This is a genomic window from Tardiphaga sp. 841_E9_N1_2, assembly GCF_051811065.1.
GTDB lineage: Bacteria > Pseudomonadota > Alphaproteobacteria > Rhizobiales > Xanthobacteraceae > Tardiphaga > Tardiphaga robiniae.
The window spans coordinates 1,700,960-1,814,184 of sequence record NZ_JBPWQC010000001.1 but is presented as its reverse complement, the minus strand read 5'-3'; the positions used below and the strand labels follow the sequence as shown (position 1 = coordinate 1,814,184).

The 113,225-nt window shown below is 61.9% G+C and carries 111 protein-coding genes (1 of these 111 cut by a window edge); 54 read left to right on the top strand and 57 right to left on the bottom strand.

Going from position 1 to position 113,225, the window contains the following annotated elements; genetic code table 11:
• Nucleotides 1–91 precede the first annotated feature (91 nt).
• Complete coding sequence (locus AB8A50_RS08660) at nt 92–469, top strand: hypothetical protein (protein ID WP_439077419.1); 378 nt, start codon at nt 92–94, stop codon at nt 467–469.
• A 71-nt stretch (nt 470–540) separates the two neighbouring features.
• On the opposite strand, the gene AB8A50_RS08655 is transcribed toward AB8A50_RS08660, so the two are convergent.
• Nucleotides 541–1,536: a Bug family tripartite tricarboxylate transporter substrate binding protein gene (locus AB8A50_RS08655; protein WP_439077418.1), complete on the bottom strand. Its 996-nt coding sequence runs from the start codon at nt 1,534–1,536 to the stop codon at nt 541–543.
• 150 nt (nt 1,537–1,686) lie between these two features.
• Here AB8A50_RS08655 and AB8A50_RS08650 point away from each other — a divergent pair, with 150 nt between their 5' ends.
• The 6 genes from AB8A50_RS08650 (at nt 1,687) to der (ending at nt 6,359) form a co-directional block, all read left to right on the top strand.
• The gene (locus tag AB8A50_RS08650; protein ID WP_439077417.1) at nt 1,687–2,271 is read left to right on the top strand and encodes an NnrU family protein; all 585 of its coding nucleotides are present in this window, start codon (nt 1,687–1,689) and stop codon (nt 2,269–2,271) included.
• Between the two features lie 4 nt (nt 2,272–2,275).
• Nucleotides 2,276–3,121, top strand: a complete 846-nt coding sequence (panB, locus tag AB8A50_RS08645; RefSeq protein WP_439077416.1) for a 3-methyl-2-oxobutanoate hydroxymethyltransferase — start codon at nt 2,276–2,278, stop codon at nt 3,119–3,121.
• 88 nt (nt 3,122–3,209) lie between these two features.
• Nucleotides 3,210–3,470, top strand: coding sequence for a hypothetical protein (locus AB8A50_RS08640; RefSeq protein WP_175366173.1), 261 nt, complete (start codon nt 3,210–3,212; stop codon nt 3,468–3,470).
• A 172-nt stretch (nt 3,471–3,642) separates the two neighbouring features.
• Entirely contained in the window at nt 3,643–4,296 is a 654-nt protein-coding gene (locus AB8A50_RS08635) for a tetratricopeptide repeat protein (RefSeq protein WP_068731023.1), read from the top strand.
• A gap of 72 nt (nt 4,297–4,368) precedes the next feature.
• On the top strand, nt 4,369–4,920 hold the full coding sequence (locus tag AB8A50_RS08630) for a hypothetical protein (protein WP_231080448.1): 552 nt from the start codon (nt 4,369–4,371) through the stop codon (nt 4,918–4,920).
• A gap of 53 nt (nt 4,921–4,973) precedes the next feature.
• Entirely contained in the window at nt 4,974–6,359 is a 1,386-nt protein-coding gene (gene der, locus AB8A50_RS08625) for a ribosome biogenesis GTPase Der (protein ID WP_439077415.1), read from the top strand.
• Nucleotides 6,360–6,420: 61 nt separating this feature from the next.
• Here the strand turns inward: der and mddA are convergent, their stop codons facing one another.
• Nucleotides 6,421–7,203: a methanethiol S-methyltransferase gene (gene mddA, locus AB8A50_RS08620; protein WP_439077414.1), complete on the bottom strand. Its 783-nt coding sequence runs from the start codon at nt 7,201–7,203 to the stop codon at nt 6,421–6,423.
• Nucleotides 7,204–7,257: 54 nt separating this feature from the next.
• On the bottom strand, nt 7,258–7,893 hold the full coding sequence (locus AB8A50_RS08615) for a hypothetical protein (RefSeq protein ID WP_439077413.1): 636 nt from the start codon (nt 7,891–7,893) through the stop codon (nt 7,258–7,260).
• Between the two features lie 84 nt (nt 7,894–7,977).
• Between AB8A50_RS08615 and AB8A50_RS08610 the strand changes: the two genes are divergently transcribed.
• Nucleotides 7,978–9,018 carry an AraC family transcriptional regulator gene (locus AB8A50_RS08610; RefSeq protein WP_439077412.1) on the top strand — a complete coding sequence of 347 codons (1,041 nt, stop codon included), beginning with the start codon at nt 7,978–7,980 and terminating at the stop codon, nt 9,016–9,018.
• 16 nt (nt 9,019–9,034) lie between these two features.
• Here the strand turns inward: AB8A50_RS08610 and AB8A50_RS08605 are convergent, their stop codons facing one another.
• From AB8A50_RS08605 to radA, 13 genes are all read right to left on the bottom strand, one after another.
• Complete coding sequence (locus AB8A50_RS08605; protein ID WP_439077411.1) at nt 9,035–10,345, bottom strand: HlyD family type I secretion periplasmic adaptor subunit; 1,311 nt, start codon at nt 10,343–10,345, stop codon at nt 9,035–9,037.
• Nucleotides 10,335–12,185, bottom strand: coding sequence for a type I secretion system permease/ATPase (locus tag AB8A50_RS08600; protein WP_439079944.1), 1,851 nt, complete (start codon nt 12,183–12,185; stop codon nt 10,335–10,337). Before AB8A50_RS08600 ends, AB8A50_RS08605 begins: the two co-directional genes overlap by 11 nt.
• 14 nt (nt 12,186–12,199) lie before the next feature.
• Nucleotides 12,200–12,955, bottom strand: a complete 756-nt coding sequence (locus tag AB8A50_RS08595) for a hypothetical protein (protein WP_439077410.1) — start codon at nt 12,953–12,955, stop codon at nt 12,200–12,202.
• Between the two features lie 145 nt (nt 12,956–13,100).
• Nucleotides 13,101–13,916 carry a hypothetical protein gene (locus tag AB8A50_RS08590; protein WP_439077409.1) on the bottom strand — a complete coding sequence of 272 codons (816 nt, stop codon included), beginning with the start codon at nt 13,914–13,916 and terminating at the stop codon, nt 13,101–13,103.
• A gap of 73 nt (nt 13,917–13,989) precedes the next feature.
• Nucleotides 13,990–16,572, bottom strand: a complete 2,583-nt coding sequence (locus AB8A50_RS08585) for a TonB-dependent hemoglobin/transferrin/lactoferrin family receptor (RefSeq protein WP_439077408.1) — start codon at nt 16,570–16,572, stop codon at nt 13,990–13,992.
• 220 nt (nt 16,573–16,792) lie between these two features.
• A complete protein-coding gene (locus AB8A50_RS08580; protein ID WP_439077407.1) occupies nt 16,793–17,737 on the bottom strand; it encodes a FecR family protein in 945 nt (314 codons plus the stop codon).
• 112 nt (nt 17,738–17,849) lie between these two features.
• Nucleotides 17,850–18,380, bottom strand: coding sequence for an RNA polymerase sigma factor (locus AB8A50_RS08575; protein ID WP_439077406.1), 531 nt, complete (start codon nt 18,378–18,380; stop codon nt 17,850–17,852).
• A gap of 311 nt (nt 18,381–18,691) precedes the next feature.
• Nucleotides 18,692–19,504, bottom strand: a complete 813-nt coding sequence (locus tag AB8A50_RS08570; protein ID WP_439077405.1) for a class I SAM-dependent methyltransferase — start codon at nt 19,502–19,504, stop codon at nt 18,692–18,694.
• A 248-nt stretch (nt 19,505–19,752) separates the two neighbouring features.
• Nucleotides 19,753–20,886: a hypothetical protein gene (locus AB8A50_RS08565; protein WP_439058634.1), complete on the bottom strand. Its 1,134-nt coding sequence runs from the start codon at nt 20,884–20,886 to the stop codon at nt 19,753–19,755.
• 228 nt (nt 20,887–21,114) lie between these two features.
• Nucleotides 21,115–21,855: an SDR family NAD(P)-dependent oxidoreductase gene (locus AB8A50_RS08560; RefSeq protein WP_439077404.1), complete on the bottom strand. Its 741-nt coding sequence runs from the start codon at nt 21,853–21,855 to the stop codon at nt 21,115–21,117.
• A 163-nt stretch (nt 21,856–22,018) separates the two neighbouring features.
• Nucleotides 22,019–23,512 carry an amidophosphoribosyltransferase gene (gene purF, locus AB8A50_RS08555; protein ID WP_439077403.1) on the bottom strand — a complete coding sequence of 498 codons (1,494 nt, stop codon included), beginning with the start codon at nt 23,510–23,512 and terminating at the stop codon, nt 22,019–22,021.
• Nucleotides 23,513–23,547: 35 nt separating this feature from the next.
• Nucleotides 23,548–24,180, bottom strand: coding sequence for a CvpA family protein (locus AB8A50_RS08550; protein ID WP_068731040.1), 633 nt, complete (start codon nt 24,178–24,180; stop codon nt 23,548–23,550).
• Between the two features lie 238 nt (nt 24,181–24,418).
• Nucleotides 24,419–25,879, bottom strand: a complete 1,461-nt coding sequence (gene radA, locus AB8A50_RS08545) for a DNA repair protein RadA (RefSeq protein WP_439077402.1) — start codon at nt 25,877–25,879, stop codon at nt 24,419–24,421.
• 471 nt (nt 25,880–26,350) lie between these two features.
• Between radA and AB8A50_RS08540 the strand changes: the two genes are divergently transcribed.
• The 4 genes from AB8A50_RS08540 (at nt 26,351) to map (ending at nt 28,391) form a co-directional block, all read left to right on the top strand.
• Complete coding sequence (locus AB8A50_RS08540; RefSeq protein WP_139285819.1) at nt 26,351–26,617, top strand: hypothetical protein; 267 nt, start codon at nt 26,351–26,353, stop codon at nt 26,615–26,617.
• 276 nt (nt 26,618–26,893) lie between these two features.
• The gene (locus tag AB8A50_RS08535; protein ID WP_439079943.1) at nt 26,894–27,250 is read left to right on the top strand and encodes a hypothetical protein; all 357 of its coding nucleotides are present in this window, start codon (nt 26,894–26,896) and stop codon (nt 27,248–27,250) included.
• A gap of 158 nt (nt 27,251–27,408) precedes the next feature.
• A complete protein-coding gene (locus AB8A50_RS08530) occupies nt 27,409–27,621 on the top strand; it encodes a ParD-like family protein (protein ID WP_315842494.1) in 213 nt (70 codons plus the stop codon).
• On the top strand, nt 27,618–28,391 hold the full coding sequence (gene map / locus AB8A50_RS08525) for a type I methionyl aminopeptidase (RefSeq protein ID WP_439077401.1): 774 nt from the start codon (nt 27,618–27,620) through the stop codon (nt 28,389–28,391). The genes AB8A50_RS08530 and map overlap by 4 nt, the downstream gene beginning before the upstream one ends.
• A gap of 94 nt (nt 28,392–28,485) precedes the next feature.
• On the opposite strand, the gene AB8A50_RS08520 is transcribed toward map, so the two are convergent.
• Both AB8A50_RS08520 and AB8A50_RS08515 read right to left on the bottom strand, forming a co-directional pair.
• Nucleotides 28,486–31,962, bottom strand: a complete 3,477-nt coding sequence (locus AB8A50_RS08520; protein ID WP_439077400.1) for a bifunctional diguanylate cyclase/phosphodiesterase — start codon at nt 31,960–31,962, stop codon at nt 28,486–28,488.
• A gap of 369 nt (nt 31,963–32,331) precedes the next feature.
• Nucleotides 32,332–33,060 carry a sulfite exporter TauE/SafE family protein gene (locus tag AB8A50_RS08515; protein ID WP_309945537.1) on the bottom strand — a complete coding sequence of 243 codons (729 nt, stop codon included), beginning with the start codon at nt 33,058–33,060 and terminating at the stop codon, nt 32,332–32,334.
• 78 nt (nt 33,061–33,138) lie between these two features.
• On the opposite strand from AB8A50_RS08515, the gene AB8A50_RS08510 reads away from it, so the two are divergent.
• The gene (locus AB8A50_RS08510) at nt 33,139–33,525 is read left to right on the top strand and encodes a tautomerase family protein (protein ID WP_439077399.1); all 387 of its coding nucleotides are present in this window, start codon (nt 33,139–33,141) and stop codon (nt 33,523–33,525) included.
• Here AB8A50_RS08510 and alr read toward each other — a convergent pair.
• Nucleotides 33,522–34,712 (bottom strand): alanine racemase, encoded by a 1,191-nt coding sequence (alr, locus tag AB8A50_RS08505; protein WP_439077398.1) that lies wholly within the window; start codon nt 34,710–34,712, stop codon nt 33,522–33,524. The two genes, AB8A50_RS08510 and alr, sit on opposite strands and share 4 nt — an antisense overlap.
• Nucleotides 34,713–34,810: 98 nt before the next feature.
• Entirely contained in the window at nt 34,811–36,310 is a 1,500-nt protein-coding gene (locus AB8A50_RS08500) for a replicative DNA helicase (RefSeq protein WP_068731048.1), read from the bottom strand.
• A 357-nt stretch (nt 36,311–36,667) separates the two neighbouring features.
• Between AB8A50_RS08500 and AB8A50_RS08495 the strand changes: the two genes are divergently transcribed.
• Nucleotides 36,668–36,898 carry a hypothetical protein gene (locus AB8A50_RS08495; protein ID WP_093758286.1) on the top strand — a complete coding sequence of 77 codons (231 nt, stop codon included), beginning with the start codon at nt 36,668–36,670 and terminating at the stop codon, nt 36,896–36,898.
• 6 nt (nt 36,899–36,904) lie between these two features.
• Here the strand turns inward: AB8A50_RS08495 and AB8A50_RS08490 are convergent, their stop codons facing one another.
• The gene (locus AB8A50_RS08490) at nt 36,905–38,155 is read right to left on the bottom strand and encodes a class I SAM-dependent methyltransferase (protein WP_439077397.1); all 1,251 of its coding nucleotides are present in this window, start codon (nt 38,153–38,155) and stop codon (nt 36,905–36,907) included.
• A gap of 256 nt (nt 38,156–38,411) precedes the next feature.
• On the opposite strand from AB8A50_RS08490, the gene AB8A50_RS08485 reads away from it, so the two are divergent.
• Nucleotides 38,412–39,551, top strand: coding sequence for a hypothetical protein (locus AB8A50_RS08485; RefSeq protein ID WP_439077396.1), 1,140 nt, complete (start codon nt 38,412–38,414; stop codon nt 39,549–39,551).
• 88 nt (nt 39,552–39,639) lie between these two features.
• Here AB8A50_RS08485 and rplI read toward each other — a convergent pair whose 3' ends face one another.
• From rplI to rpsF, 4 genes are all read right to left on the bottom strand, one after another.
• Complete coding sequence (gene rplI / locus AB8A50_RS08480) at nt 39,640–40,224, bottom strand: 50S ribosomal protein L9 (RefSeq protein ID WP_089263933.1); 585 nt, start codon at nt 40,222–40,224, stop codon at nt 39,640–39,642.
• Nucleotides 40,225–40,267: 43 nt separating this feature from the next.
• Nucleotides 40,268–41,239, bottom strand: coding sequence for a hypothetical protein (locus tag AB8A50_RS08475; protein WP_439077395.1), 972 nt, complete (start codon nt 41,237–41,239; stop codon nt 40,268–40,270).
• 124 nt (nt 41,240–41,363) lie between these two features.
• On the bottom strand, nt 41,364–41,603 hold the full coding sequence (gene rpsR / locus AB8A50_RS08470; RefSeq protein WP_002711478.1) for a 30S ribosomal protein S18: 240 nt from the start codon (nt 41,601–41,603) through the stop codon (nt 41,364–41,366).
• 5 nt (nt 41,604–41,608) lie between these two features.
• Nucleotides 41,609–42,082, bottom strand: a complete 474-nt coding sequence (gene rpsF / locus AB8A50_RS08465) for a 30S ribosomal protein S6 (RefSeq protein WP_068731054.1) — start codon at nt 42,080–42,082, stop codon at nt 41,609–41,611.
• A 369-nt stretch (nt 42,083–42,451) separates the two neighbouring features.
• Here rpsF and fabD point away from each other — a divergent pair, with 369 nt between their 5' ends.
• The 12 genes from fabD (at nt 42,452) to AB8A50_RS08405 (ending at nt 53,706) form a co-directional block, all read left to right on the top strand.
• The gene (fabD, locus tag AB8A50_RS08460) at nt 42,452–43,411 is read left to right on the top strand and encodes an ACP S-malonyltransferase (protein WP_439077394.1); all 960 of its coding nucleotides are present in this window, start codon (nt 42,452–42,454) and stop codon (nt 43,409–43,411) included.
• A gap of 21 nt (nt 43,412–43,432) precedes the next feature.
• Complete coding sequence (gene fabG / locus AB8A50_RS08455) at nt 43,433–44,170, top strand: 3-oxoacyl-[acyl-carrier-protein] reductase (protein ID WP_089263936.1); 738 nt, start codon at nt 43,433–43,435, stop codon at nt 44,168–44,170.
• Nucleotides 44,171–44,467: 297 nt separating this feature from the next.
• Complete coding sequence (locus tag AB8A50_RS08450) at nt 44,468–44,707, top strand: acyl carrier protein (protein WP_006020277.1); 240 nt, start codon at nt 44,468–44,470, stop codon at nt 44,705–44,707.
• A gap of 124 nt (nt 44,708–44,831) precedes the next feature.
• On the top strand, nt 44,832–46,097 hold the full coding sequence (gene fabF, locus AB8A50_RS08445; RefSeq protein WP_093758291.1) for a beta-ketoacyl-ACP synthase II: 1,266 nt from the start codon (nt 44,832–44,834) through the stop codon (nt 46,095–46,097).
• A 114-nt stretch (nt 46,098–46,211) separates the two neighbouring features.
• Entirely contained in the window at nt 46,212–47,495 is a 1,284-nt protein-coding gene (gene mltG, locus AB8A50_RS08440; RefSeq protein ID WP_175366145.1) for an endolytic transglycosylase MltG, read from the top strand.
• A gap of 119 nt (nt 47,496–47,614) precedes the next feature.
• Complete coding sequence (locus AB8A50_RS08435) at nt 47,615–48,502, top strand: YicC/YloC family endoribonuclease (RefSeq protein WP_439077393.1); 888 nt, start codon at nt 47,615–47,617, stop codon at nt 48,500–48,502.
• Nucleotides 48,503–48,504: 2 nt separating this feature from the next.
• Complete coding sequence (gmk, locus tag AB8A50_RS08430) at nt 48,505–49,179, top strand: guanylate kinase (RefSeq protein WP_093758293.1); 675 nt, start codon at nt 48,505–48,507, stop codon at nt 49,177–49,179.
• Nucleotides 49,180–49,183: 4 nt separating this feature from the next.
• On the top strand, nt 49,184–49,807 hold the full coding sequence (locus AB8A50_RS08425) for a TIGR00725 family protein (protein WP_231080469.1): 624 nt from the start codon (nt 49,184–49,186) through the stop codon (nt 49,805–49,807).
• An 85-nt stretch (nt 49,808–49,892) separates the two neighbouring features.
• Nucleotides 49,893–50,681: an ABC transporter permease gene (locus AB8A50_RS08420; protein WP_089263942.1), complete on the top strand. Its 789-nt coding sequence runs from the start codon at nt 49,893–49,895 to the stop codon at nt 50,679–50,681.
• Nucleotides 50,678–51,718, top strand: a complete 1,041-nt coding sequence (locus AB8A50_RS08415; protein WP_089263943.1) for an ABC transporter ATP-binding protein — start codon at nt 50,678–50,680, stop codon at nt 51,716–51,718. The genes AB8A50_RS08420 and AB8A50_RS08415 overlap by 4 nt, the downstream gene beginning before the upstream one ends.
• An 11-nt stretch (nt 51,719–51,729) precedes the next feature.
• Entirely contained in the window at nt 51,730–52,809 is a 1,080-nt protein-coding gene (locus AB8A50_RS08410; protein ID WP_439077392.1) for an extracellular solute-binding protein, read from the top strand.
• A gap of 72 nt (nt 52,810–52,881) precedes the next feature.
• A complete protein-coding gene (locus AB8A50_RS08405; protein ID WP_439077391.1) occupies nt 52,882–53,706 on the top strand; it encodes an ABC transporter permease in 825 nt (274 codons plus the stop codon).
• Nucleotides 53,707–53,719: 13 nt separating this feature from the next.
• Here AB8A50_RS08405 and AB8A50_RS08400 read toward each other — a convergent pair whose 3' ends face one another.
• The 5 genes from AB8A50_RS08400 to AB8A50_RS08380 all read right to left on the bottom strand — a co-directional run bounded on the left by AB8A50_RS08400 (nt 53,720) and on the right by AB8A50_RS08380 (nt 58,674).
• Nucleotides 53,720–54,202, bottom strand: coding sequence for a hypothetical protein (locus tag AB8A50_RS08400; protein ID WP_439077390.1), 483 nt, complete (start codon nt 54,200–54,202; stop codon nt 53,720–53,722).
• Nucleotides 54,203–54,208: 6 nt separating this feature from the next.
• Nucleotides 54,209–54,676 (bottom strand): hypothetical protein, encoded by a 468-nt coding sequence (locus AB8A50_RS08395; protein ID WP_439077389.1) that lies wholly within the window; start codon nt 54,674–54,676, stop codon nt 54,209–54,211.
• Between the two features lie 58 nt (nt 54,677–54,734).
• On the bottom strand, nt 54,735–56,114 hold the full coding sequence (locus AB8A50_RS08390) for a caspase family protein (RefSeq protein ID WP_439077388.1): 1,380 nt from the start codon (nt 56,112–56,114) through the stop codon (nt 54,735–54,737).
• An 81-nt stretch (nt 56,115–56,195) separates the two neighbouring features.
• A complete protein-coding gene (locus tag AB8A50_RS08385) occupies nt 56,196–57,254 on the bottom strand; it encodes an alcohol dehydrogenase (RefSeq protein WP_439077387.1) in 1,059 nt (352 codons plus the stop codon).
• A 106-nt stretch (nt 57,255–57,360) separates the two neighbouring features.
• Nucleotides 57,361–58,674: an HdeD family acid-resistance protein gene (locus tag AB8A50_RS08380; RefSeq protein ID WP_439077386.1), complete on the bottom strand. Its 1,314-nt coding sequence runs from the start codon at nt 58,672–58,674 to the stop codon at nt 57,361–57,363.
• 95 nt (nt 58,675–58,769) lie between these two features.
• Between AB8A50_RS08380 and AB8A50_RS08375 the strand changes: the two genes are divergently transcribed.
• Entirely contained in the window at nt 58,770–59,939 is a 1,170-nt protein-coding gene (locus AB8A50_RS08375) for an MFS transporter (protein WP_439077385.1), read from the top strand.
• On the opposite strand, the gene rsmA is transcribed toward AB8A50_RS08375, so the two are convergent.
• From rsmA to lptF, 6 genes are all read right to left on the bottom strand, one after another.
• Nucleotides 59,923–60,795 carry a 16S rRNA (adenine(1518)-N(6)/adenine(1519)-N(6))-dimethyltransferase RsmA gene (gene rsmA, locus AB8A50_RS08370; RefSeq protein WP_439077384.1) on the bottom strand — a complete coding sequence of 291 codons (873 nt, stop codon included), beginning with the start codon at nt 60,793–60,795 and terminating at the stop codon, nt 59,923–59,925. The two genes, AB8A50_RS08375 and rsmA, sit on opposite strands and share 17 nt — an antisense overlap.
• Nucleotides 60,792–61,796: a 4-hydroxythreonine-4-phosphate dehydrogenase PdxA gene (pdxA, locus tag AB8A50_RS08365; RefSeq protein ID WP_439077383.1), complete on the bottom strand. Its 1,005-nt coding sequence runs from the start codon at nt 61,794–61,796 to the stop codon at nt 60,792–60,794. The genes rsmA and pdxA overlap by 4 nt, the downstream gene beginning before the upstream one ends.
• 42 nt (nt 61,797–61,838) lie before the next feature.
• Entirely contained in the window at nt 61,839–62,768 is a 930-nt protein-coding gene (locus tag AB8A50_RS08360; protein ID WP_439079942.1) for a SurA N-terminal domain-containing protein, read from the bottom strand.
• A 94-nt stretch (nt 62,769–62,862) separates the two neighbouring features.
• Nucleotides 62,863–65,304, bottom strand: coding sequence for an LPS-assembly protein LptD (locus tag AB8A50_RS08355; protein ID WP_439077382.1), 2,442 nt, complete (start codon nt 65,302–65,304; stop codon nt 62,863–62,865).
• A 50-nt stretch (nt 65,305–65,354) separates the two neighbouring features.
• The gene (gene lptG / locus AB8A50_RS08350; protein ID WP_175366134.1) at nt 65,355–66,452 is read right to left on the bottom strand and encodes an LPS export ABC transporter permease LptG; all 1,098 of its coding nucleotides are present in this window, start codon (nt 66,450–66,452) and stop codon (nt 65,355–65,357) included.
• Entirely contained in the window at nt 66,449–67,618 is a 1,170-nt protein-coding gene (gene lptF, locus AB8A50_RS08345; protein ID WP_068731073.1) for an LPS export ABC transporter permease LptF, read from the bottom strand. The genes lptG and lptF overlap by 4 nt, the downstream gene beginning before the upstream one ends.
• Before the next feature lie 504 nt (nt 67,619–68,122).
• Between lptF and AB8A50_RS08340 the strand changes: the two genes are divergently transcribed.
• The 3 genes from AB8A50_RS08340 to AB8A50_RS08330 all read left to right on the top strand — a co-directional run bounded on the left by AB8A50_RS08340 (nt 68,123) and on the right by AB8A50_RS08330 (nt 70,765).
• The gene (locus tag AB8A50_RS08340; RefSeq protein WP_439077381.1) at nt 68,123–69,625 is read left to right on the top strand and encodes a leucyl aminopeptidase; all 1,503 of its coding nucleotides are present in this window, start codon (nt 68,123–68,125) and stop codon (nt 69,623–69,625) included.
• 9 nt (nt 69,626–69,634) lie between these two features.
• Complete coding sequence (locus AB8A50_RS08335) at nt 69,635–70,087, top strand: DNA polymerase III subunit chi (protein ID WP_175366132.1); 453 nt, start codon at nt 69,635–69,637, stop codon at nt 70,085–70,087.
• An 84-nt stretch (nt 70,088–70,171) separates the two neighbouring features.
• Nucleotides 70,172–70,765: a hypothetical protein gene (locus AB8A50_RS08330; protein WP_246297406.1), complete on the top strand. Its 594-nt coding sequence runs from the start codon at nt 70,172–70,174 to the stop codon at nt 70,763–70,765.
• A gap of 40 nt (nt 70,766–70,805) precedes the next feature.
• On the opposite strand, the gene AB8A50_RS08325 is transcribed toward AB8A50_RS08330, so the two are convergent.
• The 3 genes from AB8A50_RS08325 to AB8A50_RS08315 form a co-directional block, all read right to left on the bottom strand.
• Nucleotides 70,806–72,668 (bottom strand): ABC-F family ATP-binding cassette domain-containing protein, encoded by a 1,863-nt coding sequence (locus AB8A50_RS08325; RefSeq protein WP_439077380.1) that lies wholly within the window; start codon nt 72,666–72,668, stop codon nt 70,806–70,808.
• Between the two features lie 85 nt (nt 72,669–72,753).
• Nucleotides 72,754–72,930 carry a hypothetical protein gene (locus AB8A50_RS08320; RefSeq protein WP_175366131.1) on the bottom strand — a complete coding sequence of 59 codons (177 nt, stop codon included), beginning with the start codon at nt 72,928–72,930 and terminating at the stop codon, nt 72,754–72,756.
• A 180-nt stretch (nt 72,931–73,110) separates the two neighbouring features.
• The gene (locus tag AB8A50_RS08315) at nt 73,111–73,374 is read right to left on the bottom strand and encodes a sulfur globule protein precursor (protein WP_068731077.1); all 264 of its coding nucleotides are present in this window, start codon (nt 73,372–73,374) and stop codon (nt 73,111–73,113) included.
• Nucleotides 73,375–73,653: 279 nt separating this feature from the next.
• Here AB8A50_RS08315 and ndk point away from each other — a divergent pair, with 279 nt between their 5' ends.
• Together ndk and AB8A50_RS08305 are read left to right on the top strand one after the other, a co-directional pair.
• A complete protein-coding gene (gene ndk, locus AB8A50_RS08310) occupies nt 73,654–74,076 on the top strand; it encodes a nucleoside-diphosphate kinase (RefSeq protein WP_068731078.1) in 423 nt (140 codons plus the stop codon).
• Nucleotides 74,077–74,159: 83 nt separating this feature from the next.
• Nucleotides 74,160–74,993 (top strand): TerC family protein, encoded by an 834-nt coding sequence (locus AB8A50_RS08305; RefSeq protein WP_089263957.1) that lies wholly within the window; start codon nt 74,160–74,162, stop codon nt 74,991–74,993.
• A 75-nt stretch (nt 74,994–75,068) separates the two neighbouring features.
• Here the strand turns inward: AB8A50_RS08305 and AB8A50_RS08300 are convergent, their stop codons facing one another.
• Complete coding sequence (locus AB8A50_RS08300; protein ID WP_439077379.1) at nt 75,069–76,235, bottom strand: autotransporter outer membrane beta-barrel domain-containing protein; 1,167 nt, start codon at nt 76,233–76,235, stop codon at nt 75,069–75,071.
• 463 nt (nt 76,236–76,698) lie between these two features.
• Here AB8A50_RS08300 and AB8A50_RS08295 point away from each other — a divergent pair, with 463 nt between their 5' ends.
• Nucleotides 76,699–76,902, top strand: coding sequence for a cold-shock protein (locus AB8A50_RS08295; RefSeq protein ID WP_089263958.1), 204 nt, complete (start codon nt 76,699–76,701; stop codon nt 76,900–76,902).
• A gap of 123 nt (nt 76,903–77,025) precedes the next feature.
• On the opposite strand, the gene AB8A50_RS08290 is transcribed toward AB8A50_RS08295, so the two are convergent.
• On the bottom strand, nt 77,026–77,409 hold the full coding sequence (locus tag AB8A50_RS08290; RefSeq protein ID WP_093758309.1) for a hypothetical protein: 384 nt from the start codon (nt 77,407–77,409) through the stop codon (nt 77,026–77,028).
• Nucleotides 77,410–77,694: 285 nt separating this feature from the next.
• Between AB8A50_RS08290 and AB8A50_RS08285 the strand changes: the two genes are divergently transcribed.
• Nucleotides 77,695–79,662, top strand: coding sequence for an adenylate/guanylate cyclase domain-containing protein (locus AB8A50_RS08285; protein WP_439077378.1), 1,968 nt, complete (start codon nt 77,695–77,697; stop codon nt 79,660–79,662).
• A gap of 57 nt (nt 79,663–79,719) precedes the next feature.
• The gene (locus AB8A50_RS08280; protein ID WP_439077377.1) at nt 79,720–80,301 is read left to right on the top strand and encodes a TetR/AcrR family transcriptional regulator; all 582 of its coding nucleotides are present in this window, start codon (nt 79,720–79,722) and stop codon (nt 80,299–80,301) included.
• Here AB8A50_RS08280 and AB8A50_RS08275 read toward each other — a convergent pair whose 3' ends face one another.
• On the bottom strand, nt 80,302–81,252 hold the full coding sequence (locus tag AB8A50_RS08275; RefSeq protein ID WP_439077376.1) for a fatty acid desaturase: 951 nt from the start codon (nt 81,250–81,252) through the stop codon (nt 80,302–80,304). It abuts the gene before it with no gap.
• 20 nt (nt 81,253–81,272) lie between these two features.
• A complete protein-coding gene (locus tag AB8A50_RS08270) occupies nt 81,273–82,310 on the bottom strand; it encodes an alpha/beta fold hydrolase (protein WP_175366125.1) in 1,038 nt (345 codons plus the stop codon).
• A gap of 337 nt (nt 82,311–82,647) precedes the next feature.
• Between AB8A50_RS08270 and AB8A50_RS08265 the strand changes: the two genes are divergently transcribed.
• Nucleotides 82,648–83,472 (top strand): alpha/beta fold hydrolase, encoded by an 825-nt coding sequence (locus tag AB8A50_RS08265; protein WP_175366124.1) that lies wholly within the window; start codon nt 82,648–82,650, stop codon nt 83,470–83,472.
• Between the two features lie 195 nt (nt 83,473–83,667).
• Here AB8A50_RS08265 and purN read toward each other — a convergent pair whose 3' ends face one another.
• Together purN and purM are read right to left on the bottom strand one after the other, a co-directional pair.
• On the bottom strand, nt 83,668–84,324 hold the full coding sequence (gene purN, locus AB8A50_RS08260) for a phosphoribosylglycinamide formyltransferase (protein WP_439077375.1): 657 nt from the start codon (nt 84,322–84,324) through the stop codon (nt 83,668–83,670).
• Between the two features lie 7 nt (nt 84,325–84,331).
• Nucleotides 84,332–85,405 (bottom strand): phosphoribosylformylglycinamidine cyclo-ligase, encoded by a 1,074-nt coding sequence (purM, locus tag AB8A50_RS08255; protein WP_439077374.1) that lies wholly within the window; start codon nt 85,403–85,405, stop codon nt 84,332–84,334.
• 168 nt (nt 85,406–85,573) lie between these two features.
• Between purM and AB8A50_RS08250 the strand changes: the two genes are divergently transcribed.
• The 5 genes from AB8A50_RS08250 to AB8A50_RS08230 all read left to right on the top strand — a co-directional run bounded on the left by AB8A50_RS08250 (nt 85,574) and on the right by AB8A50_RS08230 (nt 91,160).
• Complete coding sequence (locus tag AB8A50_RS08250; protein ID WP_068731090.1) at nt 85,574–86,128, top strand: CDP-alcohol phosphatidyltransferase family protein; 555 nt, start codon at nt 85,574–85,576, stop codon at nt 86,126–86,128.
• Between the two features lie 46 nt (nt 86,129–86,174).
• Nucleotides 86,175–86,852 (top strand): DnaA ATPase domain-containing protein, encoded by a 678-nt coding sequence (locus AB8A50_RS08245; protein WP_089263968.1) that lies wholly within the window; start codon nt 86,175–86,177, stop codon nt 86,850–86,852.
• A gap of 156 nt (nt 86,853–87,008) precedes the next feature.
• Nucleotides 87,009–89,210 carry an RNA degradosome polyphosphate kinase gene (locus AB8A50_RS08240; protein ID WP_089264645.1) on the top strand — a complete coding sequence of 734 codons (2,202 nt, stop codon included), beginning with the start codon at nt 87,009–87,011 and terminating at the stop codon, nt 89,208–89,210.
• A 12-nt stretch (nt 89,211–89,222) separates the two neighbouring features.
• Nucleotides 89,223–90,728, top strand: coding sequence for an exopolyphosphatase (gene ppx, locus AB8A50_RS08235; RefSeq protein ID WP_439077373.1), 1,506 nt, complete (start codon nt 89,223–89,225; stop codon nt 90,726–90,728).
• 138 nt (nt 90,729–90,866) lie between these two features.
• Nucleotides 90,867–91,160, top strand: a complete 294-nt coding sequence (locus AB8A50_RS08230; protein ID WP_089263970.1) for a hypothetical protein — start codon at nt 90,867–90,869, stop codon at nt 91,158–91,160.
• A 94-nt stretch (nt 91,161–91,254) separates the two neighbouring features.
• Here AB8A50_RS08230 and rnd read toward each other — a convergent pair whose 3' ends face one another.
• From rnd to AB8A50_RS08215, 3 genes are all read right to left on the bottom strand, one after another.
• On the bottom strand, nt 91,255–92,403 hold the full coding sequence (rnd, locus tag AB8A50_RS08225) for a ribonuclease D (protein WP_089263971.1): 1,149 nt from the start codon (nt 92,401–92,403) through the stop codon (nt 91,255–91,257).
• Between the two features lie 101 nt (nt 92,404–92,504).
• Nucleotides 92,505–93,980, bottom strand: a complete 1,476-nt coding sequence (locus AB8A50_RS08220) for a protein adenylyltransferase SelO (RefSeq protein WP_439077372.1) — start codon at nt 93,978–93,980, stop codon at nt 92,505–92,507.
• Nucleotides 93,981–94,030: 50 nt separating this feature from the next.
• Nucleotides 94,031–95,710, bottom strand: a complete 1,680-nt coding sequence (locus AB8A50_RS08215) for a methyl-accepting chemotaxis protein (protein WP_439077371.1) — start codon at nt 95,708–95,710, stop codon at nt 94,031–94,033.
• Between AB8A50_RS08215 and AB8A50_RS08210 the strand changes: the two genes are divergently transcribed.
• From AB8A50_RS08210 to AB8A50_RS08195, 4 genes are all read left to right on the top strand, one after another.
• The gene (locus AB8A50_RS08210; RefSeq protein ID WP_158596856.1) at nt 95,682–95,909 is read left to right on the top strand and encodes a hypothetical protein; all 228 of its coding nucleotides are present in this window, start codon (nt 95,682–95,684) and stop codon (nt 95,907–95,909) included. The genes AB8A50_RS08215 and AB8A50_RS08210 overlap by 29 nt on opposite strands.
• 309 nt (nt 95,910–96,218) lie before the next feature.
• On the top strand, nt 96,219–97,991 hold the full coding sequence (gene aspS / locus AB8A50_RS08205; RefSeq protein WP_175366117.1) for an aspartate--tRNA ligase: 1,773 nt from the start codon (nt 96,219–96,221) through the stop codon (nt 97,989–97,991).
• 67 nt (nt 97,992–98,058) lie between these two features.
• Nucleotides 98,059–100,368: an NADP-dependent malic enzyme gene (locus tag AB8A50_RS08200; RefSeq protein WP_089263974.1), complete on the top strand. Its 2,310-nt coding sequence runs from the start codon at nt 98,059–98,061 to the stop codon at nt 100,366–100,368.
• A gap of 197 nt (nt 100,369–100,565) precedes the next feature.
• Nucleotides 100,566–101,021 carry a DoxX family protein gene (locus AB8A50_RS08195; RefSeq protein WP_089263975.1) on the top strand — a complete coding sequence of 152 codons (456 nt, stop codon included), beginning with the start codon at nt 100,566–100,568 and terminating at the stop codon, nt 101,019–101,021.
• Between the two features lie 7 nt (nt 101,022–101,028).
• On the opposite strand, the gene AB8A50_RS08190 is transcribed toward AB8A50_RS08195, so the two are convergent.
• From AB8A50_RS08190 to AB8A50_RS08175, 4 genes are all read right to left on the bottom strand, one after another.
• Nucleotides 101,029–101,586, bottom strand: a complete 558-nt coding sequence (locus tag AB8A50_RS08190) for a dihydrofolate reductase family protein (RefSeq protein ID WP_439077370.1) — start codon at nt 101,584–101,586, stop codon at nt 101,029–101,031.
• A gap of 22 nt (nt 101,587–101,608) precedes the next feature.
• Complete coding sequence (locus AB8A50_RS08185) at nt 101,609–102,553, bottom strand: polysaccharide deacetylase family protein (RefSeq protein ID WP_184517362.1); 945 nt, start codon at nt 102,551–102,553, stop codon at nt 101,609–101,611.
• Between the two features lie 150 nt (nt 102,554–102,703).
• A complete protein-coding gene (locus AB8A50_RS08180) occupies nt 102,704–103,279 on the bottom strand; it encodes a glutathione peroxidase (RefSeq protein WP_439079941.1) in 576 nt (191 codons plus the stop codon).
• Between the two features lie 97 nt (nt 103,280–103,376).
• Nucleotides 103,377–105,002, bottom strand: coding sequence for a L,D-transpeptidase family protein (locus AB8A50_RS08175; protein ID WP_439077369.1), 1,626 nt, complete (start codon nt 105,000–105,002; stop codon nt 103,377–103,379).
• 229 nt (nt 105,003–105,231) lie between these two features.
• Here AB8A50_RS08175 and AB8A50_RS08170 point away from each other — a divergent pair, with 229 nt between their 5' ends.
• Nucleotides 105,232–105,747 carry a CreA family protein gene (locus AB8A50_RS08170; RefSeq protein ID WP_439079940.1) on the top strand — a complete coding sequence of 172 codons (516 nt, stop codon included), beginning with the start codon at nt 105,232–105,234 and terminating at the stop codon, nt 105,745–105,747.
• Between the two features lie 36 nt (nt 105,748–105,783).
• Here the strand turns inward: AB8A50_RS08170 and AB8A50_RS08165 are convergent, their stop codons facing one another.
• A complete protein-coding gene (locus tag AB8A50_RS08165; protein WP_439077368.1) occupies nt 105,784–106,029 on the bottom strand; it encodes a hypothetical protein in 246 nt (81 codons plus the stop codon).
• Nucleotides 106,030–106,362: 333 nt separating this feature from the next.
• Here AB8A50_RS08165 and AB8A50_RS08160 point away from each other — a divergent pair, with 333 nt between their 5' ends.
• The 4 genes from AB8A50_RS08160 (at nt 106,363) to AB8A50_RS08145 (ending at nt 108,420) form a co-directional block, all read left to right on the top strand.
• Entirely contained in the window at nt 106,363–106,524 is a 162-nt protein-coding gene (locus AB8A50_RS08160) for a hypothetical protein (protein WP_439077367.1), read from the top strand.
• Nucleotides 106,525–106,572: 48 nt separating this feature from the next.
• Nucleotides 106,573–106,959, top strand: a complete 387-nt coding sequence (locus tag AB8A50_RS08155; RefSeq protein WP_439077366.1) for a hypothetical protein — start codon at nt 106,573–106,575, stop codon at nt 106,957–106,959.
• 175 nt (nt 106,960–107,134) lie between these two features.
• On the top strand, nt 107,135–107,584 hold the full coding sequence (locus tag AB8A50_RS08150) for a nuclear transport factor 2 family protein (protein ID WP_439077365.1): 450 nt from the start codon (nt 107,135–107,137) through the stop codon (nt 107,582–107,584).
• Nucleotides 107,584–108,420, top strand: coding sequence for an SDR family NAD(P)-dependent oxidoreductase (locus AB8A50_RS08145; protein WP_244528213.1), 837 nt, complete (start codon nt 107,584–107,586; stop codon nt 108,418–108,420). The genes AB8A50_RS08150 and AB8A50_RS08145 overlap by 1 nt, the downstream gene beginning before the upstream one ends.
• Before the next feature lie 15 nt (nt 108,421–108,435).
• On the opposite strand, the gene AB8A50_RS08140 is transcribed toward AB8A50_RS08145, so the two are convergent.
• The 3 genes from AB8A50_RS08140 to AB8A50_RS08130 form a co-directional block, all read right to left on the bottom strand.
• Nucleotides 108,436–108,681, bottom strand: coding sequence for a DUF6719 family protein (locus AB8A50_RS08140; RefSeq protein WP_089263984.1), 246 nt, complete (start codon nt 108,679–108,681; stop codon nt 108,436–108,438).
• Nucleotides 108,682–108,694: 13 nt separating this feature from the next.
• The gene (locus AB8A50_RS08135; RefSeq protein WP_165826841.1) at nt 108,695–108,847 is read right to left on the bottom strand and encodes a hypothetical protein; all 153 of its coding nucleotides are present in this window, start codon (nt 108,845–108,847) and stop codon (nt 108,695–108,697) included.
• Between the two features lie 121 nt (nt 108,848–108,968).
• Nucleotides 108,969–110,462, bottom strand: coding sequence for a PLP-dependent aminotransferase family protein (locus AB8A50_RS08130; RefSeq protein ID WP_439077364.1), 1,494 nt, complete (start codon nt 110,460–110,462; stop codon nt 108,969–108,971).
• Nucleotides 110,463–110,580: 118 nt separating this feature from the next.
• On the opposite strand from AB8A50_RS08130, the gene AB8A50_RS08125 reads away from it, so the two are divergent.
• Nucleotides 110,581–111,288: a pyridoxamine 5'-phosphate oxidase family protein gene (locus AB8A50_RS08125; RefSeq protein WP_439079939.1), complete on the top strand. Its 708-nt coding sequence runs from the start codon at nt 110,581–110,583 to the stop codon at nt 111,286–111,288.
• A gap of 41 nt (nt 111,289–111,329) precedes the next feature.
• Here the strand turns inward: AB8A50_RS08125 and AB8A50_RS08120 are convergent, their stop codons facing one another.
• Nucleotides 111,330–112,112, bottom strand: coding sequence for a cobalamin-binding protein (locus AB8A50_RS08120; protein ID WP_439079938.1), 783 nt, complete (start codon nt 112,110–112,112; stop codon nt 111,330–111,332).
• Nucleotides 112,113–112,225: 113 nt separating this feature from the next.
• Between AB8A50_RS08120 and AB8A50_RS08115 the strand changes: the two genes are divergently transcribed.
• Nucleotides 112,226–112,624 carry a PaaI family thioesterase gene (locus AB8A50_RS08115; protein ID WP_439071973.1) on the top strand — a complete coding sequence of 133 codons (399 nt, stop codon included), beginning with the start codon at nt 112,226–112,228 and terminating at the stop codon, nt 112,622–112,624.
• A 173-nt stretch (nt 112,625–112,797) separates the two neighbouring features.
• Nucleotides 112,798–113,225: the 5' portion of a GNAT family N-acetyltransferase gene (locus tag AB8A50_RS08110; RefSeq protein WP_439077363.1), read on the top strand. Its footprint extends 205 nt past the window's final position; only the first 428 of its 633 coding nucleotides appear in the window; the start codon lies at nt 112,798–112,800; its stop codon lies off the right edge, out of view.

The following is a 113,225-nucleotide window of genomic DNA, read 5'->3' as shown; positions in this document are numbered from 1 at the left end:
GACCTCTCCCCGCGCAGAGCGGGGAGAGGTTAAGAGAGTGAACCGCTGCGCCACCCGCTGCGACGAAGGGGAAACCACTCCGGAGGCGGCGATGTTTGGACGCAGGTTCGTATTGATTGCGACGATTGTTGGCGCTGTCGGAGCGCTCACCGGCGGCAGCGTGCTGTTGTTCTGGCCCGAGCCCGACAACTGGACCGAGGAAGCCAAGGCCTGCGTCGGCGACAAGTATGTCGGGTTCTGGCAGGACAACGGCAAGTATTCGTTCAAGATGGATTTCGAGAACAACTGCGCCCGCAAGATCGCCTGCGGCATCGACGTCACGGTAACCAACGCCAAGGGCTCGGTGAAGGACCACGGCATGGTGATCATCCCTGCACGCGGCCAAACGCCGAGCGAGGCGAGCTACAGCATTCCGACCTCGTCGTCGTCCGGCATGGCGCAAACCGCGCGAAACTGCCGGTTCGTGTGACGGTCTTTCTTACCTCGCCCCGCCTAGCGAAGCTTCGCTTCGCGCGGGGCGGGGAGAGGTTAGGAAGTCCCTCAATCGATCCTGATTTTCGCCGCCTTGATCACCTCGGCCCATAGCGCCTTCTCATCGGCCATGCGCTTGCGGAGTTGATCCGGCGTGGTCGGCGACGGCGTGATGAGCTGCAGCTTCAGCTTCTCGATCACGGCAGGCTCGGCCAGCGTCTGCGTCACTTCGGCATTGATCGTCGCCACCACATCCTTCGATAGCCCGCCCGGGCCGACCAGCGCATTCCAGGCGTCGGACTGCACGTCGATGCCGCTCTCGGTGAGTGTCGGCACGTCCGGCAGGAACGGCGAGCGCTTCGCAGTGGTGACGGCGAGGATTTTTACGGCGCCGGTGGCGAGTTGCGGCGTCACGCCGATGGCGGGGAGGCACGCGACCTGCACGTCGCCGCGGATCAGCGCGGTGGTCGCCGCGGGTGACGACGGATAGGGGATGTGCACCATGTTGGCGCCGGCCTTTTGCGCGATCGCTTCCATGCAGAGCTGCGACAGCGTGCCGACGCCGATCGAGCCGTAGCCGAGGCCCTTCGGATCGGCTTTGGCCTTGGCGAGGAATTCCGCGACGGTGTTGACGCCGAGGCTGGTCGGCACCGCGAGCACACTCGGGAGCTGCGTTAGCAGCGTGATCGGCGCGATGTCGGTGTCGGGATTGTAGGGCAGCTTGGCAAACAGCAGCGTGTTGATGGCGAGCGGGCCGCCGAGCGAGATGCCGATGGTCGAACCATCCGGTGTGGATTTGGCGATGGCGTCGGTGCCGATATTGCCGGAGGCGCCGGGCTTATTCTCCACCACGAAATTGGTGCCGGGATGCCGCGTCTGCAGACTGTCGGCGAGCACGCGACCAACGATGTCCGGGCTCGCACCGGCGCCGAACGGCACGATGATGCGAACAAGCTTGGGCGGCCAGACGGGCGCCTGCGCGTGCGCTGCGAAGGGCAGCGTCGCGAACAACAGCGCTGCGAGCGCAAGGCGAAAGCGGGCAGGTGTCGTGTCGTTTCGCAGCATTGCGTGCGTCCCCTGAAAAGTGATACCCGGAAACCATCTGACCGGCGCCAAAGGCGGCTAAAATCCGCTGGCCGGGCGGGACCATAGTGGGAATTTCAGGGCGGGCAACCCATCCGGCACGCAACCGCCCGGGCGAGAGGACTGAACATCATGGGACTGATCGTGATGATCCTCGGCCTCATGCTGTTTCTCGGCATTCACCTGTTCATCATCAGGCGCGAGGCGCGCGCGCAGTTGATCGCGCGTCTGGGCGAGAGCGTCTACAAGCTCGGCTTTGCGCTGATCTCGGCCGTCGGCCTCGCGCTGATCATCTGGGGCTTCGCGCAATATCGCGCGACCGGCTGGATTAATGTCTGGACGCCGCCGCTGGCCATGAAGCACATCACCGTCGCCCTGATGCTGCCGGCGGTGATCATGGTCACCGCGTCCTATATCCGCGGCCGCATCTACACCACGCTGAAACATCCGATGCTCGCCGGCATCAAGCTGTGGGCCGCCGCGCATCTGCTCGCCAATGGCGATCTCGGCTCGATCATCCTGTTCGGATCCTTCCTGGCCTGGGCGGTGATCGATCGCATCTCGATGAAACATCGCGCTGACGCCGGCGGTCCGCCGATCCCGGTGGGCGGTCCGATGAATGATGCGATTGCGGTCGCGGTCGGCGTCGTCGCCTATATCGCTTTGGGTTTCGCCTTCCATCCGGTGGTGATCGGCGTTCCCGTGTTCGGAGCTTAAGTTCATGTCAGTTCAGTCAGCCATCAAGCGCAAGACCGCACCGGATATTCTCGCGCGCAAGAACGGCGAGCCGATCGTGATGCTCACCTCGTATCATGCGCATACGGCCTCATTGGTCGATCGCTATTGCGACGTGATCCTCGTCGGCGACTCGCTCGGCAATGTGATGCATGGCTTCGAGACCACAATCCCCGTGACGCTGGAGATGATGATCTTGCAGGGCCACGCGGTGATGCGCGGCTCCAAGCAGTCGCTGGTCGTCGTCGACATGCCGTTCGGCTCCTATGAAGCCTCGAAGGAACAGGCGTTTCATTCTGCCGCGCGCATCCTGAAAGAGACCCATTGCGGCGCCGTGAAGCTGGAAGGCGGCGCGCGCATGGCCGAGACCATCGCCTTCCTCACCGAGCGCAGCATTCCGGTGATGGCGCATATCGGTCTGACGCCGCAGTCGATCGCAGCGCTCGGTTCGTTCCGCTCGCAGGGCAAGGAAGAGGCCGAAGCGATTGCGCGCGGTGAGAACGTGCCGGGGCCAATTCAGAACGATGCGATTGCTGTCGCGCAGGCCGGTGCGTTCTCCGTCGTCATCGAAGCAGTCGCCGAACCGCTCGCGCGAAAGATCACCGAGACGATTCCGATCCCGACCATCGGCATCGGCGCGAGCCCGGCTTGTGACGGTCAGGTGCTGGTGCTCGAAGACATGCTCGGCCTGTCGGCGCGGGTGCCGAAGTTCGTCAAGCGCTATGGCAATCTTGGCCCGATGATCGAGGCCGCCATCGAGGGTTACGCAACCGATGTGCGTTCGCGCGCGTTTCCGGGGCCGGAACATGTCTATGGCGGCAAGAAGGGCTGACGCAAGTTTGACGCAAGACGGCCGCAGGATTTCCGCGGGAATTTTGCGGCCCGGTCGGGGTTGAAATGCAGGGGCAATGCGAAGGATGTTGATGATGAAGGCCTTGAAATTCCTGAGCTTTGTCGCCGTTTTGGCGCTGCTTCCCGCGGTTTCGCACGCGGAGCCGGCCAAAAAGGAGCGGAAGCCCCATTATCGCGTCGAGGAGCCGCGTCCGGTCGCAAACCCGCTTAACGACACCCGCGGCAATGCGGCGCTGGGCGGCAACAACGCCAACTCAGCCTTTGGCGACAACAGCGCCGGGTCCAATGCCAATGGCCGCACCAGCGGCGGCGCTGGCGGCATGAACTGACGGGCCTAAAAGGCATCGGTTCGAAATTAAGCATTTCGGGATAACGCTTTGATCGCGCTGGCTTTGCCTTGCCAGCGCCATAACGCTAGGGTATCGCCGCCGCCATGCCGGAGCGTATATGCCCGGCGCCGCTCGGGGTGAGCGCGGCCCATCGGGGACAGGATACCTTTAAGTGTCTGAATTATTTAATGAAGTCGACGAAGACCTGCGTCGCGAGCAGCTCAAGAAGATCTGGGAGAAGTATTCGCTCCTGATCATCGCAGTCGCGATTCTGATCGTGGTCGGCGTCGGCGGCTGGCGTGGCTACAGTTATCTCGAGGCCAAGAAGGCCGCCGTGGCCGGTGCGGCGTTCGACCGCGCGGTCGAGCTGGCCGAGCAGAACAAGCATGCCGAGGCGGAAGCCGCCTTCACCAAGCTCGCTGCCGAGGCGCCGTCCGGCTACCGTACGCTGGCGCGTCTGCGCGCCGCTGCCGAGGCTGCTTCGCGCGATCCGCAGGCTGCCGTGAAGCTCTATGACGACATCATCGCCGATCGCACCGTTCCAGCACCCGAGCAGGATCTCGCGCGTATCCGCGCCGGCAGCCTGCTGCTGGAGACCACGCCCTATGAGGCGATGCAGACCCGCCTGGAGCCGGCGACGACCAATACCAGCACCTATCGCCATTCGGCGCGCGAGCTGCTGGCGCTGTCGGCATGGAAGGCCAACAACGCCGTGGCGACGCGGCAGTGGCTGGACATGATGTCCAACGATGCGGAGACGCCGGCGAGCCTGCGCACCCGTGCCGAAGCACTGCAGGCGCTGCTGCCGCCCGCGGCGAAAAGCTGAGCAAGACAAGAGCCGAATTAAAGCTGACCTGAAGCCGATCGTTCAGATCACGAGTTGAGTGAGAAGTCGTCCATGCGCCCGATGCAACGCCTCGTTTCCGCCGCCGTCCTGATCGCGCTGTCCAGCGCGCTCGCGGGCTGCGGCAGTATGACCGGCTGGGATCCGTCCGACATGCTCGACTTCCTGGACACCAAGAAGAAGCTGCCCGGCGACCGCAAGCCGGTGTTCCCCGACGGCGTCCCCGGTCTTGAGCAGGGCGTGCCGCGCGATCTCTATAAGGAGAATGTCGAGCGCCAGCGCGCGCAGGAGGCTGCGCCCGTCGCAGCCGCCCCACTGCAGCCGCCGCCGGGCGCGCCAGAGCCGAAGGGCCGCAAGGCGAAGAGCCGTGGCTCTGTTCAGGTCGGCACCGTCCGTCAGGACGGCGCAGCGCCCGCCGATCCCGATGCCGCGCCGACAGAGGAAGGCAGTACAGCTGCCGCACCGCCTCCGCCGCAAGGCAAGAAGGTCGCCCGCCGCCGCAGCACCACCGCGCCGCCGCCGGATGAGCCGGCAGCAGCCGCGCCGGCCCAGCAGGCCACCACACCATTCCCGGCACCAGTGCCGTCGGGCAGTTTCTCGCGCTGAGTTCGCGCGCCCTCTCATTGACAGGCTGTCCGTAAAGGGCGCACGGATCACCTATGTCTTATACCATTGCCATCATCGGCCGACCCAATGTCGGCAAGTCCACGCTGTTCAACCGTCTGGTCGGGCAGAAGCTTGCGCTGGTCGATGACACCCCAGGCGTCACCCGCGACCGCCGCGAGGGCGAGGGCAAGCTTGGCGATCTCGAATTCACACTGGTCGACACCGCCGGTCTCGATGAAGGCCCGAAGGGCTCGCTCACCGCGCGCATGCAGGAACAGACCGAGACGGCGATTGCACTGGCCGATGCGCTGTTCTTCGTCATCGATGCGCGCATGGGCCTGACGCCGAACGACCGCGCCTTCGCGGATTTCGCACGCCGCGCCAACAAGCCGGTGCTGCTGCTCGCCAACAAGAGCGAGGGCAAGCACGGCGAAGTCGGCGCGATGGAATCCTATGCGCTGGGTCTCGGTGATCCCATCCAGGTCTCCGCCGAACACGGCGAAGGCCTCGGCGAGCTCTATGACGCGCTGCGCGTGCTGATGCCGGAGCCGGTCGAAGAGCCGGAAGAATTCGACGACGACGACGTCATCATTCCCGAAGAAGAGATCGAGACGCGGCCGATCCGCGTCGCTATCGTCGGCCGCCCCAATGCCGGCAAGTCGACGACCATCAACTATCTGCTCGGCGAAGAGCGCCTGCTGACCTCGCCGGAAGCCGGCACCACACGCGACAGCATTTCGGTCGAGCTCAACTACAAGGGCCGCGACTTCCGCATCTTCGATACCGCCGGCCTGCGTCGCCGTTCGCGTATCGAGGAGAAGCTGGAGAAGCTCTCCGTTGCCGATACACTGCGAGCCGTGCGCTTCGCTGAAGTTGTCGTGCTGATGATGGACTCGCAGAACAAGTTCGAGGAGCAGGATCTGCGCATCGCCGATCTGGTCGAGCGTGAGGGACGCGCGCTGGTGCTTGCGGTCAACAAATGGGATCTGGTCGAGAAGCAGGGCGGCCAGATTGGCGCGCTGCGCACCGATGCCGATCACTTGTTGCCGCAGATAAGGGGGGTGCCGGTCGTTGCGATCTCCGGCCTGATGGGCGAGGGCGTGGAACGGCTGATGAAGGCAATACAGGATTCCTACGCGGTCTGGAATCGCCGCATTCCCACCGCAGGCCTCAATCGCTGGTTCGAGGATGCAATCGACAAGAATCCGCCGCCGTCGGTATCGGGTCGCCGGCTGAAACTAAACTACGTCACCCAGAACAAGGCACGGCCGCCAAGCTTCGTGGTGTTCTGCTCGCGCGCCGATGCGGTGCCGACGAGCTATCTGCGCTATCTGACCAATACGCTGCGCGAGGCGTTCGACCTGCCGGGCACGCCAATCCGCATCACGCTGCGCGAAAAGGCTAATCCCTTCGCGCATAAGCGCAAGCGACCGAACTGATCAGCCAGCAAAAAAAACGCCGGATCGCGGTGCACGCGATCCGGCGTTTCCGTTTTGTGTCCTATCGCTCGCCGCTGAGCCCGAACGGATTGGCGTGCCTCTGCGTAGGCGGACGCTCTGATTTGCGCCACGGCAGGATCATCGACACCCGATCGCGGTAGCGGCGATAGTCGTCGCCGAACAGCTCGACCAGATCGCGCTCTTCCAGAAAGATCCCGACGAAGATGTAGGCGGTGGTGACGGCCGCAAACAACAGATGTCCGACTGTCATGAGCGGCGTCGCCCAGAAGGCGATGACGAAGCCGAGATAGATCGGATGACGCACGAATTTGTAGTAGAGCGGCGTGCGAAACACCGGCGCAGATGGCTTCTGGTCAGACAGATTCTGCACTACCTGCTGCACGCCGAACAACTCGAAATGGTTGATCAGGAACGTGCTGGTGAAGACGAGGACCCATCCGAACAGGGAAAGCCCCGTCATGGCGATGGCCAGTTGTGGATTGTCGATCTGCCAGACGATCGCCGGCATCGGGCGCCACTGCCAGAATAGTAGCAACAAGCTCAGGCTCGCGAACAGCACATAGGTGCTGCGCTCGACCGAAGCCGGGACATATTGCGTCCACCACTGCTTGAACGACTTCCGCGCCATGACGCTGTGCTGGATTGCAAACAGCGACATCAGAGCGAGATTGACGAGCACAGCTTCCAGCCACGGAACCTGCGTTCCGGCGTTGATGTCTTTTGGTACCATCATTCCGTCGACGAAACCGATGGCGTAAAGGATCGTGATAAAGAAGACCGCGTAGGACACGAGCCCGTAGAGGAGTGCAATGAAGCGGGTCATGGAACTATCCTTTGCTGGTTGTCTTGTCGATTTGAACCAAGCGTAAGCGTTGCCTTAGCCAGTCCGTCCGGGAGGACCGGCGCGCGCTTCGGGTTGCCTGCTGCGCGGCTGGCTGGGGAAGAGAGATGCCTCGGCCACACGCTCGCTTGACGGCGTGATCGGCGATAGACGAATGAGATTCGGCCGCAGCTGACAGCGCGCAGGCTGATCACGGCGGATTTGTGCCGCATTGTGATCGGGCAGGCTGCCGGAGCAGGCACTCAGGGCGCCGACGGCGACGAGCACGCCAGCTGTAAGTATCCGAATGCGGAAGCTCACCATTTGTCGGATCGCACGCATGATGGTTCCCCGGTGTAGCGTATCGATCTGCGCGCGATGGCTGTCGAAAGCGATCGATTCATCTGCGAGATGTTGAGTCGGGTCCGGTTGGGGCAGCGACACTTGACCCGACACAAGAGCGGTATCGACGTCTTGCACATCGCGCTGCGCATGTTTGCTACCAAAGAAGCGGTGCGGGTCGGTTTGAAGCGGACTCTCGAGGAACTCGGCCACCGCGGCGCGTGATAATCCTGCCTTGGATAGCGATCTGTCGTCGATGCTGATCAGCCGCGCAATGGCGCGCCGCATCAACAGTGCTGCAATCAACCGGAAGCTACGATCGGCGGCTTTGGACAGCCGTTTCTTGATCATCATCGTCTCCATCGGATACAATGCGACGCCATATGCCGCGCATGGTTGGGGCAGCGGACGATGGTCGGAGGTTCAGGACCTCGCATGATCGAGACACCGCCATCATTTGCAGCGACGCCGGATATTGATCGCGGTGGGGATTTGCTCGCAGCTATGCTGCGGTCGATCCGGCTCAGCGGATCGGTATTTCTGAACGCCAGCCTGACCGAGCCGTTCGGCCTCATTAGCCCGAAACATTTCGACGAACGCACTCCGATGGCGCATTTGCGCCATATCAGCATTTTTCATTTGATCGCGGCGGGCGAATGCACCGTCGAACTCGCCAGTGGCGAGCGAGGCACCATTGCCGCGGGCGACGTTCTGCTGATGCCGTTTGCCGACACGCACAGGTTCTACAGCGGCGACGGCGCGGAGTTGTGTTCCGCGATGGAACTGGTGCGGGCCGGTCCGCTATCCGGCATGTGGACGATCGAGCATGGCGGCGGAGGGCGGGAGACCCGCATGGTCTGCGGCTTCATCGAATCGTCGGAGCTACTGCATTCTCCGGTCTTTCGGACCTTGCCACCGATGCTGATCGATCGCGCCGGCGACGACAAGGTGAGCGCGCTTCTCGCCACGACAGTGCGCGAAATTCTCTCACTGACCGAAGATGCGACGCCCGGCAGCGAGATCATGCTCGGCCGGCTGATGGAGCTGCTGTTCGTGGAGGTGCTGCGTCGCTACGCTGCGGGATTGCCGCCCAGCGCGCATGGCTGGTTCGCAGCACTGAACGATCCCGTGCTCGGGCGTGCGATGTGGCATGTCCATGGCAACCCGGGCCATCGCTGGACGGTTGACGATCTGGCCCGCGAATGTGGCACGTCGCGCACGGTGCTCGCCGAGCGCTTCAACGAGGTGTTGGGCCAGGCTCCGATCGAATATGTGACCAGCTGGCGGATGCAGTTGGCAGCGGAGCGCATGCGAACCGGGGCCGACAGCCTTGCCGTCATCGCCAGCGATGTCGGCTACGACTCCGAAGCGGCCTTCAATCGCGCCTTCAAGCGCGTGACCGGAATAGCGCCGGGTCGCTGGCGTGACGGCGCGAAGTCGGCGAAGCCGTATCCCAGCCCCATGCGCAGGGGCTGAGCTCAACTTGAACCAGCTACTCCTCACGAAATGATCGTGCGATCTGGTCGCCGATGGGCTTGACCAGAAAAGACAGGACTGTGCGCTCGCCGGTCTGAATGAAGGCTTCCGCCGGCATTCCGGGAACGAGGGCGAGTTTGCCGAGGCGCGCCAGTTGCTGCGGCGGGATGGTGATCCGCACGATGTAATGGGAAAGCCCGGACTTCTGATCCAGCGTCAGGTCGGCGGCGATGCGGCTGACGCTGCCGTTCAGTTCGGGAGTGGTGCGCTGGTTGAAGGCCGACATGCGCAGCACGGCCGGCTGGCCGAGCCGTATCTGGTCGATGTCCTGCGGGTTGATCTGTACTTCGAGTGCCAGCCTGTCGCTGTCGGGCACAATCAGCATGACCGTGTCGGCCGGCGAAATCACGCCGCCAATGGTGTGCACCGCGAGCTCGTGGACCAGTCCGCCTTGCGGAGCGATAATATCGATTCGCTTGAGCTGATCTTCTGCAGTCACCTTCCGTTCGACATATTCCGCTGTCTGGCCCTCGATGTCGCGCAGACTGCTGGCGACTTCGCTGCGGAGGTCCTGGTCGACCTGAATCATCTGCAACTGTGTTTCGGAAATCTTGCCGCCGGATTGCGCCTGGGCTTCGACGAGTCGGCCGCGTTCGCCGTCGAGGTTTGCCGCTTCGCGTTCCAGTGCCATCATCCGCTGAATGGGTACCAGCCCTTTCTCCCAGAGTTCGCGCACGCCTGTCAGCTCGCGTTGGATCAGGCCGATGCCGCGAATTTTCGCTTCTTCCTGAGCCACGAGGCCGCGCACTTCCTTGCCGTATTGAAGGGCGCGTTCGCGAAGCTGTGCCTTCTGGCCGAGGCGGGCGTCGCGGCGCAGTTCGAACAGTTTGCTTTCGCCTGCCATGAGCAGTGCGATCTCCGGATCGGCGGCGCGCGATCTGATTTCGTCGGGAAAGGCGATGACGCCAGCCTCGTCGCGCTCGGCACGGAGTCGCGCCCGTCGCACCGCGAATTCGTCGAGCCGCTTGGTAACGATGGCGAGATTGGCGCGCGTCTGCGTCGCGTCGAGGCGCATTACAATGTCGCCTGCAGTCACGCGCTGTCCTTCGCGGACCAGAATTTCGCCGACCACGCCGCCGGTCGGGTGCTGGACCTTCTTGACGTTGGTATCCACGACGAAGTGTCCTGCGGCGACGACCGCACCGGCCAGATTGGTCGCCGCAGCCCATCCGCCGATGCCGCCGACCAGCACAATACCCGCCAGCGTGGCGATGCCGAGGTGGCGCAGGATCGAGTGGGAGACCGCGGAGACATTGCTATCGGGCATCGCGATCTTCCATATCGTCATGTGGATGTGTGCTCATTCCCGACTTGTCGGCGGGATTTGCGATCACCCGCAGCGCCGCGAGAGACCGCGCGGTCGCGGTGGCCGCATGGCCGGTCGTCGTGCCGGTGGCACGTGCCGCGGGAGCGGGAGCCTTCAGCGCTTTGCTGAGGACGTCCGCGCGCGGACCGAATGCCTTGGCACGACCGCCCTCCATCACCAGGACGAGGTCAACAGCGCCGATCGCACTCGGACGATGTGCGATGACGATGGCAATGCCCTTGCGCTCGCGGATGGCGGCGATGGCGCGAATGACCGCCGCTTCGCCCTCGACGTCGAGATTGGCATTGGGCTCGTCGAGCACGACCAGGAACGGATCGCCGTACAGCGCGCGTGCCAGCCCGATGCGCTGGCGCTGGCCGGCGGACAGGGCGGAGCCGGCTTCGCCGATCCGCGTCTGGTAGCCATGTTCCAGCCGCAGGATGAGATCGTGCACGCCGGCAGCCTTGGCGGCAGCGACGATGGCCTCCGAGTCCGGGTCATCTTCGAAGCGGGAGATATTCTCGGCAATGGTGCCATCGAACAGTTCGACGCCCTGCGGCAGATAACCGATATCGCGACCGAGCATCTCGCGGTCCCACTGGTCGAAGCTGGCGCCGTCGATGCGTACCTTGCCGCTGGCGGGTCGCCAGGCCCCGACCAGTGCACGTGCCAGTGTGGACTTGCCGCTGCCACTATGGCCGATGATGCCAAGAGCGCTTCCGGCGGAGACGGTAAAGCTCAGCCCCGTGACCGTCGGCCGTTTCTCTCCGGGCGGCGCGATGGTCATCGCCTCGACGCGCAGATCGATGTGGGCGCGCGGCGGCGCCATCGCCTTGGTGGCTTCCGGCATGCGGGTCAGCAATTCGTCGAGCCGTGCCCAACTCTGCCGCGCCATCAGGAACGGCTTCCATGTCGAGATGGCCAGATCCACGGGAGCAAGCGCGCGGCCCATCATGATCGAACTCGCCACCATCACGCCGGCGCTGGCTTCCTGCCTGATCACGAGATAGGCGCCGACACCGAGCATGGTCGACTGCAGCAGCGCACGCAGCGCGCGGGCTACACCGCCGAGGCCTCCCGCCACGTCGCCAGCCCGGCGATTGGCCGCCAGATAATCCGAGTTGGTGCGATGCCATCGCGCGGCCATTCGGCCGCCGAGGCCCATCGCGCGCACCACTTCGGCGTTGCGACGGCTGGCCTCCATGAGCGCGTTGCGAAACATGCCGTGTTGCACGGTCTCGCGGGCGGGTCCCCTGGAGCGGGCATTGGTGAGAAGGGTGAGGGATACGAGGATGACCGCACCCGCGAGGGCCGTGATGCCGATCCAGAAATGAAACACGAAACAGATGGCGAGGTAGAACGGCATCCACGGCAGGTCGAAAAAGGCGGTCGGACCGGGGCCGGACAGGAAGCCGCGCACATTGTCGAGATCGCGCAAGGGCTGCAGGCCATCGCCCGGCAAAGGCATCTCAAGCGGCAGACCGACAACGGCATCATGCACGCGGCCGGACAACTGATGATCAAAGCGCTCGCCGATGCGCAGCAGAATGCGCGATCGAATGATGTCGAAAAAGGACTGAAAAGCGTAGAGCGTGGCCGCCAGCACACCGAGGCCGATCAGCGTCGAAATGCTGCGGCTGGCCAGCACGCGGTCATAGACCTGCAGCATGAACAGCGGCGCGGTCAGCGCGAGCACGTTCACGATGCCGCTGATCACGGCGATCCCCCCGACGGCGGACTTAAGGGGCGAGACAACCGCCGCAGCCAATGGCTGCGACGGACTTCGCTGCGGAGCTTTCACCACGACAGTTCTGCTCAGACGGTGAAGTGGCCGTCCAGGATCAGACCAAACATGTCTGTCCCGACATAGCCATCGAGCTGGATCGAGTTGGCGCCATCGGTGATGGTGAGCACGTTGCTCTGATCCCACCAGTTGCTGTGGTTGAAGAACAGGTCGACATAGTTCGAGATGTTGGTCACGCCCTGCAGGTCGAGGACGTCGAAATCGCCGGTGGCCGCATGAAAATCCAGCACGACGTCATTGGCCCACCCGTCGGCGAAAACGAGCGTATCGTTGCCAAGACCGCCAGTGAAGCTGTCATTGCCACCGAAGCTCAGCATGACATCGTCGCCGGCCGTGCCGGTCTGGATGGTGCCCTGTTCGGCAAAGTAGCCGTAGAGGCCGTTCAGGCTGCCGTTCTGCGAGAGGTCAGTGATCGCGGCGTCGAAGGCCGGCGTCAGCGTTGCGCCGCTGAATCCGATCGACAGACCGGGATCCTGGACCCACAGGTCGGTCGGCGCGACATAAGCCAGATTGCTGCCGAGGGTCAGGTTGGTGACCGTGCCATCGATGACGCCCGGCGTATAGGAGAAGTCATCACCGCTCACGATGACCGACGACTTGTCGTTATCAACGCCGCCGACGATGCGCGTGCCGGCATACCATTGGTCGGTGGTGTTCCTCACGGCGTTGAAATTTCCGGTACCGCGATATTCGAAGTTGTCGATCCAGTTGTCCAGATAAGCGGGCAGGTTGCTGCTTGCTTCGCTGTAGGTGATGGTCAATGCCATTGTCGTTCCTCAGGATTTGGGTTGTCGGGACGTCGTGATCCAGCGGCGTGTCGTGATCACTGCAGGCGATCCCGATTGGAGGGGCTGACGCGACATCAGCGTCGCGTCAGCAGGTCGCGTGGCCGCCCGTTCGCAGCGAAGCCTGTTAGACGAAGGCGATATCGCTCCAGTCCAGCGTGCCCGATCCAGTGAAGTTCACTGTGATGGTGCTGGTCAGCCCGTTCGTTGTGTCGGCATAGGTGATGACATTGCCGGACAGGCTGCCGCCGGCGCTCTGGAATGCCGTGGCATTGGCCCAACCGAAGCCGGAGAGCTGGATCTGGTCGGCTCCGTCGAAGAAGTCCGTGATGACGTCGTCGCCCCAGCCCTGTGCTGCTGTACCTGCGGCAGTATCGTAGTAATTCGCGTTCCAGAGGAACGTATCGACCAGCACAGCTCCATTGCCGGTCAGAACGTCGTCGCCGGCGAAACTGACAAGGACGTCATCGTTTGTCGTGCCGGTCTGGTTCGTGCCCTGTTCGGCGAAGTAGTCGGTCAGACCCGCGAATGACTGACCGAAGAACGTCCCACCATCGACCAGCCCGCCATGCGATAGCGAATAGATCGCCTGATTGAAGGTGGTGGTGACGGGCATGTAGCCACTGCTATTGGTGATGATCAGGTCCTGATCTTGCACCCACAGATCCGTGGCCGGTACATATTCAAGATTATGGCCGAGCGTGAGCGATTCCACGTCGCCGTTGAATGTACCGGGCGAATAGCTGTAGTCATGAATGTTCATGATGACCGAAGGCAGATTATTGTCTGTTCCTTCGGTATCGACACCGGCCGACCACTGATCCTGGCCGGTGAACGAGGTGGAGAACCAGCCGTTTCCATTGTAGGTGAAGTTGGCGTCGTACGACGCCAGATATGTTGCGAGGTCGCTGCTTGCTGCCGTCAGCTGAAGATTGAGTGCCATTCTCGAAACCCTTCTCTGCTTGCTTTGCCCGCTTGTGGCGGGCCACCATCCACGCCAATGGGGCGGGGAATTCCTAGAATTTGTAGTTCAGCGACACCGTCGCGGTACGGCCCGGCGCGGCGTAGAAATTGGCGCCGACGGCCGGGGCATAGGCGACGTCGGTGAGATTGTTCACCGCGAAACGTAGTTTGGTCGCTTCGTCGAAGGCGTAGGACCCATAGATGTCGTAGACGCGATAGGCCGGCATATCGTATCCACTCCGGAGTGAACCCAAGGCGGGCTCGGTCTTCGATACATCGACGATACGTGTTCCGAGTGTGAGCTTTTCATCGAGCAGCCGGATGCCCGCATCAAGGGTGACGCGCAGCTTCGGTTGCTCGAAGATGACCGCAGCGCCACGGCCGCTGTTGATGGCGATGTCGCGCCCCACCGGGCTGGTGAAACTGTCGGAAAATTCCGTATCGATGCGCGTCACCGTGCCGCCGATATAGAGGAAGCGCGCGTCGTAGTTGGCTTCGATTTCGACGCCTTTCATCCGGGTGACGCCGTTGAGATTCACAAAGGTGTCGTATTGTCTGTTGGCCTGCGCGTTGAGGATATAGCCGTAACTGATGTAGTCGGTGATCTCGCGATAGAAGCCGACCGTCTTGAAGCGGATGGAATCCCGCTCGGCCAGAATGCCGTTGGCCAGGACGTTGAACCCGGCTTCGTAGGTGTCGCCGCGTTCCGGACGCAGGGAAGGGTTCGGCGCATACCCATTGACGACGTTGCTGTCGTGACCACCATTCAGGAACGATTCCATCACCGTGGGCGGACGGTAGCTCTTGGAATACTTGGCGAAGGGTTGCAGCCATTCGGTGGGCTGGAAGGCGATAGTGAAGTTCGGTAGCCAGGCGCCGCCGTCCCTGTCGACATCGAGATTGTAGGCCGGATAGTAAGAGGGACCGTAGATGGGGACGTATGTCGGCGGGATGGCTACCCCGCAGCCGCGTGCATTGCAGATGGCCGGTCTTCCGGGATTTGTCATCAGTTGCCCGATGACGTCCCGCGTTTCGTTGCCATAGATCGTCGCGTTGCCGGCGATATGATACCAGTCGTAGCGTACGCCGCCGATGAGCGTGACCCATTCCGTGGGCTTGAAGGTCGCGCTCGTGAAACCACTGGCGACCTCGCGATTTCCGCTTGGCGTGCCGCCGGTCAGCGTGCTCGAATAGTCGGCGCCGGTTTGCGAGACAAAACCGCGTTGCAGCGTCGTCTTGCCGGTGTCGCTGAACGCTTCCAGGCCGTAATTGAGCGCCAGCGCGCCGATATCCGTCGCGAAACGGCTGGTGTTCTCGACGGTGCCGCCCAGCGTCGAGAACACGAAGTTCGATGGACCGGTCAGTGCAAAGGCGCCATCGGAGACCGTGTCGTTCTTGAGGTGGTTGTAATAGAGCTTGGCCTTCAGATCGACGATGTCATTGCCTGGATTCCAGTCGAGCGCTGAGGTGAACGTGTCGTTGGCGACCTGCTCGCTGGACTTCAGGATACCGCCGCGTGCGATCGTGTTATCGTAGTTTCCGGTATTGTACCGGGAATCGTTATGCAGCCAGCCGATCGTGATCTTCACGTCCTCGGTCGTCAGCGCCTCAGCCTTCAGGATGGTGGAAAAGACCTCCTGGCCGGAAAACAACAGGACGTCGCCGGTACCGGTATAGGTATTCGCGGTCGGGATGGTGCCGTTCTTGCCGACGTCATAGGCGCCGATGTTCTTGTAGCTGACGCCGCCGAGCACCGAGAAGCGCTCCGACACGCGGACGGCTGCTGCCGTCGAGCCATCGAAATTGTACGCATTGGTACCCGTAGTGGCATTCACCACGCCGCCATATTGATTGCCGGGCTTGATCAGGTCGTCGGCGATGAAGGTGCGGAAATTGACAAGGCCGCCGAGTGCGCCGGCGCTTCCAACGCCCGACGTCGTACTTTTCTCCACGTCGATCTGGCGCAGGAAGGCGGTGTCGACATAGGTCCGTTGTGTCGCACCGTGGCCGCTGCGCTGGAAATTCTGCCGCGCGCCATCGATCATAGTGGCAATGCGATCTTGATCCTGCAGGCCGCGGATATTGACGCTGATGCCAGGGTTCTGCGCCGCCGAGCGATTGGCATAGACGCCGGCTACATTGTCCAGGAGATCGCGCGCGTTGCGCGTCGGGCTGCTCTCGATCGCTTCGCGTGAGATCACGCTGACGGCTGCGGGTCGCTGATAGACCCAGTCCGGCGTTCCCTGATAGCCGGAGCCCGTCGTATTATCGCTCCTGGCCGCATCGACGACGATCGTATCGAGCTGGACGCCGTCGCCCGAAGGGACGGGCCCCGCGCGGCTCTGCGACGGATCGATCAGCAGCGCGGCTTTCGGGCCAGTGATGCGATACGTAATTCCCGTGCCGGCCAGGAGCTGTGCGAGCGCCTGTGCCACGGTGTAGTTGCCGTTCAACGGTTGGCTGCGGATGTCTGGCGCGAGCTGGATCGTGTAGAGGATGCGCCATCCGCTGCTGGCGCCGAGATCGGCAATTGCTGCTGCAAGAGGTTTGGCGGAAATGTTGAGCGGGTAAGTCGTAGGGGTGGTCGCTGTTGCTTCGACATTGTTTTGGCCAAAGGCCGGTACTGTCGTGATCAACGGCAATATGCCGATCAGCCCGCTCGCCACATGGCGAGCGACGCCCCGTCTACCCCCGAACCGCATTACGCACGAACTCCGTTGTCTCATTGTTTGCTGTGCGCCGCCCCAGCGCCGAGAAGAGCTTTTGCTCTTCATCCAGTTCAACGAGTCACGAAATCAAACCCACATCAGGTCCGTGGGTGTTGCGGTTTAGAATTCCGGTAAACAGCGGAGGAATTCAGTAGATCACAGTCACCCAGGGGGTGATCTGGGCGACGTTGCCCTCGATCATGCCGGCAATGGCTGTGAGGCTTTCATCGACATTCGTGGTCGGAAACGTGCCGGAGACGAGCAGATCGCTGAAGCGACCACGGATGACGATGCGGCTCGATGTCTGACGCTGCAGCGCTTCGACGACCCGATATAGCGGAACGCGGTCGAAGACCAGGCGACCGGATATCCACGCGAGCCTCGCCTCAATATCTCCGGTTTCGACGGTGCCGAGTTTTCCGCCCGACACGCGCATATGTTGGTTTGCCGATAGCTTGACGGTCGTATCGCGGTCCTGGCCGGCGACTGACACCAGTCCGCGTTGAACCGTCACCTCGACACCATCAGCCGTGCGGTCGATATTGAAGGCGGTACCGAGTACGCGGATTTCGCCGGCGCCACTATCGACCGTAAAGGCGGTCTGATCGGGCTTTACATCGAAAAAGGCCTGGCCACGGCGCAGAACGACGCGGCGTCGACCATCCTTGAAGTCGATGTCCAGTGCAGTGTCAGCACCGATGTTCAAGCGGGAGCCGTCCGGCAGGTCGCGGGCGACCACCTGACCACGCGCCGTGACAATATCTGCCTGCCAGTTCTCGAGCATCGATGGATTGATGACCCAGATGACGCAGGCCGCAGCGATCGCTGCGGGCAATGCTGGCCACCATCTCATCTGGCGCCGGGCAGCGATGTTGCCGAGACGATGGTCGCGTGCAGCCAGCCGAATGGCAGGCTCCTCAAGCTGCTGCCAGATCGCCGCTGCTTCGCGATAGGCCAGTTGATGACGATGATCCTCATTGAGCCATTGCCGAAAGGACACTTCGTCGGCCTCAGTTGTCGTCCCGTCGCGTCGGATGAGCCAGAGATCAGCGGCGGCGCACTGTGCTTTCGTTGGCCGGTCGCCAGGTTTCATCAGCAATTCCTTCGATCGATCGAAAAGGCGACGCGGGAATGCTCCTGCCGTTAGAAGCGTTCCAGCTACTCCTACCTTTACAACGAGCGACGAGAAAGAACCCACATCCATTTTAGCGGAAATCTTTGCTGGTGAGGTTGAGATGATCGTCCACGGCGGCGCGGCAGTGCTGCATGGCGCGTAGCAGATGTTTTTCGACGGCACTTACGGAAATGCCGAACCGCTGTCCGATCTCGGCATTGGATTCGCCATTGACACGTCGGCGAATGAAGATCTCGCGGGTTCGGGCGGGAAGCTGCGCGAGCGCGCGATCCAGCGCGGCAACGGCCTCGCGCGCCTGCAATGCTGCGTCTTCCGATGGCTGCCCGGGGCTGAGCTGTTCAGGCAGCACCTCTGCCAGCATATGATGCCGCCGCGATGCCGTCAGGTTATGATCGATTGCGGCGTTCCGCGCGGCAGCATAGAGAACGCGCTTGTTGTCTTCATCCGAGCCATTGGTGCCGGCGGCAAGTACCCGGGCGAAGACGTCCTGGACGATCTCCGAAGCCACTTCACGATCGCGGACCCGGCGACGCACGAGCGTTTCGAGATGAGCGCGATGTGACGTAAAGAGCCTTGCGATCGTGCTCTTCCAGAGGGTCATGATGTCACGCGTTCGAACAAGATGGGATTCGATGCGTTGCGGTGATCATTGAGCACGGGACGATAGCTGATCGATACAAACGATATGTTGTCTGTATGACGAGATCGTCGACCACGTCACCGACGGCGCCAATGTCGCTATCGGAAATCTCGCTCATCACCGGTTCCTGCGGTCAGGATGCTCCTGATCTTCCGGCAGAGATAGACGGTACCACCGTCCAGCTCAAGCCATTGATGAGGACGTGACATAGAACGGTTCGAAAATCATAGAATACTGGCCACGCGACGTGCCGGAAGGGGATATTGCGACACTCAGACCACAGCCGCAATGACGTGCGCTTGAATTTTGGCAGCAATCTCGCCGTTGCCATGTCTGCGCGCAATTTCAGATGCGGCGTAGTCGGTTGCAGTTTCCAGTTTTCCGGCGTCTCTGGCTTCGATTTCAGTGCGGAGAACAGTTCCCTGACAATAGGCAACGGCCGGAAGGCGCGGCGAAGATGCACGACTTTGTTCGGCTCTCGTCTCGATCACCACGTGGGAGAAACCTGCGTCCTCCAGCTCGCGACGGATCAGTGCCCTATCGTGGTAGCCGTGCGGCGTGCGCGCCAGAAAGCGCGGTGGATCGTCCGGAAAAATATTCGCGAGAGCATTCGTCACATCGTCAGCAAATACATTGTCCTCGATGCGATCCCATACATTGAATAAAAGATGCCCTCCGGGCTTCAGGACTCGCTTTGCTTCGCGGTAGGCGGCTGGGCGGTCGGGAAAGAACATCGCGCCGAACTGACAACACACGAGATCGAAGGCCGCATTTTCAAACGGGAGCGCCAGAGCATCCGCTTGTCGCCATGTGATGCGATTGTCCGGTGCTTGTCGCGACGCGGCGTAGTCGAGCATCGGCTGGTTGAGGTCGGTGACAATATAGCTTGCGCCGCGGGATAATCTTGGCGCCAACGCGCGGGTGACAACCCCGGTGCCCGCGGCGATTTCCAGAACGGCGCCTGGCGCGAAAGACGCTGCGCGTTGTGCGAGATCTGCGGCGTAGGGCTCGAAAATCAACGGCACCATATAGCGGTCGTAGTTTTCCGGAATCGAGCCAGCGAACAACTTGTCGGTTTCCAGCATTGCTATCACCCGTCGTCCGTTTGATGGCGCGCGAGACTAGCATGTATTGTCGGCGTCGTCCCGAAGGGCGAGAGCCGAGCCAAGGCCATTGCGTCTGGCCGAACGTCAGTGATTCAAATTCTCCAACCGGGCGCTCGAACGATGGAGCTGTCCAGATGATGGACGGCTCCATTGTTCGCATGCACCAGCATGGGGCGTGCATCGTCGGGACCGGAAACAGACGATCTGGCTATAACTCGTAGCGACAGCTACTTCAGCGCATCCGAGACAAGCCTGAACTTCTGGATGCGCTTTCCGGTGTCGACTTCGGCCGTGTAGACGTTGCCCTTGGTATCGACTGCCATGGCGTGAATCCAGTGGAACTGGCCGGCCTGACGGCCATTACGGCCGAAGGTGCCGACGACCTTGCCGTCGTCGCGATTGATGACGCGGATCTCGTTGTTCTCACCATCCGCTGTTAGCAGCCAGCTCTGCTTAGGATCGGGCCACACCGCGAGATCCCACACCGCGCCGTTGCCGAGGGTGGCCTTCTCGTAGAACCACTCCTTCACGAAGCTGCCGTCCTTCTTGAACACCTGCACGCGGTTGTTGATGCGGTCGCAGACATAGACGAGGCCGTCATTGGCGAGCTTCACGCAATGCACGGGATTGCCGAACTGCTGCGACACCGGCGCATTGGGGTCGTAGGCCGCCTGCTTGTCGTCATTCGGCTTGTTGCCATAGGCACCCCAGTGCCGCTTGTAGGCGCCGGTGGTGGCGTCGAACACGATGACGCGGCGATTGCCGTAGCCGTCTGCGACATAGATCTCGTTGGCATCCTTGTCGATGGCGGTCTCGGCGGGCTTGCCGAGCTGGGTGGTGTCGTTGCTGCCCTTGCTCGGCGCGATCTTGCCGATCTGCATGACGAACTTGCCGTCGGTGGTGAATTTCAGGATCGCATTGTCGTTGTCGAGATTGCCACCGACCCAGACGAAGCCTTTCTCGTCGACTTCGATGCCATGCTCGCGGCCGACCCATTCATAGCCTTCGCCAGGACCGCCCCATGAGCGCAACAGATTGCCGGCGGCATCGAACTCCAGCACCGGCGGCGCTGAGACGCAGCACTTCGAACGCGGCGGATTGAGTGCCGCGCCTTTCTCGTCATCGGTGAGCGAGCGCGGGCGGTGGATCACCCAGATGTGGCCGTCCTTGTCGGTCGTGATGCCGCCGACCTGGCCGAGGATCCAGTTGTTCGGCAGCGGCTTCGGCCAGGACGCGTCGACCTCGAAGCGGGGGATATCGGCGGCGCGGGAGGAGGGAGGTGCGAGGGACAGCGCGGCGAAAGCGAGGGCTGCTGTTGCAAGTGCACGCAGTGACCGCGCGCGATGAGTTGGCGACGCCATGACGACCTCCCTGATTGTCGGTGCGGGTTGTCCCGCTTGGGAGGGAGTGAAGTCCGGTGATGGATAAGAGTCAATCTTGCGGCGCGATGAACCCGCCTCGCTCTTGCCTGTCGTCACCCGGCCTGGCGTGCAATTGCGCGTCGGGACCGGATGACCCAGCAGACATCGCACTGTCAGTGTTTACTGGATCGCCCGATCAAGCCGGGCGACAATAGTTGAGTGCGTTGTTTACGCCGGCGGGTGGAAGCCCATCACCTTACCGGTCTTGTAGTCCACAAACTGCCCCGTTCCACTCCATGACGGTAGACACAGCGGCAAGATGGCTTCCGCGGCCTGTGCGGGGGTATCGAGCGTCTCGGGATCTTCGCCGGGCATCACGATGGCGCGCATGTGGGTGCGGATCGGGCCGGGATTAAACAGGTTCACACGCAGCGGCGTCGTGGCGGTCTCGTTGGCCCAGACCCGGACCAGCGTTTCCAGCGCAGCCTTGGAGACGGCATAGGGGCCGCGATAGGCAGAGGCCTTGCTGGCGGTGCCGGATGTGAGGAACACCGCGCGCCCGGCATCGGACTGCTGCAGCAGCGGCTCCATGCAGCGAATGAGCTGGAAGTTCGCGGTGAGGTTCGCGGCCATGGTGTCATTCCAGGCCTTCAGCTCGATATGGCCGAGCGGCGACGAGGGGCCTGCGACGCCGGCATTGCCGACGAGAATGTCGAGCTTGCCGTGGCGCTCATGCAAAGCGGCGCCGAGGCGCGACAGGCCGTCGAGATCGGTGATGTTCAGCGGCACCAGCGTGGCGCTGCCGCCCTCGGCACGGATCGCGTCATCGAGTTCTTCGAGGCCACCCTGGGTGCGCGCCACGGCGACGATGTGCGCGCCGGCCTTGGCCAGCGCCAGCGCAGTGGCATAGCCGATGCCGCGCGAGGCGCCGGTGACGAGGGCGATGCGGGAGGCGAGAGGTTTGGTCATGGCGCGGCTCATAAATCTCAGGCGTCATCCCCGCGAAGGCGGGGATCCATACACGGGAGGGTTATGATGCGGAAAGGTGGTTGTGTCTAATCCAGAGCCAAACAAATTAGATCGTGGCTATGGATCCCCGCTTTCGCGGGGATGACACCCGATAAGACTGCGATCAGCTCGCCTCAGCCAGCAGCGAGAGCTGCCGCGGAGCGTCGATCTCGCTCATGTCGGTGAGCGGGGTCGGGTAGTCGCCGGTGAAGCAGTGATCGGCGAATTTCGGATGGGCAGGATCGCGACCGGGTTCGCCCATGGCGCGGTAGATGCCGTCGACCGAGACGAAGGCCAGCGAGTCCGCGCCGATCAGGTCGCGCATTTCTTCCAGCGTGTGCGTGGCGGCGAGCAGGCCGGCGCGGTCCGGCGTGTCGATGCCGTAATAGTCCGGATGGGTGATCGGCGGCGACGCGATGCGGAAGTGGACTTCCCTGGCGCCGGCGTCGCGCATCATCTTGACGATCTTCTTCGACGTGGTGCCGCGCACCAGACTGTCGTCGATCAGCACAATGCGCTTGCCTTCGATGGCGGCGCGGTTGGCCGAATGTTTCATGCGCACGCCGAGTTCGCGCACGCTCTGGGTCGGCTGGATGAAGGTGCGGCCGACATAGTGATTACGGATGATGCCGAGTTCGAACGGCACGCCCGAAGCGCGGGAGTAGCCGATCGCGGCAGGCACGCCGGAGTCCGGCACCGGCACGATCACGTCGGCTTCCACATGGGTCTCGCGGGCGAGCTGTTCGCCCATCGCCTTGCGGGTGTCGTAGACCGAGCGGCCGCCGACGATCGAGTCGGGGCGCGCGAAGTAGATATATTCGAAGATGCAGGGGCGCGGCGCTTGCGGCGCGAACGGCTTGTGGCTCTGCGCGCCGTTCTCCTCGAACACGATGACTTCGCCAGGCTCGATGTCGCGGATGTACTTGGCGCCGATGATGTCGAGCGCGCAGGTTTCCGAGGCGAGGATCGGCGAGCCGTCAAGTTCACCCAGCACCAGCGGGCGGATGCCGAGCGGATCGCGGGCGCCGACCAGCTTCTTGTTGGTCAGCGAGACCAGCGCATAGGCGCCTTCGATGGCGCGGAGTGCTTCAATATAGCGGTCGATGAAACGGTTGCGCTTGGAATGCGCGACGAGGTGCAGGATGACCTCGGTGTCGGTGGTCGACTGCATCATCGCGCCGTTCTTCACGAGCTCGCGGCGCAGGGTCAGACCGTTGGTGAGGTTGCCGTTATGGGCTACTGCAAAACCGCCGGCATTGAGTTCGGCGAATAGCGGCTGGACGTTGCGGAGAATGGTTTCGCCCGTGGTGGAGTAGCGGGTGTGGCCGACGGCGGCGGTGCCGGGCAGGCGCTCGATCACTTCGCGGCGGGAGAAGGTGTCGCCGACGAGGCCGAGGCGACGTTCGGAATGGAAGCGCTTGCCGTCGAAGGCGACGATGCCGGCCGCTTCCTGGCCGCGATGCTGGAGGGCGTGGAGACCGAGCGCGGTGATCGCCGCCGCATCGGGATGGCCGTAGATACCAAATACACCGCATTTTTCGCGGAGCATGTCGCCGTCTAGATCGGGATTTCGCATGGTGGTGCTCGCGTCGTCGGAAGGGCTCTGCATCGGATCCATCGCGCCTTTCAGGTGTCGCGAGAAACTAAGAACGCCTAGCGTCCCGCCGGTTTGCCATCGATCAGCTTTTTCAGGCTGTCGCGGGCAGGTTTGGAATAGCCATCCGCGGCGCCGGGCGCTGCGGGCTCGGCGTCGGTCGTATCCTCATCGGGTTTGTTTTTCTTGAACCTCTTCAAGATGGTGTTTTCAGGGTCATCCGGCAAGAGTGCCATCAGCCAATCGCCGGTTCCCTGCAGAACGACGCGCGATTTTGCACCCGTGACCCAGTCTGGACGCTGCTTGTCCGGTACCAGCCAGGAGAAGAACAGGAAGGCGACGACCACGATCAGGAGGCCGCGGGCGAGGCCGAACAGGAAGCCCAGCGTGCGGTCCAGCGCGCCGATGCGCGAATCCAGGATCATGTCGGAGATGCGGACGGTGATGATCGAGACCACGATCAGCGTGCCGATGAACACGCCGGCCACCACCACGATGCTGGCAACGGTATCGTTGTTGAAATAAGTTTTAGCGGTCGGGAGCAGCTTCTGGAAAGCAAACAAGGTGACCAGCGCCGCCGCGCCCCAGGCCGCGATCGACAGGATCTCGCGCATGAAGCCGCGGACCATGGCCAGCAGGCCGGAGATCAGCATGACGCCGAGCAGGACAAGGTCGAGAATCGTGATCGGCATCGGCTGGTCAGGTCCGCTCGTGAATCAGAAACCGCGAATCGGCACAGGCGGCCGCTTCAGGTGACGGTGATATGGCACGTCTCGCAAGGCCGGAAAACCGCTATCGGCCGCAAGAGCACACCTGATCACACCATTGTTCCGCTTTCGGCAGAGTGCCTTAACGGAGCGTGTTGCACATCTGCGCAGTCTGTTGCGCGCGCATTCTATAGCGGCCGCAGCAGCGCAGGTCACGCCGCTGTCAGCCGTCCTGGCGCTTGAATCGCGCCGGTACGGTATTTTTCTCGGCATCTGTGCTTTTGCTGTTGTCGCGCGTGGGTTTGACGCCGCGCGCAGCGATATCGGCGACCAGCGAGGTCAGGCCGCCGATGGTATTCAGCGACAGTCCGGCGTCGCCGCCGGGGTCGCCGCGTGCCGATTCCGGCAGCACTGCGCGGCCGAAGCCGAGTTTTGCCGCCTCTTTCAGCCGCGCCGAGGTCTGCGCCACCGGGCGCACGGCGCCGGACAGCGAGATTTCGCCGAAATAGACCGCGTCGGTGGGCAGCGGCGCATTGCACAGCGACGACACAAGCGCTGCGGCCGCGGCCATGTCGGCGGCCGGCTCGTTAATGCGCAATCCGCCGGCGACGTTGAAATAGACGTCGTAGCCCGACAGCTTGACCCCGCAATGGGCCTCCAGCACGGCCAGCACCATGGACAGCCGGGAGGAATCCCAACCCACCACGGCGCGGCGCGGCGTGCCTAAAGTCGTCGGCGCAACCAGAGCCTGCAGTTCCACCAGCACCGGGCGGGTGCCCTCCATGCCGGCGAAGACGGCGGTGCCCGGCGAGCCGAGATCGCGATCGGACAGGAACAGTTCGGACGGGTTGGAGACCTCGCGTAGCCCGAGTCCGGTCATCTCGAACACGCCGATCTCGTCGGTGGGGCCGAAGCGGTTCTTCACCGCGCGCAGGATGCGGAACTGCTGCGAGCCTTCCCCCTCGAAGGACATTACGGCATCGACCATATGCTCGACCACACGGGGCCCAGCGATCTGGCCGTCCTTGGTGACATGGCCGACCAGGATGATGGTGGCGCCGGATTTTTTGGCGAAGCGAATGAGCGCCTGGGCCGAAGCACGGACCTGGGTGACAGTGCCCGGCGCGGATTCCACCGTGTCGGTCCACATGGTCTGGATCGAGTCGATCACGATCAGCCGCGGCACTGTGCCTTCGGACAGCGTGGCGACAATATCCTCGACCGAGGTCTCGGACGCGAGCTGCACCGAGGCGTCTGCAAGGCCCAACCGCGACGCGCGCAGCCGCACCTGTGCCACGGCTTCTTCGCCGGAGATGTAGACCACGCGGTGGCCGGCCCGCGCCATCAGGCTGGTGGCCTGGGTCAGCAGCGTCGATTTGCCGATGCCGGGATCGCCGCCGATCAAGAGCACCGAGCCGCGCACGAAACCGCCGCCGGTGACGCGGTCGAGTTCGCCCATCCCCGAGGCAATGCGCGGCGCATCGTTGCTCTGGCCGGTCAGGCTTTCGAGATTGAAGGTGCGCCCCTTGCGCTTGGAGCGCGCGCTGACCGGAATCGAGGTGACGCCGGTGGTGTCCTCCTCGGCCAGCGAATTCCACTCGCCGCAGGCGTCGCACTTGCCCTGCCACTTGTTATAGGCGGCACCGCAGTTCTGGCAGACGAAGGAAAGGAGGTTCTTGGCCATTGGCGGAGGGAATCGCGGCTGTGGGTGTTTTTGGTTTGTTCTCTTGGTCTACGCGGTTGAACGGGGCATTTGCAAGTTTCTTCTCGAAGGGTTCGCCAGCCTTGCCGGGTGGGACGCATTGACCGGCACATGGGCAAGGTCTATTTGGTTGCCAAATTCCGACGCGCGAGAACTGGTCGGCAATGTCGGCCTGGATCGCCTTTGCCGCGGCGATGCCGGAGGTGCAGCCTCTGCAGTGGTCCTGTTCAACTTGGCGATTGCTTACGCTCGGTAGACGCGCCGCGAGCAGAATCCAGATGCAAGCAGTGGTGAGCAATCGAGGCTGCTCGACCAACCAGCTGAGCCGCAGTCCAGCGCTTCGCGAGGCCAATTTGTTCCGCGCAGGAGCTCGCGTGGAACTGCCATGCGACGAATCCTTCATTAACCTCCGCCCGATAGCCTCACCGCAGTGACGTCAGCGTGAGGTGTGCCGTGCGTATTTTGATAATCGTGCTGGGTGCAGCGACGCTGGCGACGCCGGTACTTGCCTCTGACTACCGTGATGCGCGCTATCGCGCCGGCACCGCGCGCTATCCCATCACGATGGATACCGGCATTCGCGCGCCGCCGCCGCTTTACTATGTGGAAGCGCCGCCGCGTTATGTGCGGGATCTGAGAACGGGCGAACCGGGCCAATGGGTGGTTCGCCAACCGAGTGTGTTCGAGCAACTCTTCGGGCTGCCCCGCGACGGTTATTAAGATAGTCCGCAGGGACCGGTTGATCTCACGCTGCGCCGGGCTGTGAATCCGAACGCAGCGCAATGTGCCTGCCTTGGCATCCTCATATGTTGCCGTCATCAAATCTTAAGCACGTTCATCAAGGTAAATATCAGGACCGCGTTGACCGGTGGTGGTGCTTGGCTAAGTGTCGCGCATCAGAGCGATACGAACCCATTTCAAACAAGCTCGCGACGGGGTCTCATCATGACAAAATTGATTGCTGCTGCGATGTTCGCCACTGTCGCCGGAATGGCGATGCCCGGCGTTGCCTCGGCTGGCTGCTATAATTGCTACGCGCCACCGCCGCCGTGCCAGACCTGCTATCAGCAGCAGGTGGTGCCGCCGCAGTATCGCACGGTCGAAGAGACGGTAATGGTCGCTCCCGGTCGCACTGTCGCGCGCCGCACGCCAGCGCAGTACGAGACGGTGATGGTGCCGAAGACCGTGATGGTCGCGCCTGCGCGCGTCGATTACGAGCGCATTCCGGCGCAATACGCCACGCAGCAGCGTGTGCAGATGGTCGCTCCGGCGCAGGTCTATTACGCACCGGTGCAGCAGGGCTGCTCGACCTGCAATCGCGGCTTCAGCTTCGGCTCAAGCTACGGTTACTAAGCCGCGGATAGCTCAGATTTTCAGGACTGCGATCGGCCGCCTCAGGGTGGCCGATTTGCGTTTGGGGAGGGCGGTGCAGGCAGTCAGGACAAACCGCTCTTGGCTTTCTCGCATGCGGGGAATATATGATTCATATACGAATCATATAGGAGGCGCCCATGGGCATTGTGAACATTGACGACGATCTGCACGATCAGGTGCGCAAAGCGAGCACAGTCTCGCTTCGTTCGATCAATGCGCAGGCCGCCTATTGGATCAAGATCGGCATGCTGTGCGAGACCAATCCGACGCTCAGTTTCAATGAGATCATGGCGCGTGAACTCAGCTCCGCAGGCGTTTCGGCTCAGCCGCTGGCTGTCAGTGCAGCATGACGAAGCGGCCTGAGGAACTGGCCTTGCTGGCCGAATCCGGGCGGCTGCTGGCGTCCGTCTTCGGGCTGTTGGATCGCAGCTCGCTCGCCGGCCTCTCGACGCTTCAGGTGAATGAAATGGTCGAGCGGTTCATCGTCGACGATCTCCAGGCCCGACCCGCAAGCAAGGGCCAATATGGCTATGGTTTCGTGTTGAATGCGTCGGTGAACGATGTGGTCTGCCACGGCGTCCCATCTCAATCGCACGTGCTTCGCGACGGCGACATCGTCAATTTCGATATCACGCTCGAGAAGAACGGCTACATCGCGGATTCCAGCAAGACCTATCTCGTTGGCGAGGTGAATCCGGCCGCCAAAAGGCTGGTCGAGACCACCTATGAGGCGATGTGGATGGGCATCCGGGCGGTTCGTCCGGGTGCGCGGCTCGGAGACATCGGCTGGGCGATCGAACGACATGCCAGGCGCAATGGCTATTCCGTGGTGCGTGAATATTGCGGTCATGGCATCGGCCGGGAGATGCATGAGGAACCACAGGTTCGGCACTTTGGAAAGCCGGGGACGGGCCTCGCGCTGCGTGAGGGCATGGTTTTCACGATCGAGCCGATGCTCAATCGTGGCCGGCGGAATGTGAGAACCGAGGCTGACGGTTGGACTGTTGTGACGAGAGACGGGTCGCTATCCGCCCAATTCGAGCACACCGTTGCCGTGACGGCTTCCGGCGTGTCGGTGCTGACGCTGCGTCCCGACGAACCAGGGCGCATAAGCGCGTAGCCAAATCCGAATGGCGCTTCCGGAGCCGTGGCCGATATCGCGCTTCGTTGCAGCAGCGGCGCGGCTCACCTCACCGCCGTTTGAAACGCGGCGGTCATCTCCCTGCGGTGATGACCTCTCCGCACAACTCGCCGTCAGCAGCACCATTTCCAAATGAAACTGCGGCATCGAGGTCGAATTCGGAGAGCGGGACGGGCCGACCGAACAGAAAGCCCTGGACGAGGTCCACGCCTGCAGCCTGCAGATATTCAAATTGCTCTTCGGTCTCGACACCCTCCGCCGTCGTTGCGATGCCAAGACCACGGGCCAGCGCAAGCACCGAGGACACCACCGCTGCGCAATCGCGGCGATTGGGAGCGCCTTGTGCGAAGGATTTGTCGATCTTGATCCTGTCGAACGGGAAATTGGTCAAATAACTCGCCGTTGAATAACCAGTGCCAAAATCATCGAGCGCTATGGAGATGCCGAGATTCTTCAGCTGCCGTATCGTCCCCAGATGCGCCGTCGCGTTCTCAAGAAGAGCGGTCTCCGTAATTTCCAACTCCAGCCGTTCAGGCGAAAGACCCGTCTCCATCAGAGTATCCAGCATGACGTCGAGCAGCTTTCCCTTGCTGACTTGAACCGCTGAGATGTTGACCATGATCTTGAGGTGAGCCGGCCACGACGCTGCATCCGTGCAAGCCTGGTGCAGGATCCACTCGCCAAGAGGAAGGATCAGCCCCGTCGCTTCCGCGAGTGGAATAAATTGATCGGGAGCGATGAGTCCTTTCGACGGATGCCGCCAGCGGACCAGCGCCTCAGCGCCGCGGATCTGCCGCGTCTTGGCGTCAACCACCGGCTGGTAGTGCACCTCGAATTCATTTCGCGCGATCGCGTCCCGCAGTTCGTTTGCCAATATCTTCTGCGAGTGGGCAGCCTCGATCATTTCGGACTGGAACAGGCGGAAATCGTTTCGCCCGCCCGTCTTGGCGTCGTAGAGCGCGAGATCTGCTTTTCTCAACAGGTCCTCGGGATCGACGCCCTGTTCCGGAGCGAGGGCAATTCCAATGCTGATCCCGATGCTGGCCTGGTGGCCGTTGAGATCAAATGGCTGAGCAATGGCATCGATGATCCTGAGGGCAAGCACGGTTGCACCCTCCTGCGGATTGGGTCCACCGTCCTGGATGATCGCAAACTCGTCGCCGCCAAGGCGGGCCAGCACATCGGTTTCGCGAGTCGACGATTTCAGTCGTTGTGCGAACTCAACAAGCAAACGATCCCCAGCGGGATGTCCCAGCGTGTCGTTGACGGTCTTGAATCTATCGAGGTCGAGCATGACCACGGCAAAGCCATCGTCATGGCGGCTAAGACGCTGGCTCGCCTCCTCAAGTTTCTCGGTAAACAGTGTTCGGTTGGCAAGTCCCGTGAGCGCATCGTGACGCGCCAGGTGAACGATCTCGGCCTCTGCGCGCCGTCGCTCGGTGATGTCTTCATGCGTTGCAACCCAACCGCCGTCCTTCATCGGCTGTCGGGTGACGAGTATCAATCGCCCATCCGCAAGTTCATCGACCCTGGCCGAGCTTGAATCTGTCGAATGCTGGCCCAATTCAGCTATCTTTTTCCTGATGGCTGGTTCGCTCGTCCCGCCCTTGAGAATGCCACGAGAGACGCGATCGGCGATGATAGCCTCATGTGGCGTCCCGACTTTCAACAAAGCCGCAGGCAACTGGTATAGTTCCGCATAACGATCATTCCAGACAACGAGCCGTTTCGCTCCGTCGAACATGCAGAGACCCTGCGACATGTTGCTCAGCGCAATGTCGAAGCGTTCGTTGGTCTGCTCCAGCTCCACGGCTTTCGTGGCCAGCAACTGCTCCCTGTGTTTTTGCGCCGTGACATCTTCATGAGTCGCCAGCCACCCTTCGGTCGGCATCAGATGGCGCGTCATCGAAATGAGGCGCCCGTCGACAAGCTCCTGGACCTCTTTCTCCAGTTTCAGTTTGGCGTCGACAAGGACATCCGCAGCCATTTCGCAATTTGTTCTCTTCGCCCGGCGATATTCAATGATTTGCCGCAGCGTAGTCCCTGGCTTCACCTGTTCCTCGCTGAGGTGATAGATTTCCGCATAGCGCGCATTTGAAAGAATGATCCTCTGCTCCCCATCAAACAGCGAAAGACCCTGCGACATGTTGTTCATCGCGGCGTCGAAGCGCATGTTGATCCGCTCGAGTTCAGCAGCTTTATCAGTCAACAAGCGCTGTGCGCGTTTCTGCTCGGTGATGTCTTCATGTGTTGCGACCCATCCGCCATCCGCAATCGACCTGCGTTGAATTAAAATCACGCGACCGTCGGCAGTCATAAAAATCTGTCTTTGCTTCGTCGGAATCTCCTGAACATCCCCCTCGATGGACAAATCGTGCTTTCCGCGATCTTTGAGGGCCTGCAGCATGAGAGACAAAGGTGTTCCGGGCCTGACGAGTTCTTCCGGGAAACCGTACATCTCGCGGAAGCGGCCATTCGAAACCACCAGATTCTTGTTCGCGTCAAACAGGCAGAGCCCTAGCGACATGTTGCTCAAGGCAGCATCGAACTGCATGTTCGTTCGTTCCAGAATCCTAGTTTTCACGGCAAGACTATTCGTCTGGCGCAAAATCCTAAACGTGCCGAACAAGATGACGGCAACGATCATGGCGACGAGCGGGCCCACCATGTAAAGGTGCTGGCGCCATGGTCCCAGCACCTCACTGCGGGCGTATGTGATGACCAAGACCAGCGGCAGTCCGGGCACAGCCTTGTACCCCGCGAGGCGCGCGATGCCGTCGATAACGCCTATAGTCTCGTAGGTGCCCGCTTCGGATTTTGGCAGATATTCGGAGACGAGCGGGCTATCCGCGAAAGATTTTCCGATGGCTCCTTTTCTCGCGGGCTCTCGCGCAAGAACCCGCCCCGTGCCCGCGCGATGCAGCAACAGCACGGATCCGCCCTTGCCGACATCGATCGCGCGATAGACCTGCGTGAAATGTGTCGGGTCGAGCGGCGCAGTTACGACCCCTGCGAAGCTGCCGTCGGCGTTGCTTAACCGGCGCGACGCCGCCGTCAACCATTTGTCGGTGACAGCCGAGGGATAGGGGGGCGCAATAAACAGCCGGCCATCGGCCTGATCGCGTTGAGCGGTGAAGTGCAACATGTCGGAGATATTGCTTCGCGGCGGCGTGCGATCGTAGGAATGCGCCAGAAGGTTACCGGCTGCATCTGTCCAGCCGACGGCAACGACGATCGATGAGGCCTTCTTGAGAAGGCGCAAGGCGGTATTTGCGGCTTCGGGCGTTGCATACTTTCCCGAAAGGTTATCTTCGCGAATTCTCTCGGCTTCGAGCAGTGTTCGATCGATCCCCTCAAAGGTCAGCGCCGTGTGTTCGGCGAGAATCTCGGCGATGTTCAGTGCTGCCTTTCTTGCCTCAGAAAGCGCCGCATGATGGCGCGCCTGCAGATCCACCAAAAACACAACGATGATCGACGTCGCAAAGAAGACGCCGAGCACCACCAATGAAAATCCTGGCAGCCGGGCCAGTCTTCCATAGAACGCGCGCATGAAGCGTCCAGTAGTCGTTACAAATGAAACAAATGAAATTCCGGATTTCAGCGTGGATGACGAACCTTAATAATAGGTTGGAAATATTGGCTTTACTGTACGCGGCGAGGCAAAGGATTATGTTGCACTGCGCACGTTGGAAATGCGGATTCGCGAGATACTAATACCTGTTGCTGGTTGATCGCCATCTATGAACATCAGTCGTACGTACTTGTAAGTAATCGATACAACTTTAAACAGCGCCAGTTTCCAGCGGCCCGCCGTTTGGAAATCTCCTGTTGGCGCTTTTCGGACCCGAGTCGATGTCCTGTTTGAGCCTGCAACTCGCGGGGTAGCGGACATACTTACCGCGATTTGTGAGTCCACTCCCTAGATCAGCGCCATGCCTGACAGCACCATGCTTGCGCCAGCCAGAAGCATGATCCCGTCCATGACCAGGCGGAACGTCTCGACGCTCAGCTTCAGTACGTAGCGCTTGGCGATGAATGCGCCGGCCATCAGCGAGGCGCCGGCGATCAGGCCTTTCACAAGCACGTCGAGATCGAGCGCGCCAAACCGCTGGAAGGTGACAGACTTGCTGAGATACAGGCCGAGCGAACTCGCGGCTTCGGTGGCGAGGAAGGCGCCCTTGGCGAGGCCGTAAAACAGAAACAGCGGCACGCTGAGTGGGCCGCTGGAGACGACGATGCCGGTCAGATAGCCAATGATCGCGCCGCCAAGTGCGAGTTGCCACAGGCTGATGGTGAAGGAGCGCCGCGCCAGCCAGTGGCGCAGCGGCACCATGGCAATGAAGAACAGTCCGATGGTGAGATCGACCACATGCGACGGCAGCACCAGCAGCGTGCGTGCGCCCAGGGCTGCAGCTGGAATGCCGGTGAGCGAATAGGCGGCGGTGGCGCGCCAGTCGACCTCGCGCCACCAGGCGAGGATGCGCGACAGGTTGGCCATCACGGCGGCGACCGCCATGATCGGCACGGCTTCCTTCGGCCCGAATTGCCAGACCAGCACCGGCATCAGCATGATCGACGAGCCGGTGCCGACGATCCCGGAAATGGTGCCGGCGATAAGGCCGACCGTGCAGACGAAGATGAAGTTCAAGGCGCGACTCTCCAAGCGCGGGACGTTTACAAGAGCGCTCCAGTCGTGTGGGTGCAACCGATCCGATGGGAGACGACGATGCCAGTCACAAGAATAGTCACCGGAGAATGGGCGCGGAGCCGTGAGATCGAGGTCATCGAGGCCGTGCAGTCGGCGATGCTGGCGGCGCTCAAAATTCCCGACTGGGACCGCGACGTGACGGTGGACACCTATAGCGAAACGCAGCGCATCGTGCCGACCGGGCGCTCGCAGCGTTTTACGCGGGTCGAGATCACGATGTTTGCCGGCCGCTCCATCGAGGCCAAGCGAAGCCTCTATAAGACGATCGTGCAGAACCTTGCGGCGCTCGGCGTTCCGGAACTCGAGATCAAGATCGTCCTGAACGAACAGCCTTTGGAGAACTGGGGCGTGCGCGGCGGCCTGCCGGCCTCCGAGATCGAACTCAGCTTCAAGGTCGACGTCTAGGACGCGGCGGCGGGCTCTGCGGCGGCGGTGCCGTCGTCGCCCTTGTAGACCCGCAGGTAGCGTCGGCCGAGGCTGGTCAGCACCTCATAGGCGATGGTGCCGTAGTGATGCGCAAGTTCGTCGACGGTGATGCCGTCGCCGATCAGCGTCGCCAGATGGCCGCGGCGGGCGGCGTTATGGGGCAGGTCGGTGATGTCCACCGCGAGCAGATCCATGGAGATGCGGCCGGCGATTGGGCAGCGCTGGCCGGCGATAATCACCTCGGCGCCGCGGGTGCCGTCGCTGCTGCCGGCCGCGCGGAAATAGCCATCGGCATAGCCGGCCGCGATGATCGCAAGTCTGGTCGGACGCCGCGCCACCCAGGTGGCACCGTAGCCGACACTGTCGCCGCGCTCGACACTGCGGGTCTGCAGGATGCGCACCTTGAGATCGACCACAGGTGCCATCGGGTTGTCGGCTTCCGGCGTCGGATTAACGCCGTAGAGCGCAGCACCCGGACGCATCAGATCGAACTGATAGGCCGCGCCGAGATAGATGCCCGACGAATTCGCGAGGGATGCAGGCACGCCGGAGAACAGCGATGACGCCTCGCGGAAACTGGAATATTGCCGGGCGTTCATCGGATTGTGCAGTTGTTCAGCACAGGCGAGGTGGCTCATCACCAGCGTGAAGCCGTGATCGCCCGAGCCGAGGCGCGGGATCAGGCCCTGGACGTCAACCAGGCCAAGGCCCAGCCGGTTCATGCCGGTGTCGATATGCACCGCCGCGCCGCCCTTCCAGCCGGTGCGGCGACAGAACATGTCCCATTCGGCGAGTTCGTTGAGGTCGCCGATCACGGGCTGCACATTGATAGCGGCCAGCGCATCGCCGGAATTCGGCGGAAAACCATTCAACAGAAAGATCGCGGCTTCGGGCGCGGCGGCGCGCGCGGCGCGGGCTTCATCGAAGGTGGCGACAAAGAAGGTCCTGCAGCCCGCCTTCGCCAGCGCGCGCACCACGGGGGTGATGCCGCAGCCATAGGCGTCGGCTTTCACCGCTGCGCCGCATTCGGCGGGCACGCCGTGTTTTTCGAGCTTGCGCCAATTGGCGACGATGGCGTCGAGATCGATGGTCAGGATGCCGCTGGCGTCTGCGGGCAACTCCATGTCGGCGGGAGCTGTTGGTTTCGGGGCGGAGACGCTGTTCATCGAAATGTCCTGGCACAGGGATCGTGTGATGGGATCACACGATCGAATTCTGCGCCGCACAATATGCGCGCGTCAGAGACGGTTCAACCGCACGCGCGTCACTCCTGCGGGGCGCGGAACTGGGCGCCACCGGCGAGATCGCTGAAGCGGGTGAACTGGCCTTCGAACTGCAGGTCGACGGTGCCTGTGGGGCCGTGACGCTGCTTGGCGATGATGACTTCGGCCTTGCCGTGCGCAAGATCCATCTCGAGCTGCCATTTCTCGTGTTCGGGAGTGCCGAGTCGCGGCTCCTTGGCCTGCAGATAGTATTCCTCGCGATACACGAAGACCACCACGTCGGCGTCCTGCTCGATCGATCCGGATTCACGCAAGTCGGACAGCTGCGGATGCTTGTCTTCACGATTTTCGACCTGACGCGAGAGCTGCGACAGCGCGACTACCGGGCAGTTCAGTTCCTTCGCCAGCGCCTTGAGGCTGGTGGTGATCTCGGTGACTTCCTGCACGCGGTTGTCGGAGCGCTTGCCGGAGCCCTGCAGCAGCTGGATGTAGTCCACCATGATGACGTCGAGGCCCTTTTGCCGCTTCAGGCGGCGGGCGCGGGCGGTGAGCTGCGAGATCGACAGGCCGCCGGTTTCGTCGACGTAAAGCGGCAGGTTCTGCAGCTTGATGGTGTAGTCGCGGATCTTGTCGAATTCGGCTTGGGTGATGCCGCCGCGGCGGATCGCGCTGGAGGAAATCTCGGTCTGCTCTGCGAGAATACGCGTGGCGAGCTGTTCGGCCGACATTTCGCAGGAGAAGAAGCCGACGACGCCGCCATTGATGGTCTTCATGCTGCCGTCGGGCTGCACTTCGGACTGATAGGCGGCGGCGATGTTGTAGGCGATGTTGGTGGCCAGCGAGGTCTTGCCCATGCCGGGACGTCCGGCTAGCACGATCAAGTCGGAGCGCTGCAACCCGCCCATACGGGCATCGAGATCGCGCAAACCGCTTGAGATGCCCGAAAGCTTGCCGTCGCGCTGATAGGCGTTGGCCGCCATGTCGAGCGCGGTGGTCATCGCCTGGGAGAAGCGCTGGAAGCCGCCGTCATAGCGGCCGGCTTCGGCCAGCTCATACAGCCGGCGCTCGGCATCCTCGATCTGGGCGCGGGGAGCGAAGTCCACCGGCGCGTCATAGGCGACGTTGACCATGTCCTCGCCGACATTGATCAGCTGGCGGCGGATTGCCAGTTCGTAGATCGTGCGGCCGTAATCCTGCGCATTGATAATGGTGGTGGCTTCGGCGGCGAGGCGGGCGAGATATTGGCCCACGGTCATGCCGCCGAGATCCGTGTCGGTCGGCAGGAAGGTCTTCAGCGTCACGGGAGTGGCGATCTTGCCGGCGCGCACGATGGCAGCGGCCGTTTCGAAGATGGTCTGGTGGATCGGCTCGAAGAAATGCTCGGCCTTGAGGAAGTCCGAGACCCGGTAGAAGGCGTCGTTATTGACCAGGATCGCGCCCAGCACGCCCTGTTCCGCCTCGATATTGTGCGGCGCCGACCGATAGGCGGGGGTGCCCGCCTCGGGGGTGAGCTTGAGAACGTTCGAATCGAATGCGGCCATGGTCTCTATTGGGTCTTCCGAATTGGGCGGATGAACGGCGTGGTCACGCGGGCGTCGGCGACTAAGCGCCTGACGGTCTCCGAGTGGAAGGACGAAGCGGCCTTATGCACGATTCACACATCAAGGCGGGGGAATTCCGGCCGGTGGCGCGCATTGCGCTTGACGCTTCCACCGCAGCAAGGGGAGGGGTCTGAATCATTGCTTAAGGAACCCGGAAAAATTGCGCCCCGCGCCTGAACCGGATGGCGATCTCTCGCACTTATAAGAGAGCCAGCCGCTGGCAGGCACGGCAGTGCCGGAACCCCACGGGGAGCCGGGCGTTGGCTTCAAAACGAATAAGAGGCGAAGGATAGATCCATGAGCCAGCGTCACCAGCATCCCGATGCCGGAACTCAGGCTGCCGGAACCGACGGTTCTGCGTGGTTGTCCACGCTGATCGACACGTTCGAGCGCACCGCGCAGCTTGAAAATGTCCCATGCGATACGAAAGCGCTCTCCGCCGCCAAAGCGCGCCTCCAGCGCCCCGCCATTTTGCGGCCGCGGCCTGTCTTGCGCCGCCGGCAGGCGACGCTCCTATTCCAGCACTAAACCAGCCTATTCGCCGGCAATCTGCAGACGCGGTTGCCGGGTCCGTTCCCTGGCTCGAAGCCGATCTTCCTCCCGCCCGATATAATCCCGCGTGAACGGCACAACGTCCTGACGTTTGGTGAGTTGGATTTGGAAGTTCATCACGTTCTGCATGCGAAACGACATTTCGGACGCCGCCAGATAGAACTCCCACATCCGCGCAAAGCGCTCGTCATAGAGCCGCACGGCTTCCTCGCGTCGTGCCATGAAGCGCTCGCGCCATGCCTTGAGCGTCTCGGCATAATGCAGCCGCAGGATTTCGATGTCCGAGACCAGTAACCCGGCCCGTTCGATCGCCGGGAGAACTTCCGACAAAGCGGGGATGTAGCCGCCGGGGAAAATGTACTTGGCGACCCATGGATTGGTGATGCCAGGTCCCTCAGGGCGACCGATGGAGTGCAGCACCATGACGCCGTCCTCGGTCAGGAGTTCAGCGCATCGCTTGAAGTAGGTGTCGTAATGGTCGACGCCGACATGTTCGAACATGCCGACGGAGACGATGCGGTGGAATGGACCGGGGATGTCGCGATAGTCCTCGAGCAGGAATTTTGCGCGGTCTTTGAGGTTTTTCTCGCCGGCCCGGGCATTGGCGACCTGCAGCTGTTCGGTGGACAGCGTAACGCCGGTGACATTGGCACCGGTCATCTCTGCCAGATAGAGCCCAAGGCCGCCCCAGCCGGAGCCGATGTCGAGTACGCGTTGGCCTTTTTCGATGAGCATCTTGGCCGCGAGGTGGCGCTTCTTGGCGAGTTGGGCGTCGTCCAGAGTCGCGTCCGGTCCTTCGAAATAGGCGCAGCTATATTGCTTGTCGGCATCCAGAAACAATGAGTAGAGCCGGCCGTCCAGATCGTAGTGATGGGCAACGTTGTTGCGGGAGCGCTTGCGGGGATTGAACTGCTGGGCGTGGCGCAGGACGTAGCGGAGCCACCATTGCAGCTTGGCCCAGCGGGGCGCCATGTCGGGCTGGTTCAGGGCGATGGCGAGCAGGTCGGCAATGGTGCCACGCTCCATAACGAGGAGCCCGTCCATGAATATCTCGCCGAGTGCCAGTTCGGGATCGAGAAGTAGTCGGCGTTGGGCGGCTTTGGTGACGAAGCGGGCAGAGACGGGAGGTCCGGAGCCATCACCGAAGGTGAATTGTTGGCCGGAGGCCGTAGTGAAGGTTATTGCCCCTCGGCGAATGTACTGACTCAGGAAGAATCGCAACAGACGGTCCATCGAAATCACCCCAATGATCCGATCACGCGCAAACTGAAGCAACAGCGTAACTTCCCGCCGTGCACGAGATCAACTGTCTCCCTAGCTCTTGAGTAGAAGATAGTAGTGGTGCACCGCCTGTGCCAATGCGCACGCTGCAATGCCGCTATCCCGATTGTTCCGATCACATCGTTGCGATATGTCGATGCTTCCATTCACGTCACAATCGGATACAAGGTGATCCGCGTGATTAAGCTAGCCACATCAGGAGATTGAAATGTTGAGCCGAGCGCTCAGTTTAGCGACGGTGATGCTCCTGATTGGCTTCGCGGCAGTCCCGGCACAGGCCCAAAACCTCGAAGCCGGAAAGTCACCCTCCCAGATTTTCGCGGGCGGCTGTGCCGTCTGCCATAAAAGTCCGCGCGGGCTGCTGAAGACGGTGGCACCCGGTCAGTTGCCGGCCTTCCTGCGCCAGCACTACACCACAAGTACAGATATGGCGGCGTCGATGGCCGCTTATGTCGTGTCCAACGGGGCGGCCGACCGCCGTCCTGCCGGGGATAACCTGACGCGTCAGGGCCGTGAACTCACGACCGAGCAGAAGCCGGCCCCGGCCGATGCCAAGCCCGGTGCTGCGCCGCCGCCCGAGGCTCCGCCGCCGGGCCGCCGGCTACGTCCGCAGGAGGCCGCCAAGCCCGAGGCCGATGTTGCACCAGCTCAGGCCGAGCCCGGCACGCGCCAGGGCCGCAATGCCCGGCGACAGGCGCGCCCGGCGACAGACAATCTCGAAGCGAAGCCCGATGCAGCCAAGCCCGTAGACGCACAGTCGCCGGCTGCCGCCGAAGCAGAGCGTCCCGCGCAGAAGCAAAAGCTTGGCAAGAAGGGACGCCGCCATCAGGAAGAGCCGCCGAAGGCCGAACCTGTGAAGGACGAGCCCAAGGTCGAACCCAAGACTGAGCCGAAGGCTGAACCCAAGACTGAGCCGAAGGCTGAGCCGCGGCCGGAGCCGGCCAAGACCGAGCCTGCGAAGCCCGCTGAAGAGAGCAAGCCTGAGGCGAAGCCCGAAGCCAAACCTGAGACGCCGGCACTTCGTCCAGATCCCGTTCCGTCGGTCACGCCGGCACCGAAGGCGCCTGAAGGGGAAAGCCGTCCGGCGCCGCCTGCGCCGGCAGCCCCAGCGTCTCCGCCCGCAGCAACGCCGGCCCCGGCACCTGTGGCTCCAACGCCTCCGCCAGCCGCTGCTCCGCCGCCAGCGGTCGTGCCTCCCGCCACTCCGCCAGTGCCCGCGCCGACTCCTGTAGCTCCAGCTGCGCCTTCGCCGGCACCGGCCGCGCCGCCACCACCGCCTCCGGCGTCGGCTGCACCACCGGCGCCTCCGGCCTCGTCAGGCTCGCCGGTGCCGCCGATCTCGCAGTAGACGGTTCAACCGCCTCTCAACAACGGAACAAAAAAGCCCGGCCAATCTGGCCGGGCTTTTCTCGTTTGAGCAGAAGCTTCGTGTGGACTTAGCCGTTGTCTTCTTCGGCGTTGCCCTGTGCGTCCGGATCGAAGAACTCGCCGGCGGCGGCGAGTGCTTCGGCGGCTGCGTCCTGATCTTCCTGACGGCTCGAGATGTCTTCGCCGCGGTTGATGCGCTCGGCTTCGTCGGCCGAACGGGCAACGGTGACGCTGACGCTGACTTCGACTTCCGGATGCACGGCGATCGAGATCTTGTGCTGGCCGATGGTCTTGATCGGCGCGTCGAGCAGCACCTGGCTGCGGGCGAAGGTGACGCCGTCAGCTTCGAAGGTGGCGATGATGTCGCGCACCGACACCGAGCCGAACAACTGACCGGTTTCCGACGCCTGACGGATGATGACGACGTTGCGGCCGTCGATCTTCTCGGCAACCGTGGTGGCTTCCGCCTTGGCCTTGATGTTGTTGGCTTCGAGGTCAGCCTTCATGCCGTCGTACTTGGCGCGGTTGTCGGCGGTGGCGCGCAGCGCCTTGCCACGCTTCAGCAGAAAGTTGCGGCCGTAGCCGTCCTTGACGCGGACGACTTCGCCCATCTGGCCGAGCTTGGCGACGCGTTCGAGCAAAATGACTTCCATGATCGTTCTCCTTTAAGTGTTGAGAGGTGTTGAGTTGAGTTGGTCAGGCCACCGTCGTCGAAGAAGGTGGCTTGCGTGCGAGAAAACGTTGGCGAAATCCGAAGAAGGCATCGGCGAGGCCGAGGCCAACCATGGTGAGGATGGGCCAGCCGAGGACGAGCACCATGGCGTAGGTCAGACCGAGCACCATCACGCGGCTTTTCATGCCCATGGTCAGCATATGCAGCGCGGCGAAGCCGGTGAGGGCATAGGCCATCATCAGCGCCGAGGTGACGATCTGCGAAAAGATGCCGACGATGCCGCCCATGAAGGACAGTGCGATGGCCAGACACAACGCGACCATCGTCATCGGCGGCAGTGCTGCGGATTTCAGCTCAGGCCACGGCCGATTCAGCCGGCCTGATGTCACGATGATGCGGCCGGCGAGCCAGAGATTGAGCGTCAGCGTCATGATCGCGACGATGGCGGCGGCAGCCGGAGCGATCGTCACCAGCGCATTGATGACCTGTTCGGAGTCGCCAGCGCCGCCGCGCGATCCCAGGATGCGGGTCAGAGCGCGGCGCAGCGCCGAGACGATAGTGTCGCCATCGGTGCCGAGCGTCAGCAGCGCGCCCATGGTCGTGAATGCGGCGAAACCCGCTGTCCACAGCAGCATACGGCCCACCGGATACCATTCGACCACGGGCGGTGTCGCGGCTGCGCCATTCACGCCCGGCAGTTCTGCAGTCACTGGACGGCCGAGCAATGCGAGATGGCCAAGCCACCAGGCGGGCAGCGCCACAGTGAAGACGAAGGCGGCGAGATAGGGCATGCCGAACAACAGGCCGAGCGAGGTGCCGGCTGCGATGCCGCCGATGGCAGCAGTCACCGGACCCCAGCCGAGAGCGGCCACCATCAAGGGCAGCGGCGCGAGATAGAACAGCAAAAGGGAAATCAACGCGCCCGAAATGATCGAGGCGAACATCAGCGCTGAGGCAGCGCCGGCGGCAAACGCGATGAGAAGACTTGCGATCATCAGCTGTCCCGCCCCCTTTGAGCGGTTAGAGGCACTTGCCCCAACCATCGGCGACCGGACGACCCGGAAGCCTTATGAGAAATAGAAGCGACCGGCGGCACGAGGCCGCCGGTCGAAAACCGCCTTAGCGGATAACGTAGGGCAGCAGACCGAGGAAACGCGAGCGCTTGATGGCGCGGGCGAGTTCACGCTGCTTCTTAGCGGAGACGGCCGTGATGCGGCTCGGCACGATCTTGCCGCGCTCAGAGACGTAACGCATCAGCAGCTTGGAATCCTTGTAGTCGATCTTCGGCGCGTTCGGACCCGTGAACGGGCAGGTCTTGCGACGGCGGAAAAACGGACGACGTGCACCAGCTTCAGCCATTATTCTTACTCCTCAACCGATGCTGCTTCGTCGTCGCGCGGACGACGCGGACCACGATCACCACGGAAGCCACCGCCTTCACGGTCGCCACGGAAACCGCCGCCTTCGCGGTCGCCACGGAAGCCACCGCCACGGTCGTCGCGCTCACGATCACGATCAGCTTTGCGCATCATCGCGCTCGGGCCTTCCTCGTGCTCTTCGACGCGGACGGTCAGATAACGAATGACGTCTTCGCTGATCCGCTCCTGGCGCTCGATCTCGGTGACCGCCGCGGACGGGGCATCGAGGTTCATCAGCACGAAGTGCGCCTTGCGATTCTTGTTCATGCGATAGGTCAGGGAGCGCACGCCCCAGTTTTCCATCTTCACGACCTTGCCGCCGAGACCTTCGACGATGCCGGTCATCTGGGTGGTGAGGTCTTCGACCTGCTGTGCGCTCGCATCCTGACGTGCGAGAAATACATGCTCATAAAGAGGCATGGCTGTCCTTTCCAAGGTTAGCGCGTTTCCCGGCGGCAAGCCCTTCGAACCCTTATGGAAAGGACTCGATATTGCTCAGAAGGCGGGAGCACGGGACGACGGACCAACTGGCCCTATCGCAACAAACCTGTGTGTGATTTTGCTGTGACCGTCCGTTCAGCTCCCGGCCGGGATCTGCGGATCGGGGCCTTATACGGATTTTCCCAGTAATGGCAAGCGAAACAGGGGCCAAATGAGCGGATTCCGGGAGCGCGCGGGAACCCGGATCGTGGTGCATCCTGGGCGCTGCGGCTTGACATTCCCCGTCGTGCCAGTGTCTTACGGCGCACGTTTGAACGAGTTTAAGCCAAAAAACATGACGGGGCGTCAATGACCGCAGCATTTACCTTTCCGGGGCAGGGGTCCCAGGCGGTCGGCATGGGCAAGGCGCTTGCGGATGCATTTCCCGCCGCCAGGGCCGTGTTCGACGAGGTCGATTCGGCTCTCGACGAGAAGCTGACCGGCATTATCTGGGACGGCCCGGCCGAAACCCTCCAATTGACCGAAAACGCCCAGCCGGCGCTGATGGCGGTGTCGCTGGCGACCATGCGAGTGCTTGAGGCCGAGGCCGGCATCTCGCTGGCCAGGGACGCAGCTTTCGTGGCCGGCCACTCGCTCGGCGAATATTCGGCGCTGGCAGCGGCCGGAAGCCTCTCAGTCACGGATGCGGCCCGCCTGCTGCGGACCCGCGGTCTGGCCATGCAGAAGGCCGTGCCGGTGGGTGTCGGCGCCATGGCGGCGTTGCTCGGTCTCGATTACGAGACCGCCGTGGCCGTGGCTGAAGAAGCTGCACAGGGCGAAGTGTGCCACGCCGCCAACGACAATGGCGGCGGTCAGGTGGTGGTGTCCGGCAACAAGGCTGCGGTCGAACGCGCGCTGGAGATCGCCAAGACGAAGGGCGCCAAGCGTGCGATGTTGCTGCCGGTGTCGGCGCCGTTCCATTGCAGCCTGATGCAGCCCGCCGCCGACGTGATGGCGGAGGCGCTGGCCAAGGTCACGATCAACAAGCCGGCGGTGCCGCTGGTGTCCAACGTGCTGGCCGCGCCGATCTCGGATCCGGATGAAATCCGCCGCCGCCTGGTCGAGCAGGTCACCGGCACCGTGCGCTGGCGCGAATGCGTATCCTATATGGCAGGCCAGGGCGTGACGCGCTTTCTTGAGGTCGGCTCCGGCAAGGTGCTGAGCGGACTTGTCAAACGCATTGCCGAAGGCGCCGTCGGCGTCGCCGTCGGCGGACCCAATGACATTGCCGCCGCCAAGGATGCGCTCGCAGCAGCGCGTTCGGCGTAAGCGGCCAGAGGAGAAGACAAGATGTTCGATTTGACAGGCAAGACGGCGCTCGTGACCGGCGCGACTGGTGGCATCGGCGAAGCCATCGCCACGGCTTTGCATGCGCAGGGCGCAACGGTGGCACTGTCCGGAACGCGCAAGGCGGTTCTCGAAACGCTGGCCGCGAAGCTCGGCGATCGCACGCATGTGCTGCCGTGCAATCTTTCCAACGCCGCTGAGGTCGAAGAGTTGGTGCCGTCAGCCGAGAAAGCCATGGGCCAGCTCGACATCCTCGTCAGCAATGCCGGGATCACCCGCGATAATCTGTTCGTCCAGTTGAAGGACGAAGACTGGGATGACGTAATCAACGTCAATCTGACCGCGACCTTCCGCCTCGCACGCGCCGCAACCAAGCTGATGATGCGCAAGCGCTTCGGCCGCATCATCGCCATCACTTCGGTGGTCGGCGTGACCGGAAATCCCGGGCAGGGGAATTACACCGCAGCGAAAGCCGGCCTGATCGGCATGATGAAAACGCTGGGGGCGGAATACGCCAAGCGCAACGTGACGGCCAATTGCATTGCACCCGGTTTCATCGCAACGCCGATGACCGATGTGCTCAATGACAAGCAGCGCGAAACGATTCTGACCAAGGTGCCGGCAGGGCGTCTCGGCTCGCCGGAAGATATTGCGGCAGCAGCGGTCTATCTGAGCTCAAATGAGGCGGCCTACGTCACCGGACAGACGATTCATGTCAATGGCGGCATGGCGATGATCTAAGCGTCGGGGGAACCCCAACGTCGTGATTTAATTGAGGTTTGGACAGTCACCGGGCTATGTGGCCAAGCCAAATGAAGTATGGTAACCGAACCTCCAACGGTGGGGCAAAGAAGGCCATTGCAGGAATTTGAAACCCTGTATATTGGCGGGGACGAGCCTGCCGTTTTCGCGAGGCTCCGTCCGGGACGACGGGGTCAATCCAGAGACGCGCAACTGCGCAAGGTTTAACGAGTTAAACGCTCCACGATGGCTCGTATCGTCTGCGGACGGGCCCAATGTAACAAGCACGAGGTTGATATGAGCGAGATTGGCGAGCGAGTGAAGAAGATCGTGGTTGAACACCTTGGTGTTGAACCCGAGAAGGTGGTCGATGCCGCGAGCTTCATCGATGATCTCGGCGCTGATAGCCTCGACACGGTCGAGCTCGTGATGGCGTTCGAAGAAGAGTTCGGCTGCGAAATTCCGGACGATGCCGCCGAGACGATTCTGACCGTCGGCGACGCAACCAAGTTTCTCGAGAAGAACGCAAAGAGCTGACACCTTCGCGCGACACATTTTGAAGCCGGCCGGATTGCGTTTGTGCGATCCACCGGCTTCTTGCTGTGACGCGTAGGCATTGCTCAAAGGCATTGGCTCAAGGATGGGCCATGGAGGTACGACAATGAGGCGGGTGGTCGTCACAGGCCTTGGCATGGTGTCGCCACTTGGCTGCGGCGTCGAGCCGACCTGGAAGCGCATCCTCAACGGTGAGAGCGGCGCAAAGCGGATCGATACATTCGATGTATCCGATCTCACCAGCCAGATCGCCTGTGTGATTCCACGCGGCGACGGCACGGGCGGTACCTTCAATCCCGACCAGTGGATGGAGCCGAAAGACCAGCGCAAGGTCGACGACTTCATCATCTATGCGATGTGCGCCGCCAAGCAGGCGCTCGACGATGCCAACTGGCACCCCGACAATGAAGACGATCGCTGCGCCACCGGCGTGATGATCGGCTCCGGCATCGGCGGTCTGTCCGGCATTGCCGATACCGCATTGCTTCTGAAAGAGCGCGGCCCGCGCAAAGTGTCGCCGTTCTTCATCCCCGGTCGCCTGATCAATCTCGCTTCGGGCTATGTCTCGATCGAGCACGGCCTCAAGGGCCCCAATCATTCCGTCGTCACCGCATGTTCGACCGGCGCGCACGCGATCGGCGATGCCAGCCGTCTGATCGCGCTCGGCGATGCCGATGTCATGGTCGCCGGCGGCACCGAGTCGCCAATCAGCCGTTTGGCGATGGCCGGCTTCGCGGCAGCACGCGCGCTGTCGACCAATTTCAACGAAGCGCCGGAGAAAGCGTCGCGGCCCTACGATAGGGATCGCGATGGTTTCGTCATGGGCGAGGGTGCCGGCGTCGTGGTGCTCGAAGAGTACGAGCACGCCAAAGCGCGCGGCGCACGCATCTATGCCGAGATCATCGGTTACGGTATGTCGGGCGATGCCTATCACATCACCTCACCGACGCCCGATGGCGATGGTGCGTTCCGCAGCATGAACGCTGCGATGAAGCGCGCCGGCATTGCCGCGGCCGACATCGACTACATCAATGCGCACGGCACCTCGACGCCACTCGGCGACGAGATCGAACTCGGCGCGGTTCAGCGCCTGCTCGGCAATGCCGCGTCAAAAGTGTCGATGTCATCGACGAAGTCGTCGATCGGCCACCTGCTCGGTGCGGCTGGTGCGGTCGAGGCCATCTTCTGTGTGCTTGCGATTCGGGATAACATCGCGCCGCCGACGATCAATCTCGACAATCCGTCGGTGGAAACTGCGATCGATCTCGTCGCATTGACCCCGCGCAAGCGCGAGATCAACATTGCCTTGTCGAATTCATTCGGTTTCGGCGGTACTAATGCGTCCGTGATCCTACAGCGCGTGGCTGGTTAGAGAACCTCCACCGTTTCGCCGTATTCCGCGCTAATTCCTACACTGGGCGTATGTTATTGACAGGGATCGTGTTTGTCCCCGTCACGATTGAACCGACAGGATCAGGTACTATCGATGAGTGAGAGGCCGCCCATTTCGCCGAGGAGCCCGCGTGCCGCGCTGGAGCCGGAGCAGGTTCCGCCGCCGCCGAAGCGTTCCGATCATGCGCGTAATCCGCTCGTGGTTGCCGGTAATGCCATCATCACCATCATTATCGTCGCCATGCTCGGTGCAGGTGGCGCCTATGTCTATGGTCGCCAGGCGCTGGAAGCGCCGGGGCCGCTGCAGGAAGAAAAGGTCGTCAATATCCCCGCGCGTGCGGGCAAAGGCGACATCGCCGAAGCGTTGCTGCGCGAAGGCGTGATCTCAGCCAATCGCTGGGTTTTCATCGGCGCCGTGTTTGCGTTGAAGGCCAGCTCGGAACTGAAGCCCGGCGAATATCTGTTCCAGAAGAACGCCAATCTGCGCGATGTCATCGGCACCATTGTCGAAGGCAAGGTCGTGCAACACTCCATCACGATTCCCGAGGGCCTGACCTCCGAGCAGATCGTCGCGCGTTTGACCGATAACGACATCTTCACCGGCTCGATCCGTGAAATGCCACGCGAAGGCACGTTGTTGCCCGAGACATACAAATTCCCCCGTGGCACGCCGCGCGACCAGGTGATCCAGCGCATGCAGCAATTGCAGAAGCGCGTGCTGGCCGAAGTCTGGGAACGCCGTAACGCCGACATTCCGGCGAAGACGCCTGAACAGCTGGTGACGCTCGCCTCGATCGTCGAGAAGGAAACCGGCCGCGCCGATGAGCGCAGCCGGGTGGCCGCCGTGTTCGCCAATCGCCTGCGCCAGAAGATGAAGCTGCAGTCCGATCCGACGATCATCTATGGCATCGTCGGCGGCAAGGGCACATTGGGTCGTCCGATCAAGCGCAGCGAGATCCAGCAGCCGTCGCCCTACAATACCTATGTGGTGGAAGGCCTGCCGCCGGGCCCGATCGCCAATCCGGGCCGTGCGTCGCTTGAGGCGACTGCCAATCCGGCACGCACCCGCGACCTGTTCTTCGTTGCCGACGGCACCGGCGGTCACGCCTTTACCGAAACCTACGACGCACACCAGAAGAACGTCAGCAAGCTGCGCGCGCTCGAGAAGGCCGTCCAGAACGACGCTGTCGAGCCGCCGGAAGAGGCTACTGCTGCGCCTACCGGAGCGGCGACGGATCCTGCCGCCGCGACGGGTACAAGTCCGGTCAGGCCCGCCGCACCGGCCAAACAGCGTGCCCGTACGGCTCCTGCGCCAGCCGCGCCGGCGCGTCAGGGCGCTGCGCAGTCGACGGGTACACCGCCGGTTGTTCAGCAATAGGCCGTACCACCAAGCCTGCGCTGGCTTCTGCTTCGAATTCCCCTTGGCCTGAAAAGGCCCTAACCTGAGCCGGTTCGCGCCTTGCGAATCTTACTCGTATTCTTTGGAGACGTTCCGCGATGGCGTTGTCGAGCATGACCGGCTTTGCGCGAAGCCACGGCACCAGCGGGCCTTATAGCTTCGAGTGGGAGCTGAAATCCGTCAACGCCAAGGGCTTCGATTTGCGCTTCCGGATGCCCCCGGGTTTCGACGAAGTCGAGGCGGTCGCCCGCAAGCGCGCCACTGAAGTGCTGTCGCGCGGCACGGTTTACGCGAACCTCGCCGTTAAGCGCAGCAATGCGGCTTCGACCGTGCGGATCAACGAAGAGGTGCTGAATTCGGTGCTGCGTATTGCCGCCGAATTGGCCAGCAAGATCGACGCCGTCGCGCCGAGCGTCGATGGTCTAATGAATATCAAGGGCGTCATCGAAGTGGTCGAGCCCGAGGCTGACGAGGCCGAGGACAAGGCGGCGAAGGCTGCCGTGGCCGCAGCATTCGAAGAGGCCCTCACCGCGCTGGTCGCCATGCGCAAGCGTGAGGGCATGACGCTTGGTGACATCCTGTCCCAGCGTCTGAACGAGATCGAGGCATTGTCGCAGAAGGCCGAGGCCGCGCCGGGCCGCAAGCCCGAAGCGATCCGTGCACGGCTCGCGGAACAGATCGCGACGTTGCTCGAGGCGTCGGATCGTTTCGATAGTGATCGGCTGAATCAGGAAGCGTTGATGATGGCGACCAAGGCCGACATCCGCGAAGAACTCGACCGCATCGCGTCGCACATTTCGCAGTCGCGCGAAATGATCAAGAAGGGCGGTCCGGTGGGGCGGCGGCTGGATTTCCTGTCGCAGGAGTTCAATCGCGAGGTCAACACCTGCTGCTCGAAATCCAACGATCTGGAATTGACCAGCACCGGCCTCGAAATGAAGAACGTGGTCGAGCAATTCCGTGAACAGGTACAGAATCTGGAGTGACCATGTCCGGGGGCAGCCGAAATTCTCAAGAAGCTGGCTTTGATGGAGTCGAACGGCGCGGGCTGATGTTCGTGCTGTCATCGCCATCCGGTGCCGGCAAGACGACGCTGACGCGGCTGCTGATCGACCGGATGCCGGGGCTGCAACTGTCGGTCTCGGCCACGACGCGCCCGATGCGGCCCGGAGAGGTTGACGGCAAGGACTACATCTTCGTCGACAAGCCGCGCTTCGAAAAAATGGCCAAGGGCAATGAACTGCTCGAATGGGCCACGGTGTTCGACAACCGCTACGGCACGCCACGTGCACCGGTGGAAGCCGCGCTCTCAGCCGGCAATGACGTGCTGTTCGATATTGACTGGCAGGGTACGCAGCAACTGCGTGAGAAAGCCCGGGCTGACGTCGTCAGCGTCTTCATCCTGCCGCCCTCGGCGGCTGATCTCGAAAAGCGTCTGCATACTCGCGCGCAGGATTCCGACGAAGTGATCCGCGGGCGCATGAGCCGTGCCAGCCACGAGATGAGCCACTGGGCTGAATACGACTATATTGTCATCAACCACAATGTGGAAGAGGCCTATAGCGAGGTGCAGTCGATTCTCAAGGCCGAGCGCCTGAAGCGCGAACGCCGCACCGGCCTGACATCTTTCGTGCGCGGATTGCAGCAAGAACTCGAAGGCTAATACCATGCAGGCATTGTTCTGGAATGAGCGCACGCAGCAGCTCAGCGATGGTGCACGGGTATTCGATCCGCTGGCGTTGAATTGGCACGACGATAGTGCCGCGCAGGGCGGCGAAGCGGTGACCGCTTCCGAAGCACTGCTGCGGCTTGCAGCAACGCGCAAGCTGCGCCGTGTGCCCATCGGCATCATCGGGCCGCGAGACGCGACGCAGGCGCAACGCGATCTCGCTGAACAGATGGGCGCAGCATTGGCCCGCCATGGTCTGCAATTGCTGTGCGGCGGCAAGAACGGCGTGATGGAAGCGGCGTGCAAGGGCCATGCACAGGAGGGCGGCATGCCTGTTGGTCTGCTGCCCGACGAGGAATGGCACGCAGCCAATCCCTATGTTGCGATCCCCATCGCAACGGGCATCGGCCCCGCACGGAATGCCATTATCGCGCGCGCATGTCTCGTGCTGGTCGCGATTGGCGGAGGTGTCGGGACACTCTCGGAGATGGCGCTGGGACTACAGTTCAATCGTCTGGTGCTGGCGATGGCCGATGCGCCAGAGGTGAATACGGTCGAGCGCGTCGCTGATGTCGACGGCGTCATTGCTCGCATCGCAGCACGCCTTCTCGCAAATGCATAACTTTGCTGCTCTGTCATAAAACTGATATGCCGCCGTTATACTGAGGCGCAGACTTCAGCATCACATTTGACAGGGGACATGGCTCGTGCCGTTCGTCGCGATCGCCTATCTGATTTTTCTCGCGGCGCCAGTCCTGTTGTTGTTCGTCGGCTCTTTTGGAGAAGTCTGGAGCGGGACGCTGCTGCCGTCAGGCTTCACCTGGCGCTGGTATCAGGAAGTCGCCGGCGATCCCAGCTTTCGCCGCGCTTTCATCACCAGCCTGAAGATCGTCGCGACCACCTGCATTCTCAACATCCTGATCGGCCTGCCGCTCGCTTACGCCATTCATGCCGGCGCGCGGGGTGGTGTGCGGCTCGCGGCGCGGATCGTCACGCTGATGCCGATTGCCGTGCCCGAACTGGTTCTGGCTTTCGGCTTCATCCTCGTCTTCTCGTCGGACGCATTGCCGTGGCTCGGCAGTTTTTGGCTGCTGGCGGCGGGGCACCTCGTATTGACGCTGCCCTATACGGTGACGGCTCTTGTCGCCGATATGGATCAGCTCGGGCTCGCCGAATATGAGCACGCAGCCGCAACGCTCGGCGCATCGTTTCCGGCACGTATGTGGGACGTCACACTGCCGCAGCTGCATACGAGCCTGCTGTCCTGCATGCTGACAGTGGCAGCGCTGTCGATCGGTGAATTTCAATTATCCAATCTGGTCTCTGGCTTTCTGTCGCGCACCTATCCTGTGGTGCTGTTGCAGGCGTTCTATGGCGCGACGGGCTTTGCCTGCGCGGCCACCGTCGTATTGCTTGGGCTTGCGATGATCGCATCGCTGACCAGCGGGCTGACGGCGCGGGTCACCGGCCGGCGTAAAGTGGGGGCAGGCGCGTGACGCTGCGATACGATCAAGTGAGCTACAGCTATCCCGGCACGAGCACTGGTGTGTTCGACATTGCCCTGGAGATCGGCCGCGGCGAATTGCTGGCGATCATCGGCGCGTCGGGGTCGGGCAAGTCGACGATTTTGAAATTGCTGGCGGGATTCCTCAAGCCTGACACCGGGCGCATCCTGATCGATGGCAAGGATGTCGGAGCGTCACTGCCCGAGGCGCGTCGTCTGGGTGTCGTGTTTCAGAACTATGCGTTGTTCCCGCATATGCGGTTGTGGGAAAACATCGCCTATCCACTGAAGGTGCGCGGTATCGCCAAGCAGGAACGGCGCGCGCGGGCCATCGAGATGCTGGGACGTGTCGGCATGGGCAAGCGCGCGGAAGACTATCCAGCGGAATTGTCGGGCGGTCAGCAGCAGCGCGTCGCGCTCGCGCGTGCGTTGGTGTTCGAGCCGCAAGGCCTGCTGCTCGACGAGCCGCTGTCGGCGCTCGATGCGGGGTTGCGACTGGAAATGCGTGACGAAATTCTGCGTGTGCAGCGGCAGGCAGGAATCGCGACATTGCTGGTGACGCATGATCAGGAAGAGGCGTTGTCGATTGCCGACAAGGTCGTGATGATGCGCGACGGCCGCATCGTGCAGATCGGCACGCCGCGCGAATTATACGAGACACCGGCCGATGCCAGTGTCGCGGCCTTTGTCGGTCAATCCAACCTGTGGCCCGGCAGCATTTCCGGTGACGGCATGGTGACAACGCCGGTTGGCGCGCTGGCCTGCGACACGCAGGGCAAGAGCATCGGTGCGAAGGTCACTGTGTTCGTGCGTCCTGAACGGGTCGAGCCGATCACAGGACCCGTCGATGCGAGCAATCCATGTTGCTTCGCCGGCTCCATGTCCGCCGACCGTTACCTCGGCCCTGTCAGGCGCATCGATATGGCCGTCGCCGGCGGGGCCATCCGTCTCGAAACCCATCTGCGCGGGCCAATCACCGGCGTGACGATCCCGCACGATGCCATCCGCCTTCTTCCCCCGACCTCATAAAGGAGATCGACATGAACCGACGCAAGTTTCTGAGCGGCGTTGCCGCAGCTTCCCTCACGATTGCCATCAGCCCGGCCGCATGGGCCTTCGAAGGCGCCGAACTCTATGCCGGTGAAAAGGCGCTGTACGAAGCCGCCCGCAAGGAAGGCCTCGTCGTGTCGTTCGATACCGGACCGACCTGGGCCAACTGGGCCAACCAGTTCAAGGCCTTCCAGAAACGCTATCCCGGCGTCGAGATGGTCTACAATGACCTTGGCTCGGCGGCGACCGTCGTTGCCCTCGACAAGGCGCGCAATCGCCCGCAGGCCGACACGGCTTATTACTTCGCGGCCTCGGCGCTCGACGCTGTCAAGGTCGGCGTCGTCGATGGCTTCAAGCCGGTAAATTTCGACAAGCTTGCCGAGCCGCTGCGAGAGACCGATGGCCGCTGGTTCACCATTCACACGCTGAGCATAGCCTTCCTAGTCAACACCAAGCTGGTCAAGACCGTGCCGGAGAGCTGGGCTGATCTTCTGAAGCCGGAATACAAGAACGCCATTGTGTATCAGGATCCGCGCTCGACGGGGCAGGGCCAGGTGGTGGCCTTCGCCGCAGCCTTCGGCAATGGCGGCAGCATGGACAATGTCGCGCCGGGTATCGATTATCTGGGCAAGCTGACCAAGGCCGGCAATGTGCTGCGCACGGTCGGCACCACGCCTTATGCACAGTTCCTGAAGGGTGAGATCCCGATCTGGATCGGCTATGAGAACGATGGTTTGAAGGCCAAGTTCACCGACGGTCTCGGCGATGGCGTGTCCGTCGTCATTCCGAAGGAAGCCTCAGCTGCCGCGCCTTACGCAATCTCGCTGGTGAAGAACGGCCCAAACCCGAATGCCGGCAAGCTCTGGCTCAACTTCATCATGAGCGATGAAGGCCAGAAGATTTTCGCCGAGGGTTATGTGCGTCCGGCGGTGCCCGGTGTCGCCCTGCCGCCGAGCGTTGCCGACAAGATGCCGGCCGCGCCGCAGGTGCAGGCCATGGATATCGCCAAGGCCACCGCAAAGAAGGCGGAGATCGACGCCGGCTGGGCCAAGGCCGTTCTCGGCCAGTAAGCCGAACTCACCAAAGCGATCTCCGCGATAGCGCGGGGATCGCGTTTTCGTCATTACGGAATAAAGATCACGATGAGCGCGCGCGTTCCGATATCCATGCTCGCTGCCTTTGCCGTTCCCGGCAGCGTGGTGCTGGGACTGTTCTTCCTAATCCCCGTCTGTGCGGTGCTCGTCGGCGCCTTCGCGGATGGCGGCAGCGCCTTCGGCCGCCTGGCTGGTGATCCGGTGTTCTGGAACGGCCTGCGCGGCACAATGGTGCTGGGGACTGTCGCGCCGTTGTTCTCGCTCGTCGTCGGCTTCTGCGTGGCGCTTGCGCTGGCGCGGTTCGCGCCGGGCCTGCGGACGGCCGCCTTGATCGCGATCTCGCTGCCGCTGACATTTTCCGGGCTGATCGTCGCCTATGGTTTTATCCTTCTGCTCGGCCGTGCCGGCTTCTTGACATTGTTGCTGGCTAAGCTCGGCTTCGATCCCGCAGTGATCGGTGGCTTCATCTTTTCACCGGTGGGTCTGGGGCTGGCCTATTCCTACTATCTGGTGCCGCGCGTCGTGTTGATCGTGCTGCCGGCGATCAGCAATTTCGATCACAACCAGATGCTAGCCTCGCGCTCGCTCGGTGCCGGGAGTTTCCGCACGCTCGTCGAAGTGATGCTGCCGCAAATACTACCCAGCCTGATCGCAGCCTATTGCCTGACGGCTGCGGTCGCGGTCGGCGCCTATGGCACCGCGCTGGCGCTGGCCGGCACGCAGGTGAATATCCTGCCGCTGGTGCTCTACAGCAAGATCTCGGAGACGGGCACCGATCTGCCGGCCGCATCCGCAGCATCGATCGTGCTGGTTGCGATCTGCGCCGTCGTCGTGGCGATCGGCGAGGCGATGCGTCCGCAGCGCAAGTCGTAGTCGCTGCCGTCGATCATTGCTTGCTGGCTGTCCAGCGACCGGTGCAGCCATTCGACATTTGCATCGAGCCGCCGCCACCGCGGCCGGACAGGCGGCCGGTCATGACCGCACTCACACTGCCGCTGCTGCCGACCCCTTGCAATACGCCGCTCGGACTGATGTTACCGCCCCCGCCGACGCTCCCGCCGGAGATCGTCAATGTGCTGCCGGCGGTTTTGCCAGCGCACACCGCCGACTGACCGGTGAATGCGATCAGCCAGGTGCCATCGAATCTGGCGGCGTTGCCGCCCTCACCAGCGCCGCGGCGGGCTGGAGCTGCACGCTGCTCGGATCGCGGCGGGCGTGCTGGCTTGGCGGCACGCGGCTCGGAGGATGAGCCGGACAGCGTCTTGTTGTCATTGCCGAGACTGCCGCCGGTTGCGCCCTGACTCCATGCGTCGCTGCCGCCGAGTGCGATGATGAGCAGACAGGGGAGGATGATCTGCTGGATTGTCATGGGCGCTTACTGCTTGCTTGCGACCCAGCGGCCCGAGCATCCATCGGATCGCTGGAAAACTCCCGAACCGGTACGGCCGGAGAGGCGACCCTGGCTGGTGACGCGGATGCCGCTGTAGTTTCCGCTTCCGCGCACTGTCCCGTTGGCGCTGACCGGGGCGCTGCCGTCTTTGCCGATCATCCTTCCGTTGGCCACGACGAAGTTTTCCGTGAATGTGTCGGAACAGCCGGAGGTGCCTACGCTCGATATCGACCAGGCGCCGTCGAAATTTCCGCCGCCTCCCGCGCCCTCGCCACGGTTGCGCGACGTGGTTTGACGGCGCGGCGCGCGGCGTTCGGAGCTTTCGCGTTGGACAGGCGCCGCCGATCGGGATTCGGGGGAGGAGCCCGACAGCGTCTTGCTGTCATTGCCAAGGCTGCCGCCGGTTGCGCCCTGTGCCAGCGCTGTGTCTCCCGAAACTGTCAGAATGGCCAAACCAATCAGAATTCCAGATCGAAAAATCATGTTCAATAACTTTCAAAAAAGATCGAACTTACAATTTCGCGTCAGGCCCCATCGTGGCGTTGGCGCAGATGGCGCCGACAATCGGACATGATTTTCCTGTTTTGGTGCATTGATCGATGGCCGCATCGCGCGCCTGTGCAAGTGTGGGCCGCGCGACAAGCGACCAGTTGCCGCCGAGAGCTGCGAATGCACCGCAATTGGCTCCGTAAAACGACAGTTCGAGCGGGCAGGGAGCCGTGCCGCATTGGGCGCGTGCCTTGGTCACGGCTGACTTGCGGGACGGTTGATCCCACGACATGCCCCATTTCTTGTTCTTGATGTCGTAGACGATCGAGCCCCATTGTTTCTGGTCGCTCGCGCTGCGCAAACGTTGCAGCAGGCCCTCGGTCGCCTCTCCCGTTGGTGGCATGCCGCCCTTGACCTGGAAATCGCGGATCGCAACCGCGATTCCATTCTTGCTGTTCAGCGGTTCGGGATCGAAATTCAGCTCATAAAGCCGGTCGCTGATTTCCGTAAGCTTGATTGGATCGGTGATCGGCAATTTGTCGAAGTCGATCCGCGGCGCATCGGGCAGGCGTGCTTCCTGCACGGGCTTCTGCGGTACGACGAGCGGCACGGTGGCGGTTGGTGCCACGAAATAAAACGTGCCGTCGATCGGCGACGACGATACCCATGGCTGTTGCGAGCCGCCGGTGGCGCGCTTCACGGCAAGGCCGACCTGATTGAAGGTCTGGAAAATATCAAGCCCGGCCTGACGCACGGTACTCGCCAATGCCTTGGTATAGGGGCTGTTACCATCGCTGCCGTCCTGCGCCACGCTGCCGGGCTGGGTCGCATAGGAGATCAGGGTGCCTTCCGGTGCGCGCATCTGGGCGAGGCCGCCTTCCGATGCGCGCAGGCCCCGCGACCCGAACGGATTGTTCCGGCATGCGTCCAGGATAACCATGTTGAGCCGCGTGCCAGAGCCCTGCATCTGGCGCAGCACCAGATTGATATCGACCATCTGGAAGTCGACATCCGCCTCGCGGGTGGGATTGGCATTCACCGGCACGAGGTAATTGGAGCCGCTGACCTGCACGCCGTGGCCCGCGTAATAGAACAGGGCGACGTCAGCGCCCTGAACCTGCCGGCCGAAATTCTGCACGGCGAGATCAAGTGCGCTTTTGTCCAGGTCCAATTGCGCAGTGCCGCCGATCAACGTGAAGCCGAGACCGCTCAGCGTCTCCGCCATCAGCTTCGCGTCGTTCTTCGGGTTATCGAGGCGGGTGATGTTCTGGTAGCCGGAGTTGCCGACTACAAGCGCAATGCGCTTCTCGGCCAATGCAGCGCTGACCGAGAGCAGCAAAGTCAGGGCTATCAGCGCGGCAATTCGCGCAAGCGACCTGACCGGTTGGACGAAATGGTCCATGAATCCCATCCTGCAATGGGACATATCCTAGCCCGGATCGCATGAAGCGCAATCCGGGCCAGAGCCTGAGTGCAGTCTAATTCAGTTGGTCAGCATGATCCGGCCGACGACCTTCCCGGCGCGCAGTTCATCGATCCACTTCTGGGCATCGTCCATCGGCTCCGCCTTCATCGGCGTCGGCTTGAGCTTGCCTGCGCGGGCCAGCGCCGTCAGCTCTTTGGCTTCCTCAAGCGTGCCAACCATGAAGCCCTCGATGGTCATGCGCTTATAGATCCATTGCACCATGGGCAGGCTGAACTCGCCGCCCATCAGGCCGGACACCACGATCTTGCCACCCCGCGCCACCGTGGCCACCGCAAAGTTCATGGACTTGTCATTACCAGCAAAGTCGACCACGCCATCGAAGCCGCCATCGTTCTCCTTGACCATCCGCCTGGCGACGTCCGGCTCAGCCGGATCGTAAGCGAAGGCAGCACCGTTCTTCAGCGCGGCTTCGCGTGCGGCGGGGTTGAGGTCGGCCACCGAGATCGGCTGCTTGAACATCGCCTGGGCCAGCGCGAGACCGGCCATGCCGACGCCGCCGAGACCCACCAGCAGCAGGTTGCGCTGTCGCGGGCGATCAACGAGACGCTTGAGCGCGCCATAGGCGGTGATGCCCGAGCACATCAGAGTTGCCGCCATGTTGATCGGTAGCGGATCGTAATCGAGCAGATACTTCTCGTCCGGTACGAGGACATGCGTTGCGAAACCACCGTCGAGCGACACGCCGAGGAAGCGGTTCTTGGCGCAGAGGTTCTCGTCGCCAGCAAGGCAATCGCGGCATTTGCCGCAGCCGATCCACGGGAAGACAGCCTTCTTTTTGCCGATCAGCGATTGATCGCCGTCGGGGCCGACTTCATCGACAATCCCCGCGATTTCGTGGCCGAGTGTGAAGGGCAGGGTCATGCCGCGGGTGGTGTCGAGCTTCTTGCCGCCGCCGAGATCCGCATAGCCGTCCTGGATATGCAGATCGGAATGACACAGCCCGCAGCATTCGATGCGGACGAGTACTTCCTTGCCCTGCGGCTTCGGTGTGTCGACGATGGTTTCGCAGAGCGGAGCGTCGAATTTCACCAGAGACTGGCGTTTCATAAGAGCCATTTTTGTTTTCCCTAGACTTCGTTGCATCCTAGCAATCACAGGATGGGGGCGAGTTCAAGGGTGCCCAAGAGCGCCAGGTTCGCACCTGCGCCACACGTGCAGAAGGTCATGCCGTGCGCGTGCGGGCCCGTGCTGCTCGGCGGATACTGAGCCGTCTGAGGCGCGACCAGTCCGGGGAGATCTGTTCCGGCGTGGGTTCGACCAACACCTGAAGCAGCCGCGCATAGTCGAGGACCAATCCGGGTGTCCAGGCCATTGCTTCGGCGCGCTGCCGCAACACGCCCGCGACCCATAATTCGGGCGTGACCGCGGCCCGGAAAAATGCGCGCCACGGTCGCTCGGTGCGTCCGAGTACGCCTTCGAGCGCCGCATCGAGCGCGTGTGCCACGGCGGTCGAGCAGTTGCGGCTGGTGAGGTTGTAGGTCGTATCAACGCGGTAGGTGCGCCAGAAGTGGCGGACGCGAACGCGATCGATGCGCGTGAAACGGACATGTTCAGTGGCCTCGCACCATCCTTGTGCTTCCTCGGCATAGCTCGGCTGGAAACGGCCGGGCAGGTCGTTCTCGACGCCCGCGCGCAGCACGCGGCCGAACTCATCCGGTGCGCGATCGATTTCGACGGCGGGATAATGGCTGACATAGACATTGGGCGTGAGCTCAAGTGCTGCATGTCCGGTGGAGACGATACCATTGGCGTCGACAGCCGCAATATAGCGGTCCACCAGCGGTCGGCGCCGCGCCCTGCGGCCGGGCCCTGTGGGTGTCCAGACATGCACGACGAGATCGTCCTTGCCGGCATCATCCGGCGTGGCGGGCACCCACAATGCGGTCGGAAACGCGCCGCCCACCAGCATCGAGATCGGTGCATCCGGTGGCAATCGCCGCAAGCGATTAGCCAGCAACATCGTGCTCAGTCCCGATACGATCAGCAACGCGCCGATGTTGAAGCCGATCGTGCCCTCGTACCAGGTCGGCCATGGTTCCAGCGTGGTGGCGGCCAGCATCAGTTCGATCACGCCAGCACCGATTGCCATCCGCCAGTTCTCGAAGCGCACCACCCAGGCACTGACGATGCGCGCGCTGCCGTCGAGCAGCAGCACGCCGCCCAGCAGCATCGCGATCAACAGATTGGAATGACGCGGCTGCGCGATGATAATGACGGCCGGTACGATCAGGATAACGGCCTTGGCGAACTGATAGGGCCGGCGCGTGACGGCAAGCAGGGCAGCCAGCAGGCTGACAATGCCTTCTAGCAGCAGCAGGTAGCCGAAATAGTGCGGTCGCACGATCGTGCTGCCATCGAACGCGTCGATCACGATAGCGAGGCCCAAGGCGGCCCACAGCACGCCGATCGCGAGCAGCAACCGCCAGCGCCGTTGCACCACTTCCGCGCCCAGCAGGAGGAGCAGAAGTCGTATCATCGGTTGCCCATGATCCCAGTTTCCAGGGCCAGATATAGCCAGCGGATGATTAATGTTTTTATGCGAGGAGCTCTGCGTTCATCGTGGGGTCACGCATGCAGTCTTCAGCCGGTTCCATACCCGGTTCCACGCTCTGGTCACGCGCAGCGGTCATCGGAGCGGCGATGATCTTCGGCCTGACTTACAGCCTCAGTGCCGCACTGATTGCGCTGGATCTCGCAGAACGCGGCTCGTCCGACGCGTTCATCGGGGCGAATGCTGCGATGCATGCGGTCGGTGTGCTGGCGATGGCATTTGTACTGCCAAGATTCGCCGCCCGTATCGGCATGCGGCGTATGGTGATCGGTGCGCTGGCCGTCGCTGTTGTGGTGCTCTTGCTGTTTCTGGCCGTGCCGTCGATCTGGCTCTGGTTTCCGCTCCGCATCGTGCTTGGCGCTGCGTCCGAAACCCTGTTCGTGATGTCGGAAACCTGGCTGAACAGCCTGAGCACCGACGCGACCCGTGCCCGCGCCATGGCAGCCTATACAGCCGCGCTTTCGGTTGGTTTCGCGCTGGGGCCGCTCACGCTGTCCCTCGTGGGGACGCAGGGCGCAATGGCCTATTGGGTCGGCGCGGGCTTCTCCATCCTTGCCTTGATGTGTCTGGCGATGCCCGGGATTGCGCAGCCGGTGTTCGATGAACCCGTGGATGCCAATCCGCTGCGCTTCATCATGCTGGCGCCGATCGCGATGGCGGCAACGGTTCTGCATGCAACGGTGGAAAGCGCTGGGCTGTCGTTCCTCGCGCTTTATGCCGTGAAGCTCGGCTGGCTCGAGACCGAAGCGACGCAATTGATGTCGTGCATGATGATAGGCGCCATTGTGCTGCAGCTCCCGATTGGCTGGCTTGGCGACAAGCTCGACCGACGTCGCATGATCATCGCTTTAGCGGGGCTGGCGGTGATCGGTGCGCTCGTGTGGCCATGGGCGCTGTTGTCGCCGTGGACCATCTATCCTTTGCTGTTCGTGTGGGGCGGTGTGTTCGTCGGGATCTATACGATCATGCTGACCATTGTCGGCAGTCGCTTCAGCGGCAGCCAGCTGGTTGGTATCTATGCGGCGATGGGACTGATGCGGGGCGCAGGCGCGCTGATCGGCCCGGTCTTCGCCAGCGCTGCGATGCAGGGACTGACGCATGGGCTGCCGATGTTCGTGGCACTCGCCTGCACATGTTTCATGTGGGCCGCGATCAGGAGCCCGGCGCAGGAGATCAAGGCGTCGGCGTAACGCTCTTGGTTTTTCGGGTCTTGGATAATTCGCGCGCCATCGCGACAAAGCCCGACACCGGAACCGTCTCGGCGCGCCGGGTAACGTCGACATCGGCAGCTGCGGCGAGCCGCTCCGGATCGACGCCGAGGGACTTCAGGCTCTGCCGCAGCATCTTGCGGCGCTGATTGAATGCTGCAGCGGCCACCTGTTCCAGCAGGCGTCGTTCGCAGGCCTCTGGCTCCGCGCGGGGAACGAGGCGCACGACCGATGACGTCACCTTCGGGGGCGGCGTGAAGGCGGCCGGCGAGATGTCGAACAGGATTTTGGTTTCGGCGCGCCAGTTCGACAGCACACCGAGCCGGCCATAAGCCTCGTCATCTTCGACCGCGACGATGCGTTCGGCGACCTCGCGCTGGAACATCAGCACCATCATGTCGTACCAGGGCGGCCACGGCTCGGTGCACAGCCAGTCGATCAGGAGCTGCGTACCGATATTATAGGGGAGGTTGGCGACGATCTTGGCGCGCTCGCCTGATAGCATCGAGCGCGGATCGAAGGTCTGGGCGTCGCCGATGACGATCTCGAGCCGACCAGGATAGTGCGCGGCGATTTCCTTGAGCGGGCCGAGCGCGCGCTCGTCACGCTCGACGGCGATGACGCGCCTGGCGCCGGCGGCCAGCAATGCACGGGTGAGGCCGCCGGGACCGGGGCCAACCTCGATGACCGTGCAATCTTCCAGCGGGCCGGCGGCGCGGGCGATGCGTGCGGTGAGATTGAGATCGAGCAGAAAATTCTGGCCGAGCGATTTGCGCGCCTGCAGATCGAAACGTTTGATGACGTCACGCAGCGGCGGCAGATCGTCGATCCCGCTCATGCGGATTGCGTCGCAGCCATGCGGGCCGCGAGTTTCAGCGCCGCAATCAGGCTCGACGGATTAGCCTTGCCGGTGCCGGCGATGTCGAAGGCGGTGCCGTGATCGGGTGAGGTGCGGATAAAGGGCAGGCCGAGCGTGACGTTGACGCCCTCATCGAAGGCGATGGTCTTGATCGGGATCAGCGCCTGATCATGATACATGCAGATCGCGCAGTCATAGGTCGCGCGGGCTGCCGGATGGAACATGGTGTCGGAGGGCAAAGGCCCGCGTGCGTCGATGCCTTCGTTCTGCAATACGGTGACCGCGTGCATGATGAACGCCTGCTCCTCATCTCCCATCGAACCGTCTTCGCCGGCATGCGGATTGAGGCCAGCAATGGCCAGTCGTGGCCGCTTGATGCCGAAACGGGTCTTCATGTCGTTGACCACGATGCGCGCGGTGGCAGTGATCAGCGGGCCGCTCAGTTGGGCAATAGCATCGCGCAGTGAGACATGGATCGTGACGGGCACCACGGCCAGTTCGGGCGACCACAACAGCATCACCGGCAGCGGGACCTTTCCGTCGCGGGCGGCAAGCTCGGCGAGGAATTCGGTGTGACCAGGGTGAGTGAAACCTGCGCGATAGAGCACACTCTTGGCGATCGGGTTGGTCACGACGGCGCTGGCGTGGCCGGCTTCCACGTCCGCGATCGCCTGACGGATCGAGGCAATGGCTGCAGGCGCGCTGGAAGCGTCAGGACGGCGCGGAGGCGCAGTGACCGTCTGCCCGATCGACACCACCGGCAATGCGTCAGCAAACGTCTCAGTGGTACTGGCGGGCGTTGCATCGGCCAGCCTGACGTCGAGGCCGAGCGTCTTGGCCCGTTCCGCCATGAAGTCACGGTCACCAAGCAGATAGAACGGGGGCAGGTCGAGTTCGTGCCGACGCAGCCAGGCAGCGATGGCAATGTCCGGGCCGATGCCGGCCGGTTCGCCCAATGTCAGCGCAAGAGGTTTGGTCATGGTGCCGCCCTAAGCCAGTCGCGGCCTAAGCCGGATCGGAAACTACCGATATTCGATCATCGCCGCTTTGCGCACTTCCTGCAGGTAGGATTTCGACTTCGCTTCGAATTTGTCGGCAAACATCTTGTCGCGGACTTCTCGCTTCTTCGGTGTATCGACCTTGGTCGGCTTGCGCGCGCATAGAGCGACCATTTCGACGCCCTGACGGGTCACTTCCGGAGGCGTGAGACGTCCGATCGGGGTCTTGTCGAGCAATTCTCGCAGCGACGGCGGCAGATCGGCAGAGGTCTTCACGACCGTATCGCGGATAGTCGCATTCTGCATCGACTTGAAGGTACGGTTGGCGTCTTCGCAGCTCTGGATACGCTCGCGCAGCCCTTCGGCTTCCTTATGCCGCTCTTCCATCATGCCGGACGCCGCACCGCGGGGCACGACCAGCACGACCGGTCGCATCTGATATTCGAACGCTTCGGTCATGGCATCGCCACCGGCGCTCTGGACAGCTGCATCGACTTCTTTTTCGCCGACCTGCAGGCTCTGCTTGAAGCGCCCGCGGACGATCGCGTTCCAGACCATGTCGGCCTTCAAACGGCTTTTCAGCGTGTCCGGGCGGATGCCTTTGGACGCCAGCGACTGCACCAGCTGATCCGGCGTGAGGCGCATGCGCGAGCTCATGTTCTGAAATGCACCATCGACTTCCGAAGCACCGGGATCGACGCTGTATTTCTTGCCTTCCTTGATCTTCACCTTTTCGCTGATCAACTCCTCGATCACGTCCTGGCGGCTGTTCGTCTTCGCGCCGGACAGTGCATTCAACTTGGTGCGCTGCTCGATATCGAAATTGGTGATGGGCTCGCCATTGACCATGACAGCGACGGACTGGGCCCGAGCGGGCGATCCCACGCAAATGAGAAGGGTAACTGCCGTCGCCAAAGTGGCTCGCAGAACGCGTCCGGAAATCATCGTACCCATCATTGTCAAAACCGCGGTGTCAAAGCTCTCTTGAAAGCAGAATTCGCATACATCGCGACGGAAAACGGAGATTTCACGGCACAAAGGACCGATACTAGTAAGTGCCGCCGGTTCCGCTCGCAGACGTGGTATTGCCAATTGTCCGCAGGCCAATCTGGAACATGAATGTATGGCTCAGAACGGGCGGCGTGCTCAGGTTACTCACGTAGTTGTAGGACGTGACATAATTGACGCCGAGCACGAAACAATCGTCCACATAGCCGGCACCGACCGTGTACTGGTTGATCTTGTTGGCCTCAAGGTCCCAGCGCGCGCCACCGGTGACCACCCAGTTCGATGCCAGTTTGATCGAACCGGTGCCGAGGAGGCCTTCGCGGCGAGTGAGGTAGCCCAATTCCGCCTGCGGTGCATAGTTGCCATACATCAGGCTGACCGACCAGCGGTCGAAGCTCGCGCGACCCTCCGCCTCAAAGCGCGAGATGTTGCCGGTTGCTTCGTCGATGCGAGCACGGGTACTGACCGTATAAGTGCGGTTCGGCGAATAGGCGAGGCTGGCGACGTAGTCTGACCGCGAGGTGGCCAGTCCTGAGTTGACGCCGGTGTTGGTCGTATCGGCGACTGCGAACGAGTTCAGGCCGAAAAGTTGATAGGACTGACCGAACAGGACTTTGACGGAACCGCCACGATCAAACTGTGTGGTAGCCTGCACGCCGACGTTGGCGCGACCACCGCCTTCGACACGGTCGTAACCGGAGAACTTGTTGACGCTGAACAGATTGCTCGCGTCGAAGCTCATGCTCTGCGCGTCTTCGTTCGGCAACTTACCGGCGTAGGTTTCGTTCGGACGAATGATGACCTGCGCGATCGGCTCGAGGGTGGTGGTGCCCCATGGCTGAACGTTGATGAACGGATAGCGATATTCGAGGCCTACGGTCGGCATCACCCGCAGCGCGGTCGTGTCGCCGGTCGGCAGGAAGTTGGACACGCCGGGCTGGTTCGAGATCGAGGCATCGATCGCATCGACGCGCAGGATCGCGAACGGCGTGAATATCTGGCCGAACGAGTCCGTATAGGAACGGCGCCACTGAGCTTCACCGGTCACGCGGGTATAGGTGCCAGGAATGCCGTTCATCAGGCAATTGGTTGGCGTTCTCGCGAGCGGATCTGCGGAAGTCAGATTGCACAATCCGTTGGTATTGGCGAGTGATGTGATCGGCGTGAATGAGGCCTGATCACGGCTCAGACTGGTCATGTTGAACTTGTAACTGAACTCGCCGCCCAGAATGTTCTGGTTGAGCACATTATTGTAATCGATCACCGGGTGAATGACCGGGACCTGGCTCTGATTACCGGAGAAGCTCAGATAGTAGATCGTGCGTGCATCGAAGAAGCTACGCTTGCCGACGCCCGTCAGATAGAGTTGCGAAACGGCTTCCGTCTGCAGGTTCAGGAACGAGGCGTACGGATCCTTGTACATGGACAAGCGATAGTCCTGCAGGAAGTTGTAATCGCTGAGTGCGACCGCGTCCCAGCCCCAGACCCATTTGTCGTTCAGCGCGAACTGGCCTTTGGACTCGACTCCGCCGCGCCAGTCCTTCTGACCAACCGTGTTAGCGTATGCATTCGGATCCTGCTGATTGATGCCATAGGCGCGGATCTGGTAGGCGCCGTCCATCAGTCGCTGGCGGAATTCGCCCTGCATCAACAAGCCCTGCTTGCTGGTATAGCGCGGCGAGAACGTCGCGTCGTAGTCGGGGGCGATCGCCCAATAGAATGGGGTTTCGACACCGAAACCGTAATTGGTGTTCTGCGACGGCATCGGCATCAGGAAGCCGGTCTTGCGCTTCACCGTCGGATCGGGCGTCGAAAAATACGGGATATAGGCGAGGGGAACGCCGAAGAACTCGATCCGGGCGTCCTCGAAATACATCATCTTTTCGGTCTGGTCGTGGATGACACGGGCACCCTTGACCTGCCACAGCGGCGGCTTCTTCGGATCTTCCTTACAGGCGGCGCAGGCCGTGTAGACACCGTTCTGGAACACGGTGTAGTTGCCGGCGGTGCGCTCGGCGCGCGTCGCGGCCATGCGTGTCGCATCCGCGGTATCGACACGGAGCGAATCCACGAAACCGTCGCGGTAGTCGTCGCTGAGATCGAGCAGGTTGGCATAGGTGATCTTGCCGTCGGCGTCCGTCATGCGGACATTGCCTTCGGCGTGCAGGCGCTTGGTCTTCTGGTCGTAGATGACCTTGTCGGCTTCGACGGACGTACCGTTGTAATACATCTGCACGCTGCCGACTGCGGCGACGCGCGAGTTGTTATAGTCGTAATTGACCTCGGTGGCCTGCACCAGCATCTGCCCGGTCTGGGCGGCAGGCGGCGGCTTAGGCCGGGTGGCGGGGCGATTGTAGGTGAAACTCTGGGCAGCCGCCGGCGTTGTCGTCGCGACGCCAAAGCCAGTCGAGAGACCCAAAACGGTTGCGAGCACCGGGGCCAGTACGCCAGACGTGCAAAACCGGTCACCGCGCGTGGTCATGCGCAGCTTCCAATCAAATGCCTGCTCACGGAGGGCGGCAAACACAGCCACTATCCGTCCTCCTGGTACAACAAGGCCAAAAAGCCGGTGAGGCCGCCCACACACACAGGCAGCCACGCCGCAGCAATCGGATGCATCAACTCAGCCTTGCTCAAATCTTCCGTAACTTTCGACAGGACGTAGAGCAGAAAGCCTGCGCCCACGCCACTCAAAACCATCTTCTGGACACCGCCCATCCGAAAGAACCTCAGGCTCACGGAAGCAGCCAGCATCACCATCGCAACCAGCAAAAACGGCTGTGCGATAAGCTTATGATACTGCAAGCGATACCCCGCCGTCGCGAAACCCGAACTCTCTGAGGATTTGATATACGAAGGAAGTTGCCAAAATGACACTGTTTCGGGGGTCGAAAAACTGTTTCTGACCTGCAGCGGGGTCAGGGTCGTGGCCAGGTACATGCTGTCCTGCTCGACCACGGGCGAATCGAGGGTGTAGCGTCGCACCCCTTTGAACAACCAGCGGCCGGGCTCCAGCGATGCCTCGCGAGCTTCGATCCGTTCCTTGAATTGGGATTCGGTGTCGAACCGGAACACGGTCAGGCCGGTCAGGCGGACGCCTTGCTGCTCGCTGCGGGCGGCATTGATGATGGATTGGCCCTCGCGGTTGACCTGGTTGATCCAGAAGCCGGAGGCGTCCTGGACGCCGCCGCCCGGCGCATCGCCGAACATCTGGGCCTCCATCCGCTTCGATTCCTCGCGCAGGTTGGCCGACAGGGGATTGTAGCCCACAGTCGCCAGCACGCCCAGGATGAGAGCGCTGGCCAGTGCAGGGGAAATAAATTGCCAGGCCGAGACGCCGGCGGCGCGGGCGACCACCAATTCGAGCCGCCGCGACAGCGCGAGATAACAGGTCATGGCGCCGATCAGGATGCAAAACGGCATCATCTTCTCAAGCAACTGCGGCACCCGGTACAGCGACGTCTGCGCCACCATCAGAGCGGAGGCCGAGGCCAGCCCGGAGGTGCGCCTGACCATCTCGATGTAGTCGACCAGCACCAGCAGCATGAAGATACTGGTGAACACGCCCAAGGCTGCCACCAGGAAGCGACCCGCGAAATACCTGCCGATGGTGTTGGTGATCATGCTCATGCGGCGGCTGGCCGTCGGAAGAGGCGCAACAACCGCTCGTTGGATCTGTTGATTGCTTCCACCAGCTTGGCCGGCGGTTCCACCACAATCCCGGCTGAGATGATCCAGAAGCTGACGCCGATCGCTGTCGCCAGCAAGGCATATTGAAGCGGTGCGGCGAAGTCCGATTTCGCTGCCACGACGGAGCAAGCAAAGCCCGCCATGCGCAGGCCGAACACCGCGGCAATCGCGCTGCCCATCGAGAAGTTGCGGCTTTGCCGCGTGGTCCGTGGCGAGCCCAGGAATGCAAAGGTCAAGGCGGCAAAGGCCAGCGGATAGATCGGCGCCATCAAGCGGTCGTGCATCTCGGCGCTAAACTGCCGCGGGACCTGCTTGTAAAGCGGGTCATCCACGGGCGGCACCATCAATTCCCAGAGATACCGTTCGCGAATTCCGTAGGTGACGTCCTGGCTGCGATTGGAGAATTTCGACATATCGAAAGCATAGCGGCCGAACGCCACCATGGCGGGGTCGGTCTTACCCGTCTCAAAGCGCTGCAGATTGCCGTCTTCCAGAATCAGGAACGAACCATCCTTGTTCTTCAGCACCGTGCCATGGTCGGCAATGATGGTGACGCGCTCTTTGGGATCGCGACGATCATCAACAAAAATCCCGACCAGTAATCCGCCGGGCTGACGCTCCCGGACGCGGATAGTCAGGTTCTGATCGAGCTGAGCGAAGCGGCCTGGCTGCAGGATATTCGCCAGAACGTCGGCCGTGATCTCGGCGTCCCAGCGCTTCAGCCGGCGCATGCCATCCGGTGCCAGATATGAGCCAATGAATGCCACGAGCAACGATACGACCATTGTCGCGAACAGGAAGGGACGAAACAGCCGTCGCGGCGACAGGCCGGCGGCATTCATGACGATGATTTCGGAGTCGGTCGCGAGCTTGGTCAGGGTGTGGGACACCGCGATCATCAGGGCGATTGGAGCAATGATCAGAACGAGAACGGGAATCGCCAGGCTGGTGACGCCGAGGAAGGTCAGAATGGTCTGACCCTGGCTCGTCATCAGGTCGATTCCGCGCAACGCTTGCGTGATCCAGATCACGCCCGTCAGGCTGACCAGAACCACCGCAAACGACGCCAGCGTCGTGCGGAAAATATACCTGTCGATAGACCCCATCGGTCCGATCAATCCCCATTCCGGCCGTTAAAGCTGCCGGCATGCCCAATCCCGCGAGGGGACCCCCAAAACGACATGCCGCGACCTTCACAAGCCCATCATCTCACTTAGCATCCCTTTGATTGGTCAACAAAATGGCCGGGGGATGGCTCGCTCAAGATATGGTTAATTATGTGCCTGATGTGTCCCTTGGGCCACTGAAATGCTTCGCAACCAGCGTGACGACGAGGAGACGGATCCGTCGGTGGGGCCTATTCGTTGGCAAGACCGTCACCTAAGGTCAGAGTCGACACATTCGGACACAGGCAATGCCCGAATCGTGGGTTACGGGCGGTTTGGTTTCCCTCGGGGGAAACACAAGAAACTATCGATCCTTGGCGGTTTCGGTCAGAACCTGTCTTGACGGTTCACGCTGCGGCGACAACAAAACACTTCAACCCCGCCGCACTGACCGGATTCCGCGCCGACCCCTGCGACAGCCCTGATCTTCTGGAGGAATTTGCCATGTCCGACGCCGTCAAGGTCGGCTTCGTCCCGTTTGCCACTGCTGCGCGCGGTGCTCTTGTGGTGTTCTGCGACGAAACGCTGAAATTCGGTCCTGCCGCGACCAAGGCTCTCGGGGACGCCGCAGCAACGGTGAAGCGCGCGGCTACAACCAGCAAGTTCAAGGGCAAGAGTGCATCGACGCTCGACATCCTGGCCCCGGACGGCATCAAGGCGTCGCGTCTCATCGTGATCGGCACCGGCAAGCCGGCCGATCTGAAGGAGACCGATCTGCTGAAATTTGGCGGCGTGCTCGCCGGCAAGGTCGGCGGCAGCAATGAGGCGGTGACCGTCATCGCGGAGCTGGCTTCGGGTGCAATGACGCCGGAGCAGGCGGCATCGGTCGCCTCCGGCGTATTGCTGCGCGCTTACAAATTCGATCGTTACAAGACCAAGAAGAAGGATGCTGACGAGACGCCCGGCAGCGTCGCGGTTTCGTTGGCCGTCGGTGACGTCGCCGCAGCCAAGAGGGCCTTTGTGCCGGGCAATCATATCGTCAACGGCGTCGTGCTGGCCCGCGAGCTCGTGAATGAGCCGCCGAATGTGCTGTTTCCCGCCGAATTCGCGCGACGCGCCGGTGAGTTAAAGAAGCTCGGCGTCACGGTCGAAGTGCTCGACGTCAAGGCGATGACCAAGCTTGGCATGGGCGCGCTGCTCGGCGTGTCCCAAGGATCTGTGCGTCCCGGCCGTATGGTGGTGATGCGCTGGAACGGTGGCAAGAAGGGCGAGCAGCCCGTGGCCTTCATCGGCAAGGGCGTGACCTTCGATACCGGCGGCATCTCCATCAAGCCGGCCGGCAGCATGGAAGACATGAAGGGCGATATGGGCGGCGCAGCCTGCGTCGTTGGCCTGATGCATGCACTTGCGGGCCGCAAGGCCAAGGCCAATGTGGTTGGCGCCATCGGCATCGTCGAAAACATGCCGGATGGCAACGCGCAGCGTCCGGGCGACATCGTGACGTCGATGTCCGGTCAGACCATCGAAATCATCAACACCGACGCTGAAGGTCGCCTCGTACTGGCCGATGTGCTCTGGTATGTGGCGAAGAAGTTCAAGCCAAAATTCATGGTCGATCTGGCGACGCTTACCGGTGCGATCATGGTCGCGCTCGGTACCGAATATGCTGGCATGTTCTCCAACAATGATGAACTCGCAGAGCGTCTGTCCACCGTGGGACAGACCACCGGCGAACGTGTCTGGCGGATGCCGCTCGGTCCGGAATACGACAAGCAGATCGACTCGCAATTCGCCGACATGAAGAACACCGGCACGCGCAATGGCGGCTCGATCACTGCGGCGCAGTTCCTGCAGCGTTTCGTCGACGATACGCCGTGGGCGCATCTCGATATCGCCGGCACCGCCATGGGCGCGCCGAAGACAGAGATCAATCAGAGCTGGGGCTCGGGTTACGGCGTGCGGCTGCTGGATCGGCTTGTGGCCGACTATTACGAGGCGAAGAAGTAGTCCGACACGATGACCGAGGTCCTGTTCTATCACCTGCAGAACATGACGCTGGAGAGCGTGCTGCCACCGCTGCTCGAGAAGTCACTCGAGCGCGGCTGGCGTGTCGTCGTGCAATCCACGTCAGAAGAACGCGCCGATGCGCTCGATGCGCATTTGTGGACCTATCGTGATGATTCATTTCTGCCGCACGCCACCTGGCGTGTGGCGGACGCTGCGGATCAGCCGATCATTCTCGCGATCGAAGAGGGGAATCCCAATCGTGCCCAGGTCCGGTTCCTTGTGGACAGCGCAGCAGTGCCGGCGGATGCCGACGGCTATGAGCGCATGGTGCTGGTATTTAACGGTGACGATTCCGATGCGCTCGCTGCAGCGCGAGCAGCCTGGACTGATTGTAAGGCGAGGGGCTTTACGGCCACTTACTGGCAGACCGATGAACGTGGCCGGTGGCAGCGCAAGAATTAGCTGCCGATTGGCGATCTGCTGCAATTAATGATAATTGTAGATTTCCTCACCGGTATCTGCCGCTGTGTCATGGTGGTGCCGCAAATGAATGATGTTACAGGCGCTTATCGCCTGTCTTGGGGTTGCGTAATCGTGCGACAAGAAAAGCTTCATCGAAACGGTCTGCTCGTGCTGCTGCTTGCTGCGCCATTGCTTGCTGGCTGCGCCGGCGTGGGCGGTGACGCATTCTCCACGGACCTGCTGTCCAAGGATGCCGACTGGTTCTCCAAGCCAGGTCGCGTGTTCATCAAGAATGTTTCGATTGAGACGCCGCCGCTGTCGCCTGAGCAGGCCGTCAGTCCGCAGGATCTCATCAGCGCTGACGGTGCGTGCCCGGGCATGGCGCCGCGTGATGCCAACGCGCTTGCCGATGGTACCGCAGGTGCGCCGGTTCAAACTGGCGTCGTGGCGCTCGGCCATACCGAATGCGACGTGGCGCGTGGTGCAGGCGCACCCGACAATGTCAGTCTCTCGACCAGCCCGCGCGGCGATCGCGTTGCCGTGCTGACCTATCTGCGCGGTCCGCGCGCTGGCATCTATACGTTTACCGCCGGTCGTCTGACCGTGGTCGAACGCGGTCCGGAAGTTGAGCAGCCGAAGACCGCGCGTCCGAAGGCGAAGAAGCGCGCCGCGACCTGATCTTTTCGTGATGATGTCGAAGTAAGCGACGGCTGCGTTTTCAGCCGTTCGCTTCTTCATGCAGAGAACTCGCGCTCAGCCATTGCTCTTCGGCGCGTTGCAATGCGTCCGCCGCAGCGGCGCGCGCTTTGGTGAGTTGCGTGGCCTGCTTCGGATCTTTCTTGAACAGGTCAGGCAATGCGAGCGCAGTATCGATCTTGGCGATGATGGCGGTGATCCGCTCCATCTCGGATTCTGCTTCGGCGACCTGCTGCTTGAGCGGGACCTTCTTTTCTTTAGGCTTCGCCAGCTTTTCGCGGTCCGTGTTTGCGCGGTCGCGTGTCGGCGCGCGCATGCCGCGGGCTTGCATGACGACTTTGCGATAGTCGTCGAGATCGCCGTCGAAATTGGTGACGGTGCGGTCGGCCACGACCCAGAGCTGGTCTGCGCAGGCCTCGATCAGATAGCGATCATGCGAGACCATGATCACCGCGCCAGGGAATTCGTTGATCGCTTCGGCAAGTGCCGCACGGCTGTCGATATCGAGATGGTTGGTCGGTTCGTCCAGGATGATCATGTTCGGACCGTAGAAAGTCGCGAGCCCCAGCAGTAACCGCGCCTTTTCGCCGCCGGACAGGCTTTTTACGATCGTATCTGCGGCTTTGCCGGAAAAGCCGATATTGCCGGCACGCGCGCGGATTTTCGATTCCGGCATGTCGGGCATCAGCTTGCGCACGTGATCATAGACGGAGTTGTCCATCACCAGCTCGTCGAGCTGATGCTGGGCGAAGTAAGCAATCGACAGTTTGTCGGCGCGCGTAATCGATCCCGAAAATGGCTTCAGCTTGTTTGCCAGCAGCTTGACCAGCGTCGACTTACCGTTGCCGTTGGAGCCGAGCAGGGCAATGCGATCCTCGGTATCGATGCGAAGTGTCACCTGATTGAGCACCGGCTTGCCGGGCTCATAGCCGACCGACACATTGTCCACCGCGAGAATCGGCGGCGACAGGATCTTCTCGGGCGCAGGGAAGACGATCTCGCGCACGTCTTGCGTTACTAGCGCCGAGATTGGCTTCATGCGCTCAAGCATCTTGACGCGCGATTGTGCCTGACGTGCCTTGGAGGCCTTGGCCTTGAAGCGATCGACGAAGTCCTGCAGCCGCTTGCGCTCGGCTTCCTGACGCTTGACGTTCTTGGCGTCGAGCGCCTCTTTGTTGGCGCGGAACTCTTCGTAATTTGAGTAAGTCCCGCGATAATGCACGAGCTTGCCACGGTCGAGATGCAGGATCTCGTTCACCGACGTATCGAGCAGGTCGCGGTCATGGCTGATGACGATGACCGTGCGCGGATAATTAGCGAGATGGTCCTCGAGCCACAGCGTGCCTTCGAGATCGAGATAGTTGGTCGGTTCGTCCAGCAACAACAGATCCGGCGCCGAGAACAGCGTCGCTGCAAGTGCCACGCGCATGCGCCAGCCACCGGAGAATTCAGAACAGGAGCGCAACTGGGCTTCCGCCGAAAAGCCAAGGCCGCTCAGGATCGCTGCGGCGCGAGCGGGCGCGGAATGCGCATCGATATCCACAAGGCGGGTCTGGATGTCGGAAATGCGCTCCGGATCGGAGGCGGTCTCGGCTTCCTTCAGCAGTGCGTCGCGCTCGATATCGGCTTTCAAGACGACGGAGATCAGGCTTTCGGGGCCGTCCGGCGCCTCCTGGGCGAGGCTGCCAATACGCCAGCGGGGCGGAATCGAGATACTTCCGGTTTCGGTGGCCAGATCGCCGCGAATGGCGTGAAAAAGCGTCGATTTACCGACGCCGTTGCGGCCGACGAAACCCACGCGGGCTCCCGGCGCAATCTGTACCGTGCTCTCGTCAATGAGCAGGCGTCCGGCAATCCGGATCGAAATGTCTGTGATGGAAAGCATGCGGGGTTGTCACCGCTGCGACGCACAAAGGCAACCCCGATTTGCTCGCTGCTGGTGCGAGGAAGGTCAATTATGCCGTCAGCGGCTACCGCTTTTCGTCCTGCTGCCGCATCCGGTCGATCAACGTCTGGAGATGGGAGGGCAGGGTGTCATCATCCGACCCGATATCACGGCGCAACCGCTCGCCGATGGCATTGCAGATCGCCACGCTGGTGGTGCGGTCGATGTGTTCTTCGCCATCATTGATGAACTGGTTCTGCATTGTCTTCCCGGCGCTCGTGGCAGTTGAATGACACTAAGGCAAGTCGTCCGGGCCGAAATTGTTTCAAGATTTATGGATTTGAGGCTGTTTGAGTCAAAATTCGATGAATCGTTGATGGATCTGCCAAGAAAAAGCCCGGCCGAGGGAACGGCCGGGCGGTATTTCTCTGCTCGTGGAGCGTCAGTAGCAGCGATTGACCAGTCGCCAACGCGGTCCCCACGGGGTCGGAACGACCCGGCGGACGAGACATCCGCCGCCGCCATAGCCGTAAACCGGCCCGCCGACGAAGCGTGGTCCGCCCCAGCCGCGATGCCAGCCGCCGCCATGCCAGCCACCGCCGTGCCATCCGCCGTGGCCGCCCCAGGCAGAAGCCGAGGTCGGAGCCAGCGCCGCGGCGCCCAATGAGGCCGCTGCAACCAAAGTCAGTGCGATCTTGCGGAACATTCTCATCTCCTCTGGTACGGCGCGTGTTGCGCCTGCCGTGAACATGGCACCGGGGGCAAATGCCGTTGGCCGGGGTCATTGCAGGCAGTCTAGGAGGAGGAAGCTGAACCGGATCGCGCCAATCCTGTCAGGAATGGTTCATGTGGATGACATCTAGGTAATTTCGAGCGCCGGATCTGCCAAAATAGGGCCTGCGACATTTGGACGGATCGCTTGCCGTTCCCGGATAGCGTCGATATAAGCCGCCATCTTCCAGCGACTGTTATTCAAGGATAAATCATGGCTATCGAGCGTACCTTTTCGATTCTGAAGCCCGACGCGACCGAGCGCAATCTGACCGGTGCGATCAACGCGCTGATCGAAAAGGCCGGCCTGCGGATCGTCGCGCAGAAGCGCATCCGCATGACCCGCGAACAGGCCGGCACTTTCTACGCCGTTCACAAGGAACGCCCCTTCTTCGGCGAACTGGTGGACTTCATGACCTCGGGTCCGGTTGTCGTGCAGGTGCTGGAAGGCGAGAACGCCGTCCTCAAGCATCGCGATGTGATGGGCGCAACCGATCCGTCCAAGGCTGCTGATGGCACCATCCGCAAGCTTCACGCCAAGTCGATCGGCGAGAACTCGGTGCACGGTTCGGACGCTCCGGAAACTGCAGCGATCGAGATCGCACAGTTCTTCTCGGGCAACGAGATCGTCGGCTAAACTTCCAGCCGAATTGACGACCGGTCGGCGCGCGGGGGCGCGCCGGCCTTTCCAATCAAAACGAACAAACAAAGGGGCGCGCTGTGGACTGGTTGCTGCATATTCTCGATCCGGCGACGATCAAGTCGGTTTTCGTTCAGTTTCAGGTCGAAATGCAGCAGCCCGCATTTTGGGTAGCCGTCGGCAAGATCATCTGGATTAACGTTCTGCTGTCCGGCGACAACGCCCTCGTGATCGCACTGGCCTGCCGTGGTCTGGAACCGAAGCAGCGCATGTGGGGCATGATCCTCGGCGCCGCTGCCGCCGTGATCCTCCGTATCATCTTCACCGGCATCGTCGCCTCGCTGATGGCGCTGCCCTATCTCAAGCTGGTGGGCGGCCTCGCACTGATCGTCATCGCAGCCAAACTGCTGGTACCCGAACCGGAAGAAGAGGACGGCGTGAAGGCCGCCTCGCATCTGTGGGCCGCTGTGCAGATCGTGGTCGTAGCCGACATTGTCATGAGCCTCGACAACGTCATTGCAGTTGCTGCCGCAGCCAATGGCAGCGTGCCGCTGCTGATCCTCGGCCTTGCCATCAGCGTCCCGCTGATCGTCGCCGGCGCGGCGCTGATCATGGCGCTGCTGACCCGTCTGCCCGTTCTGGTCTGGCTCGGTGCGGCCCTGCTGGGCTGGGTCGCCGGCGAAGTGATCGCGACGGATCCTGCGGTTCTGCCGCTGATGCACAGCTTCTTCAGCGGTTCGGTCGGCACTGGCCTCGACAGCCTGATGTCATCGCTGGGCCTTGGCGTTCGTTTCACCAATGGGGGACATGGTGGCGAGATCGTCTGCGGTCTGATTGGTGTCGCTGTGGTGCTCGCTGTCGGAACGTTGTGGCGTCGTCGCAGCATGGCAGGGCACGCCGAGCAGGCGGCCTAACTCAATAAAAACGCAAAGCGGGCGAGGGGCATTTGCCTTTCGCCCGCTTTTTTTGTTTCTGGAATCTGACGGTTTCTAGAACTTGAATTCGACGCCCAGCGTTCCTTGGTGGGACTGCGAATAGGCGCGGAACTTGCCGTCATAATTGAGATAGAGACGCGCGGTGTTGCTGAGGCTCAGCGACGCCGATGCGCCGGCGTCTGCGCCGTACTGGCTTTCGCCGATCCCCTGAACGGTGATGCTCTCGGAACCCAGGCTAACCGTGACGTTGCTAAAGCGCTGATGCACGTTGTCGACGAATTTAGCATAGCCCGACAGATCCAGAATCTTCTGATCAAATATCCAGTAACGGCCGACTTCTGCGCCAATCAGGATACGCGCACGCTCGGCTGAGGCGCCGCTCGCGTTGACAGGATTGAGGCCGCCAAGCTCCTGCATCGCGCCGGTTGTCGCGCGGGTGTATTCGAAGGCAGCCTTGGGCACGATCCGTGCCTGTTCGTAACTCCAGTAATAGCTCAGCTCAGTGAGCGCGCCGTCGATCCGCGCATTGTAGCCGGCGCTCGCGAGCCCCAGGCCCGTGTCGCGGCGCGAGGTGATGTCGCCGAAGCCGTGCACCAATGCGATTGCCCAGGTCCATGCACCTTGGTCAACCGACGCATTGAGGCCGATTTGCGTGAGGTCGAGCGTCGCTGATTGCAGCGCCAGCGGAACGTCGATCGTGGTGTGGCTCTGGTCCACCGACAGCCCGACATTGACACCCGGCATCAGCCGCGCGCCGATCCCGGCGACGCCGCCGATGGTCCGGCGCTTGTCGCCGACGAAATCCCCGATCGTGCCGGTATGGGCGCCGACACCATAGAACTCGGCCCAGCTTCGGAAGCGCGGCGTCTCGGTGGTCTCCGACGCACCGCCGCCGCCGGGATTGGCGCGCGACGCGCGGTTGAAGCCGTAGCTCGCCTGATCGCCGAGGCGCCGCAGGAACTGGCTACCGAGATCGCCAATGGCAATGCCTGCGGATTGCCCGGCATTGAAGTCGGTCGATGATGGCACCGGTGCGGCTGGCAGCGGCGGTGTCGGCGGAGGTGTGGTTGGGGGCGGCGTGGTAGGCGGCGGCGCGACCTGGGCGGATGCAAGCGAAGGCGCAACGACAAGCGCGACGGCAAGGCCGAGTACAATGGTCCGGCGTTGCCGACTGGCAGCCGGGCGCCTGTCCGTTTGGGCGTATCGCGATGGATCGCGCATTGTCACTCGTTTCGAAATTGTCGCTGCAGTGCCGTTCGACTGCGGCAGAGCATACGCGATCCAATGAGCATTGCCGCTGCGCATTGAGCGCCTCTGGTGGCGATTGACGCGTATTGTTGTGCGATTGCCACAGCGGATTCGTGTCGCTTTTCATCACGTTATGGCCATTCACGCAGAGCGGGCCGACGATATTTCAATCCGGCACGTCTGCTCATGGGTCCGGTCAGCGGCTTTCGATAGGTACGCTTGAACGCGGCCGGTGATATCAAAACCTCTGCCGTAAAAAGCCAAAGACTTGCGTAGCCAAAATTTTCATGTTGGAATTCTTGCGCAATCGGATTGAGGCCGTTCGACTGTGCGTTTTGCGAGCAGGACATTCAGCAGACACCGGGAAGCCCGCTTGTGGCGTGGTACGCATGATGCGTGGCCGCGTCTTTTTTGTATCTAGATCGGGAGACAGACGATGCAGAAGGGCACCGTCAAATGGTTCAACCCAACCAAGGGTTATGGCTTCATCAAGCCGACTGTCGGCGACAAGGATGTCTTCGTGCACATCTCCGCCGTGGAGCGCGCGGGCCTTAGCACCCTCAATGAAAACCAGACCATTGAATACGACTTGGTGGAAAATCGCGGCAAGGCGTCTGCCGAGAACCTCAAGGTCTCATAACTAAGTCTTGCTGTGCCGGCCCTGACATACATATGGGCCGGCCGACTGATGTAACTCCGGCGCAAGCCGGGCCTTTTGTAGCTCCGGTGCGGATCGTGCCGAGCGGGCGAGGTTATGCCCGCATTATCGCTTCTTTGGCTTCTTCGCCTTTTTGGCCGTTTTCTTGGCGGGTACAGCCTTCTTGGCGGCCTTGTCCTTTTCGGCGTTCTGAGCCTTCATCGCTTGCGCTGCTTCTGCGATCTGAAGTGCTTCAACGGCCTTACGCATCGATCGTGCATAGCTATCGGCGGCATTATCGGCGGACATCTGAAGGCGCTTGGCGGCGGCCATGCCTTGCTCGGTCGCGTCCTTCGCCAGTTGCTTGAAACGGTCCTTGGCGGTCTTGTCCTTGGCCTTGGCGGCCAGGCCCGCATAGCGATCGCGTTGTGCCTTGACGGCTGCCATCAGTGTCTTGTTTTGCTGCTTAGCAGTCTGCCGGATGATCACACCCAGATCGGCGCCCGTCATTCTTCATTTCCTTAAGTGACAGCCAGAATAGTCAATTGTTTCAATTATGCAGTTGCCATTGAGGCATTGCAATCGTCGCAGTTCGTGGCGCTGGCCAGCGTGCTGGGCGAGGTGAGTTCATTGTCCGATGTCGTAAGCACAGATCGGGTTTCTTTACCGTAAAGATACTCGGCAATTGCGCTTGCGTGACGGAATCATGATACCGCGAGACTTCCCGTCCGGCGCAGCCAGGTCTGGCCTGTCGATATGCGGTGCCAGATTGGCTGGCGTGTGGAGCATCCTGCGATGACGGTGCCGGCGAGATCGCGTTTTCGGATTGGCTTCAGGACGTCGATCATTGCGCTGTTCGTCGGCGTCGTCCTTACCGTCGGCCTGGCGCTGGTTTATCTCAGCTTCAGCAGGGTCAACACGATCATCCGGACGGCGGCTTCGTCGTATCTCAGCGTGGTCGCGCAGGCTGCAACCGATCGCATCGATGCGCAGCTCAAGAGCGTCCATGACAATCTGGATATCCTGCGCGGTATCACATCGGTCCAGTCCGCGGAGCTCAAGAATAACCCGCGGCTGAACATCCTGCTGGCGTCGATGCTGCGCAACAACAAGCAGCTCTTCAGCCTGTACATGGGATATGAGGACGGCTCGTTCCTGGAAATGGACCTCATCGACCGAACGGGAGCTGGGGTGAAAGCGCGCTTCGGGGCGCCGGACGGGGCCAGATTTCGCCTGTTCACGATCGTGAAGGCAGGCGATTTTGGACCGCTTCAGACCACGACCGCCTATCTCGACGATGCGCTGCGGCCTTTGGCAAGTCTGCCCGGGCCTGTCGATTTCGATCCTCGCGTTCGGCCGTGGTATCGCGGCGCCTTCGAGCCCAATGCCAGTCTGCTGACCGAGCCCTATATTTTCTATCAGACCGGTGACATCGGCTACACGCTGCGGATGCCAATCGTGGAGGGGCAGCGGGGTGTTGTGGCCGGCGATATCCTGCTCAGTGAAGCCGAGGCCATGCTGCGCAAGCAGCAGCTCGGGCATTCGGGCGTGGCCTACCTGTTTGATGATGCCGACCGGGTGCTGGCGCATCCCGAGATGTCCCGGTGGCTTGAAGCCACGAGCGTGCCAAACAAACTGTCGGAGCTGCCGCGACTGAGCGATGTCGATACGATCGGCGCGACTGCGGCCATCAAGGCGTGGCGCCAGACCGGAGTTGAGCAACAGTTCTTTGATGACAGCACAGGGCGTGCCTATGCGGCCGCATTCAGGCCCGTAGAGATGGCTGGATCGGCCTATCTTCGCGTTGGCTTCTTCGCGCCGCTCGATGAGTTCTATGCCGAGATCGAGCAAGAAAAGCGCACGCTCTTCATTCTCGCATTTTGTTTCGTGCTCGCGGCCATACCGATTGCATTCTGGATCGGCAACAAGCTGTCGCTCTCCCTGCGGATTTTGGCGCGCGAGGTCGACCGCATCCAGAACTTCCGGTTCTCGTCGATGCCGCAACTGCGTTCGCCGATCCGCGAAATCGACGATCTCGGTCGATCGGTCTTCACCATGCGCACACTGGTGCAGACATTCTCGAATTTCGTCCCCAAGCGTCTGGTTCAGCAACTGGTCGAAACCGGCACGGCCATGCAATTGGGCGGCGAGCGCCGCGAAGCGACCATCCTATTCACGGATGTCGAGAATTTTACGGGAATGACGGAGAACGAAGATCCGACCCGGGTGATGCTCTACACGTCGCGCTATTTCGCTGCGATTTCGGACGTCATTGCTACGCATCAGGGCACGGTCGATAAATATATCGGCGATGCGGTTATGGGGCTGTGGAACGCACCCATCGAGCACACCAACCATGTCGCGCAGGCTTGCGCCGCTGTGCTCGATTGCGTCGAAGCCAATCGGAAGCTCAATGAGGAATTCGAGCGTGAGGGCTGGCCCGTCTACAAGACCCGGTTTGGCCTGCATGTCGGCGATGTCATGATCGGCAATATCGGGTCGCCCGACCGCATGAATTACACGGCGCTCGGAGCCACGGTGAATCTCGCGTCGCGGCTGGAAACCCTGAACAAGGATTACGGAACCAGCGTCCTGGTCAGCGAAGCCGTCAAGGAGCGGGTGGACTCCCTGTTCCTTTTCCGCAGCGTCGCCCGGATCAAGCCGAAAGGCTTTGCCGCGGAAGTGCAGATCTATGAGTTGCTCGGCGCGCGAGACCAACATTCCGCCGCCGCGTCTGATCGCCACGCCAATTTCCCTGTTTGATCTATGGGGGCCGCGCTATAGTGAACGCATGGTAGCCGACAGAGAAATATTGCGACAATGACCGAGGTGACCCCGGTGCGGCGGGGGCGTCCTCGCTCGGTCGAGACCGAGGATGCTATCCTGGAAAGTGCCTATCGCATGATGGCAGCCCAGGGGCTCGCTGCGACGACCATCGATGCGATTGCGCGGGATTCCGGCGTCTCCAAGATGACGATCTATAAATGGTGGCCGTCGCGCGAAGCGGTGCTGATCGATGCATTCCTGCGGCAGGCGTCCACCATGCTGCCGCTTTCCGAGAGCGGCGATCCGTTCACGCGCATCACGAAACATGCCGCCGCCTATGCCGTGGCGCTGAACAGCGATTTTGGCAAGGTACAGCTCGCTGTCATTGCCGAATGCATCTCGCGGACGGGTTCAGCGAAAATCTTCTCCGAACGCTATCTCGGTATCCGCCGGGACATATCGCTGGCGATTATCAAGGACGGCCAGAAGGACGGCAGCATCGTTGCTTCGGAGCCAGCCGGCGATCTCTATGACCGGATCTATGGCACGCTGTTTTATGAGTATGTCTTTGGATTTCGGCCGCTGACGGCCGACTATGCGCGCAAGCTCGTCAGATCCGTATTGTCGGCGCAATAGTCAGATGCCGCCTTGCCGCGCGCGGCGAAACCAGCGCCAGGTTTCGCGCGTGACGGCCCGGTAACCCCAACCGCGATGCGCGATGCGCTCGTCGATGATGGCATTGAGCTTGGGCAATGCGTGGAAGGGGACGGACGGGTAGGCGTGATGCTCGACATGGAATGGCATATTCCAGGTGAACCATTTCGTCAGCGCGTCGGTGTAGGTCGTGCGGGTGTTCTCATAGGCGCTGCGGGTACGCTCGCAGCCGGTGTGTTCGGCATAGAGATAGGGCCGCAGGAAGAGCTGGCCGACATAGAGCGGGACGAGCCAGCACCACAGCAGCATCGTGCTGGAGAGCGCGATAGAAGCGATCAGCAGCGCCAGATAGACGAGGGCATAGATGCGGGCTTCGCGCACCACCATGCCCTGCTTGGATTCCGGGATCCACGGCGCCACGGCTTGTCCGGTCAGAGCACGGCGGACCAGCAGACGGATCCGATTGGTCAGTTGCACGATGCCGGTATAGGCGATGGCGAGTCTGGTGTCGGACGACGGGATGGTCGCGGTGACGAGCTCCGGGTCGCGGTCGGGATCCTGTGTGAAGCGGTGATGATCCCAGTGAAATAGCGCATAGTGTTCATAGGGTAGAACGATCATCAGCGACGAGACATGGCCGAGGGCCTCGTTCAGCCGCCGGCTGGTGAACACAGTCTTGTGCGCGGCCTCGTGCACCGCCATGAACAGGAAAGCGATGAGATAACCCTGGATGACGATCAGCGGGGTCGTCCACACCATGCCGTAGCGGGTGGCGACCTGCCAGATCAGCGTTCCAACCAAAGCGATCAATGCATAATGGCTGATCGAGCGAATGAGCCCCGGAAGATTGGCGCGAACCGACAGGTCCTTCAGCTGTGCGGGCGTTAGGGCGCGGGTGTCGATCTTGCCATGGCCAACTGCATCCATCGTCATCGGTTCGTTCCGTTCTCGGTTCAGGCGTCGGCGGCGAGCAGCGCGGAGACCTTCGTGTTGATGAAGGCTGCGTCGGCTGGAATCTTGACGGGATTGCCGGCGCGGTGTCCGTGCAGCGAGGGGATCGGACACAGTTCGGCCGCGCGTGCGTTCGTCAGCAGGGGGAGTTCGTCTTCGTTGTCGCCGACCTGAAAATAGTTGTCCGTCTGCCCAGGCATCAGCAGAACGCGTGCCTTGATAGCAGCCATGGCTTTCCGGAAGTCGGCACGGAATGCATCGCAGCGGCTGATATCGCCATTCTGCCAGGTCCAGAGCTGGGCCAGCAGATTATTAGCATCACGATGCGCAAAGGCGACATCCCATGATCGTGTCAGATAGTCTTCCAGCGAGGTGAAACCGGCCTCACGCCAGAGCTCATCGCGGTAGAAGCCGTGCGACATCGCCCAGCCGGCATAGACGCGTCCCATGGCGCGAAGACCGGCAGACGGCTTCGAGACGAAACGGCCATCGACAAAGGCAGGATCGGTGGTCAAAGCGGCCCGCACACTTTCGAGGAATACGGCGTTGAACGGCGAACAACGGGCGCTGCCGCAGACCACTGCCGCGCGTGCCACCATGTCCGGATAGCGGGCGGCCCAGTGATAGGCCTGCATGCCGCCCATCGACCAGCCATAAACCAGTGCCAGACGGGCGATGCCGAATTGCTCGGTCAGCAGGCGATGCTGGATCGAAATGGCGTCATGATAGCTGATGTTCGGATAGGGGGCGCCAGCCAGAGCTTCCAGCGAATTCGATGGCGATGACGACAGCCCGTTTCCGAACAGATTGGGGATGACGATGAAGTAGCGGTCCGGATCGAGTGCGGCGCCCGGCGCGATCAGCCACTCAGTGTCATAGTGTTGTGCGCCGAACGACGTCGGATAGAGGATGACGTTATCTTTGGCAGCATTGAGTGCGCCATAGGTCTTGTAGGCAAGCTGCAGGCGCGGGTGCCGCTGGCCGGATTGCAGCAGCACGTCACCCGCCTCGAAAATCTGGTAGTCGCTCGGCGTATTCATGTTGCAGCTCCGGAAGGTCCGTTGACGCTTGCCGAGGGTGCGACAAGCGATCCGCTCGACAAAATTTAATAATTGTACTATTAGTATATTAATTGACGAAGAGCGCAATGCCGAAACTTCGGCATTGCCGCCTGAATAGAATGCAGCTGGTCGTCGCCCGTTGGCGGCTCGGCGACATCTTGTTTTTGTATTCGAAACGTACAAGAGACTTGCGGCCCGTTAGTCTATTCACTGGCCTGTCATCGGCGCAGAGGCGGAAAGCGGCCAGGTTATCCGCATAAGCCGCTGCGAATTCGAAGTCGCGCTTGCCCGCAACCCACTCAAAGGAGTCTGGATCATGGGAACCATCACCACCAAAGACGGCACCGAGATTTTCTACAAGGATTGGGGCACCGGGCAGCCGATCGTGTTTCATCACGGCTGGCCCCTAAGTGCGGACGACTGGGACAACCAGATGATGTTCTTCCTCAATCAGGGCTATCGCGTCATCGCGCACGACCGCCGCGGCCATGGTCGCTCCAGCCAGACCGCGACCGGTAATGAGATGGACACCTATGCGGCCGACGTCGCCGAACTCACCGACAAACTGGATCTGAAGGACGCCGTGCATATCGGTCACTCCACCGGCGGCGGCGAAGTTGCGCGTTACGTCGCGCGTGCCAAGAAGGGACGCGTCGCCAAGGCGGTGCTGGTCAGCGCCGTGCCGCCGATCATGCTCAAGACCGAGAACAATCCCGGCGGCCTGCCGCTCGAAGTGTTCGACGGCTTCCGTGCTGCGCTTGTTGCCAACCGCGCGCAGTTCTACGTCGATGTCCCGGCCGGGCCATTCTACGGCTTCAACCGGCCGGGCGCGAAAGTCTATCAGGGCGTGATCGACAACTGGTGGCGGCAGGGCATGATCGGCGGCGCCAAGGCGCACTATGATTGCATCAAGGCATTTTCGGAAACCGACTTCACCGAAGACCTGAAGGCGATCGATGTGCCGGTGCTCGTTTTGCACGGCGATGATGACCAGATCGTGCCTTATGCCGACGCTGCACCACTGACGGTGAAGCTGCTCAAGAACGGCACGCTGAAGACCTATCCGGGCTTCCCGCACGGCATGCTGACCACCCATGCCGACGTGATCAATCCGGATATTCTGGCATTTGTTCGCAGCTAAACGACGCAGTACGGACGACGCAGCACGTGTTGCGTCGTTCGCATTGTCTTTGATGGTCCTGCGACCGGTGCTCGCGAACTGAACAATCCCCATTGACGACGGACATACGACAGTCCGGGGCGCCTCCCGAACAATAAAATGCGTTGTCCTCGTTGCGGAAAAGTTACGATCGCGCGAATCCGCGGGCGCCTCGCCCTAGATCACTGTCGGCGAGATCAGCGTGTCGTCGCGGCTGGCGCTGGCGCCGGTACTGGTGGTGCAGGTGTCGCCGGTGATGCCGACGCTGTTGGTGGCCAACAGCCGTAACGCCTGCGGATAGATCTTGTGCTCGATGTCGAGCACGCGCGCGGCGAGGGTGTCGGGGGTGTCGTTATCGGCTACGGCCACGGCTCCCTGCATCACGATCGGACCGGCATCGGTCTCCGGAATGACGAAATGCACCGTGGCGCCGGAAATCTTGACGCCGGCGCGCAACGCTTGGCCGTGCGGATCGAGGCCAGGGAAGGACGGCAGCAGCGACGGGTGGATGTTCAGCATCCGGCCGTACCAGTGTCGCACGAATTCCGCCGTGAACAGGCGCATGAAGCCGCCGAGGCAGATCAGCTCGATCTTGTGCTCGTCGAGGGCGGCCTGCAGCAGCTTCTCGAAGCCGGCGCGATCCTTGCCGAATGGCTTGCTCTCGATCACCAGCGTCTTGACGCCATTGGCCTGCGCAGTGGCGAGGCCGGGAGCGTCGGCCTTGTTCGAAATCGCCAGCGCAATCTCGGCCGGGAAGCCATCTGCGGCTGCGGCCTCGATCAGCGCCGTCATGTTCGATCCGCGGCCGGAAATCAGGATGGCGACGCGACGCATCACGGCCTCACAGTTTGAGTTCGAGATGTCCGTCATAAACGACGCGCTCGTCGCCTGTGGCCTCGATGACGTCGCCGAGCAGCGACACGGTCTCGCCGCCCTCGCGCAGGATGTCCATCACCTGCTGCACAGCTTCGCGCTTGACGATGGCGATCATGCCGACGCCGCAATTGAAGGTGCGCAGCAGCTCAAGTTCGGCGATATCGCCTTCCTTTGCCAGCCACTTGAACACCGGCAGGACGGTGAGGGAGGGCAGGTCGATGCGAACGCCGAGGTTATTTGGCAGCACGCGCGGGATGTTGTCGGTGAAGCCGCCGCCAGTGATATGCGCGAGGCCCTTCACGGCGCCGGTCTCGCGGATCGCGCGCAAGCAGGATTTCACATAGAGCCGGGTCGGGGTCAGCAGCGCACCGCCAAGCGTCATCACTGGCGAGAACGGCGCTTTGTCGGCGTAAGAGAGGCCCGTGCGCTCGACAATCTTGCGGACCAGCGAGAAGCCGTTGGAGTGGACGCCAGACGAGGCCATGCCAATGACGGCATCGCCCACGCCGATGTCCTTGGTCGGCAGCAGCGTGCCGCGCTCCGCAGCGCCCACCGAGAATCCGGCGAGGTCGTAGTCGCCGTCCTTGTAGAGACCGGGCATTTCGGCGGTTTCGCCGCCGATCAGCGCGCAGCCGGATTCACGACAGCCTTCTGCGATGCCAGCGACGATTGAGGCGGTGGCTTCTGGGTCGAGCTTGCCGCAGGCAAAGTAGTCGAGAAAGAACAGCGGCTCGGCACCCTGGACCACGAGGTCGTTGACTGACATGGCGACGAGATCGATGCCGATGCCGTTATGGATGCCGGCTTCGATGGCGATCTTGACCTTGGTGCCAACGCCGTCGGTGGCGGCGACGAGAACCGGATCCTTGAAGCCGGCGGCCTTGAGGTCGAACAGTCCGCCGAAGCCGCCGATCTCGGCGTCAGCGCCGGCACGGGCGGTTGCGCGAACCATCGGCTTGATGAGGTCCACCAGACGGTTGCCAGCATCGATATCGACGCCCGCGTCCGCGTAAGTGAGGCCTTTTTTCTGGTCGGTCATGCCGGGTATCCTGCCGGAGCTGCGAAACTGTGTATTTTCGGCTGGTTACGTCGGAATCCCCGCCTGCGCAATGGCTCGTAAACGCTATCCCGATTACTATGTAGGCGGTAAGCCGGTCGGAGCCCCCAAGCTCGGATTGCGAAACAGGCCGGAGCCGGGAAGCGCCGCGTGAGTATCCCCAATTTAATCACCCTCGGACGCATCCTGCTGGTGCCCGTGATCGTCTGGGCGATTGCCTCGAACCAGATGGAAATCGCCTTTGCAATCTTCGTGATTGCGGGGGTCAGCGATGCCGTGGACGGCTTTCTCGCCAAGCGTTTCAACATGGCCAGCGAACTCGGTGCGCTGCTCGACCCCTTGGCCGATAAGGCGCTGCTGGTCTCGATCTATGTCTCCCTGGGGATATGGGGGGCAGTTCCGCGCTGGATCGTGATTCTCGTGGTGTCGCGGGATATCATGATCGTGGGCGCCGTCATTGTGTCGTGGTTGTTCGGCAAACCGATCCCGATGAAGCCGCTGATGGTATCGAAGCTCAATACGGTGGCGCAGGTGGCCTTCGCAGCCTTGGTTCTTGCTGCCCTCGGATTTGGTTTCAAATCCTCGCCTTACGATTTGATTTTGATGGGCTTTGTGACCGTCTTGACGCTGCTCTCTGTGTCCTTCTATCTCGTCGAGTGGATGCGACACATGAGCACCATCGAACCCGGTCAAGAGCCCCGGTAAACCGGTATTCGTGACGTTCGCCGGCGGAGCCGGCAGGAGTATTTGCGTGGTCGCCCGCGTCCAACCCCGTCAACTGGCGTTCGCGCTGCCCCATGCGGAGAGTCTGTCCCGCGACAACTTCCTTGAGGGCCCGGCCAATGCCGAGGCGCTGGGACTGATCGACTGCTGGCCGGACTGGCCGAACCGGGTCATGCTCCTTGTCGGCCCGGAAGGGTCCGGCAAGAGCCATCTGGCGGCGATCTGGGCCGAGGAGGCCGGGGCACGCTCCACCATGGCGCACAGCCTGACGGCTGCGACGGTTCCGGCTGAGTTGGTGACCAACGCACTGGTGGTGGAGGATCTCAATGCCGGTGCCTTCGACGAGCGGGCGCTGTTCCACCTTCTTAATCTGGCACGTCAGGACAACGCCTATGTGCTGATTACGGCGCGGGTCGCCCCGGCCGCCATGGAGGTCGAGTTGCGCGATCTGCGGTCGCGGCTCCGTGCGATCCCGGTAGTCAATCTGCTGCCGCCGGATGACGGGTTGTTTCGGGCGCTGATCGTGAAGTTTTGCGCCGACCGCCAGCTCAGCATCGACGAGAGCGTGGTCAGCTATGTGGCCAGCCGCATCGAGCGGTCATTCGCCGCCGCCCGCCATACGGTGGAATTGCTGGATAGCGAGGCGCTCCGGCTTGGGCGGCCGGTGACCCGTGCATTGGCCGCGGAACTGCTGCGCGACGCCTGACTTAGCCTTGGACGTCAAGCGCGGCGCGTCAAACCGTGCCTTGACGGCGCAGCAAGCAGGTTCCTCAATGTCATCGAAGCGTCACGCAACTGACGCAATGTCCGCTGTGATTTGCCGGCACTATAGCGCTGCTTGAACTGGATGGATTGCTGCCTCATGGACTCCGCAGAAGAGATTGTTATTGAAGAGAAAAAGGGCGAAGCAAAGCCGGCAGAGGTGGTCGCGTCGGGTCCCGAGCGCTTCATCAATCGCGAGCTGTCCTGGTTGCATTTCAATCGCCGCGTCCTTGAGGAGTCCGTCAATCCGGGCCATCCGGCACTGGAGCGCGTCCGCTTCCTGTCGATTTCCGCAAACAACCTTGATGAATTCTTCATGGTCCGCGTCGCCGGCATCAAGGCGCAGGTCCGTGAGGGAATCAGCGAGCGCAGCCCGGACGGCCTGACCCCGGCTGAGCAACTGGTGCTGATCAACAGCGCGGTCTCCAAGCTCGGCAGCGACCAGCAGGCGATCTGGCGCGACCAGCGCGGCATGCTGGCCGATGTCGGAATCGTGCTGCTCGACGGCAAGGAGGTCAGCAAGGCTGACCGGTCCTGGATCGAGGACCACTTCCTCCACAACATTTTCCCGCTGCTGACGCCGCTGGCGATCGACCCGGCGCATCCGTTCCCGTTTATTCCGAGTCTGGGCTTCACCATCGCGCTGCATCTGTCGCGGGTGTCCGACGGCAAGACGATGAACGCGCTGATCCGCATGCCCGGCAAGATCGATCGCTTCATCCGCCTGCCGACCCCCGGCAAGGACGGGGCGGTACGCCTTATCACGCTGGAACAGGCCACTGGCCTGTTCATCGCGCGTCTATTCCCGGGCTACACTGTTCAGGGGCAGGGTGCCTTCCGCATCATCCGCGACAGTGAACTCGAGGTCGAAGAAGAGGCCGAGGATCTGGTCCGGCTGTTCGAGACTGCGCTGAAGCGTCGCCGCAGAGGGTCGGTGATCCGCCTCGAAATCGAAGCCGGCATGCCGGCAGAACTCCGTGCCTTCGTGCAGCGCGCGCTGGCGACCTCGGATGACGAAATCCTGCTGGTCGACGGCATTCTCGCCATGAACGAGGTCTCGCAGCTCACACGGCTCGATCGGCCCGATCTCGAATTCGTGCCCTATGTGCCGCGTCATCCGGAACGTGTCCGCGATCATGGCGGCGACATCTTTGCCGCGATCCGTCAGAAGGACCTGATTGTCCATCATCCCTATGAGTCCTTCGACGTCGTCGTGCAGTTCCTGCAGCAGGCCGCGCGCGATCCGGATGTGGTGGCGATCAAGCAGACTCTGTATCGCACCTCCAACAATTCGCCGATTGTCCGCACGCTGGTGGAGGCCGCCGAAGCCGGTAAGTCGGTAACGGCGCTCGTCGAACTGCGTGCGCGGTTTGATGAAGAGGCCAATATCCGCTGGGCTCGCGATCTCGAACGCGCCGGTGTCCAAGTGGTCTATGGCTTCCTGGAATTGAAGACCCATGCCAAGCTGTCGCTGGTGGTGCGCCGCGAGGGCGGCTCGCTCACGACCTATGTGCACACCGGCACCGGCAACTATCATCCGGTCACCGCGCGCATCTACACCGATCTGTCATATTTCACATCCGACCCGATCATCGGTCGCGATGCCGCACGCGTGTTCAACTATATCACCGGTTATGCCGAGCCGAGCGACATCGAGAAGATGGCCGTATCGCCGCTGACCTTGCGCGGGCGCATGCTCGAACACATCCGCGGCGAAGCGGCATTCGCCCGCAGCGGCAAGCCGGGTGCGATCTGGCTCAAGATGAATTCGCTGGTCGATCCGGAAATCATCGATGCGCTCTATGAGGCGTCGAATGCCGGTGTATCCGTTGAACTGATCGTGCGTGGCATCTGCTGCCTGCGGCCGGGCGTGCCCGGCCTGTCCGAAAACATTCGCGTCAAGTCGATCATCGGCCGCTTCCTTGAACATGGTCGAATCTATTGCTTCGGTATGGGCAATGGCCTGCCGAGCCCGAAGGCGGCGATATACATATCGTCGGCTGACATGATGCCGCGCAATCTGGATCGCCGCGTCGAGGTTCTGTGTCCGCTGCAGAACCCCACCGTGCATACCCAGGTGCTCGAGCAGATCATGGTGGCCAATCTCAAGGATACGGAACAGAGCTGGCAATTGTTGCCGGACGGGTCGTCAACGCGTATGAAGGCAGCCAAGGGCGAGGAACCCTTCAATGTGCACAATTACTTCATGACGAATCCGAGTCTGTCTGGCCGTGGAAAGTCGCTTGAGAAATCATCCCCGCGCCGGCTCACCCGCCGTTCTGAGCGTCACCAATCCTCGTAAGGAACCAGCAACGTGGTAGCGCGTGCCAATCAACGCGCGACCAGCGTCGCCGTCATCGATATTGGCTCCAACTCGGTGCGTCTCGTTGTCTACGAGTCGCTGACGCGAAGCCTTGTCACGCTCTTCAATGAGAAGGCGCTGTGCGGTCTCGGCCGCGAAGTGCAGAGCACCGGGTTGCTGGCCAAGGACGCTGTCGACAAGGCGCTGACGGCGCTGCGGCGCTTCCGTGCGCTGTGCAGGGTCATGAAGGTCGGTCGCGTCTACGCCATCGCGACCGCTGCGGCGCGCGATGCGAGCAATGGACCTGCCTTCATCACAGCAGCCGAGAAAATCTGCGGCTGCGAGATCCAGATCATATCGGGGCCGCGCGAAGCGAAGCTCTCCGCGCTGGGCGTGATTTCGGGCGTGCACAAGCCGGATGGCCTGGTTGGCGATCTCGGGGGCGGTTCGCTCGAACTGATCGATGTCAAAGGCAATGCGGTCCGGCAGGGCGTGACGCTGCCGCTCGGCAGTCTCGCATTGCAGGATGCCTCACAGAAATCACCGAAGAAGGCCGAGCGCATCGTCAGGCTGGCGCTGGCTGACGTCGCGCAACTCAAGGCGGGCGTAGGTCGCAATTTCTATGCGGTCGGCGGCACCTGGCGTGCATTGGCGCGGCTGCACATCATCCAGAGCGGCTATCCGCTACGTGTGATGCATGGCTATTCGATCCCGGCCACCGAAGCGCTCGATTTCGTGCGCCGCTTGCGCCGGCTCGCAACAGCCAACATTCTTGCCAACATCGAAGCCATCGCCGAACAGCGCCAGCCTCTGCTGGTCTACGCGGCGCTCGTACTTGAATATGTCATTCGCACTGCCAGGCCGAAGACTATCGTGTTCTCGACCTATGGCGTCCGTGAAGGTTTGCTGTACGAAATGCTGCCGCAAGCGCAGCGCATGCAAGATGGTCTGGTCGGCGCCGCGCAGACCATGAACGAGTTGATGTCGCGTTCGGCCCGCCACGCGCAGGAGCTGAGCGACTGGAGTGATCGGTTCGCCCGTGTCGCCAAGCTCAAAGAGACCGACGAGGATCGTCGGCTACGCCGGGTGGCGTGTCTGTTGTCCGATATCGGCTGGCGGGTCCATCCGGATCATCGCGGCGAGCAGACGCTCAGTTTGATCACGAACGGCAATTTCGGCTCGGTCGATCATCACGGTCGCGCATTCCTCGCGCTCTGTGTGTACTATCGCTACGCAGGATTCGGCGCCGAGAACGAGCCCCCGGAGCTGGTCCGCGCGCTTGTCTCGCCGGCACAGGTCGAACGCGCCCGTTTGCTCGGCGCGTTGTTCAGGGTCGCGCATCTCATTTCGGCGGCGCGGCCGGGCGTGCTGCCCGCCACGCATTTCGCCACCAAGGATCGCAAGATGATGCTCGTCTTCGAGCATCGCATGGTCGATCTCGTCGCCGACCGCGTCGGCAGCCGCTTCAAGCAGCTGGCACGATTAGTGGGGAAGTCCGGGACGATCGTCAGGCGATAGCCACCGCCGCTCATTCCGAGTGATACTACTGATTGCACCGCGGCGTGACTCTCGGTTTCCGTGCGTATACTCTTTTCCGGTGCGGCCGTTTTGGTCCACGCGGCAAGTACATACGATTTCCGGACCGGGAGAGTCGAAATGTCAGCCCTTCTGATCAACCTTATCGTTCAACTGATTGGCGGCGCGATTGGCGGAAATGTTGCCGGCGGTGCATCGAAGTCTGTCGATCTTGGTACAATCGGCAACACGATCGCAGGTGCAATAGGTGGCGGCGTTGGCGGTCAAATTCTCGGAATGCTGATTCCTATGCTTTCAAACGCATCGGCGACCACCGATATCGGTTCGCTGATCGGTCAGGTGGCGGGAGGCGGTGTCGCGGGTGCGGTGCTGACGGCAATCGTGGGAGCCATCAAGAACAGATCGGCGGCGTAAAGCGATCGTCATTGCGTCTCGCAGGGCGAGGTCTGGTACGCCCCGTCCTGCTGTTTGCGGCAGGCAATTAGAACGCTACCTTGGACGACGCAGCCTACGCGCGATCCACCCGGATCACCCGGCCTTTTTCCATCGCCAATGCAAGGCGGCCATGCTTGAGCGCCAGGGCGGCCTCGCCGAACAACTCACGCCGCCAGCCGTGCAGGGCGCCGACGTCGGCATTGTCGTCGGTGGCGATCTGCTCGAGATCGTCGACGGTGGCGATGACCTTGCTGGCGACGGCGTGACGTTCCGACGTCATGCGTAGCAGCACTTTCAGCAGTTCGACGGTGGCCGCGCCATTGGAATTGCCGCGCGGCTTCTCGATCTTCGGCAACGTGGCGGGATCGCGGGCGACGCCACGCTGGACGGCGGCAACAATGTCGCTGCCCCACTTGGAGCGATCAAAGCCCTTCGGCAGCGAACGCAGATTGGCAAGCTTCTCCAGTGACGTCGGCGCATGGGTCGCGATATCGCCGACGGCATCGTCCTTCAGCACGCGCGAGCGCGGCACATCGCGGCTCTGTGCTTCCTGTTCGCGCCAGGCCGCGACTTCCATCAGCACTGCGAGCTCTTTCGGCTTGCGGACGCGGGTCTTCAGCCGTTCCCAGGCGCGCTCGGGATGGAAATCATAGGTCTTTGGCGAGGTGAGAATTTCCATTTCCTCGCTGACCCAGTCGCTGCGGTCGCGCTTCTTCAGATCGGCATCGAGCTTGGCGAACACGTCGCGCAGATGGGTGACGTCGGAGACGGCGTAGTGCAACTGCTCTTCGGTCAGCGGACGGCGCGACCAATCGGTAAAGCGGTGGGTCTTGTCGGGGCGGTGGCCGGTGACGCGTTCGACGAGCTGGTCATAGGCAATGCTGTCGCCGTAGCCGAGCACCATGGCCGCGACCTGGGTGTCGAAGATCGGATGCGGCACCACGCCAGCGCGGTGCACGATGATTTCGATGTCCTGCCGCGCGGCATGGAAGACCTTCAGCACGGCCTCGTTGGCCATCAGGTCGAAGAACGATGTGAGGTCGATGCCTTCGGCAAGCGTGTCGATCACCACCGCGTCTTCCGCGCTGGCCATCTGGACCACGCAGAGCAGGGGGTAATAAGTGGTCTCGCGGAGGAATTCCGTATCGACCGTAATGACGGGGTGCTTGGCAAGTCGCTCGCACGCGGCGGTCAGCTGGGCAGTGGTCGTGATCAGTTCCATGGACGGTCCATAACGCTTTTGCCAAGGCGTTCGGCCGAAAAACCTGTTGAGTCAAGGTGTTTCGGGCAGATTGGAGGTCTGCTCCGATAGAATGAGGGTGTTTAGGTGCCGCAGAAGGTCTTCAGTACGCGCTGATCCGGCTCCGGCGGCTCGGCGTAATCCGCCATCTCCGGTTGATCTTCATAGGGTTTCGCCAGCACCGCCAGCAATTTCTCGAACGGCGCGTAGTCGTCGGCCAGGGCCGCCTGGATTACCGCCTCGACGCGATGATTGCGGGGGATGAAGGCTGGATTGATCGTCTGCATGGCCTGATGGCGGCTACCGGCGTCCTGCGACTCCCGGCCGAGTCGTGCGCGCCAGTTCACGGCCCAGGCGTCAAACGCCGTCGGATCGATGAACAGTCCGCGGACGGCTTCGTCGCTGTCTGCGTCAACCGCGGCGGCGGCGAGGCGGCGGAAGGTCAGGGTGAAATCGGCCTGATTGGCGGTCATGGCGGTCAGCAGATCCTGCGCCAATGCGGCATCGTCCGGCTGGCTGGTGAACAGCCCGAGCTTCTGGCGGAGACCGGCCTGATAGGCCGTGTCGAAAATATCGGAGAATTCGCCCAATGCGGCCTGCGCAATCTCGATGGCGGTCTTCTCATCGCTGTCGATCAGCGGCAGCAGCGTCTCGGCGAAGCGCGTCAGATTCCACAGCGCGATGCGCGGCTGGTTCGCATAGGCGTAGCGGCCCATCTCGTCGATCGAGCTGTACACCGTCGCGGGATCGTAGGCGTCCATGAAGGCGCAGGGGCCGTAATCGATGGTCTCGCCGGATACCGAGCAGTTGTCGGTGTTCATCACACCATGGATGAAGCCGACATGCAGCCAGCGTGCGACAAGTTCGGCCTGACGGCGGATCACTGCATCGAGCAAGGCGCGAATGGGATGTTCGGCTTCGGCTGCGTCGGGATAGTGCCTGTTGATCACATGATCGGCGAGTTGTTTGACGCCGGCGATATCCTCGCGCGCAGCGAAAAACTGAAACGTGCCGACGCGAATATGGCTTGAGGCGACGCGAGTCAGCACGGCGCCCGGCAGCATCGTCTCACGCTGAACCCGTTCGCCCGTGAGGACGGCGGCGAGGGAGCGCGTTGTGGGGATGCCCAGGGCCGCCATGGCTTCGCTGACGATATATTCCCGGATCACTGGACCAAGCGCAGCACGGCCATCGCCGCGGCGCGAGAACGGTGTCGGACCGGAACCCTTGAGCTGGATGTCGCGGCGCACGCCGTCGCGGTCAATGACCTCGCCGAGCAGGATCGCGCGCCCGTCGCCGAGCTGCGCCACGAAATGTCCGAATTGATGTCCGGCATAGGCCATCGCGAGGGGATCGGCGCCATCGGGCACGCGTTTGCCGGCGAGGACCTCGACGCCTTCGGGACTGGCCAGCCAGTCAGGATCGATGCGGAGTTGGTCGGCCAGCGCGCGGTTCAGCTTAATCAGCCTCGGCGCTGTCACCGGCGTCGGTGCAACGCGGGCGAAGAAATTCGCGGGCAGGGCGGCATAGCTGTTGTCGAACGGGAAGTGGACTGTCATGGCCCCAAGATGGGGGGCCACGACGTGTTAGGCAACCGCTGAAAGCGGTCTCAGGCGGCGCGAACCGTGTCGAGGAACCGGTCGACTTCATCCTTCAGGCGATTGCTTTCGAGCGACAGCGACTGCGCTGCGGCCAGCACCTGGGTCGATGCGGAGCCAGTCTCGCTGGCGCCGCGATTGACCTCGGTGACCTCGCTGGCGACCTGGGTGCTGAGCTGGGCCGACTGCTGGACATTGCGCGCGATTTCCTGTGTCGCTGCGCCCTGTTCCTCGACCGCCGCTGCGATAGCCGACGAGACTTCGGAAATCAGCGTGATGGTCGAGCCGATCTCCTTGATGGTCTCGATCGTCTCGGCACTGGCCGCCTGCATGCCAGCGATCTGCATGCTGATTTCGTCAGTGGCCTTGGCGGTCTGCGACGCCAGCGCCTTCACCTCGGCGGCGACAACGGCGAAACCGCGGCCGGCGTCACCGGCGCGCGCGGCCTCGATGGTGGCGTTGAGCGCCAGCAGGTTGGTCTGTTCGGCAACGGCGGTGATGAGCTTCACGACGTCATCGATGCGTGCAGTGGCCTGCGTGAGTTTGACAATGCTTTCATTGGTCTTCTCGGCCTGCAGCACGGCGGTCGAAGCGATACGGTTCGATTCATGAACCTGGCGGCCGATTTCATTCACGGACGAGGTGATTTCTTCCGTTGCCGCGGCCACCGACTGAACGTTGCTCGACACCGTATGCGATGCAGACGCTGCAGAGCCCGACAGCGTCATGGTGATATCCGACGTGCGGGTCAGCGTGGTGGCAGAGGCTTCGAGTTCGGTCGAGGCGGATGAAAGCGAACCAACCAGCTCGCTGATCATCGACTCGAAGTTGCTGGTCGCCTTCGTGATGGTTTCCGCACGGGCGGCCTTGATGGCGGCCTCGGCACCGGCAGCCTGATCCGCGACACGCTTGGCGATGAGGGCGTCCTTGAAGATCTGCAACGCGCTGGCGATACGGCCGATCTCGGTGCTTTCGCCCTGATGCGGAATGACGGCCTCCAACTGACCATCGGTCAGCTGGCCCATTGGCTTCAGGATCGAGGCGATGCCGCCGGAGATGTCGCGCACCAGATACATGGCAGCGCTGAGACCAAGCACGACCGAGGCGCCGAGAATGATAACCATCATCCAGATCGCGTTGGCATAGGTTGCGTTCGCGTTGCTGCCGGCCACTTCGGCGCCCTTGTCGTTCAGCTCGACGAGCTTGGCCAATGTGCCGTCCATGGCGCGACCGGTCGGTACGACCTTCTTGGCGTTGATCTCTTTGGCTGCCGCCACGTCACCCTTGTTGGCGAGGGCCTGGACGTCGTTGCCGGCGGCGATGAAGGCCTTCCATTCCGCGTCAAGCTTATCGGCCAGTTCGCGTTCGGCTGGCGACGATACCAGCGGGGCGTAGGCCTTCGCGGCCTTGTCGAAGTCAGACTTGCGGGCGGCGAGGTTCTTGTCGACATCCGGACGGTCGGCATCGGCCACGATCAGATGGTCGCGCAGCACTGCGCGATACCGCGCCGACTGAACGCGCATTTCGCCGATCCAGCGGACGCTGGGGAGCCACTGCGTCTGGATATCCTGGGTTGCTGCGTTGATGGCTCGCATCTGCATGAAGGCGAGGGTGCCGATGCCCGCGATCACCACGAAGAGAAAAGCGATAATGACAAACAGCTTGGTACTGATCGAATATCTGGCGAGCACGAACATATTCCTCGGCGGTTCTAAGGCTGCGACGCCGGTCAGCCGAAATGGCGGCTGCCTTGGGTTGCGGCAGGGCAAGAAGCAGCAAGTTCCAGTTGAATCACCTGCCTTCAAAACGGGCTGGGTTCACGGCAAGACAGTGAATGGTGGTCGTCAACGTTCAGTAAATTTTGACACAAATACCGCTTTAAGTAGTTGAATCTGGTGCTGAAATACCGACGTGACGTATCCGGGTGCCGATGGTGCTTGACCCGAGGTAGCTGGTTATTGCGTGTGCAATCATGTAGTTCCCGCGTTGCGGGAGGTTTTCCGATCGCTCGATTGCATTTGGAAATGGTAGTCCGAAATTCATCGGTCGGAGGCCTCCGGTGATGCAGTCGCGGCCCGCAAATTCGGGCGATCTGATCGCCGAGCTTTGGTTGCCGCGTCGGGTGCGGTCGGGTAAACCCTGCGCTTCGCGCTTGATCGCGAACCCGATTCCGCCCTCTGACGTATTTCCAGGATACCCATGCATCGCTACCGGTCTCACACCTGCGGCGCGCTCCGCGACAGCCATATCGACCAGACCGTTCGCCTGTCGGGGTGGTGCCATCGTATCCGCGACCATGGCGGCGTGCTCTTCATCGATCTGCGCGACCATTACGGCCTGACGCAATGCGTCGCCGACCCGGACTCGCCGGCATTCAAGGTCGCCGAGACGCTGCGTTCGGAATGGGTCGTGAAGATCGACGGCAAGGTGCGTCGTCGTCCCGGCGGCACCGAGAATGCCGAACTGCCCACCGGCGATGTCGAAATCTATATCGATGCCATCGAGGTGCTTGGCCCTGCGGCCGAGTTGCCGCTGCCGGTGTTCGGCGATCAGGACTATCCGGAAGACATCCGGCTGAAATATCGCTTCCTCGACCTGCGTCGCGAGAAGCTGCATCAGAACATCATGACCCGCGGCGCCATCGTCGACTCGATGCGCAAGCGGATGAAGGAGCAGGGCTTCTTCGAATTCCAGACGCCCATCCTCACCGCGTCGTCGCCGGAAGGCGCGCGCGACTTCCTGGTGCCGTCGCGCATCCATCCCGGCAAGTTCTACGCGCTGCCGCAGGCGCCGCAGCAGTACAAGCAGCTGCTGATGATGTCGGGCTTCGACCGCTACTTCCAGATCGCGCCATGTTTCCGCGACGAGGATCCGCGCGCCGATCGTCTGCCGGGCGAGTTCTACCAGCTCGATCTCGAAATGAGCTTCGTCGAACAGGAAGACGTGTTCGCGGCGGTGCAGCCCGTGATCACCGGCGTGTTCGAGGAGTTCGCCAAGGGCAAGCCGGTCAACAAGGACTGGCCGAAGATTCCTTACGCAGAGTCGCTCCGCAAATACGGCACCGACAAGCCGGACCTGCGCAACCCGATCGAGATGCAGAACACGGCGGAGCACTTCCGCGGCTCCGGCTTCAAGGTGTTCGCGCGCATGCTCGAAGACGACAAGAATCAGGTCTGGGCGATCCCCGGTCCCGGTGGCGGCAGCCGTGCATTCTGCGACCGCATGAATTCCTGGGCGCAAGGCGAAGGCCAGCCGGGCCTCGGTTACATCATGTGGCGTGAAGGCGGTGAGGGCGCTGGTCCCTTGGCCAATAACATCGGACCGGAGCGCACTGAAGCGATCCGTCAGCAGCTCGGCCTGAAGGCCGGCGATGCCGCGTTCTTCGTCGCGGGCGATCCCGAGAAATTCTACAAGTTCGCCGGTCTCGCACGCACCAAGGTCGGCGAAGAGCTCAACCTGATCGACAAGGAGCGTTTCGCGCTGGCCTGGATCGTCGATTTCCCGATGTACGAGTACAACGAGGACGACAAGAAGGTCGACTTCTCGCACAACCCGTTCTCGATGCCGCAGGGTGGCATGGATGCGTTGACCGGTCAGGATCCGCTGACCATCAAGGCGTTCCAGTATGACATCACCTGCAACGGCTACGAGATCGCGTCGGGCGGCATCCGTAATCACAAGCCGGAAGCAATGGTGAAGGCGTTCGAGATCGCCGGTTATGGCGAGGAGACGGTGGTCGAGCGCTTCGGCGGCATGTATCGCGCCTTCCAGTACGGCGCACCGCCCCATGGCGGCATGGCGGCAGGCGTCGATCGTATCGTGATGCTGCTCTGCGGTACGAACAACCTGCGCGAGATCTCGCTCTTCCCGATGAACCAGCGTGCTGAAGATTTGTTGATGGGCGCACCGTCAGAGGCTTCGCCGAAGCAGTTGCGTGAAGCGCATATCCGTCTCAATCTGCAGGACAAGTAGTCCGGCAAACCAACAAGAAGAAACGCCCTTCTACCTAACTTTTGTTTTATGACGCGCGGGAGCACGCATGTCTTCTTCATCTTCTGACGATCTCTCGCGCGCGGCGCTTGCCTATCACCGCCTTCCCAAGCCGGGTAAGCTCGAAATCCAGGCTACCAAGCCGCTTGCCAACCAGCGTGATCTGGCGCTGGCCTATTCGCCGGGCGTGGCCGCGCCGTGTCTCGCGATCGCAGCCGACCCCAATGAAGCGGCGTCGCTGACCTCGCGCGCCAATCTCGTGGCTGTCGTCTCCAACGGCACGGCCGTGCTTGGTCTCGGGAATATCGGCCCGCTGGCCTCGAAGCCGGTGATGGAAGGCAAGGCGGTCCTCTTCAAGAAATTCGCCGGCATCGACGTGTTCGACATCGAGATCGCCGCCGACACCATCGAGCGCGTGGTCGAGGTCGTCTCGGCACTGGAGCCGACCTTCGGTGGCATCAACCTTGAGGACATCAAGGGTCCGGAATGTTTCGAGATCGAGGCGCAGCTTAAAGAGCGCATGAAGATCCCGGTGTTTCACGACGATCAGCATGGCACCGCCATCATCGTCGGCGCCGCGATCAAGAATGCGCTGCTGCTCAACGGCAAGAACATCAAGAACGTCAAGATCGTCTGCTCGGGTGCTGGCGCTGCGGCGATCGCCTGTCTCAATCTTCTGGTGTCGCTGGGCGCGCAGAAGAAGAACATCTGGGTCTGCGATATCGACGGTGTCGTGCATGAGGGCCGCAACACCCTGATGGATCGCTGGAAGGCGGTCTATGCGCAGAAGACCGATGCGCGCGTGCTGGGCGATGTCATCGCCGGCGCCGATATTTTCTTGGGCGTCTCCGCTCCGGGCGTGCTGAAGCCCGAGATGGTCAAGGCGATGGCCGACAAGCCGCTGGTGATGGCGCTGGCCAATCCGACGCCGGAGATCATGCCGGACGAAGCGCGCAAGGCACGCCCGGACGCGATGATCTGCACCGGCCGGTCGGACTTTCCGAACCAGGTCAATAACGTCCTTTGTTTCCCGTTCATCTTCCGCGGTGCACTCGATTGCGGGGCGACGGCGATCAATGAGGCGATGAAGATCGCTGCCGTCGATGCCATCGCGCAGCTTGCGCAAGACCCGCCGTCGGATGCTGTGACCGCCGGCTTCGACAACGAGACCCAGGGCTTCGGTCCGGGGTCGCTGATCCCGAGCCCGTTCGATCCACGCCTGATCCTGCGCATCGCGCCGGCCGTCGCCAAGGCGGCGATGGAATCCGGCGTGGCCTCGCGCCCGATCGCCAATTTCGAGGAATACACCGCAGGTCTCGAGCGTTTCGCATTCCGCTCCGGTCTGGTGATGAAGCCGGTCTTCGCGAAGGCAAAGACCCAGCCGGTGCGCGTGATCTATGCCGAAGGCGAAGACGAGCGCGTGCTGCGCGCCGTGCAGGTGGTGCTGGAAGAGAAGCTGGCGCGTCCGATCCTCGTTGGCCGTCCGTCGGTCGTCGAAGCCCGCATCAAGCGGTTTGGTCTGGCGATCCAGGCCGGCCAGGATTTCGATCTGATCAATCCCGAGGACGATCCGCGTTATCGCTCTTACGTGCAGTCCTATATCGACGTGGCCGGCCGTCGCGGCGTGACGCCGGATGCGGCGCGCACGGTCGTCCGCACCAATGCGACGGTGATCGCCGCGCTCGCCGTGATCCGCGGCGAGGCGGATGCAATGATCTGCGGCGTCGAAGGCCGCTACATGAGCCATCTGCGCCATGTGCGCGAGATCATCGGCTTCCTGCCGGGCGTCAGCGATTTTGCAGCGCTGTCGCTGATGATCACCAGCAAGGGTGCGCACTTCATCGCTGATACGCAGGTGCGTCCGAATCCGAGCGCGGAAGAACTCGCGGAAATCGCGGCGCTCGCTGCCAACCACGTGCAGCGCTTTGCCATGAAGCCGAAGATCGCTTTCGTGTCGCATTCTGACTTTGGCAGCTACGATACGGACTCTTCGCGCAAGATGCGCCGCGCCGCAGCATTGCTGCGTGAGAAGCATCCGGAGATCGAGTCCGATGGCGAAATGCAGGGCGACACCGCGCTGTCGGAAGCAGCCCGCAAGATCGTGCTGCCGCATTCGAAACTCGAGGGCTCGGCGAATGTCCTCATCATGCCGACGCTCGATGCCGCCAATGTCGCTTATCAGATGATCAAGACGCTGGCGGATGCGCTCCCGGTCGGCCCGATCCTGATCGGCCCGGCGCGTCCGGCGCATATCCTGACGCCGGGGGTGACAGCGCGTGGTATCCTCAACATGACGGCGGTTGCGGCTGTCGAGGCGCAGGAGCGGGCTGGGCGTCCGCAGGCGAGCCTGTTCGGCTAGCGCGTTCAGTCAGCCTCGCGCTGGCTGGATGCTTCCCGGCCATTGCGCTTTTGGATAGTTAGCCAATCTGAGAAGCATCGCGACAAATGGATGACGCCAACGAGGTCATCCATTTGTTCGTTTGAAAAATGTGATGGAATGATCATACTCGTCACGTATTTCGACAAGTATTCATTGCAGTCCAGCGAGGCCGACAAATGCCAGCGTTTATTACTTTCGGGCGCATTCTCTTTGCCGTGATCTTCATTGCGTCCGGCGCATCCAAGTTTCTCGACCTCAGCGCAACTGCGGATGCAATCGCGAACAAGGTTATCCCGACGATCCCCGCAGTCGTGACGCCCTATGCGACGCAGCTCGAAGGGCTGGCGGGCATGGAATTGAAGCAGATTCTCGCAATCGCCGTTGCAACACTGGAACTGGTCGGCGGTATTCTCGTCGCGCTGAATCTGGGTGCGCGCTTTTTCGCCCTGGTGCTGGTGCTGTTCGTGATGGCCGCGACTTTCTACTTCCACGACTTCTGGAACCTGACAGGCCCTGAGGCCAAGAACCAGATGATCCACGCGCTGAAGAACCTGTCGCTGATCGGCGGCCTCTTCATGATCGCCGGTATCGGCCGCAGCGCGCGGCTGCCGGGCGGCTACAACGAAGTGTAGTTGTCGTTCAGGACACCCGCCGCCAGGCCGTTACTGTGACTTCACGCGCGGCGTCGAGGATTTGGACCTCGCTCGTTTGCAGACCGTGACTGGAGAGAATGTCCTGCGGCGATCGTTCGGGGACGCCGGGGAAGCATCCCTCGCCGCCGGGCAGGCGGACATGTGGCGCTTGCGACAGCCAAAACACGTCGATGCGATCAAAGAACATCTCGAATACGCTGGGGCCGCCGATGACGGCGACGGTGCCGGCATGAACGCCAGCATGCGCGCAAGCGTCTTCGAAAGATGCGCCGGCCGGATTCCACAGCGTGGCTTTGTTGTTTTCGGGATCGGGGCCTATGGCAGCGATGCTGCGGCTGACGATGATGCGCTTGCGCTTCGGTGAGTTCGGCTGATCCTCGAACGAATGCCTGCCGTGCACGATCAGGTCGGCACGGTCGAGACCTGCGGTGAAAAAGGCGAGGTCGCCGGGAAATTTGAGGGTATCGGGCATCACGCCACTGGCGTCGGCGAGCATGCCGTCCGCCGAGACGATGACGTAGCCGTTGAAACGAAATGCGGGCATCAGGGGCGTCGACGAGTCCTCATTATTCCGAGATCGTCTGGACGACGCTGTTCACAGGACGGCTGCTGACCGTCGGCAGCTTGGCGTCCTTGACGATCGCTTCATCATAGGACGCGATGGTCTGCACGGGTGCCTTGGCGCGCATATGCACGACCTTGTAGCCACCGGCCTTGAGCTTGCGCAGCAGGGTCGGCAGCGCTTCGGCGGTGTGCTTCTGGAAGTCGTGCATCAGGATGATACCCTTGCCGAGCTTGTCGAGCTTGGTCATCACATTGGTGATGACCTGTTCGGACTTGCGCGTCTTGAAGTCGAACGAGTCGATGTCACAGGAGAAGATCGCCATGTTGCGCGTGCCGAGATAGGTGACGATTTCCGGCGGGTGCTGCAGCGCCGGAGCGCGGAAGAACGGTGCGGGGGCTGAGCCGAGTGCCCACTTCACGGCGCTGAAGCCTTTCTCGATTTCATCGATACGCTGCTGCTGGGTCAGTTTCTTGTTGGTCAGCGCGATATGGGCCCAGGTGTGTCCGCCGATGGTATGGCCGGCCGCAGCGACCTGCTTGAGCACCTCCGGATAATAGGTCGCGTGCTTGCCGATCGGAAAGAACACTGCCTTGACGCATTCGTCGGCCAGCGTCTTCAACACGGTCGGCGTCGTAGTCTGCCACGGGCCATCGTCGAAGGTCAGCACCACTTCCTTGTCGCGCAGGAAGTCGAGCTGCTTGAAATGTTCGAAGCCGAAACCCGGACCGCCCGTCGTGTCGATCTCGACCACACGGCTGACGCCGAGCGCATCGGGATTGGCGCAGGTCGATTTGGCGGGGGCAGGTGCAGCCGCGGGCGCCGGTGGCGGCGCGGGCGTTGCCGCGGGGGCGGGCGCTGGGGCTCCGGCTTTGGGTGTCTGCGCCTGTGCGCCTGCCGCCCACAATGAAATCGCGCTCGCAAAAATCAGACCTGCCGCACTGCGCATCACGTTCCCCTTGACCTGCGACCAGCGTCGTCAGCGAGGTGGCCGGGCTGATCCAGATGGTCGTGGCCGCAATTCTAGCGCGATTTCAGGCGGTACCGCTATGGCAACGGCCCTTATCCCCAGTCAGTGGCTGGATCGATATTGAACCGCTCAAGCCGCGGTCAGAGCGCGTCCGACGGCGGTCTTGACGCGTGTGTCGGTCGGTTCGAATTCGGAGGCAAAGGAGTCGGTGAGGTAGCCATCGCGTCCGACCAGATATTTGTGAAAGTTCCACCGCGGCAGGTCGCGCGGCCGTGCCTCTGCCGCCCATTTGTAGAATGGGTGTGCGTTCGGTCCCTTCACGACGGTCTTGGCGGCCATCGGGAAACCGATGCCGAAATGTCCCTCGGTAATCTCGGCGATCTCCTTGGCGCTGCCCGGCTCCTGTCCGCCGAAGTCATTGGAGGGCACGCCGACGATCATCAAGCCGCGCTCGCGGAACTCGGTCCACAGTGTCTGAAGCCCGGCATATTGCGGGGTGAAGCCGCATTGCGAGGCGGTGTTGACCACCATGATCGGGCGGCCGGCATAGTCGGCAAGTTTGATGTCGCCACCCTTGAGGCCGGGAAACGCGAAGCCATAGGCGGTCATGCGGCTCACGGCGCCTTGCGCCGAGGCGTGACGCGCGACCGCCACGGCACTTGCCGCGCCCAATACCGTTGTCAGTATCTGCCTGCGATTGATCATCGCCATTCGTCGTAGCCCAGCCTGTTTCGCGAGCAGAGTAGCGTCATCTCCGAGATGACGCACTCAACAAGCTGTTACAAGGCCGGAGTGAACGAGGCTAGCGCAGCGGCACCACGAATTCGGTGCCCTGGCCGGTCTCGCCGCCGGCGGCAATGCCCTGATCGGACACCACGATGGAGCCGCCACTCGCGAGCGCTTCGGTAATCTGTGCCATGGCGTCCGCAGGGATCGTCAGGCGGTCGAGCGCTTCGGCGGCGCTGTTTGGCAGAGGACGGGTTTTCACTTCAACGGCGCCAGTGGATTTGCGGCGACGCGAAACATTGTCGTCCTCGTCGGCGCGACGCGGGACGGCAGGCAGCGAGACTGCAGTCCAGTGAAATGCCTTGGCATCATCCTTGTCGGTGCGGGCGGTAAAGATGTGAGTGCCGAGCGCGCGATCGCTGGGCTTGATGGCGATCGGCGTCTCGAACAGCGGCGCGAAATTCTGCCGCACATAGAGCTTGCCGTCCTTGCCGCTGACCAGCACGGCAATCTGGCCGGACCGCTTTGGCGTCGCATCGGCAGCGGGCGCCGGGGAGGCCGTAGACATTTCGGCCTTCGCTGCATCCGCAGGGCGCGTTTCGTCCTTCTTGACGTCGGGCACACTGGCGACGGCCGGTGCGACGTCAGCTTTTGCGATTTCCGCCTTCGGGGCTTCCGTCTTGGCAGGTTCCAGCTTGGCTGGCGCTTCCGCGACGGTCTCTGCCGATTTGACCTCGGGGGTCGGCAATTCGACGACTTTGGCAATGGCGGCGTCGAGATCGCGGCGCGTCATGATCTCGGGCTCGGCGGTTTTGACGGCGCTTTCGACCTTTGCAGGTGTGGCGTCCGACATCACAGTCGCGGGCGTCGGTTTTTTCATCGCATTGCTAGCATCGGCGGTCTGAGTCTTGGCGCGGTCGGCGGCGGATGGCCTCAGACCGAGGTCTTGGGGCTTCGCATCTGCCGATGCCTTATCGGCCTTTGGCGACGCCTGGACGTCTTGAGGCGCCGCTGCCGCGACCGGACCCGGCGTGGCCTTCTGAGCGGCGAGCAGCGGATGCGAGATTTCCGCCGGGGAGATTTCGCCGGGCGCGATGATCACGCGGGCACCCATGCGGGTCCAGCCCCAAATCTTGGTCGCAAACGCCATCGGCATGCGGATGCAGCCGTGGGACGCCGGATAGCCTGGCAGCGCGCCGGCATGCAGAGCAATGCCCGACCAGGTGATGCGCTGCATGTAGGGCATCGGCGCGCCGCTATAGATGTTGGAGCGGTGCCATTTGTTCTTCTGGATGATGCTGAACACGCCCATGGGCGTCGAATGACCGCGCATGCCGGTAGAGACCGGCGTTTCCGCGAACAAGCCGTTGGCGTCGAACACCCGCAGTGACTGTCGCTCGATCGAGATGGCGATCACCAGCGGGCCGACCGGCTTTGCGTGTTCCTTGACCTGTTTCTCAAGTCTGGCGCCGAGGCGCTTCAGCTTCTTCTGACGCTGCTGCGGTTGCGGCGCCGGCGGTTCGATCTCCCGCATGATCATCGGGTTTTCATCGGTCCAGAACACCGCGGCATCGGCAGGCGCCGCCACGGTCATGCCGGTCATGGCGACGAGTGCGATCCGCAGAAAGCTGCCGGAAAAGAATGTGCTGCCCAGAAAGCGGCTCTTGTCCGTTGATCCCCGCGACGATTGAAATGCACTCACGTCCAATATCCTCGAATCCATCTGAAAACATTAGTCTCGCAGGCGCGAGATGGGTTCACCAGCATGAGTGATCTGGTTACCGCTGAGTCGGGATCAGCCTAGCAAAAAAGCCTCACATTGAATTAACAGAGGGGCATCCTGGCTTCCGAATCCGGTTGGAATGCCTACATATTCTGGATCGGTCACGGAGAGTTGCATGACGTTTAATGGATCTGGCGGGCTCACCAAGATGTTGCGGCGCGGCGTCCTGGCGCTTTCGGCATTCGCGGCGTTGGCAATTGTCCCGGCACACGCTGCGGACGAGCCGGATCTGATCTTTCGGCGCTCCACCGTGTTCAAATGGCTCAGTCCGAACGACAAGCTGGCGACCTATGGCGTCGATGACCCTGAAGTCGAGGGCGTCGCCTGCCACTTCACCGTGCCGGAAAAAGGTGGCTTCAAGGGCTGGCTCGGTCTGGCCGAAGAAGTCTCGGACATCTCGCTCGCGTGCCGGCAGATCGGCCCGATCACATTCAAGGCCAAGAGCGATCAGGGTGAGGATATGTTCCGGCAGCGCCGCAGCCTTTTTTTCAAGAAGATGCAAATCGTCCGCGGCTGCGACGCCAAGCGAAACGTGCTGGTTTACATGGTCTATTCGGATCGGATTATCGAGGGTTCGCCGAAGAACTCGACGTCATCAGTTCCGATCATGCCCTGGGGGCAGTCAGACGCCGCCGTGCAGAAATGCGGCGACTTCATCAAATAAGCGAGCTATTGGCCGCTAGAACTTAGCTATGCTTCGCTATTCAGCGGAGTGGGTGACGACGCGTTTCGTGCGCAAGCGGTCCCATGACTGCTGCGGCTGCGGGTCACGATAGCCTACGAGCTGGACCAGCTGCTGCGGATAGCACTCGTTGCCGTGCGAGCCGTAGCCCTGCTGCGACATGGCGCCTTGGCATTTGGCGCGCGTTTGTACCGTGGAGACCAGTGGCCGTCCGGGGGCGCTGATCGGGGTATCCTTGCCAACGTCGTTGTTGCCGGTTCCCACGACTGCATTCCTTCTCTTCGAGGTGAACAGAAACGCGCAGTCGCCTGAAAAGGTTGCATACGCTCTCCTGAAGTCGCTTTAGCCGCGTTTCGGTTCAGTTTTGTTAAGGGCGTGCGACAGCCGGACGAACTTTCGAGACATCCTTTCCAAGGCGTTCTTTCTAAGCCGTTCGCAGATTTGCCGCCCAGATTGTGTCGTCGGCATGGGCGCCACGAAACAATTCGACGGGGGACGAAACCATTTTCCTCTTGGGCCGCAGACGTGCCGAAACCCGCATTGGCTATCCATTTGTCAACGACGCGGCGGGCAGCGCTGCCGAACTGGAGACGTCAGATGCGTACCATCAGCTTCATCCTCGCTTTCGCCTTCATCCTGGCTGGCCCGTCGATGGCCGGTTCCATTGAGGGTAACCTGCCAGGTATCGGCACTTTCGCCTTTACCGGTTCGCCCGCGATCAGTGTTACTGCGCCGATGGTTGTCGCCTACGCACGCTGATTTCGATCGCGGGCGGATAACCCGAGAAACAACAAGAAAAGTTTTGAAATGACTAGACCACGTATTCTGACTGCCATTGTTGTCGCTGCCGCCCTTGCGAGTTCCATCACGGGAAGTGTGGCGCAGGCGCAGATCTGGTCATGGCGGAAATTGCCGGACCAGCGTGGCGAGTTCGTTCGTTTGTGCTCGCCGCATATGGTCGGGCGCTGGGCGCATCCGGAAGAAGTGTGCGGCTGCCTGCATGACCATGCTGTAGCAACGGTGGAAGACACCGATCTGCGCGAGGCACTGCTGCGGGGCATCAGTGAGCGCGGCGTACCTACGATCGAGAAGGACTGGATCCCGGCATCGAAGCAGTCGATGATCAGCGCGACCTTCACGCAGATCGCGAAGCCGACCCTGCAATGCATGTATGATCCGGCGCCGCTGGATTGAACCACTCAGTTAGTTCGCGTGATCTTTTTGCGCTGCGTCGTCGCGCCAAAATGATAGCGGATTTCTGTCTTTCCCTCTCGTCATCCCGTTACTGCCGATGATAGCGTTTTGCTACACCACCGTTAGGTGGGTGGATTCGCTACTAATTGAATTGGTGGGAACCGAGGGATTTTTTATGCGATTTGTTTCGATCTGCTTGACGTGTGTCTCGATATTTCTGACCGGCGCGGCGTTAGCTGCAGATGCCAGCACCCAGGAAGCCAACAAGAAAGCCGTCGTTGAATTCTATGAGAAGGGCCTCAACCAAAAGGACTTCGAGGCGGCATCCAAATATTTCGGTCCGCGTTATGTTCAGCACAATCCCAACGCGGCTGATGGTGTCGAGGGCTTCAAAGGCTTTATCGGTTTCCTGCGGGAGAAATTCCCGGACTCGCATAGCGAGATCAAGCAGGTCTTCGCCGACGGCGACTATGTGATCCTGCATGTGCATGCCGTGCGCGAAAAGGGCACGCGCGGTAACGCGATCATCGACATCTTCAAGCTTGAGAACGGCAAGATCGTCGAACATTGGGATGCCGTTCAGCCGATCCCGGAAAAATCCGCTAACACCAACGGCATGTTCTGATGGATATGGCGCAGCCCCAGCGTGACGATCGATTGAAAGGCAAGGTCGCCATTATCACCGGTGCGGGTTCCCGCGGCGATGGCATTGGCAACGGACGTGCCGCAGCGGTGTTGTTGGCGCGGCATGGCGCGCGCGTCGCGTTGGTCGACACCGACGTAGACGCTGCCGAAGAAACAGCGCGATTGATCGCTGCGGAAGGCGGCGTCACGCAGATCTATGACGGCGATGTCAGCGATCGCGCGTCATGCGAGGCGATCGTCGAACGCACTGTCGAAGGCTTTGGCCGTCTTGATATCCTCGTCAACAATGTTGGCCTCACCGGGCCGCGCGGCGACGCCATCGAGGTCGACGACCGCGCCTGGGACGGCGCCATGCGTATCAACGTTGCCTCAATGATGCTGATGGCGAAGTATGCGATTCCGGAAATGATGAAATCCGGCGGCGGCTCGATCATCAACCTGACGTCGATCGCCGGCCTGCGTGGTGGCCACCCGAGCTTGTTGTATCCAACGTCGAAATCGGCGGTGATCGGCCTCACCAGAGCGATGGCGGCACATCACGGCCGCGACGGCATTCGCGTCAACTGCATCGCGCCCGGCACGGTCTATACGCCGATGGTAGCGTCGCGTGGCATGAGCGATGAGATGCGCAAAGCGCGCGCAGCGGGCACACTGCTGGGCACCGAAGGGACCGGCTGGGATATCGGCTATGGTGTTCTGTTTCTTGCCAGCGACGAGGCGCGCTGGATCACGGGGATTACGCTAGCTATCGATGGCGGTGCGAGTGTTGGCCAGACCGGTTCACCGGTGCCGCCAAGCGAGCCGCTGCGACATTGATGAGCATGTCTTGGACTAGCGCGTCTTGGTGCCCGCGCGGGGAACGCATTTGCGAACACGCGTCACACCGGACGTGGTCAGCGTCGTGCCGGACACTTCCTTGATCTGGCCGGTGGGGCAAGAGCCGTCATCGACCAGAATGCGCTGGCCGAGGCGGACATCAACAATGTCCTGTTCGCGGTTGACCTGATCGATCGCAAGCGCCGGCGTCGCTAACGCAAGCGAAGCCAGAATTCCTGATAGCCAAATTGCCGAGCGCATTGTGCGACCTTTATTACTTGTTCTGGATCTTGAGGCCGTCGGGGCCGACATTGATCTGCAGCCCGCTGGGTTCTTTCTTGGTCTGGTAGAGATTGTAGCCGAGCACGCCGATGCCGACGATCAGCGCGCCGATGATCAGGTAGAGCACGTTGCGATTGCCGGACATGAGGTCTCCGTTGGGGGCAGATCTGCCTGCTGGGCATTTTGTCTGCCTGGATTGTAGGGATGCGCATCCGATTCTAGAAGCGCAGCGGTTGCCGGCATTGAGTGCCAGCCAGCCTCAAGTTTTAGCCCCCCACGCGGGTTCCACGCGTCTTTGCTGCAGGCTTGCGGTGGGCGCGCAAACTCGCCGCTGAGGCTTTCGCCAGTCTTTCCGCCGATGTGACAAGCTCACGAATGGGATGGCCGGCGAAGCCGAGCACGAAGCCCGGCGCAGGGCGGGCGCGCAGATAGGTGTCAGCCAGCAACCAGCCCTCGACGCCGGCTGCAGCCTTGGCCTTTGCGGCGATCTCAAGCGACGTCGCGGGCGCGAACTTCGCCACCAGATGCAGGCCCTGTGACGGCACCGGCACGGTCAGTTGCCCGTCCGACCCATCCGTCAACGTCGTCGCCAGAGCGTCGCGCGCCTCGCGATAGATGTTCCGCATCTTGCGCAGGTTGGCCGCGAAGGCGCCGGAGTTCAACATGTCGGCGACGGCGCCTTCCATCAATGTGCCGGGAAAGCGGTCCATCGCCGCGCGCGCCGTCGTGACCGGGCCAATCAGGCGTTCGGGCAGGGCGCAGTAGCCGATGCGCAGACCGGGAAACAGAGTCTTGGCAAACGTGCCCATATAGATCACGCGTTGCAGGTGATCGATGCCGGCGAGCGACAGCAACGGCGCGCCGTCATAGCGAAACTCGCTGTCGTAATCGTCTTCGAATATCCATGCGCCGGCGTCCTTCGCCCAGTCGAGCAATTCAAGACGCCGCGGCATCGCCATTTGCACGCCGAGTGGAAATTGATGCGAGGGCGTGACATAGGCCGCGCGCGCAGATGGCGCTGTGGCACGGCCCCTGGCGACGATCAGGCCGAAGTCATCGACCGGCACCGACACCGGCCGGGCGCCGCAATGTTCGATCGATTTTCGTGCGGCGGGGTAACCGGGGTCCTCGCACCAGATCTGTTCGCCTGGCTTGAGAATGGCTGACAGCACGATGCGCAGCCCGTGCTGTGTGCCCGATGTCAGCATGATCTGATCGGGATCGCAGCGCAGCCCGCGCGCTGACAGAAGATGATTGGCGATGGCGGTGCGTAGTTCATGACTGCCGCGAGGATCGCCGTAGTGCAGATGCTCGGCGCCGAAAGCGCGCAGGCGGCGGCCGGCGAAAGCGCGAAAACGGCGCAGCGCCTGTTCGTCGATATCGGTACAGCCGAGAGCGAGCGTGCCCCTCTGCGGCGCGTCGATGGCGATGGCCTTGGCTGGCTTGCTGTTGGTCCGCGTCGGAATCCGCGCGGCGACGAAGGTGCCGGAGCCGACGCGTGCGACGGCAAAGCCATCGGCGATCAGACGCTCATAGGCATTGGTGACGGCATTGCGTTGAAAGCCGGTTTGCTTTGCAAGGATGCGCGACGGCGGCAGTGCTGCGCCGGGCTTGGCGACGCCGCCGGTGATGGCATGGCACAGCGCCTGATAGAGCCGATCCTGCGAGGACGATCCTTCGGTGATATGTGCGCCCGTGAGATCGAGCGGTAGCTCGGGTTTCGGAATTGGCTTCGCCAAATTGGTCGGAATTTTTCGCATGGAATTGGCACTATCGCAGACCAAATGCGGCGGTACAACACATTCGAACACTTCCAATTGACGGGGGATTGCCGTGACTACAGCCGAACTGAAGACCGCTGAACCGACGAATGCAGACATCGCGTCATATCCGCTCACGGCGCGCAATCGCGTGAAGCGACGCCATGACCGCGGCTTCTATGACCACGAGACCGTGCATCAAATTCTGGACGCATCGATGATGTGCCATGTGTCCTACGTGATCGACGGGCAGCCGTATTGCACGCCGACCTTCTTCTGGCGCGAAGGCACGAAACTGTACTGGCACGGCAGCAGCGCGAGCCGCATGTTGAAGAACCAGACCGCGCAGCAACGTGTCTGTCTGACGGTGGCCTTTCTCGACAGCCTCGTGCTGGCACGTTGCGGCTTCAATCATTCAGCGGACTACCGTGCGGTGATGACATTCGGAAACGCTTATCTCGTCACCGATCCCGACGAGAAGGAGCAGGCTGGCATCGCGATGGTCGACCGTTTCTTTCCGGATCGCACCGCCAGTCTGCGCGAGACCACGGCACAGGAGATGAAGGCGACGTCCTTTATCGCCATGGAGATCGAGGAGGCGTCGGCAAAAATTCGCGCCAAGGGCGTGGCTGACGATGACGAGGATTACGAACTGCCGATCTATGCCGAGCGCATTCCGGTGAGGACGGTGATCGGTGCGCCGGAGCCGTGTCCGCGGTTGTTGCCCGGCGTCGAACGGCCTGCATCCTTGCAAGCATATTCGGAAGGCCGGCTGCTCGAAGATGCGCTGACAGATGCCTATTTTCTGCAGTACCCGAAGGGGTAAGGGGCGAGCATCTCAGATGACGGCGTCGGCGCTCGTGCCGGTTACGGCCACAGCGCCGCGACGATCGCGTCGAGGCCGTCCGTCAACGCTGCTGGTCCTGGCTGCAGGATCAGCGGCGATTTGATCTCATAGATGCGATTGTCGCGCACGGCAGGAATCGTGTTCCAGCCCGGTCGCTGTCGGATTTTATCGGGCACGACTTTCTTGCCGCACCACGAGGCGAGGATCACATCGGGGGCCGCGGCAATCACGTCGGCAGGCATGACGATGCGATCCTTCGCTGCCTTCTGATGTCGAAGCTGCGGAAAAGCGTCTTCGCCGCCGGCGATCTCGATCAGCTCGGACACCCAGCCGATCCCGGTAATCAGCGGATCGTCCCACTCCTCGAAATAGACGCGTGGCTTCGTCTGCCGCAAGTCTGCCGCAGCTTTGACGCTGGAAAGTCGCAGCTCAAATTGCGTTGCGAGTTGATTTGCGCGTTCGCTCGCGTCCACCATCGCGCCGAGCGTGCGGATCATCGCCAGAATGCCGGCGATGTCGCGCTGGTTGAATACATGAACGGCGATGCCGGCGCGCGTCAGGTCTGCGGCGATTTCAGCCTGCAGATCGGAGAAGCACAGCACCAAGTCAGGATCGAGTGCGAGGATCTTCGGCAGGTCGGCCGAGATGAACGCGGACACCCGCGGCTTTTCGCGCCGGACCTGCGGAGGCCGCACCGCATAGCCGGAAACGCCGACGATGCGATCCTGCTCGCCGAGTAGATACAGCGTCTCCACGGTCTCTTCCGTAAGGCAGACGATCCGGCGTGGCGGGAAGTGGCGCATGACGTCGATATGCCTGTTAACAAAGAGCTTGTCACGGCAGGGTGTTGTGTCGTGAAATTTCATTAAGCCCGCACGACGATAGGCGAGACAGGTTGCAGGGAGACGATGCCAGTATGACGCCACTCGACAAGATTCACAGCCTCGCGATGCCGTTTTCCGTCTCGATGGGTGTGACCTTTACCGACGCCGACCTGGAACGCGTCGTTGCCACAATGCTGGTGCGCGAGGACCTGTGCACACTCGGCCATACGATCCATGGCGGCGCGGTGATGGCGCTCGCCGACGCGGTTGGTGCGGCGGCGACGGTCATCAATCTGCCGGAGGGCGCCAAGGGAACGACGACCATCGAGAGTAAGACCAATTTCACAGGCGGGGCGAAAGCAGGAAGCATCGTGCGCGCGATCGCAACGCCGGTTCACCGGGGGCGCAGAACGCAGGTATGGCAGACCCGAATCGAGACCGAAGAGGGCAAGCTGGTCGGCGTCGTGACGCAGACCCAACTGGTGCTGTAAGGCGGTGGCATGTCGCGCTTAAGGTTTTGTTAATGCTGGATAATTGCATGGCTCACCTGCAGTGGGCGCTGGCAGGTGCGGCATCTGCGCCCTTGTATTTTATGGTGCGTCGCACAATATAGGATGTCTAGGGAATCGACGCTTTCCTCGAGGGCAACTTGAGGATTTTGACCATGTTAGACGCAGCTACCACCATTGCCATTTCGACACGCGCTCCGGCCCGCGGACATGTGCGTGTCCTTGCAGCCCGCGAGCTGCCGCTGTTCCGCGATCATCTCTTGAGATTGGACCGCGAAAGCCGCCGCGATCGTTTCAACGGTTCGCTCGACGACGAATGGGTCGCACGTTACGCCGAGAAGTCCGTCAATACCGGCACCGTCATTCTCGTTTACTTCGAGGATGGCGTCGTACGCGGCGCCGCTGAATTGCATCAAGCCGACCTGTCGCCGGACTCGCTGCCCGAGATCGCCTTCAGCGTTGAATCGATCGTGCGCCGCAAGGGCGTTGGCAGCATCCTGTTCACCAAGCTGATCGCCAAGGCGCGGTCGATGGGCTACGCGAGGCTGCGCATCACCACCGGCGCGCAGAACGATGCGATGCG

Excerpts from the sequence above, each read along its gene's own strand:
- AB8A50_RS08660 (WP_439077419.1), top strand. The coding sequence starts at position 92 with ATGTTTGGACGCAGGTTCGTATTGATTGCGACGATTGTTGGCGCTGTC.
- AB8A50_RS08655 (WP_439077418.1), bottom strand. The coding sequence starts at position 1,536 with ATGCTGCGAAACGACACGACACCTGCCCGCTTTCGCCTTGCGCTCGCA.
- AB8A50_RS08650 (WP_439077417.1), top strand. The coding sequence starts at position 1,687 with ATGGGACTGATCGTGATGATCCTCGGCCTCATGCTGTTTCTCGGCATT.
- panB (WP_439077416.1), top strand. The coding sequence starts at position 2,276 with ATGTCAGTTCAGTCAGCCATCAAGCGCAAGACCGCACCGGATATTCTC.
- AB8A50_RS08630 (WP_231080448.1), top strand. The coding sequence starts at position 4,369 with ATGCGCCCGATGCAACGCCTCGTTTCCGCCGCCGTCCTGATCGCGCTG.
- der (WP_439077415.1), top strand. The coding sequence starts at position 4,974 with ATGTCTTATACCATTGCCATCATCGGCCGACCCAATGTCGGCAAGTCC.
- mddA (WP_439077414.1), bottom strand. The coding sequence starts at position 7,203 with ATGACCCGCTTCATTGCACTCCTCTACGGGCTCGTGTCCTACGCGGTC.
- AB8A50_RS08615 (WP_439077413.1), bottom strand. The coding sequence starts at position 7,893 with ATGATCAAGAAACGGCTGTCCAAAGCCGCCGATCGTAGCTTCCGGTTG.
- AB8A50_RS08610 (WP_439077412.1), top strand. The coding sequence starts at position 7,978 with ATGATCGAGACACCGCCATCATTTGCAGCGACGCCGGATATTGATCGC.
- AB8A50_RS08605 (WP_439077411.1), bottom strand. The coding sequence starts at position 10,345 with ATGCCCGATAGCAATGTCTCCGCGGTCTCCCACTCGATCCTGCGCCAC.
- AB8A50_RS08595 (WP_439077410.1), bottom strand. The coding sequence starts at position 12,955 with ATGGCATTGACCATCACCTACAGCGAAGCAAGCAGCAACCTGCCCGCT.
- AB8A50_RS08590 (WP_439077409.1), bottom strand. The coding sequence starts at position 13,916 with ATGGCACTCAATCTTCAGCTGACGGCAGCAAGCAGCGACCTCGCAACA.
- AB8A50_RS08580 (WP_439077407.1), bottom strand. The coding sequence starts at position 17,737 with ATGAAACCTGGCGACCGGCCAACGAAAGCACAGTGCGCCGCCGCTGAT.
- AB8A50_RS08575 (WP_439077406.1), bottom strand. The coding sequence starts at position 18,380 with ATGACCCTCTGGAAGAGCACGATCGCAAGGCTCTTTACGTCACATCGC.
- AB8A50_RS08570 (WP_439077405.1), bottom strand. The coding sequence starts at position 19,504 with ATGCTGGAAACCGACAAGTTGTTCGCTGGCTCGATTCCGGAAAACTAC.
- AB8A50_RS08565 (WP_439058634.1), bottom strand. The coding sequence starts at position 20,886 with ATGGCGTCGCCAACTCATCGCGCGCGGTCACTGCGTGCACTTGCAACA.
- AB8A50_RS08560 (WP_439077404.1), bottom strand. The coding sequence starts at position 21,855 with ATGACCAAACCTCTCGCCTCCCGCATCGCCCTCGTCACCGGCGCCTCG.
- purF (WP_439077403.1), bottom strand. The coding sequence starts at position 23,512 with ATGGATCCGATGCAGAGCCCTTCCGACGACGCGAGCACCACCATGCGA.
- AB8A50_RS08550 (WP_068731040.1), bottom strand. The coding sequence starts at position 24,180 with ATGCCGATCACGATTCTCGACCTTGTCCTGCTCGGCGTCATGCTGATC.
- radA (WP_439077402.1), bottom strand. The coding sequence starts at position 25,879 with ATGGCCAAGAACCTCCTTTCCTTCGTCTGCCAGAACTGCGGTGCCGCC.
- AB8A50_RS08535 (WP_439079943.1), top strand. The coding sequence starts at position 26,894 with ATGCCCGGCGTTGCCTCGGCTGGCTGCTATAATTGCTACGCGCCACCG.
- AB8A50_RS08530 (WP_315842494.1), top strand. The coding sequence starts at position 27,409 with ATGGGCATTGTGAACATTGACGACGATCTGCACGATCAGGTGCGCAAA.
- map (WP_439077401.1), top strand. The coding sequence starts at position 27,618 with ATGACGAAGCGGCCTGAGGAACTGGCCTTGCTGGCCGAATCCGGGCGG.
- AB8A50_RS08520 (WP_439077400.1), bottom strand. The coding sequence starts at position 31,962 with ATGCGCGCGTTCTATGGAAGACTGGCCCGGCTGCCAGGATTTTCATTG.
- AB8A50_RS08510 (WP_439077399.1), top strand. The coding sequence starts at position 33,139 with ATGCCAGTCACAAGAATAGTCACCGGAGAATGGGCGCGGAGCCGTGAG.
- alr (WP_439077398.1), bottom strand. The coding sequence starts at position 34,712 with ATGAACAGCGTCTCCGCCCCGAAACCAACAGCTCCCGCCGACATGGAG.
- AB8A50_RS08500 (WP_068731048.1), bottom strand. The coding sequence starts at position 36,310 with ATGGCCGCATTCGATTCGAACGTTCTCAAGCTCACCCCCGAGGCGGGC.
- AB8A50_RS08495 (WP_093758286.1), top strand. The coding sequence starts at position 36,668 with ATGAGCCAGCGTCACCAGCATCCCGATGCCGGAACTCAGGCTGCCGGA.
- AB8A50_RS08490 (WP_439077397.1), bottom strand. The coding sequence starts at position 38,155 with ATGGACCGTCTGTTGCGATTCTTCCTGAGTCAGTACATTCGCCGAGGG.
- AB8A50_RS08485 (WP_439077396.1), top strand. The coding sequence starts at position 38,412 with ATGTTGAGCCGAGCGCTCAGTTTAGCGACGGTGATGCTCCTGATTGGC.
- rplI (WP_089263933.1), bottom strand. The coding sequence starts at position 40,224 with ATGGAAGTCATTTTGCTCGAACGCGTCGCCAAGCTCGGCCAGATGGGC.
- AB8A50_RS08475 (WP_439077395.1), bottom strand. The coding sequence starts at position 41,239 with ATGATCGCAAGTCTTCTCATCGCGTTTGCCGCCGGCGCTGCCTCAGCG.
- rpsR (WP_002711478.1), bottom strand. The coding sequence starts at position 41,603 with ATGGCTGAAGCTGGTGCACGTCGTCCGTTTTTCCGCCGTCGCAAGACC.
- rpsF (WP_068731054.1), bottom strand. The coding sequence starts at position 42,082 with ATGCCTCTTTATGAGCATGTATTTCTCGCACGTCAGGATGCGAGCGCA.
- fabD (WP_439077394.1), top strand. The coding sequence starts at position 42,452 with ATGACCGCAGCATTTACCTTTCCGGGGCAGGGGTCCCAGGCGGTCGGC.
- fabG (WP_089263936.1), top strand. The coding sequence starts at position 43,433 with ATGTTCGATTTGACAGGCAAGACGGCGCTCGTGACCGGCGCGACTGGT.
- AB8A50_RS08450 (WP_006020277.1), top strand. The coding sequence starts at position 44,468 with ATGAGCGAGATTGGCGAGCGAGTGAAGAAGATCGTGGTTGAACACCTT.
- fabF (WP_093758291.1), top strand. The coding sequence starts at position 44,832 with ATGAGGCGGGTGGTCGTCACAGGCCTTGGCATGGTGTCGCCACTTGGC.
- mltG (WP_175366145.1), top strand. The coding sequence starts at position 46,212 with ATGAGTGAGAGGCCGCCCATTTCGCCGAGGAGCCCGCGTGCCGCGCTG.
- AB8A50_RS08435 (WP_439077393.1), top strand. The coding sequence starts at position 47,615 with ATGGCGTTGTCGAGCATGACCGGCTTTGCGCGAAGCCACGGCACCAGC.
- gmk (WP_093758293.1), top strand. The coding sequence starts at position 48,505 with ATGTCCGGGGGCAGCCGAAATTCTCAAGAAGCTGGCTTTGATGGAGTC.
- AB8A50_RS08425 (WP_231080469.1), top strand. The coding sequence starts at position 49,184 with ATGCAGGCATTGTTCTGGAATGAGCGCACGCAGCAGCTCAGCGATGGT.
- AB8A50_RS08410 (WP_439077392.1), top strand. The coding sequence starts at position 51,730 with ATGAACCGACGCAAGTTTCTGAGCGGCGTTGCCGCAGCTTCCCTCACG.
- AB8A50_RS08405 (WP_439077391.1), top strand. The coding sequence starts at position 52,882 with ATGAGCGCGCGCGTTCCGATATCCATGCTCGCTGCCTTTGCCGTTCCC.
- AB8A50_RS08400 (WP_439077390.1), bottom strand. The coding sequence starts at position 54,202 with ATGACAATCCAGCAGATCATCCTCCCCTGTCTGCTCATCATCGCACTC.
- AB8A50_RS08390 (WP_439077388.1), bottom strand. The coding sequence starts at position 56,114 with ATGGACCATTTCGTCCAACCGGTCAGGTCGCTTGCGCGAATTGCCGCG.
- AB8A50_RS08385 (WP_439077387.1), bottom strand. The coding sequence starts at position 57,254 with ATGGCTCTTATGAAACGCCAGTCTCTGGTGAAATTCGACGCTCCGCTC.
- AB8A50_RS08380 (WP_439077386.1), bottom strand. The coding sequence starts at position 58,674 with ATGATACGACTTCTGCTCCTCCTGCTGGGCGCGGAAGTGGTGCAACGG.
- AB8A50_RS08375 (WP_439077385.1), top strand. The coding sequence starts at position 58,770 with ATGCAGTCTTCAGCCGGTTCCATACCCGGTTCCACGCTCTGGTCACGC.
- rsmA (WP_439077384.1), bottom strand. The coding sequence starts at position 60,795 with ATGAGCGGGATCGACGATCTGCCGCCGCTGCGTGACGTCATCAAACGT.
- pdxA (WP_439077383.1), bottom strand. The coding sequence starts at position 61,796 with ATGACCAAACCTCTTGCGCTGACATTGGGCGAACCGGCCGGCATCGGC.
- AB8A50_RS08360 (WP_439079942.1), bottom strand. The coding sequence starts at position 62,768 with ATGGGTACGATGATTTCCGGACGCGTTCTGCGAGCCACTTTGGCGACG.
- AB8A50_RS08355 (WP_439077382.1), bottom strand. The coding sequence starts at position 65,304 with ATGACCACGCGCGGTGACCGGTTTTGCACGTCTGGCGTACTGGCCCCG.
- lptG (WP_175366134.1), bottom strand. The coding sequence starts at position 66,452 with ATGAGCATGATCACCAACACCATCGGCAGGTATTTCGCGGGTCGCTTC.
- lptF (WP_068731073.1), bottom strand. The coding sequence starts at position 67,618 with ATGGGGTCTATCGACAGGTATATTTTCCGCACGACGCTGGCGTCGTTT.
- AB8A50_RS08340 (WP_439077381.1), top strand. The coding sequence starts at position 68,123 with ATGTCCGACGCCGTCAAGGTCGGCTTCGTCCCGTTTGCCACTGCTGCG.
- AB8A50_RS08335 (WP_175366132.1), top strand. The coding sequence starts at position 69,635 with ATGACCGAGGTCCTGTTCTATCACCTGCAGAACATGACGCTGGAGAGC.
- AB8A50_RS08330 (WP_246297406.1), top strand. The coding sequence starts at position 70,172 with ATGAATGATGTTACAGGCGCTTATCGCCTGTCTTGGGGTTGCGTAATC.
- AB8A50_RS08325 (WP_439077380.1), bottom strand. The coding sequence starts at position 72,668 with ATGCTTTCCATCACAGACATTTCGATCCGGATTGCCGGACGCCTGCTC.
- AB8A50_RS08320 (WP_175366131.1), bottom strand. The coding sequence starts at position 72,930 with ATGCAGAACCAGTTCATCAATGATGGCGAAGAACACATCGACCGCACC.
- AB8A50_RS08315 (WP_068731077.1), bottom strand. The coding sequence starts at position 73,374 with ATGTTCCGCAAGATCGCACTGACTTTGGTTGCAGCGGCCTCATTGGGC.
- ndk (WP_068731078.1), top strand. The coding sequence starts at position 73,654 with ATGGCTATCGAGCGTACCTTTTCGATTCTGAAGCCCGACGCGACCGAG.
- AB8A50_RS08300 (WP_439077379.1), bottom strand. The coding sequence starts at position 76,235 with ATGCGCGATCCATCGCGATACGCCCAAACGGACAGGCGCCCGGCTGCC.
- AB8A50_RS08295 (WP_089263958.1), top strand. The coding sequence starts at position 76,699 with ATGCAGAAGGGCACCGTCAAATGGTTCAACCCAACCAAGGGTTATGGC.
- AB8A50_RS08290 (WP_093758309.1), bottom strand. The coding sequence starts at position 77,409 with ATGACGGGCGCCGATCTGGGTGTGATCATCCGGCAGACTGCTAAGCAG.
- AB8A50_RS08285 (WP_439077378.1), top strand. The coding sequence starts at position 77,695 with ATGACGGTGCCGGCGAGATCGCGTTTTCGGATTGGCTTCAGGACGTCG.
- AB8A50_RS08280 (WP_439077377.1), top strand. The coding sequence starts at position 79,720 with ATGACCGAGGTGACCCCGGTGCGGCGGGGGCGTCCTCGCTCGGTCGAG.
- AB8A50_RS08275 (WP_439077376.1), bottom strand. The coding sequence starts at position 81,252 with ATGACGATGGATGCAGTTGGCCATGGCAAGATCGACACCCGCGCCCTA.
- AB8A50_RS08270 (WP_175366125.1), bottom strand. The coding sequence starts at position 82,310 with ATGAATACGCCGAGCGACTACCAGATTTTCGAGGCGGGTGACGTGCTG.
- AB8A50_RS08265 (WP_175366124.1), top strand. The coding sequence starts at position 82,648 with ATGGGAACCATCACCACCAAAGACGGCACCGAGATTTTCTACAAGGAT.
- purN (WP_439077375.1), bottom strand. The coding sequence starts at position 84,324 with ATGCGTCGCGTCGCCATCCTGATTTCCGGCCGCGGATCGAACATGACG.
- purM (WP_439077374.1), bottom strand. The coding sequence starts at position 85,405 with ATGACCGACCAGAAAAAAGGCCTCACTTACGCGGACGCGGGCGTCGAT.
- AB8A50_RS08240 (WP_089264645.1), top strand. The coding sequence starts at position 87,009 with ATGGACTCCGCAGAAGAGATTGTTATTGAAGAGAAAAAGGGCGAAGCA.
- AB8A50_RS08230 (WP_089263970.1), top strand. The coding sequence starts at position 90,867 with ATGTCAGCCCTTCTGATCAACCTTATCGTTCAACTGATTGGCGGCGCG.
- rnd (WP_089263971.1), bottom strand. The coding sequence starts at position 92,403 with ATGGAACTGATCACGACCACTGCCCAGCTGACCGCCGCGTGCGAGCGA.
- AB8A50_RS08220 (WP_439077372.1), bottom strand. The coding sequence starts at position 93,980 with ATGACAGTCCACTTCCCGTTCGACAACAGCTATGCCGCCCTGCCCGCG.
- aspS (WP_175366117.1), top strand. The coding sequence starts at position 96,219 with ATGCATCGCTACCGGTCTCACACCTGCGGCGCGCTCCGCGACAGCCAT.
- AB8A50_RS08200 (WP_089263974.1), top strand. The coding sequence starts at position 98,059 with ATGTCTTCTTCATCTTCTGACGATCTCTCGCGCGCGGCGCTTGCCTAT.
- AB8A50_RS08195 (WP_089263975.1), top strand. The coding sequence starts at position 100,566 with ATGCCAGCGTTTATTACTTTCGGGCGCATTCTCTTTGCCGTGATCTTC.
- AB8A50_RS08190 (WP_439077370.1), bottom strand. The coding sequence starts at position 101,586 with ATGCCCGCATTTCGTTTCAACGGCTACGTCATCGTCTCGGCGGACGGC.
- AB8A50_RS08185 (WP_184517362.1), bottom strand. The coding sequence starts at position 102,553 with ATGCGCAGTGCGGCAGGTCTGATTTTTGCGAGCGCGATTTCATTGTGG.
- AB8A50_RS08180 (WP_439079941.1), bottom strand. The coding sequence starts at position 103,279 with ATGATCAATCGCAGGCAGATACTGACAACGGTATTGGGCGCGGCAAGT.
- AB8A50_RS08170 (WP_439079940.1), top strand. The coding sequence starts at position 105,232 with ATGTTGCGGCGCGGCGTCCTGGCGCTTTCGGCATTCGCGGCGTTGGCA.
- AB8A50_RS08160 (WP_439077367.1), top strand. The coding sequence starts at position 106,363 with ATGCGTACCATCAGCTTCATCCTCGCTTTCGCCTTCATCCTGGCTGGC.
- AB8A50_RS08155 (WP_439077366.1), top strand. The coding sequence starts at position 106,573 with ATGACTAGACCACGTATTCTGACTGCCATTGTTGTCGCTGCCGCCCTT.
- AB8A50_RS08150 (WP_439077365.1), top strand. The coding sequence starts at position 107,135 with ATGCGATTTGTTTCGATCTGCTTGACGTGTGTCTCGATATTTCTGACC.
- AB8A50_RS08145 (WP_244528213.1), top strand. The coding sequence starts at position 107,584 with ATGGATATGGCGCAGCCCCAGCGTGACGATCGATTGAAAGGCAAGGTC.
- AB8A50_RS08140 (WP_089263984.1), bottom strand. The coding sequence starts at position 108,681 with ATGCGCTCGGCAATTTGGCTATCAGGAATTCTGGCTTCGCTTGCGTTA.
- AB8A50_RS08135 (WP_165826841.1), bottom strand. The coding sequence starts at position 108,847 with ATGTCCGGCAATCGCAACGTGCTCTACCTGATCATCGGCGCGCTGATC.
- AB8A50_RS08130 (WP_439077364.1), bottom strand. The coding sequence starts at position 110,462 with ATGCGAAAAATTCCGACCAATTTGGCGAAGCCAATTCCGAAACCCGAG.
- AB8A50_RS08120 (WP_439079938.1), bottom strand. The coding sequence starts at position 112,112 with ATGCGCCACTTCCCGCCACGCCGGATCGTCTGCCTTACGGAAGAGACC.
- AB8A50_RS08115 (WP_439071973.1), top strand. The coding sequence starts at position 112,226 with ATGACGCCACTCGACAAGATTCACAGCCTCGCGATGCCGTTTTCCGTC.